Origin of the sequence: Mammaliicoccus sp. J-M40 (assembly GCF_022386395.1) — a bacterium.
Taxonomy (GTDB): domain Bacteria; phylum Bacillota; class Bacilli; order Staphylococcales; family Staphylococcaceae; genus Mammaliicoccus; species Mammaliicoccus lentus.
Window position 1 is genome coordinate 1 of sequence record NZ_JAJNIQ010000011.1, and the last position, 94,895, is coordinate 94,895.

87 protein-coding genes and 1 pseudogene are annotated in these 94,895 nt (G+C 31.9%); 8 read left to right on the forward strand and 80 right to left on the reverse strand.

What is annotated here, in order from left to right:
- Positions 1-211 precede the first annotated feature (211 nt).
- The 5 genes from LQ688_RS11105 to ylqF form a co-directional block, all read right to left on the reverse strand.
- Positions 212-1,117, reverse strand: a complete 906-nt coding sequence (locus LQ688_RS11105) for a nuclease-related domain-containing protein (RefSeq protein WP_239724780.1) — start codon at positions 1,115-1,117, stop codon at positions 212-214.
- Positions 1,118-1,349: 232 nt separating this feature from the next.
- A complete protein-coding gene (gene sucD, locus LQ688_RS11110; RefSeq protein ID WP_017000096.1) occupies positions 1,350-2,258 on the reverse strand; it encodes a succinate--CoA ligase subunit alpha in 909 nt (302 codons plus the stop codon).
- 19 nt (positions 2,259-2,277) lie between these two features.
- On the reverse strand, positions 2,278-3,444 hold the full coding sequence (gene sucC / locus LQ688_RS11115) for an ADP-forming succinate--CoA ligase subunit beta (protein ID WP_017000097.1): 1,167 nt from the start codon (positions 3,442-3,444) through the stop codon (positions 2,278-2,280).
- Positions 3,445-3,533: 89 nt separating this feature from the next.
- Positions 3,534-4,325, reverse strand: a complete 792-nt coding sequence (locus LQ688_RS11120; protein ID WP_017000098.1) for a ribonuclease HII — start codon at positions 4,323-4,325, stop codon at positions 3,534-3,536.
- Positions 4,306-5,190, reverse strand: coding sequence for a ribosome biogenesis GTPase YlqF (gene ylqF / locus LQ688_RS11125; protein WP_017000099.1), 885 nt, complete (start codon positions 5,188-5,190; stop codon positions 4,306-4,308). Before ylqF ends, LQ688_RS11120 begins: the two co-directional genes overlap by 20 nt.
- 71 nt (positions 5,191-5,261) lie before the next feature.
- Between ylqF and LQ688_RS11130 the strand changes: the two genes are divergently transcribed.
- The 3 genes from LQ688_RS11130 (at position 5,262) to LQ688_RS11140 (ending at position 11,510) form a co-directional block, all read left to right on the forward strand.
- The gene (locus LQ688_RS11130; protein ID WP_017000100.1) at positions 5,262-6,200 is read left to right on the forward strand and encodes a glycosyltransferase family 2 protein; all 939 of its coding nucleotides are present in this window, start codon (positions 5,262-5,264) and stop codon (positions 6,198-6,200) included.
- A 16-nt stretch (positions 6,201-6,216) separates the two neighbouring features.
- Positions 6,217-8,811: a YfhO family protein gene (locus LQ688_RS11135; RefSeq protein WP_239724779.1), complete on the forward strand. Its 2,595-nt coding sequence runs from the start codon at positions 6,217-6,219 to the stop codon at positions 8,809-8,811.
- 128 nt (positions 8,812-8,939) lie between these two features.
- The gene (locus LQ688_RS11140; RefSeq protein ID WP_239724778.1) at positions 8,940-11,510 is read left to right on the forward strand and encodes a YfhO family protein; all 2,571 of its coding nucleotides are present in this window, start codon (positions 8,940-8,942) and stop codon (positions 11,508-11,510) included.
- Between the two features lie 95 nt (positions 11,511-11,605).
- Here the strand turns inward: LQ688_RS11140 and rplS are convergent, their stop codons facing one another.
- From rplS to LQ688_RS11250, 22 genes are all read right to left on the reverse strand, one after another.
- The gene (rplS, locus tag LQ688_RS11145) at positions 11,606-11,956 is read right to left on the reverse strand and encodes a 50S ribosomal protein L19 (RefSeq protein ID WP_064204040.1); all 351 of its coding nucleotides are present in this window, start codon (positions 11,954-11,956) and stop codon (positions 11,606-11,608) included.
- A 133-nt stretch (positions 11,957-12,089) separates the two neighbouring features.
- Positions 12,090-12,812 (reverse strand): tRNA (guanosine(37)-N1)-methyltransferase TrmD, encoded by a 723-nt coding sequence (trmD, locus tag LQ688_RS11150; RefSeq protein ID WP_017000104.1) that lies wholly within the window; start codon positions 12,810-12,812, stop codon positions 12,090-12,092.
- Positions 12,812-13,312: a ribosome maturation factor RimM gene (rimM, locus tag LQ688_RS11155; RefSeq protein ID WP_147640629.1), complete on the reverse strand. Its 501-nt coding sequence runs from the start codon at positions 13,310-13,312 to the stop codon at positions 12,812-12,814. The genes trmD and rimM overlap by 1 nt, the downstream gene beginning before the upstream one ends.
- Positions 13,313-13,374: 62 nt before the next feature.
- Positions 13,375-13,602, reverse strand: coding sequence for a KH domain-containing protein (locus LQ688_RS11160; RefSeq protein WP_016910740.1), 228 nt, complete (start codon positions 13,600-13,602; stop codon positions 13,375-13,377).
- 12 nt (positions 13,603-13,614) lie between these two features.
- Complete coding sequence (gene rpsP, locus LQ688_RS11165) at positions 13,615-13,890, reverse strand: 30S ribosomal protein S16 (RefSeq protein ID WP_064211533.1); 276 nt, start codon at positions 13,888-13,890, stop codon at positions 13,615-13,617.
- A gap of 210 nt (positions 13,891-14,100) precedes the next feature.
- Positions 14,101-15,465, reverse strand: a complete 1,365-nt coding sequence (gene ffh / locus LQ688_RS11170; RefSeq protein WP_064204043.1) for a signal recognition particle protein — start codon at positions 15,463-15,465, stop codon at positions 14,101-14,103.
- An 11-nt stretch (positions 15,466-15,476) separates the two neighbouring features.
- Positions 15,477-15,812 carry a putative DNA-binding protein gene (locus tag LQ688_RS11175; protein ID WP_017000108.1) on the reverse strand — a complete coding sequence of 112 codons (336 nt, stop codon included), beginning with the start codon at positions 15,810-15,812 and terminating at the stop codon, positions 15,477-15,479.
- Entirely contained in the window at positions 15,799-16,974 is a 1,176-nt protein-coding gene (gene ftsY, locus LQ688_RS11180; RefSeq protein ID WP_064211534.1) for a signal recognition particle-docking protein FtsY, read from the reverse strand. The genes LQ688_RS11175 and ftsY overlap by 14 nt, the downstream gene beginning before the upstream one ends.
- On the reverse strand, positions 16,971-20,537 hold the full coding sequence (smc, locus tag LQ688_RS11185; protein ID WP_239724777.1) for a chromosome segregation protein SMC: 3,567 nt from the start codon (positions 20,535-20,537) through the stop codon (positions 16,971-16,973). The genes ftsY and smc overlap by 4 nt, the downstream gene beginning before the upstream one ends.
- A gap of 10 nt (positions 20,538-20,547) precedes the next feature.
- Positions 20,548-21,267: a ribonuclease III gene (gene rnc / locus LQ688_RS11190; protein ID WP_017000111.1), complete on the reverse strand. Its 720-nt coding sequence runs from the start codon at positions 21,265-21,267 to the stop codon at positions 20,548-20,550.
- Between the two features lie 203 nt (positions 21,268-21,470).
- On the reverse strand, positions 21,471-22,082 hold the full coding sequence (locus tag LQ688_RS11195) for a CHAP domain-containing protein (protein ID WP_017000112.1): 612 nt from the start codon (positions 22,080-22,082) through the stop codon (positions 21,471-21,473).
- A 176-nt stretch (positions 22,083-22,258) separates the two neighbouring features.
- A complete protein-coding gene (locus tag LQ688_RS11200) occupies positions 22,259-22,492 on the reverse strand; it encodes an acyl carrier protein (RefSeq protein WP_017000113.1) in 234 nt (77 codons plus the stop codon).
- 64 nt (positions 22,493-22,556) lie between these two features.
- Entirely contained in the window at positions 22,557-23,294 is a 738-nt protein-coding gene (gene fabG / locus LQ688_RS11205; protein WP_064204046.1) for a 3-oxoacyl-[acyl-carrier-protein] reductase, read from the reverse strand.
- Complete coding sequence (gene fabD, locus LQ688_RS11210; RefSeq protein ID WP_064204047.1) at positions 23,294-24,214, reverse strand: ACP S-malonyltransferase; 921 nt, start codon at positions 24,212-24,214, stop codon at positions 23,294-23,296. The genes fabG and fabD overlap by 1 nt, the downstream gene beginning before the upstream one ends.
- A complete protein-coding gene (plsX, locus tag LQ688_RS11215) occupies positions 24,207-25,193 on the reverse strand; it encodes a phosphate acyltransferase PlsX (RefSeq protein ID WP_064204048.1) in 987 nt (328 codons plus the stop codon). Before plsX ends, fabD begins: the two co-directional genes overlap by 8 nt.
- Positions 25,186-25,755 (reverse strand): transcription factor FapR, encoded by a 570-nt coding sequence (fapR, locus tag LQ688_RS11220; RefSeq protein ID WP_026023680.1) that lies wholly within the window; start codon positions 25,753-25,755, stop codon positions 25,186-25,188. Before fapR ends, plsX begins: the two co-directional genes overlap by 8 nt.
- A 156-nt stretch (positions 25,756-25,911) precedes the next feature.
- Positions 25,912-26,532 carry a class A sortase gene (locus tag LQ688_RS11225; RefSeq protein WP_082892475.1) on the reverse strand — a complete coding sequence of 207 codons (621 nt, stop codon included), beginning with the start codon at positions 26,530-26,532 and terminating at the stop codon, positions 25,912-25,914.
- Positions 26,533-26,590: 58 nt separating this feature from the next.
- Positions 26,591-28,630, reverse strand: a complete 2,040-nt coding sequence (recG, locus tag LQ688_RS11230) for an ATP-dependent DNA helicase RecG (protein WP_239724737.1) — start codon at positions 28,628-28,630, stop codon at positions 26,591-26,593.
- A gap of 239 nt (positions 28,631-28,869) precedes the next feature.
- Positions 28,870-29,742, reverse strand: a complete 873-nt coding sequence (gene sdaAA / locus LQ688_RS11235) for an L-serine ammonia-lyase, iron-sulfur-dependent, subunit alpha (protein WP_239724736.1) — start codon at positions 29,740-29,742, stop codon at positions 28,870-28,872.
- A 19-nt stretch (positions 29,743-29,761) separates the two neighbouring features.
- Complete coding sequence (gene sdaAB / locus LQ688_RS11240; RefSeq protein ID WP_017000121.1) at positions 29,762-30,421, reverse strand: L-serine ammonia-lyase, iron-sulfur-dependent subunit beta; 660 nt, start codon at positions 30,419-30,421, stop codon at positions 29,762-29,764.
- A 130-nt stretch (positions 30,422-30,551) separates the two neighbouring features.
- Positions 30,552-32,201, reverse strand: coding sequence for a fatty acid kinase catalytic subunit FakA (gene fakA, locus LQ688_RS11245; RefSeq protein WP_017000122.1), 1,650 nt, complete (start codon positions 32,199-32,201; stop codon positions 30,552-30,554).
- A gap of 15 nt (positions 32,202-32,216) precedes the next feature.
- Positions 32,217-32,591: an Asp23/Gls24 family envelope stress response protein gene (locus tag LQ688_RS11250; protein ID WP_017000123.1), complete on the reverse strand. Its 375-nt coding sequence runs from the start codon at positions 32,589-32,591 to the stop codon at positions 32,217-32,219.
- Positions 32,592-32,902: 311 nt separating this feature from the next.
- Between LQ688_RS11250 and rpmB the strand changes: the two genes are divergently transcribed.
- Complete coding sequence (rpmB, locus tag LQ688_RS11255; protein ID WP_017000124.1) at positions 32,903-33,091, forward strand: 50S ribosomal protein L28; 189 nt, start codon at positions 32,903-32,905, stop codon at positions 33,089-33,091.
- Between the two features lie 54 nt (positions 33,092-33,145).
- Here rpmB and LQ688_RS11260 read toward each other — a convergent pair whose 3' ends face one another.
- The 15 genes from LQ688_RS11260 to LQ688_RS11330 all read right to left on the reverse strand — a co-directional run bounded on the left by LQ688_RS11260 (position 33,146) and on the right by LQ688_RS11330 (position 49,071).
- Complete coding sequence (locus tag LQ688_RS11260; RefSeq protein ID WP_239724735.1) at positions 33,146-33,787, reverse strand: thiamine diphosphokinase; 642 nt, start codon at positions 33,785-33,787, stop codon at positions 33,146-33,148.
- A gap of 2 nt (positions 33,788-33,789) precedes the next feature.
- Positions 33,790-34,437 (reverse strand): ribulose-phosphate 3-epimerase, encoded by a 648-nt coding sequence (rpe, locus tag LQ688_RS11265; protein WP_017000125.1) that lies wholly within the window; start codon positions 34,435-34,437, stop codon positions 33,790-33,792.
- Positions 34,437-35,312, reverse strand: coding sequence for a ribosome small subunit-dependent GTPase A (gene rsgA / locus LQ688_RS11270; RefSeq protein ID WP_064211540.1), 876 nt, complete (start codon positions 35,310-35,312; stop codon positions 34,437-34,439). Before rsgA ends, rpe begins: the two co-directional genes overlap by 1 nt.
- Positions 35,313-35,353: 41 nt before the next feature.
- Positions 35,354-36,736: a sensor histidine kinase gene (locus LQ688_RS11275; RefSeq protein WP_239724734.1), complete on the reverse strand. Its 1,383-nt coding sequence runs from the start codon at positions 36,734-36,736 to the stop codon at positions 35,354-35,356.
- Positions 36,726-37,406, reverse strand: a complete 681-nt coding sequence (locus LQ688_RS11280) for a response regulator transcription factor (protein ID WP_017000128.1) — start codon at positions 37,404-37,406, stop codon at positions 36,726-36,728. Before LQ688_RS11280 ends, LQ688_RS11275 begins: the two co-directional genes overlap by 11 nt.
- Before the next feature lie 155 nt (positions 37,407-37,561).
- Complete coding sequence (locus tag LQ688_RS11285) at positions 37,562-38,842, reverse strand: cytochrome P450 (RefSeq protein WP_239724733.1); 1,281 nt, start codon at positions 38,840-38,842, stop codon at positions 37,562-37,564.
- 75 nt (positions 38,843-38,917) lie between these two features.
- Positions 38,918-40,108 carry a S41 family peptidase gene (locus LQ688_RS11290; RefSeq protein WP_064211541.1) on the reverse strand — a complete coding sequence of 397 codons (1,191 nt, stop codon included), beginning with the start codon at positions 40,106-40,108 and terminating at the stop codon, positions 38,918-38,920.
- Positions 40,109-40,271: 163 nt separating this feature from the next.
- The gene (gene pknB / locus LQ688_RS11295) at positions 40,272-42,263 is read right to left on the reverse strand and encodes a Stk1 family PASTA domain-containing Ser/Thr kinase (protein ID WP_017000131.1); all 1,992 of its coding nucleotides are present in this window, start codon (positions 42,261-42,263) and stop codon (positions 40,272-40,274) included.
- On the reverse strand, positions 42,260-43,006 hold the full coding sequence (locus tag LQ688_RS11300) for a Stp1/IreP family PP2C-type Ser/Thr phosphatase (protein ID WP_026023681.1): 747 nt from the start codon (positions 43,004-43,006) through the stop codon (positions 42,260-42,262). Before LQ688_RS11300 ends, pknB begins: the two co-directional genes overlap by 4 nt.
- Positions 43,007-43,009: 3 nt before the next feature.
- Complete coding sequence (gene rlmN / locus LQ688_RS11305; RefSeq protein WP_017000134.1) at positions 43,010-44,101, reverse strand: dual-specificity RNA methyltransferase RlmN; 1,092 nt, start codon at positions 44,099-44,101, stop codon at positions 43,010-43,012.
- Between the two features lies 1 nt (position 44,102).
- Positions 44,103-45,413: a 16S rRNA (cytosine(967)-C(5))-methyltransferase RsmB gene (gene rsmB / locus LQ688_RS11310; protein WP_174700880.1), complete on the reverse strand. Its 1,311-nt coding sequence runs from the start codon at positions 45,411-45,413 to the stop codon at positions 44,103-44,105.
- Positions 45,410-46,342, reverse strand: a complete 933-nt coding sequence (gene fmt / locus LQ688_RS11315; RefSeq protein WP_017000138.1) for a methionyl-tRNA formyltransferase — start codon at positions 46,340-46,342, stop codon at positions 45,410-45,412. The genes rsmB and fmt overlap by 4 nt, the downstream gene beginning before the upstream one ends.
- On the reverse strand, positions 46,335-46,823 hold the full coding sequence (gene def, locus LQ688_RS11320) for a peptide deformylase (protein ID WP_017000140.1): 489 nt from the start codon (positions 46,821-46,823) through the stop codon (positions 46,335-46,337). Before def ends, fmt begins: the two co-directional genes overlap by 8 nt.
- A 110-nt stretch (positions 46,824-46,933) precedes the next feature.
- Positions 46,934-47,866: an LCP family protein gene (locus LQ688_RS11325; protein WP_064211544.1), complete on the reverse strand. Its 933-nt coding sequence runs from the start codon at positions 47,864-47,866 to the stop codon at positions 46,934-46,936.
- Between the two features lie 11 nt (positions 47,867-47,877).
- On the reverse strand, positions 47,878-49,071 hold the full coding sequence (locus LQ688_RS11330; protein WP_239724732.1) for an FtsW/RodA/SpoVE family cell cycle protein: 1,194 nt from the start codon (positions 49,069-49,071) through the stop codon (positions 47,878-47,880).
- Between the two features lie 214 nt (positions 49,072-49,285).
- On the opposite strand from LQ688_RS11330, the gene LQ688_RS11335 reads away from it, so the two are divergent.
- Positions 49,286-50,170: a c-type cytochrome gene (locus LQ688_RS11335; protein WP_239724731.1), complete on the forward strand. Its 885-nt coding sequence runs from the start codon at positions 49,286-49,288 to the stop codon at positions 50,168-50,170.
- Between the two features lie 62 nt (positions 50,171-50,232).
- Here LQ688_RS11335 and priA read toward each other — a convergent pair whose 3' ends face one another.
- From priA to gmk, 4 genes are all read right to left on the reverse strand, one after another.
- Positions 50,233-52,641, reverse strand: a complete 2,409-nt coding sequence (priA, locus tag LQ688_RS11340; RefSeq protein WP_218705430.1) for a primosomal protein N' — start codon at positions 52,639-52,641, stop codon at positions 50,233-50,235.
- Entirely contained in the window at positions 52,638-53,840 is a 1,203-nt protein-coding gene (gene coaBC / locus LQ688_RS11345; RefSeq protein ID WP_239752767.1) for a bifunctional phosphopantothenoylcysteine decarboxylase/phosphopantothenate--cysteine ligase CoaBC, read from the reverse strand. The genes priA and coaBC overlap by 4 nt, the downstream gene beginning before the upstream one ends.
- Positions 53,841-54,036: 196 nt before the next feature.
- Entirely contained in the window at positions 54,037-54,237 is a 201-nt protein-coding gene (rpoZ, locus tag LQ688_RS11350; protein WP_017000158.1) for a DNA-directed RNA polymerase subunit omega, read from the reverse strand.
- Positions 54,237-54,860, reverse strand: coding sequence for a guanylate kinase (gmk, locus tag LQ688_RS11355; protein WP_017000160.1), 624 nt, complete (start codon positions 54,858-54,860; stop codon positions 54,237-54,239). The genes rpoZ and gmk overlap by 1 nt, the downstream gene beginning before the upstream one ends.
- Positions 54,861-55,033: 173 nt before the next feature.
- Here gmk and LQ688_RS11360 point away from each other — a divergent pair, with 173 nt between their 5' ends.
- Positions 55,034-56,725, forward strand: a complete 1,692-nt coding sequence (locus LQ688_RS11360; protein ID WP_239724729.1) for an Rqc2 family fibronectin-binding protein — start codon at positions 55,034-55,036, stop codon at positions 56,723-56,725.
- 68 nt (positions 56,726-56,793) lie between these two features.
- On the opposite strand, the gene LQ688_RS11365 is transcribed toward LQ688_RS11360, so the two are convergent.
- From LQ688_RS11365 to bshC, 32 genes are all read right to left on the reverse strand, one after another.
- Positions 56,794-57,201 carry a VOC family protein gene (locus LQ688_RS11365; protein ID WP_194200836.1) on the reverse strand — a complete coding sequence of 136 codons (408 nt, stop codon included), beginning with the start codon at positions 57,199-57,201 and terminating at the stop codon, positions 56,794-56,796.
- Positions 57,202-57,527: 326 nt separating this feature from the next.
- Positions 57,528-59,123, reverse strand: coding sequence for an SLC13 family permease (locus tag LQ688_RS11370; RefSeq protein ID WP_174700882.1), 1,596 nt, complete (start codon positions 59,121-59,123; stop codon positions 57,528-57,530).
- Positions 59,124-59,448: 325 nt separating this feature from the next.
- Positions 59,449-59,727: a hypothetical protein gene (locus LQ688_RS11375; RefSeq protein WP_064204064.1), complete on the reverse strand. Its 279-nt coding sequence runs from the start codon at positions 59,725-59,727 to the stop codon at positions 59,449-59,451.
- A gap of 28 nt (positions 59,728-59,755) precedes the next feature.
- Complete coding sequence (gene pyrE, locus LQ688_RS11380) at positions 59,756-60,364, reverse strand: orotate phosphoribosyltransferase (protein ID WP_064204133.1); 609 nt, start codon at positions 60,362-60,364, stop codon at positions 59,756-59,758.
- A gap of 5 nt (positions 60,365-60,369) precedes the next feature.
- Positions 60,370-61,062 (reverse strand): orotidine-5'-phosphate decarboxylase, encoded by a 693-nt coding sequence (gene pyrF / locus LQ688_RS11385; RefSeq protein ID WP_017000583.1) that lies wholly within the window; start codon positions 61,060-61,062, stop codon positions 60,370-60,372.
- Positions 61,063-61,989 (reverse strand): dihydroorotate dehydrogenase, encoded by a 927-nt coding sequence (locus tag LQ688_RS11390; protein WP_017000581.1) that lies wholly within the window; start codon positions 61,987-61,989, stop codon positions 61,063-61,065.
- On the reverse strand, positions 61,986-62,744 hold the full coding sequence (locus LQ688_RS11395) for a dihydroorotate dehydrogenase electron transfer subunit (RefSeq protein ID WP_017000579.1): 759 nt from the start codon (positions 62,742-62,744) through the stop codon (positions 61,986-61,988). The genes LQ688_RS11390 and LQ688_RS11395 overlap by 4 nt, the downstream gene beginning before the upstream one ends.
- A 12-nt stretch (positions 62,745-62,756) precedes the next feature.
- Positions 62,757-65,930 carry a carbamoyl-phosphate synthase large subunit gene (gene carB, locus LQ688_RS11400; protein WP_239724728.1) on the reverse strand — a complete coding sequence of 1,058 codons (3,174 nt, stop codon included), beginning with the start codon at positions 65,928-65,930 and terminating at the stop codon, positions 62,757-62,759.
- Positions 65,923-67,023 (reverse strand): carbamoyl phosphate synthase small subunit, encoded by a 1,101-nt coding sequence (locus LQ688_RS11405; RefSeq protein WP_239724727.1) that lies wholly within the window; start codon positions 67,021-67,023, stop codon positions 65,923-65,925. Before LQ688_RS11405 ends, carB begins: the two co-directional genes overlap by 8 nt.
- Positions 67,016-68,299 carry a dihydroorotase gene (locus LQ688_RS11410; RefSeq protein ID WP_017000573.1) on the reverse strand — a complete coding sequence of 428 codons (1,284 nt, stop codon included), beginning with the start codon at positions 68,297-68,299 and terminating at the stop codon, positions 67,016-67,018. The genes LQ688_RS11405 and LQ688_RS11410 overlap by 8 nt, the downstream gene beginning before the upstream one ends.
- The gene (locus LQ688_RS11415) at positions 68,287-69,189 is read right to left on the reverse strand and encodes an aspartate carbamoyltransferase catalytic subunit (protein ID WP_064204068.1); all 903 of its coding nucleotides are present in this window, start codon (positions 69,187-69,189) and stop codon (positions 68,287-68,289) included. Before LQ688_RS11415 ends, LQ688_RS11410 begins: the two co-directional genes overlap by 13 nt.
- A gap of 18 nt (positions 69,190-69,207) precedes the next feature.
- Positions 69,208-70,509 (reverse strand): uracil permease, encoded by a 1,302-nt coding sequence (uraA, locus tag LQ688_RS11420; protein WP_017000569.1) that lies wholly within the window; start codon positions 70,507-70,509, stop codon positions 69,208-69,210.
- 147 nt (positions 70,510-70,656) lie between these two features.
- Positions 70,657-71,178 carry a bifunctional pyr operon transcriptional regulator/uracil phosphoribosyltransferase PyrR gene (gene pyrR, locus LQ688_RS11425; protein ID WP_017000567.1) on the reverse strand — a complete coding sequence of 174 codons (522 nt, stop codon included), beginning with the start codon at positions 71,176-71,178 and terminating at the stop codon, positions 70,657-70,659.
- Between the two features lie 206 nt (positions 71,179-71,384).
- A complete protein-coding gene (locus LQ688_RS11430; protein WP_239724726.1) occupies positions 71,385-72,308 on the reverse strand; it encodes an RluA family pseudouridine synthase in 924 nt (307 codons plus the stop codon).
- Entirely contained in the window at positions 72,305-72,784 is a 480-nt protein-coding gene (gene lspA / locus LQ688_RS11435; RefSeq protein ID WP_064211145.1) for a signal peptidase II, read from the reverse strand. The genes LQ688_RS11430 and lspA overlap by 4 nt, the downstream gene beginning before the upstream one ends.
- A gap of 174 nt (positions 72,785-72,958) precedes the next feature.
- Complete coding sequence (gene ileS, locus LQ688_RS11440) at positions 72,959-75,709, reverse strand: isoleucine--tRNA ligase (RefSeq protein ID WP_239752768.1); 2,751 nt, start codon at positions 75,707-75,709, stop codon at positions 72,959-72,961.
- Positions 75,710-75,902: 193 nt separating this feature from the next.
- A complete protein-coding gene (locus LQ688_RS11445; protein WP_017000559.1) occupies positions 75,903-76,487 on the reverse strand; it encodes a DivIVA domain-containing protein in 585 nt (194 codons plus the stop codon).
- A gap of 18 nt (positions 76,488-76,505) precedes the next feature.
- Entirely contained in the window at positions 76,506-77,279 is a 774-nt protein-coding gene (locus LQ688_RS11450) for a YlmH family RNA-binding protein (protein ID WP_182093863.1), read from the reverse strand.
- A gap of 78 nt (positions 77,280-77,357) precedes the next feature.
- The gene (locus LQ688_RS11455) at positions 77,358-77,654 is read right to left on the reverse strand and encodes a YggT family protein (RefSeq protein ID WP_017000554.1); all 297 of its coding nucleotides are present in this window, start codon (positions 77,652-77,654) and stop codon (positions 77,358-77,360) included.
- Between the two features lie 12 nt (positions 77,655-77,666).
- Positions 77,667-78,245 carry a cell division protein SepF gene (locus tag LQ688_RS11460; protein ID WP_017000552.1) on the reverse strand — a complete coding sequence of 193 codons (579 nt, stop codon included), beginning with the start codon at positions 78,243-78,245 and terminating at the stop codon, positions 77,667-77,669.
- A 12-nt stretch (positions 78,246-78,257) separates the two neighbouring features.
- Entirely contained in the window at positions 78,258-78,929 is a 672-nt protein-coding gene (locus LQ688_RS11465) for a YggS family pyridoxal phosphate-dependent enzyme (protein WP_182093862.1), read from the reverse strand.
- An 8-nt stretch (positions 78,930-78,937) separates the two neighbouring features.
- Positions 78,938-79,729, reverse strand: a complete 792-nt coding sequence (pgeF, locus tag LQ688_RS11470) for a peptidoglycan editing factor PgeF (RefSeq protein ID WP_182093861.1) — start codon at positions 79,727-79,729, stop codon at positions 78,938-78,940.
- A 60-nt stretch (positions 79,730-79,789) separates the two neighbouring features.
- A complete protein-coding gene (gene ftsZ / locus LQ688_RS11475; RefSeq protein ID WP_017000549.1) occupies positions 79,790-80,947 on the reverse strand; it encodes a cell division protein FtsZ in 1,158 nt (385 codons plus the stop codon).
- Between the two features lie 28 nt (positions 80,948-80,975).
- Complete coding sequence (gene ftsA, locus LQ688_RS11480) at positions 80,976-82,355, reverse strand: cell division protein FtsA (protein WP_017000548.1); 1,380 nt, start codon at positions 82,353-82,355, stop codon at positions 80,976-80,978.
- A 108-nt stretch (positions 82,356-82,463) separates the two neighbouring features.
- Positions 82,464-83,408, reverse strand: a complete 945-nt coding sequence (locus LQ688_RS11485) for a cell division protein FtsQ/DivIB (RefSeq protein ID WP_064204073.1) — start codon at positions 83,406-83,408, stop codon at positions 82,464-82,466.
- 26 nt (positions 83,409-83,434) lie between these two features.
- Complete coding sequence (gene murD, locus LQ688_RS11490) at positions 83,435-84,784, reverse strand: UDP-N-acetylmuramoyl-L-alanine--D-glutamate ligase (RefSeq protein WP_064204074.1); 1,350 nt, start codon at positions 84,782-84,784, stop codon at positions 83,435-83,437.
- Between the two features lies 1 nt (position 84,785).
- Positions 84,786-85,751 (reverse strand): phospho-N-acetylmuramoyl-pentapeptide-transferase, encoded by a 966-nt coding sequence (gene mraY, locus LQ688_RS11495; protein WP_017000545.1) that lies wholly within the window; start codon positions 85,749-85,751, stop codon positions 84,786-84,788.
- Between the two features lie 29 nt (positions 85,752-85,780).
- Positions 85,781-88,060, reverse strand: a complete 2,280-nt coding sequence (locus LQ688_RS11500; protein WP_017000544.1) for a penicillin-binding protein — start codon at positions 88,058-88,060, stop codon at positions 85,781-85,783.
- Positions 88,047-88,427, reverse strand: a complete 381-nt coding sequence (gene ftsL, locus LQ688_RS11505; RefSeq protein ID WP_064204076.1) for a cell division protein FtsL — start codon at positions 88,425-88,427, stop codon at positions 88,047-88,049. Before ftsL ends, LQ688_RS11500 begins: the two co-directional genes overlap by 14 nt.
- 19 nt (positions 88,428-88,446) lie before the next feature.
- Entirely contained in the window at positions 88,447-89,382 is a 936-nt protein-coding gene (rsmH, locus tag LQ688_RS11510) for a 16S rRNA (cytosine(1402)-N(4))-methyltransferase RsmH (protein ID WP_017000541.1), read from the reverse strand.
- A gap of 11 nt (positions 89,383-89,393) precedes the next feature.
- A complete protein-coding gene (gene mraZ, locus LQ688_RS11515) occupies positions 89,394-89,825 on the reverse strand; it encodes a division/cell wall cluster transcriptional repressor MraZ (RefSeq protein WP_017000540.1) in 432 nt (143 codons plus the stop codon).
- 144 nt (positions 89,826-89,969) lie between these two features.
- On the reverse strand, positions 89,970-91,586 hold the full coding sequence (bshC, locus tag LQ688_RS11520) for a bacillithiol biosynthesis cysteine-adding enzyme BshC (RefSeq protein ID WP_017000539.1): 1,617 nt from the start codon (positions 91,584-91,586) through the stop codon (positions 89,970-89,972).
- 135 nt (positions 91,587-91,721) lie between these two features.
- On the opposite strand from bshC, the gene LQ688_RS11525 reads away from it, so the two are divergent.
- A complete protein-coding gene (locus LQ688_RS11525; RefSeq protein WP_017000538.1) occupies positions 91,722-92,162 on the forward strand; it encodes an N-acetyltransferase in 441 nt (146 codons plus the stop codon).
- Positions 92,163-92,327: 165 nt separating this feature from the next.
- Here the strand turns inward: LQ688_RS11525 and LQ688_RS11530 are convergent, their stop codons facing one another.
- On the reverse strand, positions 92,328-93,317 hold the full coding sequence (locus LQ688_RS11530) for a YdcF family protein (RefSeq protein ID WP_182093858.1): 990 nt from the start codon (positions 93,315-93,317) through the stop codon (positions 92,328-92,330).
- 182 nt (positions 93,318-93,499) lie between these two features.
- Here LQ688_RS11530 and LQ688_RS11535 point away from each other — a divergent pair, with 182 nt between their 5' ends.
- Positions 93,500-94,531 carry an aminotransferase class IV gene (locus LQ688_RS11535; RefSeq protein WP_182093857.1) on the forward strand — a complete coding sequence of 344 codons (1,032 nt, stop codon included), beginning with the start codon at positions 93,500-93,502 and terminating at the stop codon, positions 94,529-94,531.
- Between the two features lie 100 nt (positions 94,532-94,631).
- Here the strand turns inward: LQ688_RS11535 and LQ688_RS14100 are convergent.
- Positions 94,632-94,715: pseudogene (locus LQ688_RS14100) on the reverse strand (hypothetical protein); the annotation flags it as partial.
- Positions 94,716-94,895 lie beyond the last annotated feature (180 nt).

Below are 94,895 nucleotides of genomic sequence, written 5' to 3' on the forward strand. Positions count from 1 at the left end.
CTCTACAATATTTTCTTAGTCGATTACATTGTACTAAAGTGAGCTATATTTGGCTCTTTTTTTATTACACAATTATATGGACATATTCCTTCTTTCGCTATATTTCATTAGATTTTTTTAAGTTTCAACTGATTTTTATGCGCTAACGGGCTTGTTTCCTCACTCTTGCATGTTACGTTTTCTAACGAGCTTGTTCTATCCGTCTTGCACGTTAGAGCACTTCTTTCGCTATCTCATTCTCTTTTAATGTATATTTCTTGTATCGTTGCCCTTTAGATTCAAAGTATTTATTACAAACTCTGCGAATTGTATATATATTTTCTGCATCACACCATTCCATTGCTTCGGCTAAAGTAAATCCTTCTTCACCTTTAATAACTGCTAGTTCTCTAATATTAAAATAGTATAATTCATTTCTTTTGAAATCTTTATTACAACAAATACAAGTAGTAGTTTTCTTTCGCTTTTCGATAACCATTGTATTTAAGTTTTTACAGTTAGGGCATTTAATTCCTTTCTTAATTAAGCTGAAGTCAGGTTTTTCAATACTTTTAAATTGTTGAGAAAACCTTTTTTGTTTTTGAAGTATTTGATTTAATATCGCTTTATCTTTCGCTACTTGAAATGATTGAAAAAGTTTAGAGAATTTATAGAATTCTGATCTTAATAAGACTTGAGATTTATTTGGAATAGTAGATTGAGCCATAAATGTGGGATTCGAAAAGATTAAATATTCTTGAATTGGGAGATTAATATTTATTTCATTGCATAGTTTTTGGAGGTTATTTTTCGCTATACTGAGTTGCATAAACGGAAGTGGATAAGTGTTATTTGATGAACTTTGCATGTAAGAGTTGAAAAAATGGAAGTCTCCATAATAATGTTTAACTTCTAATATACTTATCTGGTTATTATGGACAATTAAAAAATCGACCTGAAATTTCTTATCGACTGTAAATTCTAGATTATGAGCATAAACGACATAATTAATATTTTCCAATGTTTTATTTACAATTAATTCGCCTTCTAATCTCATTAATTTATTTCGTGTCTCATAATCATTATCATACCTAGATTCTAAAGATTTTAAATATAGTGCTTCTGTATTATTATTCATCGCTCACTCCTTATGTCATTTTTTTACATTTATTATAATATCTCTTTTTATCGTTGTCTATCTTATCTTTTTACATAAAAAACGCCCTTAAAAATAGAAAATTACTAATTTTTAAGGGCATAGATTAAGATTATGAAATAATATTTAACTTTTTTCTTTAAAAAGAAAACACTAAATAAGCACAGCGAATATTGATTGTTATTCACTGTACTTATTCTATATTATTTTTAAATTATTTGATTGTTAAGCATTTGTCATATAGACCGTCTTCTTTTTTGATACGGTTTATTAATGTTTCTGCAATAACTGATGGTGTATCTGCTGTATCAACACCACATTCATTAAGTGTTTTGATTTTTTCTGATGCAGTACCTTTACCACCTGAAATGATTGCACCAGCGTGTCCCATACGTTTACCTGGAGGGGCTGTTTGTCCTCCGATAAAGCCAACTACTGGTTTGTTCATATTAGCTTTAATCCATTCAGCTGCTTCTTCTTCCGCTGTTCCACCAATTTCACCAATCATTACAACAGCATATGTTTCATCGTCTTCATTGAAAGCTTTTAGCACATCAATGAAGTCTGTTCCGTTTACTGGGTCTCCGCCAATACCAACTGCTGTTGTTTGACCGATACCAGCTTGTGTTAATTGATGTACTGCTTCGTAAGTTAATGTACCAGAACGTGATACAACACCTACATGGCCTTTTTTATGGATGTAACCAGGCATAATACCAATTTTACATTCGTCAGCAGTGATAACGCCAGGACAGTTTGGTCCTACTAATCGTGTCTTCTTACCTTCTAAGTAACGTTTAACTTTGATCATATCTATAACTGGAATATGTTCAGTAATACAAATAGCTAAATCTAATTCTGCATCTGCACTTTCAATGATTGCATCTGCAGCAAATGGTGCTGGTACATAAATAACTGAAACTGTAGCACCTGTTTCTTCTACCGCTTCTTCTATAGTATTAAATACAGGTACACCTTCAACTACTTGGCCGCCTTTACCAGGTGTAACACCTGCAACGATTTGTGTACCGTAGTCTAACATTTGTTTTGTATGGAAAAGTGCTGTTGCACCAGTAATACCTTGTACTAACACTTTCGTATCTTTATCGATAAATACACTCACGTAACTCTCCGCCTTTCTCTTATCGTTCTTGAACTAATTTAACAATTTTTTGAGCACCGTCAGCCATGATAGATGCAGGTTCGATTGCTAAACCAGATTCTTTTAAGATTTTTTTACCTTGTTCTACATTAGTACCTTCAAGTCTAACTACTAAAGGCATATCTAATGAAACTTCTTTAACAGCAGCTACGATACCTTCCGCAATAACATCACATTTCATAATTCCACCGAAGATATTTACGAAAATACCTTGTACTTTAGAATCTCCTAATATGATTTTAAATGCTTCAGTAACTTTTTCTTTCGTAGCGCCGCCCCCCACGTCAAGGAAGTTAGCCGGATTGCCGCCGAAGTGATTAATTGTATCCATCGTAGCCATAGCTAAACCAGCTCCGTTTACCATACAACCAATATTTCCATCTAATGCAATATATGATAAATCATATTTAGATGCTTCGATTTCTTTTTCGTCTTCTTCTTCTAAGTCACGCATTTCAACGATATCTTTATGTCTGAATAAAGCGTTATCGTCAAAGTTCACTTTTGCATCAAGTGCTAAAACTTCACCGTCACCTGTTGTTACAAGTGGATTGATTTCAACAATTGAACAATCTTTTTCTACAAACACATTATATAAAGACATCATTAATTTTACAGCTTTATTAACTGATTCTTTTGGAATGTTAATATTGAAAGCTATTCTTCTTGCTTGATAAGGCATTAAACCAGTTACTGGATCAATTACTTCTTTGAAGATTTTTTCAGGAGTTGCAGCTGCAACTTCTTCAATTTCAGTTCCGCCTTCTTCAGATGCCATTAATGTAATACGATCAGTTGCTCTGTCGATTACAAAACCGATGTAGTATTCTTTTTGAATATCGCAACCTTCTTCAATTAAAAGTCGTTTTACTTCTTTACCTTCTGGGCCAGTTTGATGTGTTACAAGTACTTTGCCTAATAATTCTTTCGCATACTCGCGAACTTCATCAATAGACTTAGCAATTTTAACCCCACCAGCTTTACCACGCCCACCGGCATGGATTTGCGCTTTCACTACATATACATTTGAATCTAATTCTTTTGCTTTTTCTACTGCTTCAGTAGGTGAAAAAGCCACTGAACCATTAGGTACAGCTACGCCCATAGAGCGAAAAATCTCTTTACCTTGATACTCATGGATATTCATTCTCCATCCTCCTAATACATACATTAATGTTTGCTTACTATTCAATTATAGAAAATGTAAGCGTTATTGTAAACAAGGATGGTCTAATTTCAGGAATTGTTAGAATAATATTTCACTTTTGTCTTAATTGGTTCGAAAGATAACCGATGAATTGGTGTTATTCCATAGTTCTCTACACCTTCTAAATGAGCTTTTGTACCGTAACCTTTATTTTTATCAAATTCATATCCAGGATATTGGCTATTATAATCATTCATTAAACGATCACGATATTCCTTTGCAATTACACTTGCTGCAGCAATAGATACACTATTGGCATCCCCTTTTACTATAGAAGTTTGAGGTATATCAATATCTAATTGCATAGCATCAATTAGTAAATGATCTGGTTTCACATTTAATTGTTCAATAGCTCTTAACATCGCAACTTTTGTTGCTTGATAAATATTTAGTTCGTCTATTTCTTCTACAGTTGCTATTCCTATGCCGACTGATAAAGCTTGTGCATGAATTTGTTGTTCGAATAATTCACGTTTCATTTGAGATAAAGCTTTAGAATCTGTTATACCGATATAATTGTGCCCTGGTTCCAATATCACCGCACTGGCAACAACTGGCCCAGCTAGTGGACCTCTTCCTACTTCATCAATACCACATATTAAAGCATCGCTACTATTCTCTAACAATTTGTTTTCATATTCGCTCATTCTTAAATATTGTGTTTCTAATTTTTGTAGCTGTTCTATCTGTTTTTGCTTTTTATTTAAAGCTGCTTGAACACCTTTTCTTAAATCGTCTTTATAAATTGAAGTTTCTACATCTTCAAAGCTTTTATATTCATTGATTTCAATAGATATTTCTTTAATTGTCTTTTGTTTCATAGAGACTATCCTTCATTTCTTCATATATATCAAAGCAATAATTACCGATTTTAGCATTTCTTAAATCTCTAATTAAAAGTTCTGTAACTGCTTCATAGTCTATTTCATTTCCTCTTTTCAGCATGCCTCTTCTTTTACCAATTTGGTCAAATAATTCTACAACATCATTTTCTTCTGTTAATTCTATTTGATAAAATTTTTGTAATTTTTCAGGGTCGTTTTCAATCAAGAAATTTAATCCATAAATTGCTACTTCATCTAAGTGCACTATGCTATCTTTAATTGCGCCAGTAAGACTCAATTTTTTACCAATTGCTTGATCTTCAAATCTTGGCCATAATATACCTGGTGTATCTAGCAATTCTAATTCTTTACCGACTTTTATCCATTGTTGCTTTTTTGTAACTCCTGGCGTGTTTCCTGTTTTAGCCATCGTTTTTTTGGCTAATTTATTAATGAGCGTTGATTTTCCTACGTTCGGAATACCAACAATCATCGCTCTGATTGCTCTAGGACGCAACCCTTTCCTACGTTCTCTATCGAATTTATCTTTAGTTGCAGCTTTTGCAGCTTTCATTAATTCATTTAAATGTTTACCGTGTTTTGAATCAATTTGAACAGGAAAGAACCCTTCATTTTTAAAGTATTGTGTCCATTTATCTGTTTCACTTTGTTTAGACATATCTTTTTTATTGAGTATTACAACTCTAGGTTTTTGGTTTATGATTTCATCAATCATTGGATTTCTTGACGAAAGTGGTATTCTAGCATCAACGAGTTCGAATACAACATCTACCATTTTTAATTGTTCAGTTACTTCTCTTCTAGCTTTGGCCATATGACCTGGAAACCATTGTATTGTCATTTATATTATCCTTTCTTATTCTAAACTATAGAAATGTGATATATTTACCATATCTATATAGGAGGTTTGTTATGTTAATTTCAATTGTAGTACCCGTTTTCAATGAGGATACTAATATCTCTATTTTACATGAAAAAGTTGCGAACGTCTTTGTTAATTTACCATATGACTTTGAACTTATTTTTATAAATGATGGTTCTACAGACAATTCATTAAATATGATGAAAACTTTAGCAAATTCTGATTCTAATGTTAAATACATTTCTTTCTCCAAGAACTTCGGTAAAGAGTCAGCAATGTTTTGCGGATTAGAACACGCAAATGGTGATGCAACAATTATTATGGATTCAGATATGCAACATCCTCCTGAATTGATACCTGAATTCATTAAATTATATGAAGAAGGCTATCATCAAGTTGTAGCTTCGAGAAATAGAGAAAATGAATCATTTTTAAAACGTATTCCAGCCAATGCTTTTTATAAACTTTCTAAGTATATTGTTGATGTTAAGTTTAAAAGTGGCGAAGGTGACTTTCGTTTAATTTCTAAAAATGTTTTACAAGCTATTTTAAATTTAACTGAATATAATAGATTTTCAAAAGGGATATTTGAATGGGTAGGCTTTTCTAAAACAACTATTACATTTAATCATAAAGATAGAAATCAAGGGAAATCTAAATTCTCTTTCTTTAAATTATTAGATTATGCAATGGATGGCGTAATTAGTTTTAATAATAAACCTTTAAGGATTTGTTTTTATTTTAGTGGAGTTACAATGGTGGTATGTTTATTGTACATTTTAATCACATTTATAAATATCGTGTTACACGGAATCGAAGAACCTGGTTACTTTACGATTATTTCCGCCATTTTATTCTTAGGTAGTTTACAATTATTCAGCCTTGGTGTTATAGGAGAATATATTGGTAGAATATATTATGAAACTAAAAATCGTCCAAAGTATATAATAGATCAAACGAATATGAAAAATAACAATATAGATGAATGAGTAACAGGTGACCTATATGATAAAACGATTTAAAAAATTCTTACATACTAAACAATCTACAATTAAATTTATTCTTTTGCTTGGGCTATTAGCTATTTTAGGACATGGTTATGTCATATATAGATATTTTAAAGATGGCGTGATTTTCACTGGACCAAATGATGGTATTGAACAAATGTTACCTATACAAATGTTTTTATATGAGCATTGGACAAAAGGCTCATTCTTCTACACAACAGATTTAGGTTTAGGTGGAGATATGTTAACTGATTTTGCTTACTATTTCTCTACTAATATCTTATTTATTATAAATGTCATTGTTATCTGGATTAGCTCATTCATATTTAATTTTGATACAGAGCGCATGCTTTTTTGGGCACAAAACGCTATTGTATTATCTATTATAAAATCTTTTTTAATTATGATATCAGTCTACTTTTACACTAAAAAAATCGGTTTAAATCGTTTAAGCTCTGTAGTATCAGCCTTTCTATTTGCTGTGTCACCTATATACTTTAGATTTACAGTATACTGGCCGTTTTTTAGTGATGTTTTTATTTTATTACCCTTACTTTTATTAAGTATAGAACGATTTTTAAAAAATAAAAAAATTGGAATGTTTATCTTAATTGTTGCTCTTACTTTTATTAATAATTTCTATTTTGCTTATTATCAAGTTTTAATAGGAATTTTATATTTTATTTATCGATTTACTTTTAAACATAAAGACGATGTAGTACTTAAATGGCAACAGTTCAAAGTATTTTTCATCGCAAGTTTACTAGGTTTTGGCTGTAGTATTATGATATTTTTCCATTCAGCAAGAGGCTTTATAGGCAATAATAGAGCGACTTATCAAGGTGAAATACCTTTATTATCTGATTTCACAAAACACGACAATATTTTTTACGATAACTATTTAATTGTCGTATTATTTTTAACTATTCAAGCTTTGTTAACTTTTAAACTTTATAAAAATTATTTCTACCGGATGTTTAGTATATTTACAATTCTATTCATTATTGCTAGCTTTATACCTTTTATAGATAGTGTATTTAACGGATTCTCAGCCCCTCAGAAAAGATGGCATTATTTACTTACTTTCTTCTCTAGTGGGCTTATAGCACAATATATATATTATTTTAAATCCTTATCCTTAAAAACATATATATTCACCTGTATTCCGAGCTTCATTGTTATATTATCTAGCTATTTGATCACTAAAGATTATGTTATTTGGATTTGGATGTTACCAGTATTATTTATTATTGGATTATTTCTGTTAATCATGAAATCGTACAAAACTTTAATAATGATTATGTATGTTTTTGGCGTTCTATTACTATCATTTTTAGTATCCAAAGAACATAGTAAAAACCAAATCTATCATGAAGACCATGAAAGAAGAGCAAATACATTCTTTATTCAAGCGAGTACTTTTGATAGTGGATTACAACGTGCTCATATAGATGACATCAATCAAAATACACAAAGTGATGAAAGAATTGCTTGGCGCGTTTTAGAACAAGACAATACACCTATGTACCAACAATTTAAAGGTATGAGTTTATATTCAAGTATTTTTGATGGTCAATTATATGATTATTTATTTTCTAAAGCTAAAATTAATTTAAAAAATGAATCTTTAAGCCGTTATAGTAATATGCAAAATAGATCTAATTTATATAGTTTATGGTCAACTAAATACCTTATGAAGAAAAGTTATGAAAAAGAATCACCTGCTAACTTTAAAGTTGTAAGTGATGACGGTAAATATCAAATATTAAAAAACAAAGAAATGTTACCTGCTGTTAAAGTTACTAATAAGTATTATAATCAAAAACAACTTAAAACACCTTTAGATGAAGAACATGCGATGATAAATGGCGTTATTACTGATAGTCATAGTAGTGATTATTCACAAATTAAAAATGCACCTAATTTATTAAATCAAACGAATATTACAGAACGAAATTCAAAATATAAAAACAATATTTTAACTGTTCCTAAAAATGGTGATGGTTTAACAATTACACTTCCTAAAGAGATTGCTAAAAAATATAAAGATATGTATTTAATGCTACATCTTGAGAGAAAACCACCACAATCTAACTTCTCTATTCAAATCAATGATTATTCTAATAATCGCTTGTTTGAGGATTCAAAGTATAGAATGTTACAAGATGATTTATTATATAGGGTACCTGTTACTAGTGATGGTAAAATATTTATTGCTTTAACGAACGGAACATATAATCTAAAATTACAAGGATTGTATGGAGAAGATTACAAAACTTTAAAATCCGCAAACAAAAAGAAAAATTATTCTTATAAAGAAGAAAATGGCGCTATTGATATTGATTTAAATAATCACAGTGGTGGCATGGCAGTCATTAATATCCCTTATAGAAATGGTATGACTGCTACTGTAGATAATAAAGAAGTTCAAGTCGAGAAAGTGAATCATATTATGACTGGTGTAAACGTGTCTAAAAATAGTAAACATATTAAAATACAATATAAACCACCTTTCTTTAAAACTATGATTTTCGTATCCATTATTTCGATAATATTATCATGTTTATATACAAGAAAAGTGAATAAAAGTTAGTATCAAAAGCATACATATACAATTTAAAACTTGTTCATATGTATGCTTTTTCAAACTATAAAAGTTTGATGATACCATTATATGGGAATAATAAACTAATTATATATCACATAACAAAGAGGGACAAAATGAAAAAAATCATCTATTTAATATTCATTACATTATTTTGCGCGATAATTTTTTATATACCAACTATCTATAAATTTATGAATTATGATTATTTATATACAAGTATTGGTGATGGATTAAAACAAATGATACCTTTTCAAATATATCTCATACAACATGCTAAACTATTTACAATGTTTTATGATATTGATTTTGGATTAGGAGGAGACTACTTCTCTGATCTAAGTTATTATTACGCTACCTCACCATTTGCTTGGATAGGAATTGTATTCGTTCTAGCTTATCAATTTTTTTCACAATCACAGGACCTGCTAAATACTGTATTAACCAACCAAATTGTGATTGCTATCTTTAAATGTGCATGTATTATTTTTATTACATACTTATTATTATTAAAATATCATTTAAATAGAGTATTAGCCTTTGCAGGAAGTATTTTATACGCTTGGTCAACTGTGTATTATTACTTTACTTTTACATGGTCGTTTTTCAGTGATGTTATGTTTTATCTTCCTTTAGCATTATTAGGAATTGAGCGATTATTTACGCAAAAAAAACCTACAGTACTCATTATAGCTATTGCAATCACAATAACATCTAATTTTTATTTTACTTATTATCAATTTATCATTTTAGCATTCTATGTGTTATATAGAATTATATTTAAATATGAAAAAGACATCGTAAATATAAAGCAAAAATTCATCTATACAATCGTTTCAGTATTTATTGCCTTTTTAATTGGTAATTTTGGATTCGTTCAAGGTGTTTTCTCTTACTTAGAAAATGACCGAAGTATCATGAATAATAATGTTGATTTAATAATCCCATTTATAAAACAATATAATGTATTATATGGTGGATTTTATATTACTATTTCTTTCTTATCTGTTACTGCTTTATTTTTACGCCCTTTATATAAAAAGTATTATTTTAAGCTCTTTGCTATAGCTACAATCATATGTCTTATTGGCTCACTATCACCATATTTCGATTCATTTTTTAACGGGTTCTCAATGCCTCAAAGAAGATGGGTTTATGCTCTAGCGTTATCTACTGCTATTTTAACCGCTATGGTAGTACAACACATTAAATTAATAACGATCAAACAGTTTTTATTAGCGTCAATATTACCTATTACCGCTATTTTAGTAACAGCTATTTGGCAACAAACATTTTATTATTGGTTAATTTTTGTACCTATTTTATGCATTTTACTATTGTTTAAAATAACTTATAAACACCAATATATTAATATTCTTATTTGTATCGTTTTAATGGCGAGTCAATTTGCTTTAATTTATGACTATCAAAATAAAATACTTTCAAAATATACACCTAAGAAGGATTCCATTAAAGATTCTCATATATATACAGAGAAAACAGCTTCTAAAATTAATCATTTAAAAGAAAATAAAATAGATGATTTAAGAAGAATCGATATGTTGCGCCCAATCACAGTCAATTCACCTATGTACTATAACTTTAATAGCACAAAACTGTATAGCAGTATATACAATGCAGATATATTAAAGTTTTATGAAAAAGATTTATTTGTGAGTATGCCTAAAAATAGCAATAGTTATTATGCTGGTTTTTCAGAAAGAAGTAACTTAAACAGCTTGTTTAACGTCGATTACGTAATCAAGGATAAGAACGACTTACATTACCCTACTAACACTGAGAGAATTGATTCGTATAAGGATCAAGATAGAACTAATCGCATATATGAAAATACAAAAAAACTACCTAGTGCTCGAGTTGTTAATAAAGTATTTGATGATAAAAATTTAAATACACCACTAGTTAAAGAACATGCTATGTTAAATGGAATGATTGATAATCATAAAGACTCAAAAGAGCAAATTAAACAGCCAAAAGATTTACTTGATTCGTCTAAAATTTCGTATAACAATGCAAAACTAGACAATAAAGAATTAACTGTTACAAAAGATGGCGGTGGTTTAACAATTAATCTACCTAAAGACACTTCAGAAAAATATAAAGATTTATATTTTATGATAGATGCTGAGATCAAGAAACCAAAAGACAAAAATTATTACATTAAAGTGAATGAACATAAAATTTTCAGGCATAAATTATCATATACTTATGTAAGACCGAGCCATACAACTACAGCAAATATAAGGGCTCAAAATACTGTGCATATCAAACTTAAAAAAGGCACTTATCATTTTGATTTAAAATCAATTCAAGGAGAAGATTATTCAACTTTAAAAAATGCTGTGAAGCAAAGTAAAAATCAAGATATTAAGTTTCACAATAAAAAAAACCACTACCAAATTGATATGAAACGACACCCTTCTGGTCATCTCGTCATGCCACTTGTTTATAGAGAAGGATTGAAAGCTACCGTTGATGGGAAACCTGTAGATATAAAGAAAGTAAATTATATTATGTCTAGTATTCCTGTTGAAAAAGGTCAAAAGAAAGTTATCATTACTTATCAACCGCCATTATTTAAAACGAGTATGGTCGCAATGTTTATAGGTGTCATACTATTAATTGTATTTCGTAAAACTATACGTAAAAAAGATTCTAAAATATAAATTTCTTTCTCAAAATTAAAAAACAAAACCGGCTAAGACAAAATGTCTCAGCCGGTTTTCTACTTAAAATAAAGGACAAATCCTTATATTTTAATTTATCTAATTTCTTTAATACGAGCAGCTTTACCACGTAAGCTACGTAAGTAGTAAAGTTTCGCACGACGTACTTTACCGCGACGTTTAACTTCGATCTTTTCGATTTTCGGAGTGTGTACTGGGAATGTACGTTCAACTCCAACACCGTAAGATAATTTACGAACTGTAAATGTTTCTGAAATTCCGCCACCACGACGTTTGATTACTACACCTTCGAATACTTGGATACGCTCACGGCTACCCTCAACGATACGTACGTGTACACGTAAAGTGTCACCTGCGCGGAATGTAGGAATATCCGTACGTAATTGGTCTTTAGTTACTGCTTCGATTAACTTATGATTACTCATTTATATTCTCTCCTTCTGACTATGTTCTTGCCCAATAATAAATTTAAAATACATTCAATGCTGGCAGCGGATCATAGTGATTTTGTGCTCACACACTTATAATACTATATCATAATGCTTATTTTCATTCAATCTATTTTTTATTGTTGTTTAGAATTTTTTTGTCTTTTTCAGTTAGTGGATATTGCTCTAATAAATCCGGTCTTCTTTCCAAAGTTCTTAATAGAGATTGTTCATGTCTCCACTTGTCGATGTTTGCATGATTCCCTGATAACAATACATCAGGAACTTTCATGCCTTGATAATCAGCCGGTCTTGTATATTGTGGGTGTTCAAGTAAACCAGATGAAAATGAATCATCTTCATGAGATACTTGATTTCCTAAAACTCCTGGTACTAATCTTACAATTGCGTCTGTCATTGTCATGCTCGCTAGCTCTCCGCCAGTCAATACATAGTCACCTATTGATATTTCATCTGTTACACAATGCGTTCTAATTCTTTCATCATATCCTTCATAATGACCGCATATAAACACAATGTGTTCACTTTCAGATAATGATTCAGCTTTTTCCTGTGTAAACGGTTCTCCTTGAGGGCACATTAAAATAACTCTTGTATCTGGTGTTTTATCTAAATCTTCCAAGGCGTTAAAGATTGGTTCTGGTTTCAATACCATACCTTGTCCGCCACCGTATGGATAATCATCTACTTGTGAATGTTTGTTATTTGCGTAATCTCTAAAATTCACTGTATTAAATGATACGATATTTTTATCTTGAGCTCTTTTCATAATAGAATGATTAAGAACACCTTCGTACATTTCAGGGAATAAAGTTAAATAATCAATTTTCATTAGTCTAATAAACCTTCCATCGGTTCTATTCTGATTGATTTATTTTCAATGTCTATGTCTTTAACAACATCTTCAATATAAGGAATGAGATACTCTTTCTCTCCTTTAACCACCCACACATCATTTGCACCAGTTTCAAAAATTTCTGTTACTTCTCCAATTGCATCTTTTTCGACGAATACCGTACAACCGATTATATCTGAATAATAATATTCATTTTCATCTAATTCAATTGCATCATTTTCTTGCTCTTGAAAAATTTTAGAGCCTTTTAAGTGCTCAATTTCGTTTATGTTTTGAACACCTTCAAACGTTAATAAATGAAAATTTTTATGCATTCTGTGAGATGCGATTACAAAAGTTTGTTCCTCTTTACTATGTTTAACTGTTACATGTTGACCAGGTTGAAATCTTTCATCAGTAAAATCTGATTCAGACATTACTTTGACTTCACCTTTGATTCCATGCGTATTTACGATTTTCCCAATTTCAACGTTCATCTAGCATTGCCTCCTAACTGTTGTTTCATCAACAATAAAAAAGAGCACCAAAGTAGGCACTCTTAATTAACCTCTACAAACACTTTCTTTCCATACTCGTTCATTGAACCAGACACAATTGTACGAATTGCTTTAATCATTCTGCCCTTCTTACCAATAATTCTGCCAATGTCCTCTTCATGAACGTCTATATTGAACGTAATGCTAGAATCTTGTTCATCTTTAGATATATTGATGTTCTCCGGATAATCTACGAGCGGTACTATAATTGTTTGTATTAATTTTTCCATTATAATCTATCTTTACTTAGAAAGTTTAGAATTATGGTATTTTTCCATGATACCGTGTGTTGATAAGATATCACGAACTGTATCAGTTGGTTTTGCTCCATCTTTTAACCATTTTAAAGCTAATTCTTCATCAATTTTAACAATTGAACCTGATTTAGCAACTGGATCATAAGTACCGATTGGTTCGATAATACGACCATCACGTGGAGAACGTGCATCTGCTACTACTATACGATAAAATGGGTTTCTTTTTGAACCCTTGCGTGTTAAACGAATTTTAACTGCCATGTTTAAAAACTCCTTACTCATTTATAATTTCTTTTCTACAAGTAAATACTATAACAGGATATAAAAAGTTTGTAAAGTGTTTTCTCTTTACCAATTTAAATTTGTCTAAAATTTGTTTATAAAAAGATGGATTTCTATCTAACCATACTCAAAATAATTCTCCTAATCCCTTATATATTTAATTAACGGATTAGGAGAATTTATTTTAAATTAAAATGGTAAATTCATTCCTTGGAATGGATTGCTACCTTTTTTGCCTTTTTTACCTTTTTTATTGCTACCAGTAAATTGTTTCATCATTTTTTTCATTTCGCCAAATTGTTTAATCAATCTATTCACTTCTTGTAATGAACGACCAGAACCTTTAGCGATACGACGTTTTCTAGAAACGTTCAGTATTTCTGGATTACTTCTTTCTTCTAATGTCATAGATCTAATAATAGCTTGAACATTATCTATTTGTTTAGGATCCATGTTTGCATTTTTCATACCCTTCATTTTATTAGCTCCAGGTATCATGTTCATTAAATCATCTAATGGACCTAAGTCTTTAACTTGCTCTAGCTGATCTAAGAAATCATCGAATGTAAACGCAGAAGTTCGCATTTTCTTTTCTAATTCTTTAGCTTTTGTTTCATCTACACCTTGTTGAGCTTTTTCGATTAAACTTAATACATCACCCATACCTAAGATTCTAGATGCCATACGTTCTGGATGGAATAATTCAAGTCCATCTAATTTTTCACTCATACCGATAAATTTAATAGGTTTTTCAGTTACAGAACGAATAGATAGCGCAGCACCACCACGTGTGTCTCCGTCTAATTTCGTTAATGTAACACCTGAAATATCTAAAGTTTCATCAAATGATTCTGCTACATTTACAGCATCTTGACCAGTCATTGCATCTACAACTAACATGATTTCATCAGGTGTAGAAACTTCTTTCACATCAACCAACTCATTCATTAATGCTTCATCAATATGAAGTCGTCCAGCTGTATCAATGATAACAAAATCCAAGTGTTCTTCTTTAGCATATTTTAATGCATTTTCCGTAATTTCTTTAGGACTTACTTGATCTCCTTCAGTATAGACAGGGACATCTATTTGTTTACCAACTGTTTGTAATTGTTGAATAGCAGCCGGTCTATAAATATCACATGCTACTAATAAAGGCTTTTTATTATAATTTTTTCTCATTAGCATAGCTAATTTACCAGCAGTTGTCGTTTTACCTGCACCTTGTAAACCAACCATCATCACCACTGTTGGTGGCTTAGTACTCATATTAATTTTGCTATTTTCTCCACCCATTAAAGCTGTTAATTCATCTTGAACAATTTTAATAACTTGTTGTCCAGGTGTTAAAGATTGCATAACATCTGCGCCAAGGGCACGTTCTGAAACAGTGTTAACAAATTTCTTTACGACTTTAAAGTTAACGTCTGCTTCTAATAATGCTAAACGTACTTCACGCATCATTGCTTTAATATCTTGTTCAGTTACCTTACCTTTACCTTTGATGCGTTGCATCGTGGCTTGAAGTCTCTCGGATAAACCTTCAAATGCCATAATTTCTCCTCCTATTCAAGAATCTCTAAGCGTTTTATAGCTTGCTTAATTTCTTGATTATCTGATGACAATCTTTTTAATTCTTGTATTATAGACTGTCTTTCTTTAAATTTTTTAAAGAGTTGCAATTTCGTTTCATATTCTTCTAACAACTCATCTGTCCGTTTTATATTATCATATACAGCTTGTCGACTCACTTGATAAGTCTCTGCAATTTCACTTAAAGCATAATCTTCCAAATAATATAGTTCTAAATAGTTGCGTTGCTTTTCAGTTAATAATCCTTGATAAAAATCAAACAGATAATTCATGCGCATTGTTTTGATTAAATCATTATTTTCTTTCATCTTCATCCACTTCTTCAGTTGTATTTTCAACACTTTCATTTGATTCAATCATATCAGCAAATAACCCATATACGTAACTTTCAGCATCAAATGGTTGTAAATCATCCATTTTTTCACCTAATCCTACAAATTTAACTGGAATTTGTAGTTCATTACGTATGGCTAATACAATACCACCTTTTGCTGTACCGTCAAGCTTAGTTAACACAATACCTGTTACTTGAGTTACTTCTTTAAATGATTTGGCTTGAGATAAAGCATTCTGACCTGTCGTTGCATCTAAAGCTAACAATACTTCGTGTGGTGCACCAGGAATATTACGATCTATAACTTTTCTTACTTTCTGTAATTCATTCATCAAGTTCGCTTTGTTTTGTAATCTTCCAGCTGTATCACAAATTAAAACATCCGCTCCACGACTTTTAGCAGCGTTAACTGCATCATACATTACCGCAGCTGGATCTGAGCCTTCTTTTTGACTGATGACTTCAACGCCAACTCTTTCTCCCCATACTTGTAATTGTTCAATTGCACCTGCACGGAAAGTGTCACCAGCCGCTAATATTACTTTTTTACCTTCTTGTTTATATCTATGCGCTAATTTACCGATTGTAGTCGTTTTTCCAACTCCATTAACACCGACCATCAATATAACGTTTAATCTGTCATCCTCAATGTCCATGCGGTCAATCTCTTGATCACCTTGAACATATATGTCTACGATTTTTTCTACAATTACTTCTCTAAGCTCTTCTGTTTCAGTAATGTTTTGACGTTTAGCTTCCATACGTAGCTCATCAACAAGTTCCATTACTGTATTAAATCCTACGTCTGCTTGAATTAACATTTCTTCTAACGCTTCAAAGAAATCTTCGTCGACTTTTCTGTAAACAGCTAACAAGTCATTTAATTTATTTTGGAAATTCTCTCTAGATTTTTCTAGACCTTGCTTAAATTTAGCACCTAGTTGTTCTGATTCCCACTCTTCAAATTCATCTAAAGACATTAAACCATCATTAAGTTCTACCGCTTCAGGATTTTGTTTTTCATTTGATTCGGGAGGTAAATCTTCTATAGGTTGTTCCTCTTTAGTTTCAATTTCATCTTTTTTTACTTCATCGCTTGGTGCAAATTTATTTTTTAATCGTTTAAAAAAACTCATGACTGCAATGCCTCCAATTCTTCATCTTTAATTGATTTTAAGTTAACACTCACAAGTTTAGATATACCTGCCTCTTGCATCGTCACACCATATAAACTATCTGCGTATGACATTGTACCTTTTCTATGTGTAATAACAATAAATTGTGTATCTGCTTTTAGTTTATTCAAGTACTCAGCATATCTAATAACATTATGTTCATCAAGCGCTGCTTCAACTTCATCTAGTATAACAAATGGCGCTGTTCGTACTTTCAAAATAGCAAATAACAAGCTAATTGCTGATAGTGCACGTTCTCCACCGCTTAATAAAGATAAGTACTGTCTATTTTTGCCTGGTGGTTGTACAACAATTTCCACGCCTGAATCAAGTATATCTTTATCAGTCAATTGAAGTTCAGCTCTACCACCATTAAATAAAGTTTTAAATACGTTACCAAAATGTTGATTCACTTCATCAAATGTTTCTTTAAATCGTGTAGATACTTCACTATCCATTTCTAATATTACTTGTTCTAGTGTTTCTTTAGCTTCTAGTAAATCTGTTCTTTGATCACTTAAGAAAGTATATCTATCATTAACCTCTTTAAATTGCTCGATAGCATTCAAATTAACATGGCCTAATTCTTCGATAGACATTTTAGTGAGTTTGACTGTTTTACGTGCTTCTGAAATATCTTCGGGCATTTCATACATCGACTCAGCTTTTTCAAATGTAAGTTGATACGTCTCACTTAAGTGCGTCAACTGGTGTTCAATCATTATATCTATTTTCGAATGTTTACTTACCATATCTTGTAGACCTGTTTCTATTCCAGAAATACTTTGTCTTAATGTTTCTATGTCTTCCTCAAGTTTTTGAATTTCTTCTTGAATAGCTCTATACATATCTTGTTGTTCTGACATTTTTGTTTCTATTTCAAGTTTTGTATTAGTACTTTGTTCTATTTGTTTTTCAACTTCATCAAACTGACTAGTACCACTGTATTCATCCGAGTTAACTAATTCAATTTGATCTAAAATTTTTGTTAATGTATTTTCATTTTCATTTAAATCCTCAGTTAACCGTTTTTTATCTTGTACTTTCAGACGATTTCTCTCTTTTTCCACTGCGAGGTTTGATCGTTTTTCATTTAATAAATTTTGTATCGTTTTTTCACTATCTTTGTTATTAGATAACGATGCGTTTAATTGATTGATTTCTTCATCTATTGACTTAAGGCGTCCTTGAATTTCAACAAGTAATGATTGTTTTTCTTTTAAAGTTTCTTGCCCTTTTATGAAATTATAACCATCGTTCTTTTCAAACTCGAACGTTTCATTTTCATCTATTAAACGTTTTTCTTTTGCTAAAATAGAATCTAACTGCAATGTCACTTCGTGTTCACTTGCTCTAAGCTCCGTGCCTTTTTCTTGTGTTTCTGAAAGAGTTTTTTCTAATTGTTGAATTTCTTCTTTTAAATTTTTAACTTTTGATTCTACTTGTGTTGTCTGTTTCATAAAGTTATGGTATTTATCTTCAGTTGTCTTAAGTTCATCTTTTTGAGATAAGAGACTCGCTTTTTTCTCTTTACCTCCACCAGTCATCGCACCTCCAGGAGTAATAATATCTCCATCTAGTGTTACAATTCTATGTTTAAATTGAATTGTTCTAGCTAGCTCATTAGCAGTTTCTAAACTTTCCGCAATAATCGTACTACCTAATAAATGCTCTACTATATTGCGATACTGTTCATCAAACTGGACACCTTCTGATGCTACTGTAACAAATCCAGGACTGTTTTTAATTTGATTTACTACATTATCTGGTATAAATCTCTTTTTGATGACATTCATTGGTAAAAATGTTGCTCTACCTAACTTTTTATCTTTTAAATATTTAATCGCTAATCTTGCATCTTTCTCTTCTCGAACAATAATATGCTGTAATGAAGCTCCAAGCGCAATTTCAACTGCTGTAGTTAACTGCGTAGGCGTATCAATAATTTCAGCTACTGCCCCTTCTATGCCTTTTAAAGATTTTTCCTTTAGTACATGCTTTACACCAGAATAAAAACCAGAATAATCTTCTTGCATACTTTTAAGTGTATTAATACGTGTTTTCATTTGTTCAGTGTATCTATATGCTTGATAAAGTTTAGATTCAGACTCTTTATACTCTGTTTCTTTCTCTTTTAAAATCGCGTAATCAGATTTATATTTTTCCGTTGTTTCTTTCAAATCCGTTTCAATTTGTTCTAATTGTTTACTTACTGTTTCTTTCTCTTTCCAGACATTTTGTAAATGATCATATACTTCTTTTTGACGACCATCTAACCTTGATTGTTTTTCTTGATGAGTTGCTAATTTATCTTCTAAAAATCTAATATCATTATTTATATCAGATTGTTCTGTCATTAATTGATAATATTGATCTTTCAGTTCTTCAATACGTTCCTCGAAAGAACCTTCATTATTAGAAAGTTGGCTTTCAAGTTGATTAATCTCTTGAAGCATTACTTGTTGTTTTTCCTTAAATGAAGATAGTTCAACATCGATTTCTTTAATTTGATTAGTTATTTTATCAATACGAGATTGCGTAAGGTTTTTATCTTCTTCTAATCTTTCATTTGTAGCATCACTATTTTTTTGTCTTTCTTTTAAAACTTCTAATTGACCTGTGTAACGCTCTAATGATTCTGTCGCTTCTACTAAAGATTTATTAGATTCTTGTATTTTAAATGAAATTTGATCACGATTCTTTTTCTTATCATTCAACTTAAATGTTAATCCATCTAATTCAGAAGTCTTTTGATTTTTTTGTGCTTGGAAATGCTCTATATCAGTTTCTAATTGTTTAAAATCTTTATTTAAGCTTTGAATATCATAAACAGTAACTGTAATATCACTCTTTTTCATTTCTTCTTTCAAAGAAAGATATTCTTCAGCGATTGCTGCTTCTTCCCTTAAAGGTTCTACACGTGCTTCTAAATCGAATACTATATCTTCAACTCGGTTTAAATTTTGCTCTGTTTCTTCAAGTTTAGTAGTCGCTTCTTTTTTACGCTTTTTATATTTAAGTACACCAGCAGCTTCTTCAATTAAATAACGTCTATCGCTAGGTTTAGCATTTAATACTTCATCAACTTTCCCTTGAGATATAATGCTAAAAGCTTCTTTACCTAAACCAGAATCTAAAAATAAATCTAATATAGATTTCAATCGAGTTCTTTCATTATTAAGATAATACTCACTGTCACCATTACGATATAATCTTCTTTCAACTGTAATTGTGTCTTCATCTATATTAAGTTTTCTAGAATGATTGTCTAAAGTTAATTTCACTTCAGCATATTGACATTTTTTTCGTTCTTTAGATCCATTAAAAATAATATCTTCCATCTTCGATCCTCGAAGACTCTTGGCAGATTGTTCACCAAGCACCCATTTTATAGCGTCCGTTATATTACTTTTACCACTACCATTTGGGCCGACTATTGCAGTTACACCATTATCAAATTCAACATGTGTATTTTCTGCAAATGATTTAAATCCGTATGCATCTATCGACTTTAAATAAACCATAAATTACTCCTTAACGACTATTATTCAGCGCTTTTTTAGCTGCATTTTGTTCAGATTCTTTCTTCGTTCGACCTTCACCAATTTCTAAAGCTTCCCCGTTTAATAACACCTCTGAGGTAAATAACTTGTGATGAGCTGGTCCACTTTCATCGAGTAGATGATAAGTAATGACACCTTTATTACGTCTATGCATGAACTCTTGAAGCTCAGTCTTATAATCTCTATTAGCGGTATAATTATCATCTATAACATGAGGGTAAACCACCTTATTTAAAAAGGTTTCTACACTTTCAATCCCCTTGTCCAAATACAATGCACCTACAAACGATTCAAAAGCATCAGCAATTAAAGACGGGCGTTCACGTCCGCCGGTCTTCTCTTCGCCTTTACCAAGAAGTAATAATTCGTTCATGTTCAAACTCATTGCAAATGTTACAAGTGATGGTTCACATACAATTGATGCGCGCAGTTTAGTTAACTTACCTTCAGGCAATAATGGAAATTTCTTATACAAAAACTGTGACACCGTCAATTCTAACACCGCATCTCCTAAAAATTCTAAACGTTCATTATGACTTAATTTATCCAGTTTAAAATCATTAATAAAACTAGAATGCGAAAAAGCTTGAATATAAATATCATAATTTTCAAATTCAATATCTAGATTAGACATAAACTGATCAAATTTAACTTTGAATTGCATTATGATTTGAGATTTGTTCTTAGACATTTGTTTCCTCCTAACATTATGTTTCCTATCTATTTTACGTTAAATATCATAAAAAAAAAAGAATATTATCATAAACTTATTTATCTAGACCACAATCGTAAACTATTGAGCAAAAATACATAAAAATACTCCTAATCTAAAAATTAATAAATAACAGATTAAGAGTATTTTAAGAAAAGCTTAACATTTATACCTTTAACATATTAATTGGGTCTAATAAACCACATTTCTGTTTCATAATTATGAGTAATACGTTGAGCTACTTCTGTCTTATCTTCACCGCCACCATACCAGTTTTGATCTAAGCTTTGGAATTGATTTAAATTACCATCAGCATTACCATTTGTAACAATAGCTGTATGGCCCGCTCCTGAGCCAAAATCTTCATTAAATACAACAATGTCACCTGGTTTAGCCACAAAAGATGGCGTGTTTTTATAAACAGTTGCCTCACCTGTAAAGTCATTTTCAGTAGGTATATCTTTAGCGTAGTCACCATGTAAACCATGACCATATAAATAATTCCAATAATAATTAACTAAATCGAAACATTGCCAACCATAATAGCCATCGAAGTCCCACCCTTTACCTTCTAATGAATTTATATAATCCATTGCAGCTGATGAAGACTTAGTTGCTTCTTCCTTAACTTTACTTGCTTTTTTATCATAATTTCTATGATCAACTTCAATATTCTGTATCTTAGGTGATTTATCTTTTGAGGTACCTTCCTTTGCATCAACTTGAGCATTCAAATTCAAAACTGCCAAACTCGTAAGTGCCATCGTTAATAAAAATTTTCTGTTACCTTTCATATATCCCCCTTATGATTTATGTATAGTAATTATTCCATATGGAATAATTACAACATTTTAACATAATAATAGATATGTGAATAGTTCATCATTTGTGTATGAGTGATTTAAAACTAACTATATCAGCATATAAAAAATCCCGTTAGGCATATACCTACGGGATTTTGTAAAGTGGATTATTTCTCTAATGATTCAATATATTTAACAGCGTCACCAACTGTGTTGATTTTTTCTGCTTCCTCATCAGGGATTTCCATATCAAATTCATCTTCTAATTCCATTACTAATTCAGCAATATCTAGAGAATCAGCACCTAAATCATCTTTAAATGAAGCTTCAGGTGTTACTTTTTCAGCGTCTACTCCTAGACGATCTACAATAATGTCTTTTACTTTATCGAAACTTGCCATTCCATTCACCTCCTTTAAATAATTTAAAACTTTTATATTTCACACTAACATGAATAATACCAAATTATTGCATGTACATGCCACCGTTAACATGAATTGTTTGGCCAGTAATGTAATTTGCTTTTTCACTCGCTAAAAATGCTACTGTGTGCGCAATATCACTATCTTCACCAAAACGATCTAAAGGTATCTGTGATTTCATTTGTTCTTTTAACTCGTCTGATAATTGATCAGTCATATCAGAAACAATAAATCCTGGTGCAACAGCATTACATGTAATGCCTCGAGATGCTAATTCACGAGCGAATGTTTTCGTCATACCTTCTACACCTGATTTTGTTGCAACGTAGTTAATTTGTCCTGGGTTACCTACTGAACCTACTACACTAGACAAGTTAATAATACGTCCTGATTTTTGTTTTAACATCGGTCTTGTAACTGCTTGTACACAGTTAAATACACCTTTTAAGTTTGTATTGATTACATCATCCCACTCGTTTTGTTTCATTCTCATAAGTAAGTTATCACGTGTGATACCAGCATTATTTACAAGTACGTCGATGGTTCCAAATTGATTTAATGTTTCTTTAATCATTGCTTTTACTTCGTCTTGTTCGCTTACGTTAGCTTGTATTGCGAATGCGTCTACGCCGAAAGTTTTTATTTCAGAGACAACTTCTTCTGCTTTTTCTTTATTCCCAGCATAATTGACTACAACGTTATAACCTTCTTCACCTAGTTGTAATGCTATTTTTTTACCTATGCCTCGAGAAGCGCCTGTTACAAGTGCAGTTTTTGTCATTATTCATTCCATCCTTTAACATCATCAATTGTTTGAATTGAAGTTATTTTAACATCTCTGCTTATTTTTTTAACAAGTCCTGATAAAACTTTGTTTGGACCTATTTCTATAAAGTGATCAACACCATCTGCAATTAAATATTCAATGGATTGACTATATTCAACTGGTGAGAACAATTGTTTTACCATATTTTCTTTAATAACGTTGTGATCTGTTTCTGGTTTAGCATGAACGTTTTGTACAATTGGGTGTTCTGCGTCGTGCCATTCAAATTGATCTATGTATGCTTTGAAATCTGCAGCAATAGTTTTCATCATAGAAGAATGGAAAGGACCAGATACTTTTAATGGCATAACACGTTTAGCACCTAATGATTTACCTTCTGATACTAATTTTTCAATTAAAGTTGTGTGACCAGAAACTACAATCTGACCAGGACAGTTTATGTTCGCTGGTTCTATTATTTCATCTTCTGTTGATAATTTTCCACAAATTTCTCTAACTTCATCAATATTTAATCCTAATACTGCAGCCATTGAACCTACGCCTTGAGGAAACGCTTCAGACATTAATAGTCCACGTTTATGTACAATTTGAACTGCATCTTCAAATTTTAATACGCCTTCTGATACTAATGCTGAATATTCACCTAAACTATGTCCTAGTGCATAATCATAGTTTATATCTTTTAAAGTATTCATCAGTGCAGTACTATGTGTTAATAAAGCTGGTTGCGTATATTCAGTTAAACCTAATATACCTTCTGAATCTTTAAACATAACATCTAATAAATCGAATGATAATGATTCATTAGCTCTATCTAGGATAGAAGTAGCGTTGATATCTGTTTGGTATAAATCTTCTGCCATACCTACTTTTTGTGATCCTTGACCAGGAAACATGATTGCTATTTTACTCAATTACATCACCTACTGCCTTTCTCATTTTATCTACGATTTTTGTATCTGCAGCGAGTTTTGCTTGTCTTATCGCGTTATAAAATGCACGCTCATTAGAAGAACCATGCGCTTTTACTACAACGCCATTTAATCCTAGTAACACAGAACCGCCATATTCTGCATAATCCATTTTATCACGAATTTTATTGATGTCTTTTTTTAATGTCAATGCAGCGAGTTTATTTTTAGTTGATGAAAACATTGCTTCTTTCATCATTTTAAAAATAGCACTAGCAGTACCTTCGATTGTTTTTAAGACCATATTACCACTATAACCATCTGCAACAACAACATCACATGCATCTAATAATAAAGATTTTGACTCTACGTTTCCAATAAAATTATCAAAACTTTCTTGTTTTAATAATTGGTATGTCTTTTTAGTTTGTTGATTACCTTTTGATTCTTCAGTACCAATGTTCAGCAAAGCTAATGATGGGTTATCAATGCTTCTAACTTGTTTAGCATAAATTTCGCCCATTTTTGCATATTGCACTAAATGTTCAGGTTTAGCATCAGAATTCGCACCAATATCTAAAAACACAAAACCTTTACCCGTAACCGTAGGGAATGTTGCGACAAGCGCTGGTCTTTCTATGCCTTTAATTCTTCCAACAATAAATAAGCCACTACTCATCAACGCTCCTGTATTCCCCGCAGATACACAACCTTCTGCCTTACCTTCTTTCACAGCCTGAGCCATTAATACCATAGATGCGTTTTTCTTTCTTTTTATAGCTCTTACAGGTTCATCATCCATTGTTATCTTCTCATCAGTATGTGTAAAAGTGATGCGTTCATGTTCAAAATTATATTTCTTTTCATCACCAAAAAGTAATATTTCTAAATCTGGAAAATCATTTACGGCATTTTTTACCGCTTCTATTACGATATCTGGAGCTTCATCTCCACCCATCATATCTACCGCAATTTTAACCATTTTTTTCACCCTCGCTTGCATAATACATTTCAAATTGTCCTTTAAATACTGTCTCTCCATGCACTGTACTTGTTACATCAACTTTAGCAATATGTTTAGATTTATTAATCACCGTAGCTTTAGCAATTACTCGCTCATTCAACTTAACTGACTTTATAAATTGTACAGAACCTTTAGTCGTTAAAGCTAATTCATCATTAATAAGTGCAACACATAGAGAATTTGCTTGGGCGAATATATAGTGCCCTCTCGCAATTTTATTTCTTGTAAAAACATGTTCATCTTTAATATCTAAAAGTGAAATTGCGGATTTATCTAATTCTATGTCTATAATTTCACCAATTACATCTTCTATCGGTAATGATTTAATTTCATCATGTTGTTTTGTTGCAACGTCTTTAATACGACGCCTTAATTCAGGAATGCCAAGCTCCATTCTATCTAATCTAATAGTTTGGATGCTTACATTAAAATATTCACTTAACGTTTCGTCAGTAACAAACGGTTCTTCTTTTAATCGATTTGTAAGTTCTTTCTGACGATTTGCTTTTGTTAATTTCATCTCATCCAAATCCATTCTATTATGTACTTATAGCTATAATTAGCACCTGCTATCATGACCTACCTTATTTATACTAACACGGGCACGACAATATTCTCAACAAATTATACAATAAAAAACGAGTGAAATTTATTTTTTTCACTCGCTTGGTCTTAATTATGCGCTTTTTTCTTCAATTGCTGTGTAAATCATACGTTCTTCAAACAATAAAGTATCAGGATTATAAGAATCACATGTAATTAAAGTGAGTTGGTTTGGCTTATCTTTATGCTCATTTAACACTTCTACTTGTGTTGGCTTAACGTTTTTAATATTATCAATTTTAAATGTTTTTTTACCTTCTTTAGTAATCAATTCTACTTTATCTCCAATTTTCGCTCTATCCAAATAGTTAAAGCGAATACCAGCACCTTCGACTCTATGACCAGCTATTGCAACATTTTGTTCTGTAAGTTTTTCACCTTCATCTACTAACGATAAACCATTTTTTAAATTTTGTTCTGTTGCAGGACCTTTAAAAATCGGCTCATTAATATCGGCTGTCGGTATTTTTAAATAACCAACCATATTATCATTTATTTCAAGCTCATTCATTTCCGTCTTCGTAATCCAAGATTCAACAGGATTTACTTTTACTTTATTATCTTGATTTTCGTATGAAGTAATCACTTTATCATTTACGCGTTCTGTAAAGTATGTTCTAACGTCATTCCAAAAGAATATCGTGATCGATACTAAAATGAGTAAAACACCAATTGTTCTTAATACCCATCTCATAATACTTACCTACTCTCAAATAATGGTAATTTAAATTTATACAATCGGCTTTCTCTTGTCAATCGAAATTTTGCTCTTCCATTGTTTCTTGTACTAACAGTCTCAATTTATCATATTTAGGTTTGAAAAACTCACCCGATTGAACCAATTCGCTTGCTTCATCTCTCGCTACTTCAAGCATTCTATAGTCTTCCACTATATTTGCTACTCTAAAGTCTGGTAAACCACTTTGTTTAACACCAAAGAAATCACCAGGGCCACGCATTTCTAAATCCCTTTCAGATAAATAGAAACCATCTGTAGATTCTGTCATAATATGCATTCGTTCAACACCACTTTCAGTTTTTGGTGAAGCAACAAGTGTACAGTAACTTTGATGATTACTTCTTCCTACTCTTCCTCTTAATTGATGTAGTGTCGATAATCCAAATCTATCAGCATCATATATTATCATAAACGTAGCATTTGGAACGTTAACACCTACTTCAACCACAGTTGTAGAAACTAAAATAGCAATTTCATTATTGCTAAATCGATTCATAATATGGTCTTTTTCATCCGATGTCATTTTACCGTGGAGTAAACCAACTTTTTCAGATCCAAACTTCAATTGTAGTTGTTCATATATAGCAGTAACATTTTGGACATCTAATGCTTCGCTCTCTTCAATGAGTGGACATATTACATAAGCTTGTCTACCTTTAACTATCTCACTATTAAGTTGATTTAACACACTATCGATTTCATCGTGTTTTGCCCACGAAGTGATGATTTCCTTACGACCCTTGGGCATTTGTTTAATAGAAGAGACGTCCATTTCTCCAAAAGCTGATATAGATAACGTTCTAGGGATGGGTGTCGCAGTCATAAATAATACATTTGTATCTGCACCTTTTTCTCTCAACTTTTTACGTTGATTCACGCCAAATCTATGTTGTTCATCAATAATAACTAAACCAATATCATTAAATTCAACATCATCTTGTATAAGAGCATGTGTACCTACTAATATATCTACTTGTCCAGCTCTTAATTGTTCAAGTAAAAGCTTTCTTTTTTTACCTTTTACCGAACTGGTTAATAAAGCCACGTTCAAACGACCTCCAAATAACTCGTCTAAACTAATAGCATGTTGTTCTGCCAAAATTTCTGTAGGGACCATTAATGCACTTTGCTTATTCGCATTAAACATTGCATAAATTGCAATAGCAGCCACAACTGTTTTTCCTGAACCAACATCACCTTGTAAAAGTCTGTGCATCTTTATAGGTGCTTTTAAATCTCTGAAAATCTCGTTCACGCTACTCTTTTGAGCATCTGTTAATTCAAATGGCAACGTATCTATAAATTCTTTAACATCTTGAACATTATAATTTAAACCTTCAATTTTGTTTGCTTCTTTTTCAAGCTTACTTAACCACTTCATTTTAAGTTGGAATAAAAATAGCTCATTAAAAGCAAAAGTTCTACGCGCCATTTTTAAATAATCAAACTCTATTGGTCTATGTAAAATTGGAATAACATCTTTTAAAGACATCAATTTATATTTACTAATTAAATCTTCTGATAACCATTCGTCAATATCTACTAAACTTAATGCTTGTTCAATATATTTATTAAGTTGCTTTTGCTTTAGTCCTTCTTTCAAACGATATATTGGCGTTAATGTATTGCCACCTTCTTGTCTTTCGGCCATTACTTTCTGTCCAGTAATAATCTGCTTTTTTTGCTCCCATTTTCCTTTTACAGTTACAGTTTCGCCCATTACTAAACGTTTTTTCAAATATGGTTGATTAAAGAAAGTCACTTTTACTGCAATATCATTTATCATCATATGACATGTGAGTTTCGAACGATTTCTACCAAAAAAAGCTACTGTTGGAGATGAATAAACTTCTCCTGTAACCGTCACGACATCACCATCTGATGCTTCATTTAAATTAATAACAGATTCATCTTCATAACGTGTCGGTAAATATAAAACTAAATCTTCTAATGTATGAATATTTAACTCATTCAATAATTGAAGACTTTTCGGGCCAACACCTTTTAATTCTTGTAGTTTGTGATTAGTATATATCAGATGTTGCTTTTTCATTTTTATCACCTAAATTAATTAATACTACTATTATAGAACATTTATATTTATTAAACCAATTGTTAAGAAAGTCATGAGACAAGATAATAGTAGTTTCCCTGAAATAATATGTACATAAACATATACTTTCAATACCGAAGATATAAATAAAAGCTCCTAAGCCGTTATCTAAAAACAACGGATTAGGAGCTTTACTATGAAATTAGGAATGTAATCCTTTCACATAGCACTTTTATTGTTTATAAATTTCCGAAGATTTCTTGTTTCAATCTTTCACCTGTTGGTGTACCTGCTAAGCCACCTCTACCTGTTTCTCGAAGCGCTGAAGGCATTGTTTGCCCTATTTTGTACATAGCTTCGATTACTTCATCTGTAGGTATTCGTGACGTTACACCTGCTAATGCCATATCAGCTGAAATAATAGCATTTGAAGCGCCAGCAGCATTACGTTTAACACATGGTACTTCTACAAGACCGGCTACTGGATCACATACTAATCCAAGCATGTTTTTCAGGCTGATCGCAAATGCTTCAGCAGACTGTTGTGGTGTACCTCCAGCCATTTCAACTGTAGCTGCTGCACTCATTGCTGCTGCAGATCCAACTTCAGCTTGACAACCGCCTGCAGCACCAGAAATTGAAGCATTATTAGCAACAACAAAACCAAATGCTCCTGTTGTGAATAGAAAATGAATCATATCTTCTCTTGATGGATTCAGGCGTTTTTTTAATGCAAACAATACGCCGGGCGCTACACCAGCAGACCCTGCTGTTGGCGTTGCACATATTTTACCCATCGCTGCATTTACTTCATTAGTCGCGACTGCTTTACTTACAGCATCTATCATTAAGTCTCCAGAAAGTGATTTACCGCTTTCTAAATAATCTTGTAATAATACAGCATCCATACCAGTTAATCCTGTAGTGGAAGTTACACCATTAATACCACGCTCTATAGCTTTCTCCATTGTATCAAGGTTGCGTTCCATATTTTTATACACTTCTTCTTTGGAGAGCTTTGTTACGCTTATTTCTTGTTCGATCATAACTTCGTATATTTTTTTATTTTCTTTTTCACATATTTCTATAAGTTCTTTTACACTTTGAAACATTATAACCCTCCTTTTTAACTTACCCCATTAATGACACAGTTTGTACGCCGTCAATTTCTTGTATTTTGTTTAATACTTCTTGTGGTATATCATCGTCCAATTCACAAGTCATTAAAGCGAGTTCACCTTTTTCTTTACGAGCTACTTGCATACTACCAACATTAATTCGATATTCACCAAAGACATTTGTAACTTTCCCAATTGTCCCAAAAGTATCTTTATGAAAGACAAGTAACGCTGGATAATTACCACTGATTGCTATCTTAAATCCATTTATGGCAACAATTTCAACTTTACCGCCACCTATAGAAATACCTTCTACTGAAATTTCTAATTCTTCATTACGCATACTAATAATCGCAGTGTTAGGATGTGATCTTTCTTCGAACATCTCTATAAAATTAACCTCAATACCTTGTTGTTCTGCATCTTTTAGACTTGTTTTAATTCTATCATCGTCTGTATCGTATCCTAAAAGACCACCCACAAGTGCGACATCTGTTCCATGTCCTTTATAAGTTTCCATAAAAGAACCATATAAATATATATCTACATGCTTCGGTTTCCCATTAAAAAGCCCTCTAGCTATTAAGCCGATTCTAACTGCCCCAGCAGTATGAGATGATGATGGTCCAACCATAACAGGACCTATAATGTCAAAGACACTTGTATATTTCATCAATTATCACTCATTTCTCTTTTGATTTCACCATACCATTATAACAACTTTACTAAATTTTGTAAGCGTTTTAAAACAGAAAAAACAACAACGTCAAATTATTAACATTGTTGTTCTTCATTGCTTTTAATTATTCAACTGAGAATAAGAATGAATAAATAGGTTGATCACCTTGATGTACTTCAATTTCAACATCTTCATAGTGTTCTTCAACATAACTTTCTAGTTTACTCACTTCTTCGTCAGTTGCATCTTCACCTTTAATGATTGTTAAAATCTCACTATCTTCATCTAGCATATCATCAATTAACTTTTGACTAACGGCTACATGATCAGAATCACTTACTTTAATTTTACCTTCATTAATTCCCATGAATTCGCCTTTTTTAATTGTGATACCATCAATATTCGTATCTCTTACCGCATAAGTAACAGATCCAGATTTAACGAATTGCATTGCATCTTCCATTTGTGCTTTGTTTTCTTCTATAGACTGCTCTAAATTGAAGTTTAACATTGCTGATAAACCTTGTGATACAGTCTTAGATGTAACGACAGCTACTGGAATATCAACTAATTGTTCAACTTGTTCAGCTGCCATAATGATATTTTTATTATTTGGTAGAATAATTGCTTTCTTACAACCAGATTCTTTTACTACTTTTACAATGTCTTCAGTCGATGGATTCATAGTTTGTCCACCGCTAATTACATGAGTTGCACCAAGCGATTTAAATAATTTAGTGATACCGTCACCCATTGAAATTGTAATCACTGCAGTGTCAATTTCTTCTTGTTTTTCTTGTTTTATTTTTTTATCTGCACTTTTTCTTAACACTTCTCTGTGTTGTTCGCGCATGTTTTCAATTTTCATTTTAATAAGTTCACCATATTGGCTACCGTAAGTTAACACTTCACCAGGCGTTTCTGAGTGTACATGGACTTTAACAATTTCATCATCAGAAATAACTAATAATGAATCACCAAATTCACTCATATCTTGTCTAAATTGTTCTTCATCAAATGGTTTTTTATCTTTATCGAATCGCACCATAATTTCTGTGCAGTAACCATAAACAATATCTTCTGTATCGATAATGCCGCCAAAATCATGATCATCATTTATAAATTCGTCAGTATCTACTTTTTCTCTGTTTGGAGCTATTTTTTCTCCTTTTAAAGTAGCAAGGAATCCTTCATAAACAAACATCAAACCTTGTCCACCACTATCGACAACACCTACTTCTTTAAGTACAGGTAGTTGGTTTGGTGTATTATCTAGTGCTACTTGACCTGATTCAATAACCGCTTCCATTACAGTAATAATATCGTCTGTTGTCTCAGCCGATTTTACAGCAGCCTCACCAGCTTCTCTTGCTACTGTTAGTATTGTACCCTCAACAGGTTTCATAACAGCTTTATACGCTGTATTAACACCTGCTTGGAACGCTTTAGCAAATTGTATAGCATCTATTTCATTTTCATTTTCAATTGATTTAGAAAAACCTCTAAATAACTGGGATAATATTACGCCTGAGTTTCCTCGCGCTCCCATCAATAAACCTTTAGAGAAAACTTTTCCTACTTCTCCTATATGTGCGCTGTTTTGGGTTTTCACTTCACCTGCGCCCGATGACATAGATAAATTCATGTTTGTACCTGTATCACCATCTGGAACTGGAAATACGTTTAAAGAATCTACAAAATCTGCATTGTTTGATAAACTATCTGATCCTTGAACGATCATATCAGCAAACAATTTGCCGTCAATCTTTTTCATACTCTAATTGCCTCCCTATGCTTCCTCATCATCATTAATCACACGAACACCTTGGATATATATGTTTACTGCGTTGACTTTTAATTTTAATGATTGCTCCAAAGTATATTTAACAGCAGATTGAACATTGTTTGCTATTTCTGAAATTTTAGTTCCATAACTCACAATTATATACATATCAACGTCAAGCACACCTTCATTTTGAGATACGATAACGCCTTTAGAGTAATTATCTCGCCCTAAAATCTCAGCAATTCCATCTCTTACTTGATGCTTACTTGCCATTCCAACAATACCATAACATTCTACAGCAGCTCCGCCTGCTAATGTTGCAATAACATCATTTGATATATCGATACTGCCATACTCATTTGTAATTTCTAAAGTCATGATTTCGTCCCTCCTAATAATCTAGAATATATACGTATTTATCTTCATTATTTATGTTCTTTTTAATTATACTTAAAATAACATTCAAATCGCAAGAATTCATCATTTTATTGTTTTTACGTAAGCAACGTTTTCACAAGATATAATTATAACAAATAAACTCAACTTTAAAATACTTTTAGCGAAATTTGTTGATATTTTTTCTTATTTTTGTAAATTAGATATTGAAATGGCATAATACGCGTGTTATATTATTAAAGTGTGTAAACGTAAATAAATGTGTATTTATATTTCATTAAAGGAGGATATTTATGGCTAAAGAATGTTTCGTAACAGGTCGTAAAGCTAGAACGGGTAACCATCGTTCTCACGCATTAAATGCTAACAAACGTCGTTGGAACGCTAACTTACAAAAAGTTAGAATTTTAGTTGACGGTAAACCTAAACGTGTATGGGTTTCTGCTCGTGCTCTTAAATCAGGTAAAGTTACACGCGTTTAATGAATATAAGTCACATATAGTAAAGAGAACCTTTGTGTGGAAGGTTCTCTTTTTTTATATGTCTTTACTTTGAATAATTAATACATTTCCTAACTCAACTTGTACGAAACCTCGTTCCAATCCCTCTTTAAACTCATTGCTAATGGTTAACGTAGAACCTTGATCTAGTGTTGTAAACGGCAATTCATATTTCAATTCATCCAATTTAATTCTAATACCTGTATTTAAAGGTACAAATGATACATAAGTCATATCTTCTACTCTAAATATTTCGTGTTTCCCAGGTTTTAAAACACTTATATGATTTTGTTGATCAATAAGTGAAATTTTAAAATCTTGCTTTAAAAATTCTGGTTTTGTTAAAATTTGAACCGCGCCCATATAGTGATCTAATCTGCCACCTGTTGCGCCATAAATTTCTATTTCAGTATATCCCATATCAACCGCTAAATTTACTGCTAACGCTAAATCTGTATCATCTTTTTCTTTCTTGACGGGGTAAACATCTATAGCTTTCCTTATTTGTTCTAACTCTTGTTCATTAACAGAATCAAAATCCCCAACTGCTGATACAGGCTTGGTTTGATTGTTAACCAACTCTAAAGTGCCTCTATCTACACCGATCCAGTCTACATTTTTATCATCAAATAGATTAGATGGAATATTTCTTACGCTACATAATAATTTTACTTTCAAAGTTAATCACCCTTTAATTTAAGTACAGGTTGCTTATAATCATCATGTTTAAAATAATAAGATCCTGCTACTAATATATCAGCGCCCTTGTCTATGCATTGAGCACTTGTGGTTTCGTTGATACCACCATCGACCTCTATTTCAAAGTTTAAACCGTGTTCTTGTCTGTACTCATTTAACCATTCTATTTTATCTAAAGTTGTTTCTATGAATGATTGGCCACCAAACCCAGGATTAACTGTCATGATTAATACAAAATCAACATCTTGTAATATTTGAGCTATTAACTGCACAGGCGTTCCTGGGTTGATAACGACTCCAGCTAATTTATCATGTGACTTTATTTGTTGTATAGCTCTATGGATATGCGGTGTTGCTTCATAATGAACTGAAACCATGTCACTACCAGCTTCACAGAATAAATCAATCATTTGTTCTGGATCTTCAATCATTAAGTGTGTATCAATCGTCATATCAGTTATTTTTCTTAATGATTCTAGTATTGGTAACCCTATTGAAATGTTAGGAACAAATTGTCCATCCATCACGTCAAAATGTAATATATCTGCTCCACTTTCACGAACTTTATCTACTTCTTCTTTTAAAATTGAAAAATCACATGCTAATAGTGACGGTGCTATTTTGACCATTAATATCTTACCTTTCTATTTTGTATTTCTTCGAATAACGCTACATAATGATTATATCTCGTTTTATAAAATTCTCTTTCTTCGATTAAAGTTTTAACTGCGCACTTTGGTTCGTTAATATGTGTACAATTTCTAAATTTACATTCTGATTTTACTTCTTCAAATTCAGGAAAATAATTTGTTAAATCTTCTTTTTCAATATGAGAAAAATCCAATGCACTAAACCCTGGAGTATCAGCCAAAAATCCATCTTCCATTTCAAAAAGTTCGACATGTCTAGTAGTATGTTTTCCTCTATTTAATGCTTTAGAAATCTTGTTTGTTTCAATATTTAAGTCTTCAAATAATCGATTCATCATAGATGACTTTCCTACACCTGACTGACCACTTAAGACGATAATACCTTTTATGAGCGGTTTGATTGTTAATGACAAATCATCGTCATTACCGACAAAAATTGTTTCATAGCCAATCATTTTATATTCATTTAACAACTGTTTAATCTGTGCGCTTTGTTCATCAGTAGCCAAGTCTTTTTTTGTGACACATATGACTGGTGAAATATTATATGAATGAACTACGACTAAAAAACGGTCCAAAAGCTGTTGACTCAGTTCTGGTTCTACTGCGCTCATCACTACAATTACTTTATTAATGTTCGACACAGGAGGTCTTAGTAATATATTCTCTCTTTCATGAATATGTTGAATATAGCCACCGGTTTCATTCTCTACTTGAAAATCAACAATATCCCCAACTGTTGGTGATGTTTTCTTTTTACGAAATAAACCTCTAGCTTTTGTTATATAAACTCCATCTTCAGTTTGAACCGAATAATCGCCGCTAATCGATTTTATTATACGACCTGTTTTCAATTTAACACCTACCTATTTTTTTATTATAGCTAACTATAAGTTTATGGTTTCTTAAACGATACCACGACTTCAGTTCCTTCATCAATCTCACTTTTTATATCGATATCTGCATCATGATATTGAATAATTGATTCTACTATAGATAATCCCAAACCATTGCTGTCTGCATGGATATTATGTGATTGATCACCTTTATAAAATCTATCTTTTATTTGTGATAGTTGTTCTGGTGACATGCCGAAACCTTCATCGATGATAGAAACATACGTTTTGTTTTCATCATAAAATAATTTAATTTGAATCATACTAAATTCTGGTGAATATTTAATAGCATTGTTTAAAATATTATAAAATGCTTGATATAGCAACTTAGAGTTCCCTTTAATATTTATTTCTTCTAAATCAAACATAACTGACATATCTTTTTCATCAATAAAATAATTTAAATTTCTCACTATGTCTTTTAATAACTTATCTAGCTCTATATCATCATCAAAAGTTAAATGTTCATTGTTATCTAATTCAGATAACAATAACAGTTGCTTCGTCAAATTACTCAATCTATAAGCTCTGCTATAAATATCTTCAATAATTTGAGTTCTCTTATCTGCGTTTTCTTCATGTTCAAGTTCTCTTAGTAAGCTTAAAATTGATTGTAATGGTGATTTAATTTCATGGGATACATTTTGAACGAAAGATTGACGCATTGTATCTAGTTGTTTTAATTCATCTCTCATCCTTATAAACCTTTGTTGAAGTACCCCAATTTCATCATCACGAGTTACTTTAATATCAACATCAAAATTACCCTTACCTATAGCTTTAGTTGTTCGCATCAACCTTCTAATTGGCGTTGTTAACGAATAGCTAGAGAACATAACTAGTATGAGTGAAATTATAATTAATAAAACAAGTAATATCGCTAAGAATACTCTAAATTCACCTAACATCGTCCCTACGCTTGGTCTCATGAATAAGGCATAATGTTCTCCATTATGATTGATTTTAAGACCTACTGTATTTCTCGTTTCATTGTCAAAGAAGCCTGTTATAAAAATATTAAATGGTCTTTGTTTTATTCCATGATAATCTTTACCATCTAAAACTTTCGTAACTTCACCTTTGGCTAAATTAAATTTCCTAAATGAATCACCATAGTAAGTAGCTTTTTGTTTTTCATCATATAGAATGGCTTGATAATGCAAATCACTAACGTGATTTAAATATGTATCCAAAGATACACCTTCATCATCATCAATATACTTTTGTACTTTTTTTAATGTTTGCATGACTTTTTGGTCGTTTTTATTTTTCAAATCTATATGATAATAAATATTGGTTAAAACGAATCCTAGAACAGAACTTATTATCATTACTACAATCGTATAAATGGTGATACGCTGAGCTAATGATTTAAACTTCACCTTCTAGCACCACCTTATAACCAACACCTCTTACAGTTTTAATAAGCACGTCGCTATTTAATTTTTCAAGTCTTTTTCTTAAACGTTTGACATGAACATCTAACGTTCTTTCATCACCTTCGAAATCTAATCCCCAAACAACTTCTATAATGCGTTCTCTTTGTAACACTTTATCTTTGTTCCTCATTAAATAATCTAATAGTGTAAATTCCTTTTTGGGTAGTAGCATTGATTTTTGATTAATGGTTATTTCCATATCGATAGAATTAACTGTAGTATTGCCTATTTTCAATTCGTTAGAAGTATTAATTTGAAACCTTCTAAGAACAGCTTTAATTCTAAAAATTAATTCTTTCATTTCAAATGGTTTAGTAACGTAATCGTCCGTACCAGCTAAAAATGCATTTTCTTTATCACTAAGTTCATCCCGAGCAGTTAACATAATGACTGGTACATCAAAGCTGTCTTTTAGCATTTTACAAAGTTCAAACCCATCAATACCTGGCATCATAATATCGACAACAGCAATATCTATATGTTGATGCTCTACAACATCTAAAGCTTCTTCTCCATTTAAACTCGTAATAACATGTATATTTTCACGCTCTATTTCTCTTTTTAAATCATTCAAAATAAATCGATCATCATCTACAACTAAACAGTTAACCAAGCTATCACCTCTTACTTCCTATCATACCAAAAATTGAATAAAAATTTCTCATAATACCTTATTTTTCTATTTAATTTATGAAAAAATATGAGGCTAGGACATAAAATAAATGTCTCAGCCTCATATACATTATCATTTATAAAATCACTTTCATTTTATACGTTTCGGTTAACTAGTGCGTTAACATTTGTGATAATCATTCCGTCAACAACACGACCAGGTAATTTATTTAAATTAACAGACGTATCTTGATCTTTTTTAACATCGTAAGAAATATTTTGAGCGAAATATTTCATTGTTTCTTCCATTATAATTATTGTCATCCATTCACCAGCACAACGGTGATTTGTGTAATAATCTCCGCCACCTTGCGGAATTAAGTCGAATGGACTACCGTCCCAATCGTTAAAGCGATTAGGATAGAATCTTTCAGGATTTTCCCATAGACCATCTCTGTGTAATGTACCGTAAATATCTAATACTAAGAAAGTATCTTTTTCGATTGTATAACCTTCAAAATCAATATCTACCGCAGCTTTACCTGGTAAATAAGGTACGAATGGATAGAATCTTCTAACTTCTTGGATAAATTTATAAGCGTAGTCATCTTCATTATTAAAGACGCGTTCTGCTTCACCAGGATAATCATGGAAAGCTTTTACACCAAAGCTTACAAAACGGTTAATCGCAACTAATGGACGAACAACGTTCATTAAATCAATAGAACATAATCTAGAATCCATTAAGTTACCTTCGAAATCTTCCCAATGACTAAATTCGTATAATGCTGTACCTTGTGGTGGGTTTATTTTACCTTCACGAACAGCAATAATTTGATTTTCAAGGAAAGTCTCTACACGATCTCTTGCTTGTTTAGCTTCTCTATATCCTTTAAATACTGTGCCGATATTTTTAAATGAATCAATCATTGTATCCATATCTGCTGCACATTGTTCGATTTCTTCAGGAGAAGCAATAATACCAGCCCATCTAAAGCCAATTTTTGTTAGCATTAAGATCGATTCTTTATAAACATTCACTTCGTCCATTCTTTCCATACGCTCAGTATTCATGAACCAATGATTACGTGTTAGTTCTCTTAAATACTCTAAGTTCTCTTCAGTCATTAAAGACATAAATAGTGCTTTACGATCAATATGTTTTTTGCCGCCAGTAGTATGTATAGCACCTTTACCAAACAAAGTATTTACAATACGTTTAGGTAGTGTTCCTTGTCTTTCAATTAAATCATTATTATAGAATAATTCAGCAGCTTCTTTACCACTTATTACGACAGTTCTACGTCCACCTAATGCTCTTAATTCAAAAATATTTGTGTCATGTTTTTCAAGTCTATTTGGTACATATTCGTATGCTTCTTTTAATACTGTAATAGTATTATCAAGACCTCGTTCTCTTGGTATATTCTTACCCATAAATATGATTGCCCCCTAAATTATTGTAAATTTCATATACTTTCATATTATTTCATTTTCTGACGAAATAATCAATTAACATCTATTATTAATAGCAAATTTAATATCGTAATCATATAATGCGTGTCTTTTTGACCATTCAATGAGCTCATTTGGATAGACCATTGAATCATAATTTTTTCTTTTTAGATTATAAACAGGATAGCTTAATAGAAAACGTTGGTCTATCTTCTCCTCAACCAAATCCATATATGATAAATCACCTTTTGTAGGTCTACCAATTACGTTAACTATGTTTGAATTTTGAACTTTTTGAACAAACCATTCTGCAGCCGTCTCTGTATCTTTGTCTATTATAATTGTTATATCTTCGAAGCGACTTAGTCCTGTGAATTCAATTTGATTATCATCAAAATATTGCCAATTTCCTTCTGTTTGATCGATAATATTTTGATAAAAAGCTTGTTCATTCATTTCTTCAGACTCTTTATACAGCTTTTCAAGTTTTCTTATAAATAAATTTGTATGTTTTTCAATTGTAGTTTCAACTTGCGCTTCATTAGTTCCAACTTGCGAGCGTAAGCCAACCTCATAAAAATATGGTATTAAAAATTCAGCGATGCTTAATCTGTCGAAATTCGCATTTCTTACGTCAAATATGATTCGAGAACTTTTAATTTTTGATAATTGATATAATGCATCAATTGTTTGTTCAAATGAAATATTACCTTTAATATTTACAATTGGAATTTCATCTCTTTCATAAATTCGAATTTGTGCCTCTTCTTTGAATATATACTTTTTTAATTCGAAATGGTAAGATTGATGACTTCTATTTATATCAACATCATTTTGCAATGTTAAAATATGATGCCAATCTTCACGATGATAAGGTTCCTCACCTAAAATACGATGATATCTTTTTCGACAATATTCAATTCCATCTCCAGAAAGTGCTGTAATTTCATCACCTACTACAAATCTCAGGTCATCCGTTACTTCAGTGACAATTAAAGCATCTTTAGTAGCTCTTACTTTAAATCCAACTTGTTGCTTTTGTTCTTTTAAGGCTGTTAAGCTACTATACTTTATGTTTGCATCATAGAAATAATTATTAATCACTTCGATAAACACTTTATCTGTTAGTTGAGGTGAGTTCACTATATTTTCATACTCTTTGTATACTTCAAGTATAGATTCTTGTGTATTTATATTATGTTCAACTTGTTTATGAATATATTCAAATATTGATACATATGGCAACATTTCATTCACCTCATAACCGTTTTCTAAATTTTACTAATAACAACTGCTGAAATCAATTATTTTTTAAATTCGTTAATTCCCCTAATAAAAAAGTAGTAAAAATCCTTAATAACAGAACTTTTACTACTTATAATTGTCTTGGACATTTTAAAATTTAAATGTTTTAGAAATCATCATAATCAATCTCGTTACTTTCTATTTCTTTGCCGTCTACTACAACACGATACTCTGCTGATTCATCTTCAGGTATTACGAAATTTAAAGTTTTGGTTGTATCTTTTTTAATAGTGAAAGTTTCAGTAGCATCTTTTATTTTATGTGATTTATCTTTAATAAATATTTCTACTTTTTGACCTTTTTTACTATCAGAACCTGTAAAAGGTATATAAACTGTTTGATTATACGTTTTATCACTTAAACTATCTTCATCATCTTTGTCTTCATCTTTTGAATTTTCTTCATCTGAATCCGATTTTTCTTTTTTACCATTAGATATATTAAAGTATATTGTTGAATCTACAGGTAATTGTACATTTTTATATGACTGTTTAACGATAGTGTCTTTTGACTTTTTAGAATCTACTTCTTTAGTTTCTACTTTAAATCCTAAATCCTCTAATTCAGATTTAGCAGTATCTATATTTTCACCTGTATAATCTTTTACAAAAGCTTGTTCAACACCAATAGATTTAGTTAAAATAATCGTGGTATCTTTAGGCACAACTTTACTGCCTGGCTCAATACTTTGATTAATTATAGACCCTTCAGTAGCACTATCATATTCCTCTTTTATTCTTACAGAATCAAAACCGCTTTTCTCTAGTTTTTCTTTAATTTCTTCACTGGATTTCCCAATATAGTCTTCGACTGTAAAAGTTTCTATACCTTTAGAAATCACTAAATCAACTTTAGTCATTTCTTTAACTCTTGTTCCTACTTTTGGCGAAACTTTCATTACTTCGCCTTCTTTGAAATTATTACTGAAATCTTCTGTAATTTTGCCTTTTCTCAGACCTTTTTCATCTATTAGCGCCATTGCTTCACCTCTAGATTTACCAAGTAAATTTGGTACATCTTCATACTTAGGAGCAGTCAAAGCAAAACCAATAGCGCCTAAAAGCATGAACACTAATAAAATCGGAACAAATATAATCAACCATTTGCTCTTTTTACGTTTTGGTTTACTACTTTCATTGTTTTGAGCTGAATTAGTCTGACTGTTAGACGCCGAAGCAACAGGTACAGCTTTTGTATGTTCATTGGAACTTTCTGATTTAACAACTGGTATCGTCTTTGTCTCAGAATTTGTATTATATCTTGGCGTTTCATCTTTTCTTTCATCATCCAAAGCTGTCTGTAAATCAAAATACATTTCGTCTGTATCTCGATATCTTAAAGCTTTTTCCTTTTGAGTTGCTTTCATTATTACATTTTCAACGCTTTGTGGGATAGATGGTCGTTCTTCTTTCACAGATGGTATTTCTTCTTGAATATGTTTAATTGCCACACTAACTGGCGTTTCTCCACTAAAAGGTGGATGACCAGTTAGTAATTCATAAAGTACAATACCGATTGAGTATATATCTGAAGATTCATCTGTAGATTGACCTTTAGCTTGTTCAGGAGACAAATATTGTACCGATCCCATTACATGGTTGGTTTCAGTTAATGCTGTTTCACTTAAAGCTCTAGCAATTCCAAAATCTAATATTTTTAAAGTGCCATGTTGAGTCATTAAAATATTTTGTGGTTTTATATCGCGATGGATAATTCGGTGATGATGTGCATGAGCAATACCCTTTAATATTTGAAGCGTCATTTCAATCGCTTCTTCAGCAGATAATCGACCTTCTTTAATTAAATATTCTTTCAAAGTTGGTCCTTCTATATATTCCATTACTAAATAGTAACAATTATCATCTTCTTCAACATCTAAGACGTTCACAATATTATTGTGGCTTAAGATTGTTGTGTTTTGAACTTCTCTTTCGAAACGTTCGACAGTTTTTTCTTTTTCATAAGGCGGTATATTGATAACCTTTACTGCAACTTTACGATCTAATATATTATCTTTTGCTAAATAAACATTGCTCATACCACCGCCACCTAAATACTTCACAAACTCATAGCGACCGGCGATTATGCGACCTATCATATTTTTCCACCTTCGAATGGACATAATATAAGTGAAATATTATCTTTCCCTTCGGCGTTAATGGTAGCGTCTATCAAATCTTTACCTATTTCATCAACTGTTCCTTCATGAGACATGATAATTTCTTGAACATCATTTTCATGTAAATAATCTGTTAAACCGTCTGAATTTAATAATAAATAATCGTAGAATTTAGTATTAAAATAAAATACATCGGCGATAACACGTTTATCTGTACCCATAACTTTAGTAATAATATTTTTTTGTGGATGAGTAAATGCTTCTTCTTTTGTTATTTCTCCAATCGAAACAAGATGATTAACAAATGTATGATCATCTGTTAATTGCATCATTTCTCGATTATTAATCAAGTAAGCACGTGAATCACCAATATTTGCCACTACGACATCTTTTTCGTAAATTAATACACAAACACATGTAGTTCCCATGCCTCTATATGCATCGTGGCTCATCGATTCGTTATATAAATGTCTATTGATTTCTGATAAGTTCGATTTCAACCATGCTTCAGCTTGTTCAAATTCAATATAATTTTCATTTTCGAATCTTTCTTTAAGTGAATCATTCACAAATTGACTTGCAACTTCTCCTGCAGCGTGGCCTCCCATTCCATCACAAATTACAAGTAATTCTTGACCAGTCTGGTTTACATAGATTCCACCTGCATCTTCATTTTGTTCCCGAAATTGACCGACATCTGTAAAAAAACGTGCTTCCATGATTTGTTACCTCGTTTCTTCTTTTCGCTCTTTTGCTCTTAATTGTCCGCATGCAGCATCAATGTCTGCACCTTGGTTACGTCTAATTGTAGCATTGATACCTCTTCTTTTTAATTCATTTTCGAATTTAAAGATATCTTCTTTTGTTGTTTTAACATAGTCGCGCTCTGGTACATGATTTACTGGAATTAAATTCACATGGCAATTTAAATGTTTAATCATTTCTGCTAGTTGTCTCGCATGATGAACTTGGTCATTCACGCCTCCAAATAAACCATATTCAAATGTTATACGACGATTAGTTTTTTCTACGTAATATTCAATAGCTTCCATTAATTTATCTAAATCATATGCTCTGTTAATTGGCATTAATCTTGAACGTGTTTCATTATCAGCAGCATGTAAACTTAAAGCAAAGTTAATTTGTAATGATTCATTTGCGAAATCGTAAATTTTTGGAATGATACCTGAAGTTGAAACTGTAATGTGACGCGCACCAATATTTAAACCTTTGTCATGGTTAATAATTTTTAAGAAGCCCATCATTTCATCATAGTTCTCAAATGGTTCACCAATACCCATAATAACAACTTGGCTTACTCTCTCATCAGTTTCATCAAGTGCTTTTTGTACTGTTAGAACTTGAGATACAATTTCTCCCGCTTCTAAGTTACGTTTTAATCCACCTATAGATGATGCACAGAATGTACAACCGATACGACAACCTACTTGAGTCGTTACACAAACGGAATTACCATACTCATGTCTCATTAAAACTGTTTCAATTGTGTACCCATCTTGAAGTTCAAATAAAAATTTTATCGTGCCATCTTTACTTTCTTGTTTAACTGCTACTTCTAATGTAGTGATTTCAAATGATTGAGCTAATTTTTCTCTTAATTCTTTTGATAAATTTGTCATTTCGCTAAAAGAATTTATTCTTTTTACATACAGCCAATCAAAAATTTGTTTTGCTCTAAATTTTGGTTCTGATTGTTCTACTAACCAATCTTCCAATTCTCCCAACTGTAAAGAATATATTGAAGGTCTTTCAAAGTTAGGCATAAATTTATTACGCTTTTTCTGTATCGCGGGCATATTATCTTTCCTTTCTTTTCACTTTAGTAATAAAGAATCCATCAGAATTATAATCTTGAGGGAGTAATTGTAACGTTTTCGTTTCTTGATTGGTTCTTGGGTCTATAAAAGTCGAGAATTCAAAGTCTTTATTAGCTTTTAAAAACGAATAAACAACGTTTTCATTTTCCATTTGTTCAATCGTACATGTTGAATAAACAAGTTCTCCACCAGGTGCTAAAGATTTACTTGCATTTTCTAAAATTTCCAATTGTAAATGCCATAATGCTTCTACATCTTTTGATGTTTTTTCATATTTGATTTCAGGTTTTCTTCTCATTACCCCAAACCCACTACATGGCGCATCAACTAAAATATAATCATAAGTTTGATTAAATGGTTGCGTAGCGTCATGAACATCAGTATTTACATTTTTAAGTCTTAACTTTTTAACATTAAAATCAATCAAATCGATTTTATGTGGATGAATATCATAAGCATCAACTTGACCAGTTTGGTTAAGCATTTCAGCTATATGACACGTTTTTCCTCCAGGTGCACTACAAGCATCTAATACAGTACTACCTTCTTTAACATTCATTATTTCAGCTACGAACATTGAACTTTTATCTTGAACTGAAAGAAGTCCGTCTTTAAATAATCGATCGTTCACTATTGGTTCACCTTTAATGTGCAAACAACGTTCAATATCTTTATCTAATTCGACAGTATAACCGTTACTTTCCAATCTTTCAATAGCTTCTGAAACTGTAATTCTTGTCGTATTCACTCTTACCGTTGTATCAGGAGGCGTTAAACTTAATAAACACATTTCTTTTGTTTTTTCGTAACCAAAATGAGTAATCCAATGTTTTGTTAACCATAGAGGCACACTAGCTTCAACTGATAACCTTTTGTCATCATGTTTAATTTCATCAAATGTTCTCAAAGGTGCTGCCATGAAACTTCTAAGTATAGCGTTTATAGCTTTACTATTATGCAGGTCACCACGATTTTTTGCTATGTTTACGGCTTCGTTAATAATTGCATGATCTGGCACTTTATCTAAATAAACATATTGATACGCGCTCATGATTAATAAACGTTTCATCCAACCTTTTAATTTAGTTTGTATAAAAGGCTCTATTAAATATTCCAAAGTGATTTTTCTTTGTATTGTTCCATATACAAGCTCAGTTAATAAGCCTATATCTTTTTTTGATACAGCTTCATTTTTAATTGCTTCATTAAGCTGTAGATTACTGTATGCTTCACCTGTTAGTACGTCGTCTAATATCGTTAAAGCAACATATCTTACATTATTATTCATCATATTAATTTTGTCCCATCAATTTTGGATTGTAATCCGCTTATATAATCACGTGTCTTTACACGTTTTTTACCTGCTAATTGTATTTCAGTTAAAGCAACGCCATCTTCGGAACCAGTCGCAACAATAATTGCATCTTTAGTCGTTTCAATGATTTCACCTGGTTCACCTTTGACATTCTCAACGATTTCACTACGCCACAGCTTTAAGTTTTTACCGTCCATAGTCGTATAAGCAACCGGCCAAGGTGATAATCCACGAATGTGATTGTGAATTGTTTGAGCATCTTTAGTCCAATCAATTCGTTCGTCTTCTCTAGAAATATTCGATGCAAATGTAGCTAAACTGTCGTCTTGAACAATGCTATCATTAGTACCATTAAAAATAGTAGGTAAAGTTTTCTTCAACAATTCTGTCCCAAGTGTTGCTAGTTTATCGTGAACTTCTCCTACTGTGTCATTTTCAAGTATTTCAACTTCGTCTTGACTAATAATATTTCCTGCATCTAATTTTTCTGCCATGTACATAATCGTAATTCCTGTTTTTTTCTCTCCATTCATTACAGCATAATGAATTGGCGCGCCACCTCTATATTTAGGTAACAATGAAGCATGCACATTGATTGCTTTATGTTTTGGCGCATCAAGCAAAGATTTAGGTAATAATTGCCCAAATGCAGCTGTCACGATTAAATCAGGTTTTAAGTTAATGATTTCTTCTAATTCAGAAGAATTATTTAGTTTTTCAGGTTGATATACAGGTATATTATGTTCTAATGCTACCTTTTTAACTGGCGGTGGTGTTAGTATCTTCTTTCTGCCAACAGGACGATCTGGTTGTGTTACAACTGCAATTACATCATACTCTTGAATAAGCATCTCTAACACACCTGTAGAAAAATCAGGCGTACCCATAAAAACAATTTTACTCATCCTTATACATCTCCTCTAACTCTTCTTCACTAACTTCTCTCGTCATTTTATCTGTAAACAACTCACCATATAAATGATCAATCTCGTGTAAAATAATTCTCGCAATATCATCATATGCAGTTAATTCTACATCATTACCATTTAAATCTTTACTCTTAACAGTAATCATGACACTTCTTTCAACCTCACCATAAACACCCGGAACGCTGAGACAACCTTCTACATCTGTTTCAGTTTTTTCAGATTGTGTTAAAATAGTTGGGTTTATAAGCTGCAAAATACCATCTTGCTCCATATCAACAAGCGCAACTTTTAAATCAACACCAATTTGTGGCGCGGCAATTCCAACACCATCATTGTCAAACATTGTATCTTCTAAATCAGCAATTAATTGCTTTATTGATTCATCAAAATTTACGACATCTTTAACTTCTCTATTTAAAATTGGATTGGGGGCAGTAACAAGTGGTTTTACAGCCATATCTATCGCTCCTTTATAAAAACTCATCGTATAATTATAACTTAAAACAAATAAAAAAGACAGCTATAACTGCCTTTTTAAAATTTTAAAAACACTTTATACAAATACCATTATGTATCTATTTGTAAATTGGTTTTATATTCTTCTATTATAGTTTTCTTAGATTGCTCGTCAGGTTCAAAATACCATATACCATCATCTTCTATTTGATTCATTCCATCTAATGACAATTTATCAATATGATTTGCACCTTTTTTATAGCTTTCATATAAATTTTTAAAATCTCCTGCCGAATAATTCGACTTAACATTTTTTTCGCTTGCTTTTAGAATTTTATTTAATGTTATAACATTTTTACTTTCCGTCACTTTTTGTGACACAGCTTCAATAACTTGTCTTTGCCTCGCTGTTCTACCTTCATCTCCACCAGCACCCTCTTGTTTCCTACTTCTAACATAATCAAGTGCTTGTTTGCCGTTAAGATTGGTTTTCTTTCCTTCTTTAAATGTTGACCCATTAAAAGAAAATGAAGCATTGCTTGTAACTTCTATACCATCAATAATGTCTATAATTTCTTCGAACCCATCCATATCAATTGTTATATAACCATCTATTGGTATGTCAAAATTATTCTTGATTGTATCTATTGCTGTCTTAGCGCCTCCATATGCATAGGCATGTGCTATTTTTTCGTTTCTCTCTATATCATTAATATAAACGTTTGTATCTCTAGGTAATGTTAAAAGCTTTGTAGTTTCTTCTTTAGGATTAACTGATGCAATCAACATCGAATCAGTTCTTTGCCCTATATTTTCTTCGTCTCTTTTTTCATCAGTATCAACACCAAAAATTGCAATTGATAAAGGTTTTTTATTTTTAATTTTATCTACGGATTCTTTTTGTTCTTCTTTAGTGCCTATCTTTTCTTGAACATTAACATTGAATTGGTTCAGTCTTGATTTTACATAAATCGTTATTGTTGATCCTATAACCAAGATGATAAACAATGCTATGACAATTTTACCTTTTCTTGTTAATTTCATGTTTTCGCTCCCTATTTATCAGTTTCTAAATCTTTTTCCATATTTATCTTTTTAGTAGTAGCGAGTAATAGCCCGAAAGCAACACTGATACTTAAAAGAGAAGAACCTCCATAACTTAATAAAGGAAGTGTAACACCTGTTAAAGGTATTATTCCTGATATTCCAGCTAAATTAATGAATACTTGTAAAAATAAATAACTAACTACACCTATACAAATTATTTTGTAGTAATTATTTTTAGTCGTATTAGCGTATATAATCCCTTTAAATGTTATATACATATATAATGCTATAACTGCGATAACCCCTATTAAACCTGCTTCTTCAGCTAAAACTGAAAATATAAAATCTGTGTGTGGTTCAGGTAAATAACCTAATTTCATAATGCCGTTCCCCATACCTTGACCAGTAACGCCGCCATTACCAATTGCTAATAAAGAATTAGATAATTGATAACCTTCACCATTTTCATATTTAAATGGTTCCATGATTACTTTAATTCGATTCAATCTGTATGTATTTTTTGTATCAAATATTAATGTGTAAATTAAATAGATTACAAATGGCAGTGAAATCGAACTGAATAATTGAATTTTTACAATATTTTTTATATCTGAATACATTAAAATAAACAATATAATACCAATATTTAATATTGTGCCGCCTAAATCACCTTGAACTAAGATTAAAACTAAACCAAAACCTAGCATAAACAATGGGGGTAATAAAGTTTTAATGTTATATATCCTTGCTTGGGACATTTTTTTATCGATTATGTATGAAAGATATATGATAGAGGCTAACTTTAGAAATTCTGAAGATTGTATGCTGAAAAAACCTAAATTAAGCCAATTTTTAGAACCATTAATTTCACTTCCTAAAATCAAGGTAATAATAAGTAAAATGATGACACCGATAATAATAAATTGTTGAAATGCTTTCGCTTTTAAAGCATCAATGTCCACAAAATAAGCAATAAATAGAACAATTAAAGTACCTACAAATATAAATATAGATTGCCTGACCATAAAATGATTACTATTAATTATATTTCCATTTGTTAATGAACCCATTCGTGCAGGAACCATACTTGCGCTGTAAATAAATATAATTCCTATAATCCCCAATATTAAATAACAAAATAAAATACTTTTATCCACATTTTTATTTATTTTATTATAATTTTTAAATCTAATTTTATACACCCCACATTCTCAAACAATCGTAACTTTTTTTATTATGTTAGTCAAACATATTTTAGGATAACCTAAATATCATTATTGTTTTATTCAACAAATATATATTGAAATAAACAATGGAATTAAATAAAATTATTTCAAAATGTAAAAATATAATTTAGTTAAATTATTGCACTCTGTATTGTATACTAAAATTGCATACAATTAAGGAGGGGGTTAAATGAAATATAATAAAATTATATTTGGAACTTTAATTTTATTTGTTTTGATCTTAATTACTGCATGTTCTAACGACGAAAAAAAATCAGAAAAAGAAAGTTCAGTAAAATCAGTTCGGACGACTGACCTTGACACTGAAAAAGGAAAGTTATTACGTAAAGGGGAAGAATTAATGATTTATACCAACTCTAAAATGCCTGAGCATGTTGGAAACAAATTAGCTTGTACGAGTTGTCATGCTCAAGGAGGAAATGGAAATGCTCTTTCTCTAGAGGGTGTCTCTAAAAAATACCCACAATACAGAGACCGTGAAGGTAGAGATGTTTCACTTAAAGAGCGAATTAATGGGTGTTTTGCTAGGAGTATGAATGGGAAACCTATCAAAGAAAATAGTGAGGAAATGAAAGCAATGGTAGCTTATTTAGATTTTATTAGTGAAGACATTAAAAAATCTGAAGCACCAGAGATAGAACAAGCAAAAAATATACCTGAACCTAATGTAGATAAAGGAAAAGAGGCATTCGATAGAAATAATTGTTTATCTTGTCATGGCAATGGTTCATCGAGTGCCCCATTTACAGGACCATCGTTATGGGGACCAGACTCATTTAATACTGGTGCAGGTATGAGTAGATTTTCAAAAATGTATGACTTCATTTACCATAATATGCCTTTTGGTGAAGAAGGAACGTTGAGCAAACAAGAAGCTTCAGACATAACTGCTTATATATTGACGCAAGATAGACCAGAGTTTGTAAATAAATCAAAAGAAAATTTTTATCCAAAAGGTGAAGAACCTGACGATAAAATTTCTGAAAAAGAAAGGGAACAAATATTAAATCATGATTATGATTGGCAGGAATTAGAAGAAGTAAGTTCTAAATAATTGATTTAACCCCTCTAGCTTATTTTAAAGTTAGAGGGGTTAATTGGTGCTATATATAACTTCTACATCATCATTTGAGGATTTATATCAATCTCTAATGATAGTTTATCTTTCATGTATTGTTCGTGATAGTAATCATCTAAGTATTGCAGTGCTGTAAGTAGCCCTGGTTCGCTTTTAAATTTAATAAGTATTTGGAATCTATGTTGGTTGTTAATACGTGATAACGGACTTGGTGAAGGACCCAACACAAATGATTGTGGTGTCACATGTTGTACTAAAATATCATGTATATGTTTCGATGCTTTTAATACTTTTCTTTTATCGAAATGACTAATGGTCAAGTTAACAAGGAAGTAATATGGTGGATATCTTCCTACTTGTCTGAATTTCATTTCTTTTTCATAAAAAGATAAGTAATCATTTTTAGTTACGTCTAGAATAGCGTAATGTTCTGGATTATATGTTTGTATCATTACTTCTCCAGTCTTCTCATGTCTTCCTGCACGCCCTGCTACTTGTGTTAAGAGCTGGAATGTTTTTTCGCTTGATCTAAAATCAGGCAAGTTCAACATTGTATCTGCATTTAGAACTCCGACTAATGTTATATTTTCAAAGTCTAATCCTTTAGCAATCATCTGTGTTCCTAATAATATATTTGCTTCTTGATTTCCAAATGCATTTAACAGTCGCTCATGGGCGCCTTTTTTAGACGTAGTATCTACGTCCATTCGAATAACTTTGGCATTATCGAATGTTTCATATATAAGTTCTTCAACCTTTTGTGTACCCACACCCATTTGTCTAATATGTTCACTACCACAACTTGGACAAGTCGGTGGCATCGGTTCACTATATCCACAATAATGACATTTTAAATCATCTGTTGTTTTATGATAAGTTAATGAAATATCACAATTTGGACATTGCGGTACATGTCCACAATCTCTACATAATACAAATGACGAATGACCTCTTCTGTTTAAGAACAATACGATTTGTTCATTTTTATTGATTCTATCTTGAATCGCTCTTGTTAATGGTTCAGAGAACATTGAACGGTTCCCTGCTTGAAGTTCTTCTCTCATATCCACTAACGCTATTTCAGGCATTTTTTGCAAATTCACTCTGTCTGGTAATCCTAAATAATGATAAACACCTTTTTCTGCGCGTGCAAATGTTTCTAAACTTGGCGTTGCTGAGCCTAGCACAACAGGACAATTATGATATTCACTTCTCCATATGGCAATTTCACGGGCATGATATCTTGGATAATCTTCTTGTTTATATGTCGATTCATGTTCCTCGTCAATTATAATAAGACCTAAATTTTCAAATGGTGCAAAGACACTTGATCTAGCACCGACTGAAACGCTCGCCTTACCATCTCTAATTTTTTGCCATTCATCATACTTTTCGCCTTTTGATAAGCCTGAATGAAGAACTGCAACTTCATCACCAAATCTCGCTTTGAATCTATTAACCATTTGTGGCGTCAATGCAATTTCAGGAACAAGCATTATTGCTTGTTCACCTCGATTAAGGACGTTTTCTATCGTTTGTAAATACACTTCAGTTTTACCTGAACCTGTGACACCGTGTAATAGAAATGTCTTTGATTCTTCATTTGAAACTGATTTATCTATATTTTCAAAAGCTGATTGCTGAGCTTCAGTAAGTTCTTTATTATTTTCTTTTTCGAATATTCTGTTCTCATACGGATCACGATTAACGATCGCTTCATATTTTTCCAATACTTGATTTTTCACAAGTGTTTGAATACTAGAATTTGAAAATCCTTCTTCTTTTAATGTTCTTAACAACACATCCTCATGACGATGCTCTATCAAATAATTTAACACATCTAATTGTTTTTCCTTTTTACTAATAGCTTCCAATATTTCATCTAATCTATCAGTCGGTATAATCCGTACACATGTTGCATATTTACGCGTTAATTGTTGACCTACAATCGTATCTTTAGACAATATTTCTTTATCTACAAAATGTTCAAGCTCTGAAACAATTTGTAGTTTCTGAGCTTGATCAAAAGTTAAAATACCTTCTTTATTGAAGGTATTTAACAATTCTGCCGGTAAAGGTTCTGGGTCATTTACTTGATAAACTTTTTGGTATTTTGCTTTCACAGCGCTTGGCAACATGATTTCTAGAGCGGATATACGTTTAACTAAATGAAAATTCGCCATCCATTCACTTAACTTAATCAATTCAGATGTAAGTTCTGGTTTAAAATCTTTAACTCTTATTATTGATTTTAATTTAGAGGCATCTATATCACTAGATAAATGTTCACTAATGTCGATAACAAAGCCTTGGATTTTTCTTGAACCAAATGGCACTTCTACACGCACACCAACTTTAACGATTTCTTCAATGTCTTGTGGTATTTTGTAATCGAACGTTTTATCTACATTTTTAGAAGGTATATCTACTACTACATGAGCTATCAAGAATTCCACCTACTTGTAATTTCGTTTAAAATTTTAAATGCTATTTTTTGTTTGGATTCTTTTTTAAATGGTACTCTATCTCCATTAGCAAAGAACATTTCAACTTCGTTATCAGAAGATTTAAATCCAATTTCCTGATTTGCAACATGATTAGAAATAATCACATCTGCATTTTTCTTTTTTAATTTACCCATAGCATATTTTTCTACATTGTCAGTTTCCGCTGCAAAACCAACTAAATATTGATTTTGTTTATGTTCACCTAAATATTTTAAAATATCTGTCGTTCGTTTAAAGACTAATTCAAGGTCGCCATCTTGCTTTTTCATTTTCTTATCTGATGTTTCAACTGGAGTATAGTCAGCTACAGCTGCAGCTTTAATAATCATATCCATATTATCTTTGTACTGTTTCACAGCTTGAAACATATCTTCTGCACTTGTAATTTGGACGTATTCCACACCTTTAGGCTGAGACAATTGAGTTTCTCCACTTACTAATATAACTTCGGCACCTAGGTCTCTTGCTGCTTCAGCCAGTGCATAACCCATCTTTCCACTAGAGCGATTTGTAAAGTATCTTACTGCGTCAACTTTTTCTATAGTCGGACCTGCAGTTATCAAAACTTTTTTGCCTTGTAATGAAAAAGTTTGAAGGTTTAAATTTTCTTTAAAATAATCATCAATAATCGTTAATATTGTAATCGGTTCTTCCATTCTTCCTTTGGCTACATAACCACATGCTAAATATCCTTCTCCAGGTGCAATAAATTTATAACCATACTCTCTTAATTTAGCCATGTTCGCTACTATAGAAGGATGTTCCAACATATGAACATTCATCGCTGGTGCGATAAATACAGGCGCTGTAGTCGCTAGTAATGTAGATGTGACCATATTATCTGCTAACCCATTTGCCAACTTACTAATAGTATTTGCGGTAGCAGGCGCAACAATAACAGCATCAGCCCAATCTGCTATAGTAATATGTTGTATTTCACTAACATCTTTTTCGTCAAAAGTATCTGTATAAACATGATTACGGCTGATTGCTTGGAAAGCTAGAGGAGTAACAAATTGTTGGGCATTTTCAGTTAACATCACTCTCACTACGTATCCGTTTTGTGTTAATTTACTTGTTAAATCAATCGCTTTATAGGCAGCTATGCCACCAGTAACAGCTAGAAGTATATTCTTCATTTGTGTACGCCTCCAAATTACAATTATTATTAACACTTATTATACATTCTTTAATTTATACTGTCATGAATTCAATCTATATATTAAATTGAAAAAAGTATGTTATAAGCGCATTTCCAGTCCAATCAGCTACTGTATATATAATAAACAAGGCTGAGACATAATAATGTCCCAGCCTGCTGATATTATGGAGATATTAATCTTGTAGTTTAGCTTGTACTTTATGAGCTGCAATCTCTTCAAGTGCTTGTCCTACATTTTTAAGAGAACGATACTCATCTAATAATAAACTATCAGGATATTCTTGAAGTTCACGTGCTCTCTTTGCAGCTGTTGTTACGATTAAATATTTAGAGTTAATACTATCTTTAAGTTCATTTTGTGCTGGATATAACATTATTTTTTTGCCTCCAATATCATTTTTCTATATCTAGCTTCTACACGTTCTCTTTTCAAATGTTCAGCTTCAACAATTGATTGAATACGTGCTTTCGCTAATTCTACTTCGTCGTTCACGACAACATAATCGTAAAGATTCATCATTTCTACTTCTTTACGGGCTTCAGTAATACGATTTTGAATAATTTCATTCGATTCTGTGCCTCTACCAACAAGTCTTTCTTTTAAATGCTCTAAACTTGGTGGAGCTAAGAATATAAATAAAGCTTCAGGAAACTTCTTTCTAACTTGTTTAGCACCTTCCACTTCAATTTCTAAAAATACATCATATCCGTTATCCATTGTATCCCTTACATATTGTACAGGTGTACCATAATAATTACCTACATATTCAGCATACTCTATAAATTGATCATCGGCAATTAAAGCTTCAAATTCTTCTCTTGATTTAAAGAAATAATCTACGCCATCAGTTTCACCTGGACGCATATTCCTTGTAGTCATTGAGATAGAATATTTAAAATCGGTACTAGGATCATCAAAGATTGATTTTCTTACTGTTCCTTTTCCGACACCAGACGGACCTGAGAGAACAATCAGTAACCCTTTTTCTATGTTCATGTCAAACGACCTTTCCTAATGAATACTAACGATTTATCATCATTTTGTTTTTTATATCTTACCATACTTCAATTCTGTATGGCTAGAGAGGTTGTAAACTTTAAACAGAAATATACTCATTTAATCCCTTACATGTTACAATAAATTGACTTTTTAAAAAGGTGTGAATGCAAATGGCTTTTGATGGCTTATTTACAAGAAAGATAGTAGAAGATATACAATCGCTCGTAACTGGGCGAATTCATAAAATAACAGAACCAAGTAACGACACTATTATTTTAACAATTCGTAGTGAAAGAAAGAATAATCATCTATTATTATCTACGCATGCTAATTTTAGTAGATTTCATCTTACTGAAGAAAAACTAGAGAATCCTTTTGATCCACCGATGTTCTTAAGAGTTTTAAGAAAACATATCGATGGTGGTATCATACAAGCGATAACGCAAATTGGAAATGATAGATTAGTTGAAATCGATATTCATTCGAGAGATGAAATTGGTGACTTAAGAAAACGTACCCTCATTTTAGAAATAATGGGAAGACATAGCAATATTATTTTAGTAGATGGTGAACGTAAAATTATAGATGGGTTTAAACATCATACACCAAATACAAATACTGCTCGTACGATTATGCCAGGTTTTAAATATGAATATCCACCTACAACTAAGAAAATGAATCCTTTTGAAGTAGACGATATTAATAAATATATTGATTTTAATTCTGGTAAAATTGATAGACAATTACTTCAACAATTCGAAGGATTTAGTCCACTTATCACAAAAGAAATTGTATCTAGAAGACCGTTCATGAACCAAAGTACGCTTGTAGAAGCATTCGATGAAGTGATTAACGAAGTAAAGGAAGAACCTAAGCCAGTCATATATAACAACCACTCAACTGGTAAAGAAGTTTTCTATTTTATGCCTCTACATTCTTATGGACAAGACTATACAAGTTTTAACACATTACATGAATGTTTAGACCGTTTTTATGAATCTCGTGGAGAACGAGAACGTGTAAAACAACGTGCATTAGACTTAGTTAAAATTGTTGACCAACATTTACAGAAGAATAAGCATAAGTTAGAAAAACTTATTAACGAACAAGAAGCAGCAAGTACTAAAGATATACAACAATTATATGGTGAATTAATTACAGCAAATATGTATCAAATAAAACAAGGTGATGAATCGTTAGAAACAATTAATTATTACAATAACGAGCCTATTACTATTCCTTTAGATCCAACTAAATCACCTTCTATGAATGCACAATATTATTATAAACAATATAACCGTTTAAAAACGCGTGAAATAGAATTAGAAAAACAAATTAAACTTACTCAATCTAACATTCTATATTTCGAGTCATTGGAACAACAACTTAAACATATTTCTGTTGAAGATATTGATGATATTAGAGAAGAGTTAGAAGAACAAGGATTTGTAAAAAGACGTAAAAATAATAAAAAGAAAAAATCTAATAAAATTACTTTAACAACGTTTGAATCATCTGATGGTCAAACAATATTATTAGGTAAAAATAATAAACAAAACGATTATCTTACACATCGTATCGCAAGAAAGAACCAACTTTGGTTCCATACTAAAGATATTCCAGGTTCACATGTTGTTATACAAGATACAGAGCCTACAGAAACAACGATAAATGAAGCGGCAATGATTGCAGGATATTATTCAAAAGCAAGTCAATCAGGTCAAATACCTGTAGACTATACTGAAATTAAAAATGTACACAAACCAAGCGGAGCAAAGCCAGGATTTGTAACTTATGATCATCAATCGACGCTATATGTTACAACTGACTATGATGATATAAAGAAATTATTAAAAAAATAATTTACCAAAATAAAGTTATAAAAATAGCAGTGAAAATTCCACGTTGGTGGAGAATTCACTGCTATTTTTTATTGATTTTCTGGCAATGCTAATTGGAAATTAACGCCGTATTTATCTTGTACCCATGCGAATTCTCTAAAAGTTGGGGGTATTTCTGTTTTAGGCATTAAAATAGCACCGCCTGACTTTAATTCTGAATACAAGGTTTCCATTTCCATAGCATTATCACAAGTAACATATAAAGACATTGCTGGGTTCATTTCAATATCTACTCCGTTACTTTGATCAATCGCCATAAAAATTTCACCGTTTATTTTAAATATAGAATGTTGTACTGTTCCAGGTTCACCTGGCCCTTCTTCGTCATACTTAACCATAGTTAGTATTTCACTATCTTTAAAAATAGATGTATAAAATTTAATAGCTTCTTCCGCTTCACCATTAAACATTAAAAATGTTGTTATTTTAGGTATCATTGGTTTCACTCCATTAACGTATTTAAATTGTTTCTTTTATCTTATATAATGAGTATAATCATTATAAGGTTTAAAGACAAAGGAGAGATATTATGTCATTGTCATTATTATTACCGGTTGTCATCTTATTAGCAATCATCATTATAGGTTATGTCTTCATAAAATTGTTCTTAGGATAAACATTGATTATAAAAACTTTTATAAAATAATAAGCTAAAAGCAAACTGAAGCGCCACTCCGTCATATTTTGAATTAACGGAGTGACGCTTTTTATTTATAAATCCATTTGTAATTTATAAAATTAGTTTTTAATATTTATGCACTTTTTATTTAGTAGACATTAAATCGATGCCGAATAACCATGGCACCATGAACCAAACAAATATCACGATTACAACACAACTGAATAAGTTTAACCAGAATCCTGTTGTCGCCATTTCTCGAATGGATACTTTATCTGTACCAAATACTATCGCATTCGGTGGTGTACCTACTGGTAACATAAATGCACAGTTTGCTGCCATAGCCGCTGGTATCATCAGTGCAAGTGGATGTATGTGTATACCCACTGCTATAGTCGCTAAAATCGGTAATATCATTGTTGCTGTAGCTGTATTCGATGTAATCTCAGTTAAGAATAGTACGAACAGTGTAACAATAAAGATAATCAAGATGATGTTAATACCTTCAAGGCTAGATATTTGTTTACCCATCCATTTATCTAAACCACTTTCTGTAATAGCTGATGCTACAGCTAAACCACCACCAAATAGTAATAAAATTCCCCATGGTAAGTCTTTTGCAATAGACCAATCTAAAATTCGAGCAAATTTTCTTTTTGCGGGCACTAAGAATAATAATACCGCAACGAACATTGAAATCGTTCCATCTTTAACAAGCTCTGTAAATGTAAATTGTGAAAGTAAAAATTCTCTTGATACCCATAAAAATGCTGCTAAACAGAATAATGTTAACACGATTTTTTCTTCATAAGTTGTCTTACCTAAAGCTTTCAATTCTTTTGTAATTATTTCTTTACCACCTGGTAGCTCCTTCATATCGTGTTTAAATTTCACAAAGTTTAAATATGCCCATGTAATAGCTAATAAAATAATAACTACTGGCACACCCATAACCATCCATTGGGCAAAACTAATTTCTTCTCCAAATATTTTCTCATATTGTCCTTTTAAAATAATTAACGGTGGTGTACCAATTAAAGTACCTAAACCACCAATTGTACCGGCATACCCGATACCTAAAACAAGCGATTTTTCAAATTGTGATAAATGATGTTCTTTAGAATCATCAGTTGTTAATTCATGTGCTTCCTTAATAATAGCTAAACCAATTGGAATCATGATCATTACTGCTGCTGTATTAGACACAAACATCGATAAAGCACCAGTAGCAATCATAAATCCTAATAAAATTCGCCCTGTACTTGTCCCGATACTTTTAATGATAACAAGTGCAATCCTTGTATGTAAGTTCCATCTTTCCATTGCAATAGCAATAATAAATCCACCTAAGAATAAGAATACGATGTCATCCCCATAAGCGCTAGACACTGTTTCGCTATCCATTACGCCCCCTAAAGGAAATAGGAATAAAGGCATTAAACTCGTTGCCGGAATAGGGATAGCTTCTGTAATCCACCAAACTGCAATCCAAAGTGTTACAGCCATAACATAAACCCCTTTTTGGCTGAGTCCTGGTGGACTAACAAATAATAAGACAATTAAAAATAATAAAGGCCCTAAAATTAATCCTACTAACTGTGCTGTATTATATGCTTTTAACTTTGGTTCTGGTTCTTTTTGTCCTTTTAATGCATCTGCTGAAAAGAACTTTAACATTTCTTTAGTTCTTCCACTTTCTTTCCAAAGCTTATCGGTAAGTTTATTTCCCTTTTCTTTCATATATTACTACCCCCTTAAATTGTATTCGTTTACATTTTAACAAATATTACTTCTTTAGAATACTATTTTTATTAAATTATTATAATATTTATGCTTTTTATATATACGGAAGTATAAAATTATATATATATTTATAAAAAAGAGTGGGCCAGAAATCTCATTTTATTAAAAAGATTTCGTAGTCCCACCTCGGCAAGAATGACTGGGGTTGAAAAAGCTTGATATAAGTGCATTTTCAAACCAGTCAGCTACTGCCATTATAATGAATCGAGGCTGGGGCATGTATATATGCCCCAGCCTCAGAAATAGCTATAATTTAAATTTTTTAATTGTTTTGTTCTTTTGTATTAAAGAATCCGTTCTTCTCTAGTTCTTTTTTTATACTTTTGAAAATGTTTTTATCGTCTAAATCATATCTTCTATCTCTGTCTACATTTGTATTATTTGTATAGCCGGTTCTTTCTTTAAAATTATCGTCTCTTACTTTTGAATGCTCAAAGTCCGCCGGTTTGTTAGAATCTTTTTTAAGAAAATCATTAATGTGTCCCCATTTTTTAATCTGCTCACGTTCTTCTTCAGCAGTTAAACGATGTTCACTTTCCATAAAATACGGCCCCCTTTATATGAGTTCATTATAAAGTATCTTTCCATTCTTTTAAAGTTTTAATATCTTTATTTTCTATAAATCCTTCTTTTTCTGCCACAGTTACAAGTTCATCATAGTTTGATAAAGTGTAAAATGGAACATTAATTTTGTTAAATGCTTCTTCTGCTTTGGAAATACCATATGTAAATATTGCGAATACACCTAATACTTCAGCGCCATCTTCTAATAATGCTTCTACTGCATTGATTGAAGAACCACCTGTAGAAATTAAATCTTCAATGACAACAACTTTTTTTCCTTTGCTTGAAGCACCTTCAATTTGATTACCTTTACCATGCCCTTTGCTTTTTGATCTTACATAACTCATAGGTAGCTTCATATCATCGGCGATAAATGCAGCATGAGGTATGCCAGCTGTTGCAGTCCCTGAAATAATTTCTACTTCATTAGCATGTTCTTTTATTAAATTAATTAAACTTTTATAAATGTCTTCTCTTATTTCAGGGTAAGCTAACGTGACTCTGTTATCACAGTATATTGGCGATTTAATGCCTGAACTCCAAGTATAAGGATCATCTGGTGAAAGTGTAACCGCCTTTATCTTTAATAATGATTGTGCAATATTTGAAGTCATGTTCATTATCCTTTCCATCTTTGTAATATTTCGTGATATCTTTCCACTGGATTCGTATGTTGTGTAATTGAACGGCCTACAACAATATGTGTTGAACCAAGATTTTTCGCTTCTTCTGGAGTTGTAACACGTTGTTGATCATGCGTTTTATCCGTTTCTAATCGTATCCCCGGTGTTACTTTCAAGAATTCTTTACCAAGAGTTTCTTTTAATATTTTAGATTCTAATGGTGAACATACGACCCCATCTAAACCAGCATCTTTAGTATTTTTAGCATAATGAACAACTGAGTCTTCTATAGATGTTTGGATATTTTGTTCTTTCTGCATTTGTTCTTCAGTAGTAGAAGTAAGTTGCGTTACAGCTATTAATTTTGCGTTAGGATTCGTAGATTTCAGGCCTTTTAAACCAGATTTCATCATTTCTATGCCACCTGCTGCATGCACATTAATAAGATCTATATTAAATTTTCCTAATCCCGCCAATGCACTTTGTACAGTATTTGGTATGTCATGTAGCTTTAAATCTAAAAATATGTCGTGTCCTCTATCCTTAATTGCTTTAATTGTATCAGGACCATTTTGTAAAAATAGTTCCATTCCAATTTTCACAAATAGTGGTTCATCAAATAAGTCTAAAAAATTTTCTACTTCTTTCAGCGTTGCAAAATCCAATGCAATAATTGGTGTATCTTTCATTTATTTTACAACTCCTTCTTGTCTATATGTTCTACCTTTAAGTTCGTGAATATGTTGTACCCCTAATTTATCTAATAAACTTGGTAATTCATCAATAATTTCTTTACATACTGTAGGATTTTCAAAATTAGCTGTTCCTACTGCTACTGCATCTGCACCTACTGATATATAGTCGATTACATCTTGAGCTGTTCTAACGCCACCCATTGCAATGATGGGAATATCAATATTTTGACTAACTTCATAAACCATTCTTAAAGCTACAGGTTTAATTGCTGGCCCGCTTAAACCACCAACAATGTTACTTATTATCGGCTTTCCTGTTTTTTCATCAACACGTAGACCAACTAAAGTGTTAATCATCGTGATTCCGTCTGCATATTGAGCGATTGCTTTAGCCATTTCAACAATGTTCGTAACATTAGGAGATAGTTTAACATACACTGGAACAGAAGATACTTCTTTTACCTTTTTCGTTAAATCACTTGCTACTTCTGGTACTGTTCCGAATTGTATGCCACCTTCTTTAACGTTTGGGCATGAAATATTTAATTCTAATGCATGTACGTTAGGTGATTTTGAAATGTGTTCTGCTACATATACATATTCTTCTTCTGTTGAACCAGCTACGTTAGCAATAATTGGTACATCAAATTGCTCTAAATATTTTAGCTCATGTTCAATAATATGATGAACCCCTGGATTTTGTAATCCAATAGCATTTATCATTCCGCTAGCAGTTTCGGCAACACGAGGTGTTTCGTTCCCATATCTTGCTTCTTTAGTAGCAGCTTTTATCATAATAGATCCAAGCTCTGATAAGTCATAAAACTGACTAAATTCTTTACCAAATGCAAAACATCCACTTGCTGGCATTATTGGATTTTTCAAATTTAAACCTGGTAGCGTTACATTTAATCTACTCATATGATAACGGCTCCTTTTTCGAATACTGGTCCATCTGTACATACTTTAACATAACCTACATCATCATCAGTATGGCACACGCAGGCGTAACATGCACCAATCCCACAACCCATGCGTTCTTCTAAAGAAATGTAACCTTTAACATCACTTAATTGTGCTTTTAATGCTTTGAGCATCACTTTGGGACCACAACTATAAAATATATCGAAAGGTGTTTCTAATTGTTCAATAACAGTTGTAACAAATCCTTTTGTACCTAAACTTCCGTCAACCGTACTTATATACGTTTCTCCTAAAGATTCGAATTGTTCGACATAAAATGCATCTTTTGCGCTTTGGAAACCTAACACGTGAATTGTTTTAATTCCTCTTGCATTAAGTTGTTTAGATAATTCATATAGTGGAGGCACACCAATACCGCCACCTACTAATAAAGCGGTATTTTGTGCTTCTTCCACTGGAAAACCATTACCTAAAGGCGCAATAACATCTATAGAATCTCCTGATTTTAGTTTAGAAATTTTTTCAGTTCCTTGCCCTTCTTTTCTAAAAAGCATTGTGAAAGTCTCATCTTCTCGATTCACTTCACAAATTGATATAGGCCTTCTTAACATATGTTCAGTACCCATACCTGCCTTTATGTGTACGAATTGGCCAGGTTTTTTCATATTTTTCGTAATATCACCATAAACTTTTAATTCATAAATAGCGTCTGCAATTTGATTATTTGATACAACTGTCATTAAATGAGACATTGTGATCCCCCTCTACATTTGGTCAGTTTTAAATGTCATACTGTCAATTACATCTGCTAATGCGTTTGCAGTATCAAGTGACGTTAAACAAGGAATTCCGTTCTCTACCGATTCTCTACGAATTTGGAAACCATCTCTTTCATAAATTTTTCCTTTAGTCATTGTATTAACGACTAATTGTACTTCGCCTTTTTGAATAACAGATAGCAAATCATGTTCTCCACCAATTTTTCCTACAGTATAAGTTGGTATATTTTTTTCTTGGAAATATTTTGATGTTCCTTCAGTTGCAAAAATTCTATAACCTATTTCATGGAATCGTTTTGCAATAATGTAAGCTTCTTCTTTATCTTTATCACTTACAGTAAACAGTGTTGTACCTTGATCTTGTACTTTTAATCCGCTTGCCGTTAAACCTTTATATAATGCTTTTTCTAGCGTTAAGTCTTTCCCCATTACTTCACCTGTTGATTTCATTTCAGGTCCTAAAGTAATATCTACATTTTTCAATTTACTAAAACTGAATACTGGTGCTTTTACATACACGCCTTCTTTGTAAGGAACTAATCCGTTTTCATATCCTTGTTCTTTTAAAGATATATTTGTAATTGCTTTTGTAGCTAACTTAGCCATTGGAATGTCCGTTATTTTACTTAAAAATGGCACAGTTCTACTTGCTCTAGGGTTAACTTCAAGTACGAAGACTTCACCTTTAGATAAAACAAACTGAATATTGATTAAACCGATAATGTTTAGCCCTTTAGCTAATTTAGTCGTATAGTCTACTAACATATTAATTTCTTCATCTGTTAAAGTTTGTGGTGGATAAACTGCTATAGAATCTCCTGAGTGAACGCCAGCTCTTTCAATATGTTCCATGATTCCTGGTATAACAACTGTTTCCCCGTCTGATATTGCATCTACTTCTATTTCTTTACCTGTTAAATATCTATCTATCAGTACTGGGTGTTCGGGGCTTGCTTTAACAGCTTGCTCCATATAATTTCGTAGTTCCGCTTCAGCGTATACGATTTCCATTGCTCTACCACCTAGTACATATGAAGGTCTCACAACGACAGGGTAACCAATTTCATTCGCATTTTTTATTGCTTCTTCTACAGATGTTGCAGTTTTTCCTAATGGTTGTGGTACATTTATTTTTTGTAATAAAGCTTCGAATTCTTTTCTATCTTCTGCTCTATTTAAGTCCTCTAAAGAAGTACCAAGTATTTTAATGCCCTTTTCAGAAAGTTTATCAGCTAAATTAATCGCAGTTTGACCTCCGAATTGAACAACTACTCCAATTGGTTCTTCATGATTAATAATACTCATAACATCTTCTTCTGTTAAAGGTTCAAAATATAGTTTGTCTGAAATTGAGAAATCAGTCGAAACAGTTTCTGGATTATTATTTATAATTATTGCCTCATATCCAGCTTCTTGTATCGCCCATACTGCATGAACTGTTGCATAATCGAATTCTACTCCTTGGCCGATTCTTATTGGACCAGAACCTAGAACGATAATTTTTTCCTTCTCCGATACTATTGATTCATTTTCTTCTTCATAAGTGCCATAAAAATATGGTGTTTCTGATTCAAACTCAGCTGCACACGTATCGACAGTTTTATAAACTGGATTGATTTGATGTTGTTGCCTTAAATCATAAATTTCACGTTCAGATTGTTCCCATCTATGCGCAATCACTTTGTCACTAAATCCATACTGTTTAGCCCACATTAAACATTCTAAATTCCCTTTATTTTCTTTAAGTTCATGTTCTATCTCAATAATGTGTTTAAATTTATTTAAGAAAAAGTAGTCAATTTCAGTTAGTTCATGAATTCTTTCTAACGATGTTCCTCTTCTAATTGCTTCTCCAATGAAGAAAAGTCTTTCATCATCTTGTGCTTTAATTCTTTCTTCTATGAAGTTTAGTTCAAATTCATCTCCATTAGGTAATCCTAAATGATGTACGCCATATTCTAATGAGCGAATTGCTTTTAAAAGCGATTCTTCATAAGTTCTTCCAATAGCCATAACTTCTCCAGTTGCTTTCATCTGTGTACCTAAATGTCTTTCACCTTTGTCGAACTTATCAAAAGGAAATCTAGGTATTTTAGAAACAACATAGTCTAAAGCAGGCTCAAATGCTGCATATGACGTGCCTGTAACAGGGTTCAGCATTTCATCTAATGTCATACCAACTGCAATTTTAGCTGCCAATTTAGCAATCGGATACCCCGTTGCTTTTGAAGCTAAAGCAGAGGATCTAGATACTCGTGGATTAACCTCGATGATATAATAATTTAAAGAATGTGGATCAAGGGCTAATTGTACATTACATCCACCTTCTATTTTTAAAGCTCTAATAATTTTTAATGAAACATCTCTTAACATTTGGTACTCAACATCTGATAATGTTTGGCTTGGTGCCACCACGATTGAATCTCCAGTATGTATACCAACAGGGTCAATATTTTCCATGTTACACACAACAATGGCATTATCATTTTTATCTCGCATTACTTCATATTCAATTTCTTTATATCCAGCTATTGATTTTTCAATTAAACATTGAGTTACAGGACTATATTTCAAACCGTTCTGAACAACTTCTCTTAATTCAGTCTCATCATTACAAATTCCGCCACCTGTTCCACCCATCGTAAAAGCTGGGCGAACAATTAAAGGATAACCTACTTTATTCGCAAATTGGATGGCGGCGTCTAAATCATTTACAATATCACTTTCCGGTACTGGCTCATTTAATTCATTCATTAAATTACGGAATAAATCACGGTCTTCTGCTTGAGCGATGGAAGATAATTGCGTACCTAACAAACGAACATTATTTTCTTCAAGTACACCATTTTCATGTAATTCAATTGCCATATTTAAACCTGTTTGACCGCCTAATGTTGGTAATAGTGCATCTGGTTGTTCTTTTCTTATAATTCTACTAACAAAATCCAATGTTAAAGGTTCGATGTATACTGTATCTGCAATTTCTGTATCAGTCATAATCGTGGCTGGGTTAGAGTTAACAAGTATGACTTTATATCCTTCTTCTTTTAGAGCTAGACAAGCTTGTGTACCTGCATAATCAAATTCAGCTGCTTGTCCTATAATGATTGGACCTGAACCGATAACTAAGATGGATTTTATATCTGTTTGTTTAGGCATTAATATTACGCTCCTTCTCTTTATGTAATTGAATCATTTCAATAAATTCATCGAATAAATAATTTGAATCATGTGGTCCTGGAGAAGCTTCCGGATGATACTGTACAGAGAAAGCTGGATATTCTTTATGCTTCAGACCTTCTATTGAACGATCATTTAATGCGATATGTGTAATTTCTAATTTTGTATTTTTGATTGATTCTTCTTCTATAGCGTAGCCGTGATTTTGACTTGTTAAATCAACTTTTCCAGTACTTAAGTTCATAACAGGATGGTTAGCACCTCTATGACCAAATTTCATTTTGTACGAAGTTGCACCTTGTGATAGTGCAAATAATTGATGTCCTAAACATATACCAAAGAATGGTATTTTTCCTATAATTGATTGAATCGTATCTAGCGTTTCTTTAACACTCTCTGGATTACCTGGACCATTAGAAACCATCACGCCATCAGGGGCAATATTTAATATTTCTTCTACAGATGTTTGATATGGTACAACTGTCACATCACAACCTCTTCTATTTAACTCACGTACAATATTTTCTTTTTTACCATAGTCAATCAGTACTACTTTATATCCGTCTCCTGTTGAAATATACGGTCTAATAGATGACACTTGTTCAACTTCATCAGTTCTTAACGTATCATTTTTCAATCTGTGAATAACTGTTTCAATTTCGTTTTCATTATCTGTAAAACCAGCTTTAAGAACACCGTGGTTTCTAATTTTTCTAGTTAAACTTCTTGTGTCAACACCGGAAATACCTGGAATATTATAAAATTTCAAAGTTTCATCTAGTGTTTTACTAGATCTGAAGTTACTCGGTTCTTGACATGCTTCACGAACAACTACACCATTTAAAGTCAGTGTTAATGATTCAAAATCATCTCGGTTAAAACCATAATTCCCAATAAGTGGATATGTGAATGTAATAATTTGACCTGTATATGATGGATCTGAAATTGTTTCTTGATAACCTGTCATAGCTGTATTAAATACAATTTCTCCTATTGTTAATTCATCTGAACCTAACTTAAACCCTTTATAAATGGTGCCATCTTCAAGAACTAAGTATCTTCTATTACGCATTTTTTACTGCCTCCTCATAAACTATTTCACCGTCATAAATTGTCATGATTGGGTATCCTGATACAACTTCATCGATAAATGGTGTATTGCTACTTTTAGAAGCAAATTCTTCAGCTTTAATTGGTCTTTCTGTTTCTAAATCTATTATCGTAAGGTCAGCATAGCCACCTTCTTCAAGTCGTCCATAAGGTAAATCGAATGTTTCAGATGGTTTTATTGTTAAATAAGAAACAAGTTGTTCTAGAGTAAATTTTCCTGTTTTAACAAAATGCGTATATAACAATTGGAAAGCAGTTTCGCTTCCTACAATTCCAAATGGTGCATCAACCATAGAAGCTTCTTTTTCTTCTTTGGCATGCGGAGCGTGATCTGTTGCAATACAATCAATTGTTCCATCAATAAGTCCTTCAATTAAAGCATCTCTGTCTTCTTTTGCTCTTAATGGTGGGTTCATTTTGTATATTGCGTCGTCTCCAGGTACATCGTCTTCAGTTAACAATAAATGGTGTGGTGTTACTTCTGCAGTCACTTTAATTCCAGCTTTTTTAGCATCTCTTATTACTCTTACACTTTCTTTAGTCGAAACGTGACACACATGATAATGACAATTAGCAGCTTCGGCTAATAACACATCTCTTGCAATTTGGACAGCTTCACATATTGAAGGTATGCCTGGTATGTTAAGTTCGTTACTACGTTTTCCTTCATGCATTGCTCCACCGTAAATAAGTGAATTGTCTTCACAATGCGCAACGATTGCTTTATTGATTTTAGCCGCTTCTATCATTGCTTCATACATCATTGAAGCTGTCTGTACTCCCACACCATCATCAGTAAATTGGAACATGCCTGTTTCTTTTAAAGCTTTAAAATCTACGTGCTCTTTACCTGCTTGTCTCACAGTAATAGATGCGTATGGTAATACTCTTACAGCAGCATGTTTATTTATAATGTCATGTATTTTTTCTAGATTTTCAACTGAATCAGGAACAGGTTTAGTGTTAGGCATTGGACATACAGTTGTAAAACCACCTCTTGCCGCTGCTTTAGTTCCTGTTTCAATTGTTTCTTTATGCTCTCCACCTGGTTCTCTTAAATGAACATGGACATCAACAAAACCTGGCGAAATAAAATGTCCTTTAGCATCAATCACTTTCAAATTTCCTTCTTCTATTGAATCAGCGATACTTTTGATCTTACCATCTTCTATTTGTATATCTTTCTTCACAAGTTCACCTTGAGATAAGATTTTTCCATTTTTGATTATAAGTGACATTTTACTTTTTCCTCCTTATGATTAAGTACTTCTTGAATACATGCCATTCTCACGAAAACACCATTTTCCATTTGTCTAAAAATGCGAGATTTTGGACTTTCAACTAAATTTGTATCAATTTCGACCCCTCGATTTACCGGAGCAGGATGCATTACAATTGCACTATCTTTCAGTTGTTCGTATCTTTCTTTTGTAAGGCCATAACCAACATGATATTCAGACTTGCTATAAGATTGACCTTTATCATGTCTTTCATTTTGTACTCTTAACAACATGCACACATCAATTTCATTAATAACATCATCAATATTTACATAAGGAATATCAGAAATCTGTTCTTTCCATTGGTCTGGAGCTGAGAACATGACTTCTGCACCTAATTTTGTTAAAGCGTCAGCGTTACTTCTTGCTACTCTTGAATTTTTAATATCTCCTGAAATTAAAACTTTTAACCCGCTAAAATAACCATACTCTTCATAAATCGTCATAATATCCAGTAAAGATTGAGTTGGGTGTTGTCCACTTCCATCTCCTCCATTAATAACAGGTATATTAAGCGATTTTAAAGGTTCATAATATTCATTTTCACTATGTCTGATGATCAGCGCTTCAACTCCTATAGATTCGAGAGTTTTACACGTGTCATATAGCGTTTCACCCTTCTGAACAGATGAAGTATTTGTTTCAAATGGTAAAATGTCTAATCCTAATTTTCTTTCAGCCATTTCGAAACTACATTTCGTTCTTGTAGAATTTTCAAAGAATAAATTTGCTACAGTTGCTTTTCTATCAATTGAACTTATACCTTGTTCTTTTAGATCCTGCGCTTTGTGAATAATGTTTAATATTTCGTCTTTTGTTAAATCAGCCATAGATAATATGTTTTTCAAGGGTAACGCCTCCTAGAATTATTTTATTTTCTTGGGTAAAATGAGATTCAGTAAAATACCAACTGTTGCTGCTAATGCCATCCCTTCAATATTCAAATGAATACCGATACCTGTAAAATCTAGATGTGCTTTTCCGATTCCTAGTACTAAAATTACTGATGCTATAATTAAATTTCTATTGTTACCAAAGTCAATTTTGTTTTCTACCAACATCCTCAATCCACTTGAAGCTATAATTCCGAATAACAGTATCGATACACCGCCCATGACTGGTGTCGGTATAGTGGAAATCATAGCTGTAAACTTTCCAACAAAGCCTAAAATAAGTGCGAGGACAGCTGCACCTCCTATAACCCATATACTATAAATTTTTGTAATTGCTAGTACACCTATATTTTCTCCGTATGTTGTACTTGGAGGTCCACCTATAATAGAAGACATCATAGTTGACACGCCATCACCGATTAATGATCGATGTAAACCTGGCTCTTTGAAAAAGTTTTTACCGACAATTTTATTAATAACGATTTGATGCCCAATATGTTCACTTACCGTTACAAATACAATCGGTAACATGATTAATATTAATCCCCACTGTAATGAAGGTGTGTAATCATGAAAAGGCATGTATATGTCTGGTAATTGTAACCATTTCGCTTTTGCTATCGGTTCTAAATCAACAATGCCGTATAGTAATGATGAAATGTAACCTACAATAATACCTATCAATACTGGTATTATTGATAAAAATCCTTTAAAGAATACTGAAACAATTATTGTTGTAATCAGTGTAATCAGTGCCACTGTAATATAAACACCGCTGTATCCAGTCATTGCGTTTGAATCAGTGTACATTGCCATGTTGACAGCAACTGGCGCTAAACCAAGTCCTATAACCATAATTACTGGTCCTACTACAACAGGTGGTAATAAATTCAGCAACCAATCTGTGCCTGTAAGCCTTATAATCAATCCGATGATTACATAAAGGACACCACTCATGAACAAAGCCACTAACATTTCGCCTAGGTCGTGTGATTTAAGACCGACTATAATCGGTGTGATGAACGCGAAACTTGATCCTAAGTATGCAGGTATTTTTCCTTTAGTAATTAGAATATAAAGTAATGTTCCAAGCCCCGAAGCGATTAATGCTGCTGAAACAGGTAATCCTGTTAAGAAAGGTACTAATACTGTCGCTCCAAACATTGCAAATAAGTGCTGTGAACTTAAGAAAAACCATTGAGAAGGTTTTGGTTTCTCATTTACATCTAAAATAGGTTCAACCGTGCGTTCAAACATTTCTTCGTTGTGTGTCATTTTCCATTCTCCTATTCAAAAAAAGATCCCTTTACAAGATATGCAAAGGGATCTATGTATACAGTTATACCTATACAAATATATACAGGTAGACTGTTACAAAAACGCTCCTTTGCCAGTATCTCGTACTGATTTAAAAGGAATTATTTAATTTAATGTTACTGCTGTTTTATCGTCAATTTCTTCTAGTTCTACTACTATTGATTCGTTAGAAGCAGTTGGTACGTTTTTACCAACGTAATCTGCTCTAATAGGCAACTCTCTATGACCTCTATCTACCAATGTAGCTAAGCTGATTTTTCGTGGTCGTGCATGGTCTAATATAGCATCAAGTGAAGCTCTAACAGTGCGACCTGTGTATAACACGTCATCGACGATAATAACATGTTTATCATTAATATCTACTTCGATATCAAATGATTTCACTTTAATTTGACTATGTTCTACATCATCTCGGTAATGTGTGACATCAATCTCGCCAGTTGGCACTTGTACATCTTCTATAGATTTGATTTTCTTTTCAATTCTATTTGCTAAGTGTACGCCTCTAGTTTTCACACCTAATAATACAATATCTTTCGTGCCTTTGTTTTTCTCTAAAATCTCATGTGACATTCTCGTCAAAGCACGATTGATTGCTGCATCATCCATAATCATTCTTTCAGCCATATTCAATCTCCTTCCACAAAAAAATACTCATGTCTTTAAGAAGACATGAGTATATACTGGTACCTTTAAAAAGGTCCACACGCACATATATGTCTTCTCAGCCTCTCAGGACTGTCTGTTAAAGACGATTTAATTGTTAAAACTATAATATCGTTTTTCTAGTATATTGTCAAAGTATATCTGAAATTAAACTAGTATTATTACAATTATTTTTTATCTTCTATTTTTCTTAACTTTTCTATTAACGCTTCGAAATATTCAGGTAAAGGTGCTTCTTTTTCGATATATTTTCCAGTTATAGGATGTTCAAATCCAAGTAATCCTGCATGTAAAGCTTGCCCGCCTAAATCTAAAGTTTTCTTTCTACCATACTTTGGATCCCCTACTAATGGGTAACCAATATGTTTCATGTGCACTCTAATCTGGTGTGTTCGCCCAGTTTCAAGCTGACAATTCACCAATGTATATTGGTCGAATTTTTCTATCACGTTAAAATGCGTTACTGCTTCTTTGCCATCATCAACGATAGCCATTTCTTGGCGCTCTTTTGGGTTTCTACCAATAGGCGCTTCAATAGTACCGAATTCGTGAGGGATATGACCATGTACTAAAGCAGTATATTCTCTAGTTACTGTCTTATCGACTAATTGTTCTACTAGTCCTCTATGTGCAATATCATTTTTTGCTACCATCAATAAACCTGAAGTATCTTTATCAATTCGATGTACAATACCTGGTCTAATTTCTCCATTAATGCCTGATAAATCTGTCATAGCATACATAAGTCCATTTACTAAAGTTCCAGTATAATGTCCGGGAGCAGGATGTACTACCATTCCTTTAGGCTTGTAGACTACCGCAACATCTTTATCTTCATAATATATCTCTATGTCTAAATCTTCTGCTACTATGTCTACTTCTTCTACTACTTTTTCAGTAGCAACAATCGTATCATTCAATTTAGTTTTATAATTTGATTTTACGACTTTACCGTTTACCTCAACTAAACCTAATTTAATCCAATCTTGTATTTGACTTCTTGACCAATCTGGATTTAATTCAGGTAACAATTTATCAATTCTTACGCCCGCTTCTTGCTCTGTTTCTATTTTAAATTCAAACGTATTCAAGCTTTTTCCTCCTTGCCTTCAAATAAAATTACAATAATTAATACAATAACACCAATTGTTAAAGCTGCATCTGCAACATTAAATATCGGGAAATTATAACCAAATATATACGTATCTATAAAATCTACTACTTCACTTCTAAACAATCGATCTATAAAATTACCTATCGAACCAGCTATTAATAAACTCAGACCGAATTGGATTAATGGTTTTCCATAACCTTCGCTTTTAAAGAACATAACTAATATAACTAACACAACGATTGTCACAATATAGAACAACCACATTTTCCCTTGAAGAATACCCCACGCAGCACCTTCGTTCCGATGAGAAGTTATATATAAAAGATTTTTAATAACTTTTACAGAATCACCAATTTCTAATGATTTTACAATCATATATTTTGTTAATTGGTCTAACGCTATAATTATAACTATAAAAATACTCCATATAGGAATATTATAACCTTTACGCATTTATTGTTCACTCCAATCTTGATTATTTTACCACATAAACAGGTAGGTTTGTTAATATGACAAATAATATTAAACATCTATTTTTATGTTATTACATTAAAAATACTCCTATTAAAGTGAAAACTTTAATAGGAGTATTTATTTACACAACAAATTGTTTTTTAAATTAAATGATTAACCTAAAGTTGCTACAACTGATTGACAACGAGGACATAAGTGATCTAGTCCATTAACTGAAACTAATTGATCTGAATAGTTCCAACAACGTTGACATTTTTCACCTTCTGCATGGTCAACTTTAACTTTAACTAATTCATATTCTGTACCTTCAGTTAATTCATCTACAACGTCAACTTTTGATACAATGAATAATTGATTTAAATCATTAAATTTACTTAAGAAATCAACAGTATCAAACTCAGATGAGTTAGATAAAGTAATATGCGCTTCTAATGATTTACCAATTACTTTTTCATTACGTGCTACTTCTAGAGCTCTGTTAACATCGTCTCTTAATTTCATGAATTGAGACCATTTTTCCATTAATACAGTATCAATTTCATGTGGTTCAGGCATATCTGTTAAATGTACACTTTCTTCTTCAACATGTGGAATATGACCCCAAATTTCATCTGCAGTATGTGGGATAATTGGCGCTAATAACTTAGTTAATTTAACTAATGTCTCATATAATACGGTTTGCATACTACGACGTTTTAATGAGTCTGCTTTTTCAATATATAAAATATCTTTACCGTAATCTAAGTAGAAATTACTTAAATCTACGTTGATAAAGTTTTGAATATCTTGATAGATGTCTAAATAGTCGTAAGCTTCATAATGTGATAATGTCTTACCGATAAATTGATTTAAGCGGTTATGCATGTATTGATCGATTTCAAGCATTTCATCATAAGAAACACTATCAGTTGCTGGGTTAAAATCATTCACGTTTCCTAATAAGAAGCGGAATGTATTTCTGATTTTACGGTAAACATCTGAAGTTTGTTTTAAAATTTCATTAGAAATACGAACATCAGCCAAGTAATCAACACTACTCACCCATAGTCGAGCAATATCAGCACCCATTTGTTTAACAATCTTATCTGGTACGATAACATTACCAAGAGATTTACTCATTTTTTTACCTTCACCATCCATTACAAAACCGTGTGAAAGTAACATTTTATATGGTGAAATGCCTCTTGTTGCTACTGAAGTTGTAATTGAAGAGTTAAACCAACCTCTATATTGGTCACTTCCTTCAATATAAATATCAGCTGGGTAAGATAATTCAGGTCTAGTTTCAAGTACTCCTCTGTGCGTAGAGCCTGAATCGAACCAAACATCCATAATATCTGTTTCTTTAGTGAATACACCATTAGGACTACCTTCATGTGTAAATCCTTCAGGTAATAAATCTTTAGCTTCTCTTTCAAACCAAACATTAGATCCATGTTTTTCGAATAAATCAGCAACATGATTAATTGTTTCTTCTGTCATGATGATATCGCCATTTTCAGAATAGAATACAGGTAATGGTACGCCCCAAACTCTTTGACGAGAAATTACCCATTCTCCTCTATCTCTAATCATGTTGTATAAACGTGTTTTACCCCAATCAATTTTAAATTTAGTTGTATCAATTGCATCTAAAATATCTTGTCTTACTTTACTAATTGAAGCGAACCACTGCTCAGTCGCTCTAAAGATAACCGGTTTTTTCGTACGCCAGTCATGTGGATACGAATGTGAAAAGAATGATAGTTTTAATAGTGCTCCAACTTCATCTAATTTTTCTGTAATTGTTTTGTTTGCTTTATCATAAAATTGCCCTGCGAACTCTCCTGCTTCTTCTGTGAAAACACCTTTATCATCGATTGGGCTAATTACACCTAAATCATATTTTTGTCCGATAACATAGTCATCTTCCCCGTGTCCAGGTGCGGTATGAACACAACCAGTACCTGCGTCTGTAGTTACGTGATCGCCTAAAATTACTAATGATGTTCTGTCGATAAATGGATGTTGCGCTGTAACATATTCAAGTTCAGAACCTTTAAATTCTTTTTCACGAACAATTGTTTCTTTATTCCAGTCTAAATCTTCACAAACAGCATCTAATAACGCTTCTGCTACTACATATTTTTTACCTTCAACATTTACTTGTACATAAGTAAGTTCAGGATTAACAGCAATTCCTAAGTTTGATGGAATTGTCCATGGAGTTGTTGTCCAGATAACGAATGATGCATCTTCATCTACAACACCTTTACTATCAACTACTTTAAAAGCTACATAAATAGATGGTGATTTTTTATCTTTATATTCAATTTCAGCTTCTGCTAAAGATGATTCACTTGAAGGTGACCAATAAACTGGTTTTTTACCTTTATAAATTAAACCTTTAGCTGCCATTTCTCCAAATACGCGAATTTGAGCTGCTTCGAATTCAGGTTTTAAAGTAATATATGGGTTTTGCCAATCACCATTTACACCTAAACGTTTAAAGTCAGATTTTTGTACTTTGATTTGTTCAAGCGCAAACTCTTCACATTTTTCACGAAATTCTGCGACTGACATTTCTTTACGCTTAACACCTTTATTTGTTAATGCTTGTTCAATAGGTAAGCCATGTGTATCCCAACCTGGAACATAAGGTGCATAATAACCAGTCATTGCTTTATGACGAACAATAAAATCTTTTAAGATTTTATTCAATGCATGACCCATGTGTAGATTACCGTTTGCGTAAGGAGGTCCGTCATGCAAAATAAATGGTGTTTTACCTTTATTTTTTTCTAAAATTTTATTAAATAAGTCTTTTTCATCCCATTCAGCTTGAATTTGAGGTTCCTTATTTGGAAGTCCACCTCTCATTGGGAAGCTTGTTTTTGGCATAAGTAACGTGTCTTTGTAGTCCATAAGTTTTAATCTCCTTCAATTATTAAAATAAAAAACTCTAAGTTGAAATAATAGGGACGAAGTAATCGCGGTACCACCCTTATTAACTCAACTTAGAGTTCACTCATTAACTATATATAATTTTATGAAAAGGTGATACCTAAAGAAATTATTCGACTAGGCTTTCACCATCCCTAGCTCGCTTCTACTATAATTATTCTTTAGACGCGTCCTCATCACTATCTATAGATTGATTATTAATCTTCTCTTGATTATTTTGTTCTTCTTTTTGCAAAATGTCAATATTTTCTTCAGTAACTTGTTGTTGATCAATATCATAATTTAATAAATAATCCCAATCATCATTCTTCAACAAATCAAGTTGCGCTTCTACTAACATACGAAAACGAGATCTAAATACTTTAGATTGTCTCTTCATATCTTCAGTTTGGAAGCTTATTTTACGTGCTTTTTGTAAAGCATCATTGATGATAATATTAGCTCTACCTTCTGCTTCTTTAACTATAGAATCAGCTTTTAGCTCAGCGGAATGCTTTGTTTGTTCGCCTGCTTTTTGAGCTTGTAATATTGCTTCAGAAATTGTGTTTTCGACCGCTCTAAAACGATTAATATTTTCATCTTTATCATCTATTAATGTTTGTAATTGCGCTTTTTCTGATTTTAATTTTTCTATTTCATCGCTTAATGATTCTAGATATTGACGTACTTCTGATTCATCTAAGCCTTTATGCACTCTACTAAATTCTTTTTGTTTAATATTTTCTGGGGTAAATGCCATCAGTTTTCCTCCTTAGCACTATTTAAACAAAGTACGATATGTTATACGTAATTTGCCTTTTTTTGATTCACCGTTATTGGCTACAATCTTAGCACGACCGTATCCTTTTATCGATAGTAAATCATTCTCTTCGACTAAAAAGTCTACTCTTTCAATCTCTCTATGATTGACTTTTACACGTTTACCTTCTATGAGTTTCTTGCTTAGCGCTCTACTTTTATTAGTTATATGCTTTACAATTACATCAAGCCTCATAGCACTCACAGTTGTATCTCGTGTAACCCAATTCTCATTTGATTGTATCATATTTTGAAAAGGAATAGAACTCAATTTGATTCCTGCACGTTTAATTTTTGTTAATTCTAACATAATATATGATTCAAATCTTTTTGTCAAAACAAATTGTATTTTTTCGTTAACAATAATATCACCTAATTGATTACGATCAATTCCTAGAGACATTATCGTTCCTAATATATTTCGATGTGTTAATGTTACAAACTTAGTTGGATAATTAAGTTCGATTAATACTATTTCAAAGTCTTCTTCTTCTGGAGTGAAGTAATCAGGAGCAATTATTGCACGCTTTCTTTCAGCCTCATTACCTCCGCCAAAATAATGGACTCTTAATCCTTCAAAACTACCAACTATTGTATCTAAAATGTATTGTTCTCGAGGGTCTAAAAAGTCCGTAAGAACATGTTGATAATTTCTTTCTGCTATTTCACATTTATTAATAAATAAATCAATTTCTTCTCTTTCTTCTTTTCTAAAATGTTGATAGATATCCATTGTTACACCTCTAAATATATATAAAAAAAGGATGGACGCATTGTCCCATCCCATTACACTATATCATTCATGTTAAATTTACAGGATTGGTACTACAGGTACAAACATATTGAATACGCTTATTAAACCTACATAGAATAAACTTAAAGTAATAAAAGCCACAATTGAAGATATGTCTAACATACCTAGAGGTGGAATTATTTTTCTGAAAGGTTCTAAAAACGGTTCATAAATCTTACCTAAAAATTGTCCTATAGCTCCTTCTCTTAATCCAGGTAACCAAGATGTTAAGAAGTAAACAATCATACCATATTGATAAATTTTAACAACAAACAATACAAATCCTAAAATTGTACTTAATAATCCACTATCCATATACTATTTCCTCTATTCTTGATAAGGGTCAACTTGTTCAATTTGTTCTGTGATTGATCCAGCAACTTCAACATTATCAGGTGTGCACAAGAAAATATCTGTCCCAACTCTTCTAATGTCACCGCCGATAGCATAAACTGTTCCACTTAAGAAATCGATTATTCTTTTAGCAGATACTTTATCTATTCTTTGTAAGTTTACTAGTGTTGTTCTTCTATTTTTAAGTTCATCTGCGATATCTTGTGTATCAGAAAATACTCTTGGTTCAAACAAGCACATTTTTGAATTTTGCGCAAAATCCATATTACCACCCATGCTCACCACATTTGTTTGAGATGAATTTGTACGTTTTTCACTCATGGCTTCTTTCCTTTCAGGTTTATTAAAATCACGTGAACGTTGTGATTGATATCTTGTTGTATTATTCTGTTGTGACGGTACACTTTTTAAAGTATTCTGTGCTGTTTTCTTTTTCTCTTGAGAGCTTTGTTCTTGCTCGGGGGCTCTACTTTGCTCTTGACGTGGTTCTTCGTATACTTCCTCTTCATCATCTACTATGAAGAAACCTTTAAACACATCTTTAATAGCCATAATTTACACTCCTTATTCACCAACTAATTTTGTACCAATTCGAACATATGAAGCACCTTCTATTATTGCTTCATTAAAATCATTGCTCATGCCCATAGATAATTCTGTACATGGTGCATAGCTCAGATTTAATGATTGTACTTTATCTTTTAACAGTCTTAGTTGTTTGAAATATTGTCTTAATTTTTCTTTGTCTTCGGTTAGTGGTGCCATAGTCATTAAACCAACAATTTCAATGTGTTCAAAATTTTCCATTTCTTTAATAAAAGGAATGACTTCTTCTGGTGACATACCGTGTTTAGATTCCTCACCTGAAACATTAACTTGAACAAAACATTTAACTTTATGATTGGCACGTTTTTCTATTTCTTTTGCTAATTTCAACCTATCTAGTGCGTGTAAGTATTCGATGTCATCAATGACTTCTTTTACTTTTCTTGTTTGCAGAGACCCAATAAAATGCATAATTGCATCATCAGGAAGTTGCTTTTTCTTTTCAATGAAACCTTCAATTCTATTTTCACCGAAATTTCTTAAACCAGCTTGATAAGCTTCTATAGCTCGGTCTATTGTAACATATTTTGTAACAACAATCACTTGAGGTGATGTTTCAAAACTTGATTCTTTAGTACTGTTACGAATTTGTGACTCTATATCTACTAAATTTTCTTTTACCGATTTCAAAATTATACCTACTTTCTACCTATAAATGCAAGCATTCTTCCAGTATTTCCTTGTTCTACTCTATAGGAAAAGAACTTATCTGTTTCACTAGCTGTACAATGATTTGTCTTAACGATATGTTCTGGTTTTACACCATAAAATATAGCTAACAATTCATTTGCTCTTTTCAAATCTATACCATGTTTATTCTGACCTCTGTTTTCAATATATAAAGATGAATCAATTGGTAAAGACTTAAATTTATTGTAAATATCATCGTTAATTTCATAACTATTTGAAGTTGAAGGACCGATAACAATTCTAAGGTTCTCAATATTACCTTTATAGTTTTCAATCATCTCTTTAATGATTTGCGATTGAGTTCCTCTCCAACCTGCATGACAAAGTCCGACATACTCGCTATTCGTATCATACAAATAAATTGGTACGCAATCAGCAAAACACATTGTCAGTAAAATATTTGATTCATAAGTGTATAATCCATCTAATCCATATAACTCGTTAGTAAGCTCTGATATATTTTTACCTCTATCTGATGATTTAACTTCTTGAATTTTATTTTCATGAGTTTGGATTGGAAACACCCATGAATCACACGAGAAGCCAATCTCATCAGCTAATATTCTTTGGTGTTTTGTAATATTCTCTGGATTATCATCTATATAACGCGCCATGTTAAAAGCATTATTTGGGTAAGGACTGTGACCATCAGTTCTTGTTGTGATTCCAATTGTTAAATTAGGTCTTTTTTGAACATTATATGATAAGTGGTGATTTTGCTGACTAAATATTTCTTCCATGTTATCTCTCCTAATAAAAAAAGTCATCAGGACATATGCCTGATGACTTTTAAAGTTCATTTATCGTCTAGAGCGTCTAGAACGTCTATCTTCTCTATTTCGAATGAAACTTGGAATATCACTATCATCAGTTGATTCATTTGCAGCAGGTTTACTTTCAAATGAAGCTTTTCTATCTAGTGACTCTCCTTCATCTCTTTTGGAAGGTGCTTCTGTAGTTCCACCAAATGCTCCGCCACCTTGAGGTTTGCGCGCACTAGAAGGTTTATCATTAAAACCTGTTGCAATTACTGTAACGACTAATTCGTCTTGTAATTCAGGATTAATAACTGTACCAAATATCATGTTAACATCTTCGTCAGCAGCATCTTGAACGATATCAGCAGCTTCTTGTGCTTCGAATAGAGATAGTGATTCTCCACCCGTAATGTTCATAAGGACACCTTGAGCGCCTACGATAGATGTTTCTAATAATGGAGAAGAAATTGCTTTCTTAGCCGCTTCAATTGCTCTATTTTCACCAGAAGAAACACCGATACCCATTAATGCTGAACCTTGGTTAGACATAATCGTTTTTACGTCTGCAAAGTCTAAGTTTACTTCACCAGAAACAGCGATTAAATCAGAGATACCTTGTACACCTTGACGTAATACATTGTCTGCTTCTTTGAAAGCTTCCATCATAGGTGTAGATTTATCTACAATATCTAATAAACGATCGTTAGGAATAACGATTAAAGTGTCTACTGAAGCTTTCATAGATTCTACGCCAGCTGCAGCTTGTGTTTGACGTTTGCGACCTTCAAAGCTAAATGGACGAGTAACAACACCAACTGTTAATGCACCCATTTCTTTAGCAATTTTAGCAACAACTGGTGCAGCACCTGTACCAGTTCCGCCACCCATACCTGCAGTTACGAATACCATATCGGCACCTTGAATAGCATCTTCTATTTGTTCACGAGATTCTTCAGCAGCTTTTTTACCAATTTCTGGGTTAGCACCTGCTCCTAAACCACGAGTTAATTTTTCACCAATTTGAATTTTTGATGACGCTTTAGATAAGTTTAACGCTTGACCATCTGTGTTAATAGAAATAAATTCTACATTATTCATACCATGGTCTATCATACGGTTTACAGCGTTGTTACCGCCGCCACCAACACCAATTACTTTTAAAGTAGCTAAATGATTAAATCCTTGCTCAAATTCTAACATTTATTATCCTCCTAATCTTTATGACCCATCAATCAAATAACGATTTCATTAATTTCTTGAATACACTTGGCTTCTCTTCTTGACTATCCGAATCATAATCAGCTTCGGAGTGATTGTCGTTACCAGAACTTGAAGCTTTTGTATCATTATTTTTGTCTTTGTTTTGTTTTTTCTTAAACCATTGTTCATAAGGTTTTGCTTTAGATTCTTGATTTACTTCATCATAAGTTTCTTCTTCAATTGTATCCGCATCATAATTATTCATTGTAACATAATCTAGTAGCTCATCAAAGACAATTCCACTAGATATGGTAGAGATACTTGACGTAAATTCTGGTTTGCGAATTCCCATTTGAGATGGTGTGTGTATACGTACTTTTTCGTTCACCATATCTTGTAATAATTCTTTAATTCCTAATAGATTTGAAGTACCGCCAGTTACGATAAATCCACCGTTAACATTTGTAATACCCATATCTTGTAATAAATCAAAAACATCGAAGAAAATTTCTTCCATTCTTGATTCAATAATTTCACTTAATTCTTTTTGAGTAAATTGTGCGTGACCTTCTTCATTGATTTGCTCAACACTGAAAACATCTTGATCAGATGCTGAGTCATAGAATGAATGACCATATTGTTGTTTGATTTTTTCAGCGTTGTCATATGTAGTATTTAATGCTTTAGCAATATCTGTTGTAATGCTTCTTCCTGCCATTTCAATTGTATCCGCATCAACAAGATTGCCTCGTTCATAGAAACCTACTTGAGTTAAATCTTCACCTATATCAATGACACAAGCGCCTAACTCAACTTCTGTTGGCGATAAGATTGACTGATAATTATAAGCATCTGAGAATACTTCTAATACATCTACACCACATGATTCTACACATTTAATTATATTGATTAAAAGTGATTTAGATGTTGCAATCACACCAGCTTCAACCTTCAATGATTGTGTAGCAACCATTTCTTTAGGGTCTGAAACTTCATGCAAATCATCTACTATGAATTTCATTGGGAATACCCCAACAACTTCGGTTTCAGGTACGTCATTCAATCCTCTTATGCCTTCTAAGACAGATTCTATGTGAGCACCATCAATCTCTGTTTCTGTTCCTTCAAATGGTATTTCATATTTTTCATCATATATTTCCGTATTTACGATAGGCATTTTTAAGAAAACTTCTTTAATGTCTACTCCAGAAGCAATCGCCGCTTTTTTGATTGTATCTTTAATTGCTTGCTTAGCAATATCAAAATCATCTATACAACCATTTCTTATTCCATTTGTAAACGTTTGCCCTGTACCTATCACGTTAATGCCATTATGAAATTTTTCTCCTACAATTACTTTTACACTCGATGAACCTATATCTAAACTAATATAATAATGTTCCTCCATCGATAGGCACCTCCTCTAAGACATGATAATCTAATTTACACTATTCTTAGTTTACATGATTGATGTTTTAATGTGAACTAATAATAGGTTTATTTGTTGAATTTTTAGTTAATCTGATGATTTTTCTGTTGATTTTGGTTCTTCATCAGATTTTTCTAGTTCTTTTGATAAATCTTGTAATGCTTGATCTAACTTTTGTTGCTCAGATTTTGTATTTTCTTCTTGTTCACTTTCTTTATTTGCACGCTCTTTTTGTTGTTCTTTAGATTCATATGGTAAGAATGTAGCACCGACTTGTAAATCAACAAAACCTGGTGTTTTTAATTCTCCAGTATTATCTCTCTCTAATTTATCAGATATGCTAGGATAATAGTTAATTTTATTTGCAAAAGTTTGAATATCTCCAACAACTTCTACATTATCTGTCATAAACATTTGGATTCTATTTTGATTATTTTCACCTGGTTTATAATTAATTTCTGAAATCATTGATTTTACTTTAGGTTTTACTTTCTTTAACTCTGGTACAATTTTGTTTAATTTTTTAGAAGTGAAGTCATTTAAAATCGGAACATCGATTGGTAAATCTGTTGATAATTTTTTGATAGTAGAACCGTTTTCCAATAGTGGTTCATACCCTTTTTTATTTTTGATTAAGCCTATTGTTTCATATTCTTTAACATTTACGATTAAATCATTAGGAAAACGACGCTTTATTTCAACATTTTTAATACCTTCGATTTTTTCAATCTTAGATTTCATTTCGCTCATTGGCAAATTATAAATTCTAGAATCAGATTTTATATTTAATGCTTTTTCGATATCTTTTTTAGCAACAAGCTTTTCACCATTAATTTCTACTTTATCTACTTTACTGATATCCGTAAACATATATAAAACTACTAACAAGACAAGGAGTATAACACCAATGAATACGCCTAATTGAATTTGTCGTCTACGCTTTCTTTTTGTTTTTAGACTTTTAAGGTGTTTATCTTCTGTAGCCGTTTCAAATTGTAAAATATCTTCATTTTTATCAGAACTCTTACTCACTGTTGTCACTCCTTATAACCATTTTTCTAGAATGAAGGTAAATGTTTTTGGAAACTCTCAATAAATTCATCTCCACGTGCTTCAAATGTATCGTATTGATCCCAACTTGCGCATGCGGGAGATAATAATACAACATCATTAGATTGAATATGATCTTGTATTAAATCAACAGCACCTTTAACATCTTTAGCTTCTAGTACTTCTTTACCTTGACTTGCACCTAAAGTTTTTAATTTACCTTTTGTTTCACCAAAAGTGACCATTAATCTAACTTTATCCATATAAGGAATTAAATCGTCGAAATCATTACCTCTATCTAATCCCCCACATAACCAAATAATTGGTGAATTAAATGAGCTTAACGCAAATCTTGTTGCTAATGTATTTGTAGCTTTCGAATCATTGTAATATTTATTACCTCTGTTTGTTCCTATGTACTGTAGTCTATGTTTTATCCCAGAGAATGTAGTAAGGGTATGAACTATAGACTTGATATCTACTCCGGATATAATAGAAGCGAGAACTGCTACTAATACATTTTCTAAATTATGCTTACCAGGTAATACGATGTCATTCGTGTTAATAATACGCACACCATTATATACTACATAATCGTCTTTGATGTATATCCCGTTTACCTCTTGTTCTGTTGAAAAATATAAAATCTTTGATTTAATTTCATCTTTGTCAATAAGATGTCTTTGTTCATAATTAAATATTAGATAATCATCTTCAGTTTGATTTTTAAATATATTCTTTTTAGCATTTTGATACTCTTCTAATGAACCATGATAATCTAAGTGAGCTGAATAAATATTTGTAACAATTGCAATATGAGGCCTGTATTCAACCGTTCCTAGAAGTTGGAATGACGATAACTCAGTAATTAGGTAATCATCTTTCGTCACATCTTGTGCTACTTTCGATGCTACAACACCTATATTGCCCGATACTTGGCCTTTCACTTTGCTATTTCCAAACATATCACCAATTAGTGAAGTAACTGTAGTTTTCCCGTTTGTTCCTGTGATACCAATTATAGGCGCTTCAGAAATATAATAACTTAACTCAATTTCCGTTATGATTTTTAAATTTTTATTTAATGCCTCTTGTAATAAAGGAATTTTATATGGGATACCTGGGTTTTTAACGATTAATGGATTATTATCCAATAAACTCAGTGGATGTTCACCACTAATAACTTTAATCCCATCATTTACAAGCTCCAATGCATGTGGATTGTTCGTTAAATCTTGTCCATCATTTACTATAACGTTTGCACCTAGTTTCTTACAAAGCTTAGCACTTTCATATCCACTTTTTGCTAACCCTAAAATCAAGACGTTCTTATCTTTCAATCCAGTATATGGCTTCACTTTACATCACTCCAATCCATAGACCTATAGCCCCTGTAATGATACCAGTAGCCCAAAATACTAATACAACTTTCCATTCACTCCAACCTACTAATTCAAAATGATGGTGCAATGGACTCATTTTAAATATTCTTTTCCCAGTAAGTTTATACGAAGTTACTTGTAGCATTACAGATAAAGTTTCAATAACGAATACAAAACCGATCAATAATAAAGTAATTTCTTGATTTAACATAATAGAAATAGTTGCAAAGATACCGCCTAATGCCAAGCTACCTGTGTCACCCATAAATACTTTTGCTGGATACTTATTATAAATTAAGAATCCAATTAAACTAGCTAACATCACTAAACAGAATAACCCTATTTCTGGTTTATCTAAAACAAATGACAATATTGCATAAAATGCAAATGCTATAACAGATAGCCCAGTCGATAAGCCATCTAACCCATCAGTTAAGTTAACAGCATTACTAAATCCTACTTGCCAAAATATAATAAACACGATATAGAATACTGATAACGGTAATGACCAATCAGTAAACGGTATATTAATCGCTGACTCAAATTGATAATTTGGTAACGCAACACTGACAATATAAAATATTACAGCTATTGCAATTTGAGCTAAAAACTTCTGTTTACTCGTTAAGCCTTGGTTATTTTTTTTAACGACAATTATATAATCGTCTATAAAACCAATCAGTCCAAAACCTATTGTGACAAATAATAATAAAATTAGTGGTCCGATTTGGTCAGCGAAAAATAATGCAATAACCGTCACTACAATGGTAGAAAGTAAAAATGTCAATCCGCCCATTGTTGGTGTGCCTGTTTTTTTCATATGACTTTGAGGACCCTCTTCTCTTATACTCTGCCCAAACTTAAGTTTTTTAAGTGTGGGGATAAGTATTGGTACAAGAATCAAAGTCAATAAAAACGCAATGACAGGTAGCGTAAAATTCATAATAGTTCACCTTTTCTTTTGTTTATTTATCAGGAATCATCTGATTCTTTAGAATCATTCGATTTCTCTTCTTTTTTATCTTTATTATCTTTCTCTTTATCTTCTTTATCTTCTTTATCTTTTTCACTTGTATCTTCTTCTGGTACTTGCCCTATTGAATCATCTCCATTTGGATGATTATTAGACAACGTAAATTTAACTTCAGTGCCTGATTTAATTTTTTGATTTTCATCTACTGATTGTTCTTTAACATAACCAGAACCTTCTGTTTCAGCTTTAATACCAGTCGCTTCTTGAAGTTTTAATATATCACGTTTTGTCCATTTTTCAGTATTAGGCATTGTTAGTTCGCCATCTGTCACAAGTAATACTCTTTCTTTATCTTGTACGCTTTTATCTTTTAGTGGTAATTGTTTTATTATTTTTTCTCCATTACCGATAACGACAGGTTCTAATTTCTTACCTTTTACAATGTCTGTAGCCTTTTTAGTTTCCATATTAACAACATCTGGAACTTTTGAAGAGTCATTTTTCTCTTTTCCTTCACTTTCTTCTACATCTAAATATTTCAATGTATTCTCCATTATTGGATTAAAGCCACGAGAAACACCATATTCATAAGCTTCTAAATCTCGTTTCTTAGCTAGCGACATACCTGCATAAACTACTACTTCTGGATCTTTAGCTGGTGCATACCCCATAAAACTTACAAAGTAAGGATTAGCCCCATCTACGTATCCGCCACCTTTAGTGTCAGGAACTTGTGCAGTACCTGTCTTACCAGCAACACGATATCCATCAATTTTGTAATTGGTTGCATTACTGTCTTTACTATTTACCACTTTATCCAATTCAGTCATCGTTTTCTGAGCTGTATCTTTTGAAATTGGATTACCTACTACTTTTTTCTTACCTTCTTTAATCGTTTCTTTAGTTTGTTGATTTTTTATTGATTGAACATAATATGGTTGTAACATATTACCTTGATTTAAAATCGCAGTTTCTGCCTGTAACATTTGAATTGGCGTTACAGTTGTAGATTGTCCAAACGAAGATGTTTTTCTTTGAAGTTCATTATCAAATGCAATGTTACCAGGAGCTTCGCTATCGAATAAACTTCCTGTTTTCTTACCAAAACCGAATTTTTCATAATAAGTTTTCGCTTTATCTGCACCAACTAAATCTTGTAATTTCATCATTAAAGTGTTTGCTGAATATGTGAATCCAGTTGTCATAGGTATATTACCCCAGCCATCATCGTTCCAGTCATAAATTTTAAATCCGTCAATTTCTCTATGACCTGTTTTGAATTTTTTATTAGGTTCGAATTTGCCTTCTTCAATTGCAGCAGCTAGTCCGTACGTTTTAAATGTCGAACCAGGTTCATATGTATTTTGATATAAATCATTCGCCCATTTTTTACCAAAGTCTTCTTTTGTATCTGGATTAAATGTCGGTCGTTGACTATAGCCTAATATTTCACCTGATTTAGCATCCATAACAACTGCAAATAAATCTTCTGGTTCATAACGATCAACCATTTTATCTAATGCATTCTCAACAAATACTTGGATATTCGAATCTAATGTTAGATGTACATCGTCACCATTTTTAGCTTCAATATTATCTTCTGAGTTTGGTACTAACATGCCCCAAATATCTTGTTTATAAGAATTTTTACCTGTCTTACCTTTTAGATAACTATCAAAGACTTTTTCAGCACCATATACACCTGTTAACTTATTAGTTTCCTGATCTTTATCAGCTAATCCTATAAGATGGGATGCAAAATTGCCATTTGGATAAAATCGTTTCTTTTCGGTTTCAAAAGTAATACCTGGAAGTTTTAATTTCTCAATATCTGTTTTTTGCTTATAAGTTAAATCTTTTCCTTTTTGACCAAATTCAACTTGGAAAGCATTTTTAGTTTTCAACCTTTTTAATACATCTTTTTCATCCATTTTTAAGATTTTCGAAAGTTCTTTTGCTGTTTTCTCTTTATCTTTTACGTGCCTCGGTTTATCACTATCTTTACTCATTTTTTTATCTAGAATAGCGACCAATTTATAACTATCCGTGTCTTCTGCTAACACTTTTCCATTTCTGTCATAAATTTTACCTCTTTCAGGTTGAGCAACTGTTTGTCTTAAATATTTTTCACTTGCTCTATATGCTAAATCCTCTCCAGCAGCTTGTCCGCTGATCATGAGGTAGGAATATCTTAAGACCAATATAAAAAAGAGCAGTCCGAAAAAACTTACTAAGAGGACTGCTCCTATTTTATTTTTCTTTATTTTAATTTTTGGCATCACTACGCACTACCTTTACATTGTTGTTATTCAACTTAAGACCATAGTCTTCAGCTTTTTCGTAGATACGTTCATATGATGACTGCTTCATAGATTCTGTTTTCAAATCACCATTAGTAGTTTTTTGCTCTTCAATTTTATTATCTAATTCTGCAATTTGAGTTTTATTATTGTACGCATCCATTTTTAAAGATAGCATATAAATACTTATCAACGCAATCATAGTTATTAGTGTTATGTATACAAACTTTTCTATCCTTGATATGCCAACTACTTTACTTTTGGTAACTTTTTTTCTTTGCGGTTCGACTTGTGGCTCTTGCCACTCGTCAGGTCTATAATTTGGATATATTCTCTCTACTGCCATTCAATTGCCACTCCTCTAACTACTTTAAGATTTCTGCTACTCTTAGCTTCGCACTTCTTGCTCGGTTATTTTCTTCAAGTTCCTCGTCATCAGAAATAATAGGCTTTCTGTTAACTCTTTTGAGTTTAGGTTGGTATTCCTCAGGTACAACTGGTAATCCTCTTGGGACATCCGGCCCTTTTTCATACTCTTGAAATACTTGTTTACACAAACGATCTTCTAAAGAATGGAAAGTGATAACGGAAATCCTCCCACCAACTTTGACATGTTGTATAGCTGCTTCAATAGATTCTTCAAAGGCTCCTAGCTCATCATTCACTGCAATTCTCACAGCTTGGAACACTCTTTTAGCTGGGTGTCCGCCTTTTCTACGCTTAGCAGCTGGGATTCCTTCTTTTATCAAATCCACTAGTTCGAAAGTCGTTTCTATAGGAGCATTTTCTCGTCTTGCTTCAATCTTTCTAGCTATTTGTTTAGAGAACTTCTCTTCACCATATCTAAAAAATGTTTTAACAAGTTGCTCATACGGCCATTCGTTTATCACTTCATATGCAGATAGTGATTGAGTTTGGTCCATTCTCATATCAAGCTTTGCATCATAATGATAACTAAAACCTCTTTCAGGAGTATCAAGTTGCGGACTTGAAACGCCCAAGTCATAAAGCACACCATCTACTTTGCTTATATCTAATGATTCTAATATATGTTCTAAATTTCTAAAGTTGTCTTGTACAAAGGTTACTTTATGGATATGATCCTTCAAAATATTTTTAGCATGTTGAATAGCCGTCTCATCTTGATCGATTGCAATTAGATGACCATCATCATTCAATTGTTCGGCTAGGTATAAACTATGCCCAGCTCCACCTAATGTACAATCTACGTATGTACCATCGGGTTTTATGTCTAATTTGTCTACTGTTTCTCTTAATAGTACTGATACGTGATGAAACATTTACTCCACTCCTAAAAATCAATATCGATGAGATCTTCTGCAATGTCCTCAAAATTGTCTTCAGATTCATCATAAAAATCATTCCAAGTGTTTCTATCCCAAATTTCAATTCTGTTAGAAACACCAATTACTGTACATTCTTTACTTAAATTTGCATATGTTCTTAAATTCTGCGGGATGTTAATACGTCCTTGTTTGTCTAATTCAACTTCAACAGCACCTGAGAAAAACATTCTCATAAATTTACGTGCATCTTTTTTTGTAATAGGTAAGTTTTTTAATTTTTCTTCGATGCGTGCCCACTCTTCAAGTGTATAACCAAACAGACATTTATCTAGGCCTCTAGTGATAATAAAACGTTCATTCAAATCATATCTAAATTTCGAAGGTACAATCATACGTCCTTTAGTATCTAATTGATGTTGATATTCACCCATGAACATTTTATTTCACCTCACCTTATTTATAATTTACCACATTCCCCCACAATCCTCCACTATTTATACAAGTTTTCTCAAAATTTGTACAATACATAAAAAAAACACCGAATTTACAAGTCTGTAAATTCGGTGTAACCGTTGATATTTCTATACTTCTATTGTTATATGTTCGAAAGTGTAACAAAGTGGTGGATAGGTGGAGGGACTGAACACATCTGTCCCAAATTGATTCATAATTTGTACCGGATTCCACACTCTTTCTTGCAAACCTTGGTGAGGGTGTAACGTATTTTCTATTATTTCAAAATGTCTCATACTAATTTCGTTTTCTCTTTCAACATTCAGCAAATATCGATCTAATAAGTACTGATACTGATGTTGATGAATTTTGTTGTTTTTTTCTATTAATTGTCTATTTTGATATTCATCACCGATTTCATCAATTAATTTATGGTGGAATGATGTTTGTATATCTTTCATTTTTTCAATTTCTCTTAATACTTCATCAGATGCTTGAGCACGTATAAACTTATCTTTATCACTTTGTACGCCCTCTATTAAAATATCATTTATATCTAGTTCATATGATTCTATAGCTTTTTTCGCTTCTTGAGTTAAATAACTTATACGCATTCTAGGTGTTACAATTGGCATTTCAATATTTAATACGTTGAATACACCTTTTAACTCTCCCCAATAGATTATTTCGCTTGGACCACCAATAAAGCTTAAAGTATTAAATAAATATTCTTCCATAAGAGGTCTTGTTACCACATTATTAGAAAATCTCTCTGGGTAATTATCTATTAGTTGTAGCAATTCATCTTCACTAAATACAACCTCAGAATCCTTACTTAAATAAAAAGCATTTTCATCCGCCATTATTAATTGACGTTTGTCATTATACTCATAGAATAAATGTACATTCGTATCAGTCAAAATCATGCGATTTTTGATAACTTCTGCAAAATTATTTTGCGTTGTTCTGAAGGCTTCATCAACTTGTTTATAATTATTTATAATTTGTTTGAAGAATGGTTTTTCCATTTCTCTTAATCTTGGGTGATGAGCATCAATTACTAATAAACCGTATTCTTTAAAAATTTCATGTGTTAAATATTTAAACATATCACTCCATGAACGAGCATCCTTTACTATTTGAGTGATTAACGATTTTAAATCTTTTGAATGTTTTGTTTCTCCAATAGATTTAAACATATCATCTAAAGCTTTCAATATAAGCTCTTCGTCAAATACATATTCAGAAACACTTTTTTCTGGTGGTTCTACAGTATTATATTTGATTTTATTTAACTGTCTTGTGATACGGTCATACGCGTATGTATGATTCACTTCATCAAAATCATGATCTTCCCCAGCAATCCAAAATACTGGTATGATAGGTTGATTTAATTTTTGACTTTGCTCTTTAGCTAAAATAATGATAGAAATGATTTTATGAAATGTATAAAGTGGTCCTGTAAACAACCCCGCCTGTTGACCACCAATTACAACTTTATGACCTTTACTTAAATTTTGAATATTAGTTTCTTGAGCCTTTGATAAAGTTAAATCAGACATGTAATTTCTTATAACATGTGCTAATATTTCTTCTCTACCATTAGCAGATGTCTCGCTTCGTCTAACGAATTCATCTTGTAAGCCTGGCTTATAATCATAAAAATTCAGTATTTCTTCACTTTGATTAGTGTATCTATCTATGAAACTATTTTGTTTATCAATTAACGTCTTTATACAGTCCATACGTGTCTTTCTCCTTCAGAATTGATTACTATAATAAGTATAAAGATTATAGCTAAATAAAACAATCTAACGGCTTATAATTTAAAATTTGTTATAAATGAAGTATAATTAAGAAAAGAGCAAGGGGGGATTATCATGGCAAAAGTAGAACATTTACAAATTAATTACAAAACAGAAGAAGCATTTGAACAATTCCGAAACTTCGGTAACGAAGGTTTATATATGGTAGAAGAACTAAAAGGCAAAATTATAGATGCAAGTTCAGATTCACCATTTTTCGGTATTTATGTTGGGGATAAATTAGTTGCTCGAATGTGCTTATTCAAGCAAGATGAAGTTGAGAAGACTTATTTCCCTAACTTTAGTGATTATTTGATTTTATGGAAACTAGAAGTGTTAAAAGATTATCAAGACAGAGGTTACGGATTGCAATTATTAGACTATGCTAAAAGCTATGGCCTACCAATTAAATGTATTGCACGTAACCAATCTAAAGATTTCTTTGTAAATCATGGATTTAAAGATATCGAGCAACAAAATCAATCTGGAGAAGACGTTGTAATTTGGACTCCTTAAATAAAAAAACAGTCTGGAATATAATTCCTAACTTAAAATAAATAACATCTCATTTCACTGATTTATTCAGTTAGAAATGAGATGTTATTTTTATATAGTCATCAATTGAAATTTAGATATAACGTATTTAGTTAAAATTTCTTTCGTCTTAGAGGCGACACCCTCTTATTGTGTTAATACGTACGATATAACATAAGCTGTTATCAATAAAAATGCGATTATATGTGTCTTCTTAAACATGACCAACAAAGCCATGAATTCTCTAACATACGTGTTAGGATAAAAGTATGTCTTTGAAACACCACCTGAAACAGTAGCATCAATCTTTAATTGCTTTGATAAAAATCCAGCTCTCAATATATGAAAATAATTCGAAACAATAATCGCAAACGGATTTACTTCATATTTTTTCATAATATCATAAGAATATATAAGGTTCTCTTTAGTATTTGTAGATTTTTCTTCCATAATAATATCTTTATTTGATACCCCTTGACTCAACAAATATTTACGCATAGCTTCTGCTTCACTTACAATTTCGTCTGGTCCTTGGCCTCCACTTACTATAAACACCGCATCTAAATTTTTCTTTTTTATTTTAATTGCTTTATCTAATCTTGCTTGAAGTAATGGAGTTACTTTGTCTTCTATAATGCCTGCTCCTAAAACGATAATGAAATGACTTTTTCTTTTTCTTGATAACCCACTTATGATCCAAGCATAAAGATTTTGAAATATGAAGATAATGTTTAAGTAATAGAATATTAGTGATACGTATACAATCCATATACCTTCATAAAATTTTAAAATTGAATCTGGCTTAAAACTAATGATTAAGAAATTAATAAGAATAAAAACACCATAACCTAAAACGAGCATATTATTAACAAATTTACCTTCATTCGCAATTTTCTTTTTGGTATTGAGAAGTGACAATAGCATAACTACAATAACTAATACACCATAAAACATATTAAGAATTAATAAGTAATTCACATTCATATTTAATTCAAAACTTGGGATGATTAGGTTCACAAATATACTGATTAAAACCGACATAAAAATAATAGCTAGAAAATAAACATTTTTATATTGGCGAAATTCTATTTTAAAACTCAATAAAAATATTATTAAAAAAACAATACCCACTGTCATTATGCTCACCCCTTCCCATTACTCATAACAATAAAAGTATATCATCATAATGAAAAATATTCATAAAATAAAGAATAAAATCATTTTATTAATTATCAGAATATTCAAATAACGTATTGTATTAGGTCAATGTAGCTGATATACTATTCAACATTACATAAACTTTTTAGGAGGCAATAACAATGAATGATGAATCGATTAATAAATTTTCCGAATATATGATCAACATGTCGTATCACTCAGATATAGGTTGGTCAAAACCCGTAATAAGACCTTATGCCCCCATAACAATTTCACCTAGCGCGCAATGTTTACATTACGGTCAAACAGTTTTCGAAGATATGATAGCCTTTAATGATAAAAATAACTTCTCCATTTTCAAACCATATGATCACTTAAATAAATTCAATCATTCTTTAACAAGATTAGAAATGCCCACCATTCCAGTAGAACCTGTGATTAATACCCTAATCCAATTACTCAATGTTGATAGCTCTATAAACATTAATGAAGAAAACTCAATATACATACGTCCCTTTATGTATGCTACAGAAAGTAAATTAGGTGTAAGCAAATCTGAAGAATATAATTTCAATATTATAGTTTCAACTATTCCAAAACAATCAGATCAAACGTTACCAAACGCTATTTCATTATATGTGGAACAAGAACTTGTAAAATCAATAAGAGGAGACGCAGGTTACACACAATTTGGAGGCAGCTTTGCTTCACAATTTTTAGCACAAAAGCAGGCTCAAGAAAAAGGATATGATAACGTACTATGGTTAGAAGGTATAGAAAAGAAATATATAGAAGAAGTTAGTAACAAAAACATCTTTTTCGTAATCAATAATGAAATTGTAACTCCAAAATTAAATGGGAGTATTAAACCAGGAATTATGCGCCAAACTATGATTGAACTCGCCAATAACCTCGGATATCAAGTATCAGAAAAAGAAATAGCTATAGAAGATATCGTATTAGCAAATGACAAAGGTATTTTAACTGAAGTCTTCTGCACAGACACATTAAAAGCAATTACGCCCGTAAATAGAATTTCACACTTAAATAATGAGATAATACTTAATAGCAATCAAAGTTCACGCATTACTCAACAATTATATAAAGCATATAAGGACATACAAACAGGCAAAGCAGAAGATATATTTAATTGGACATTAGATGTAAAGCAATTAAACGAAGTTGAAGCTTAAAATATATAAATCTTATGCAAAATAAAAATCCCAATCCGTTACATTAACTACAAAGCGGATTGGGATTTTTATTCTGTTTTGAATGTGCATATGACTATAATTTATTTGGCCTTTGTCTCTTTATGTTCTTAGCTTGTAAAGCATCTGTCACTTTAGATTGAATAATCATAGAATTATTTGGATTTTAAATAGCGTCTATAATTGTTTTTTCCTATAAAGGTTAATGATGTTTTTGCATATAGTATATTAATTTATGAACTTTCATCTCATCACCAGTCAAGTCCATATTTATGTGTAATATCTTTAGAAGTAATCAACCTTTGGTTTTTTAGAATGTATTAACAAAATAAATCTGTTTGATTTT

Bases quoted from the DNA above. Each gene is read 5' to 3' on its own strand.
- LQ688_RS11335 (WP_239724731.1), top strand. From the start codon at position 49,286: ATGAAATATAATAAAATTATATTTGGAACTTTAATTTTATTTGTTTTG.
- rimM (WP_147640629.1), bottom strand. From the start codon at position 13,312: ATGAACGTTGAAATTGGGAAAATCGTAAATACGCATGGAATCAAAGGT.
- carB (WP_239724728.1), bottom strand. From the start codon at position 65,930: ATGCCTAAACAAACAGATATAAAATCCATCTTAGTTATCGGTTCAGGT.
- mraY (WP_017000545.1), bottom strand. From the start codon at position 85,751: ATGAATTTTACGCTACCTGTCATTGCGTTTTTATTGACTTTGATTCTT.
- rpmB (WP_017000124.1), top strand. From the start codon at position 32,903: ATGGCTAAAGAATGTTTCGTAACAGGTCGTAAAGCTAGAACGGGTAAC.
- plsX (WP_064204048.1), bottom strand. From the start codon at position 25,193: ATGGTTAAAATTGCGGTAGATATGATGGGTGGAGATGAAGCTCCAGAT.
- LQ688_RS11450 (WP_182093863.1), bottom strand. From the start codon at position 77,279: ATGGATATCTATCAACATTTTAGAAAAGAAGAAAGAGAAGAAATTGAT.
- pyrE (WP_064204133.1), bottom strand. From the start codon at position 60,364: ATGACTTCAAATATTGCACAATCATTATTAAAGATAAAGGCGGTTACA.
- bshC (WP_017000539.1), bottom strand. From the start codon at position 91,586: ATGGACTGTATAAAGACGTTAATTGATAAACAAAATAGTTTCATAGAT.
- LQ688_RS11360 (WP_239724729.1), top strand. From the start codon at position 55,034: ATGGCTTTTGATGGCTTATTTACAAGAAAGATAGTAGAAGATATACAA.
- trmD (WP_017000104.1), bottom strand. From the start codon at position 12,812: ATGAAAATTGATTATTTAACTTTATTCCCTGAAATGTACGAAGGTGTT.
- pyrF (WP_017000583.1), bottom strand. From the start codon at position 61,062: ATGAAAGATACACCAATTATTGCATTGGATTTTGCAACGCTGAAAGAA.
- sdaAA (WP_239724736.1), bottom strand. From the start codon at position 29,742: ATGTTTCAAAGTGTAAAAGAACTTATAGAAATATGTGAAAAAGAAAAT.
- pknB (WP_017000131.1), bottom strand. From the start codon at position 42,263: ATGATAGGTCGCATAATCGCCGGTCGCTATGAGTTTGTGAAGTATTTA.
- rpe (WP_017000125.1), bottom strand. From the start codon at position 34,437: ATGGTCAAAATAGCACCGTCACTATTAGCATGTGATTTTTCAATTTTA.
- LQ688_RS11500 (WP_017000544.1), bottom strand. From the start codon at position 88,060: ATGCCAAAAATTAAAATAAAGAAAAATAAAATAGGAGCAGTCCTCTTA.
- pyrR (WP_017000567.1), bottom strand. From the start codon at position 71,178: ATGGCTGAAAGAATGATTATGGATGATGCAGCAATCAATCGTGCTTTG.
- LQ688_RS11130 (WP_017000100.1), top strand. From the start codon at position 5,262: ATGTTAATTTCAATTGTAGTACCCGTTTTCAATGAGGATACTAATATC.
- LQ688_RS11390 (WP_017000581.1), bottom strand. From the start codon at position 61,989: ATGAGTAGATTAAATGTAACGCTACCAGGTTTAAATTTGAAAAATCCA.
- rplS (WP_064204040.1), bottom strand. From the start codon at position 11,956: ATGAGTAATCATAAGTTAATCGAAGCAGTAACTAAAGACCAATTACGT.
- ileS (WP_239752768.1), bottom strand. From the start codon at position 75,709: ATGGACTACAAAGACACGTTACTTATGCCAAAAACAAGCTTCCCAATG.
- LQ688_RS11225 (WP_082892475.1), bottom strand. From the start codon at position 26,532: ATGAGATGGGTATTAAGAACAATTGGTGTTTTACTCATTTTAGTATCG.
- LQ688_RS11445 (WP_017000559.1), bottom strand. From the start codon at position 76,487: ATGGCATTTACCCCAGAAAATATTAAACAAAAAGAATTTAGTAGAGTG.
- LQ688_RS11325 (WP_064211544.1), bottom strand. From the start codon at position 47,866: ATGAAATTAACAAGAAAAGGTAAAATTGTCATAGCATTGTTTATCATC.
- ffh (WP_064204043.1), bottom strand. From the start codon at position 15,465: ATGGCATTTGAAGGTTTATCCGAGAGACTTCAAGCCACGATGCAACGC.
- ftsY (WP_064211534.1), bottom strand. From the start codon at position 16,974: ATGAGTTTTTTTAAACGATTAAAAAATAAATTTGCACCAAGCGATGAA.
- LQ688_RS11535 (WP_182093857.1), top strand. From the start codon at position 93,500: ATGAATGATGAATCGATTAATAAATTTTCCGAATATATGATCAACATG.
- rlmN (WP_017000134.1), bottom strand. From the start codon at position 44,101: ATGCCCGCGATACAGAAAAAGCGTAATAAATTTATGCCTAACTTTGAA.
- LQ688_RS11525 (WP_017000538.1), top strand. From the start codon at position 91,722: ATGGCAAAAGTAGAACATTTACAAATTAATTACAAAACAGAAGAAGCA.
- LQ688_RS11160 (WP_016910740.1), bottom strand. From the start codon at position 13,602: ATGGAAAAATTAATACAAACAATTATAGTACCGCTCGTAGATTATCCG.
- LQ688_RS11455 (WP_017000554.1), bottom strand. From the start codon at position 77,654: ATGGATAGTGGATTATTAAGTACAATTTTAGGATTTGTATTGTTTGTT.
- rpoZ (WP_017000158.1), bottom strand. From the start codon at position 54,237: ATGTTATATCCAGCACAAAATGAACTTAAAGATAGTATTAACTCTAAA.
- LQ688_RS11375 (WP_064204064.1), bottom strand. From the start codon at position 59,727: ATGGAAAGTGAACATCGTTTAACTGCTGAAGAAGAACGTGAGCAGATT.
- pgeF (WP_182093861.1), bottom strand. From the start codon at position 79,729: ATGGAAGAAATATTTAGTCAGCAAAATCACCACTTATCATATAATGTT.
- LQ688_RS11135 (WP_239724779.1), top strand. From the start codon at position 6,217: ATGATAAAACGATTTAAAAAATTCTTACATACTAAACAATCTACAATT.
- smc (WP_239724777.1), bottom strand. From the start codon at position 20,537: ATGGTTTATTTAAAGTCGATAGATGCATACGGATTTAAATCATTTGCA.
- coaBC (WP_239752767.1), bottom strand. From the start codon at position 53,840: ATGAAGAATATACTTCTAGCTGTTACTGGTGGCATAGCTGCCTATAAA.
- LQ688_RS11405 (WP_239724727.1), bottom strand. From the start codon at position 67,023: ATGCGTAATAGAAGATACTTAGTTCTTGAAGATGGCACCATTTATAAA.
- LQ688_RS11530 (WP_182093858.1), bottom strand. From the start codon at position 93,317: ATGACAGTGGGTATTGTTTTTTTAATAATATTTTTATTGAGTTTTAAA.
- def (WP_017000140.1), bottom strand. From the start codon at position 46,823: ATGGCTGTAAAACCACTTGTTACTGCCCCCAATCCAATTTTAAATAGA.
- lspA (WP_064211145.1), bottom strand. From the start codon at position 72,784: ATGCGTAAAGGTTATAATATTCCTATATGGAGTATTTTTATAGTTATA.
- LQ688_RS11410 (WP_017000573.1), bottom strand. From the start codon at position 68,299: ATGTCACTTATAATCAAAAATGGAAAAATCTTATCTCAAGGTGAACTT.
- LQ688_RS11460 (WP_017000552.1), bottom strand. From the start codon at position 78,245: ATGGCTATTAAAGATGTGTTTAAAGGTTTCTTCATAGTAGATGATGAA.
- fabG (WP_064204046.1), bottom strand. From the start codon at position 23,294: ATGACAAAAACTGCACTTGTAACAGGCGCTTCTCGAGGCATAGGTAAA.
- sucC (WP_017000097.1), bottom strand. From the start codon at position 3,444: ATGAATATCCATGAGTATCAAGGTAAAGAGATTTTTCGCTCTATGGGC.
- gmk (WP_017000160.1), bottom strand. From the start codon at position 54,860: ATGAACATAGAAAAAGGGTTACTGATTGTTCTCTCAGGTCCGTCTGGT.
- LQ688_RS11395 (WP_017000579.1), bottom strand. From the start codon at position 62,744: ATGTCTCATTTAATGACAGTTGTATCAAATAATCAAATTGCAGACGCT.
- ftsA (WP_017000548.1), bottom strand. From the start codon at position 82,355: ATGGAGGAACATTATTATATTAGTTTAGATATAGGTTCATCGAGTGTA.
- ftsZ (WP_017000549.1), bottom strand. From the start codon at position 80,947: ATGTTAGAATTTGAGCAAGGATTTAATCATTTAGCTACTTTAAAAGTA.
- LQ688_RS11200 (WP_017000113.1), bottom strand. From the start codon at position 22,492: ATGGCAAGTTTCGATAAAGTAAAAGACATTATTGTAGATCGTCTAGGA.
- uraA (WP_017000569.1), bottom strand. From the start codon at position 70,509: ATGACACACAACGAAGAAATGTTTGAACGCACGGTTGAACCTATTTTA.
- ylqF (WP_017000099.1), bottom strand. From the start codon at position 5,190: ATGACAATACAATGGTTTCCAGGTCATATGGCCAAAGCTAGAAGAGAA.
- rnc (WP_017000111.1), bottom strand. From the start codon at position 21,267: ATGTCTAAGAACAAATCTCAAATCATAATGCAATTCAAAGTTAAATTT.
- rpsP (WP_064211533.1), bottom strand. From the start codon at position 13,890: ATGGCAGTTAAAATTCGTTTAACACGCAAGGGTTCAAAAAGAAACCCA.
- LQ688_RS11365 (WP_194200836.1), bottom strand. From the start codon at position 57,201: ATGATACCTAAAATAACAACATTTTTAATGTTTAATGGTGAAGCGGAA.
- fapR (WP_026023680.1), bottom strand. From the start codon at position 25,755: ATGAAATTAACAAAAGCAAATCGTCAGAAAGAACTTACAAATCGATTA.
- LQ688_RS11195 (WP_017000112.1), bottom strand. From the start codon at position 22,082: ATGAAAGGTAACAGAAAATTTTTATTAACGATGGCACTTACGAGTTTG.
- fakA (WP_017000122.1), bottom strand. From the start codon at position 32,201: ATGAAAAAGATTGACGGCAAATTGTTTGCTGATATGATCGTTCAAGGA.
- LQ688_RS11105 (WP_239724780.1), bottom strand. From the start codon at position 1,117: ATGAATAATAATACAGAAGCACTATATTTAAAATCTTTAGAATCTAGG.
- sdaAB (WP_017000121.1), bottom strand. From the start codon at position 30,421: ATGAAATATACAAGTGTCTTTGACATTATAGGTCCTGTTATGGTTGGA.
- LQ688_RS11175 (WP_017000108.1), bottom strand. From the start codon at position 15,812: ATGAAAGAAAATAATGATTTAATCAAAACAATGCGCATGAATTATCTG.
- ftsL (WP_064204076.1), bottom strand. From the start codon at position 88,427: ATGGCAGTAGAGAGAATATATCCAAATTATAGACCTGACGAGTGGCAA.
- rsmB (WP_174700880.1), bottom strand. From the start codon at position 45,413: ATGATGAATAATAATGTAAGATATGTTGCTTTAACGATATTAGACGAC.
- LQ688_RS11120 (WP_017000098.1), bottom strand. From the start codon at position 4,325: ATGAAACAAAAGACAATTAAAGAAATATCTATTGAAATCAATGAATAT.
- LQ688_RS11250 (WP_017000123.1), bottom strand. From the start codon at position 32,591: ATGACTTTAGAAATTACAAATGAGTATGGCAGTATCGATATATCAAAT.
- rsmH (WP_017000541.1), bottom strand. From the start codon at position 89,382: ATGTTTCATCACGTATCAGTACTATTAAGAGAAACAGTAGACAAATTA.
- LQ688_RS11285 (WP_239724733.1), bottom strand. From the start codon at position 38,842: ATGGGTAAGAATATACCAAGAGAACGAGGTCTTGATAATACTATTACA.
- fmt (WP_017000138.1), bottom strand. From the start codon at position 46,342: ATGAGTAAAATTGTTTTTATGGGTACGCCTGATTTTTCTACAGGTGTG.
- LQ688_RS11370 (WP_174700882.1), bottom strand. From the start codon at position 59,123: ATGAAAGAAAAGGGAAATAAACTTACCGATAAGCTTTGGAAAGAAAGT.
- recG (WP_239724737.1), bottom strand. From the start codon at position 28,630: ATGAAAAAGCAACATCTGATATATACTAATCACAAACTACAAGAATTA.
- mraZ (WP_017000540.1), bottom strand. From the start codon at position 89,825: ATGTTCATGGGTGAATATCAACATCAATTAGATACTAAAGGACGTATG.
- LQ688_RS11140 (WP_239724778.1), top strand. From the start codon at position 8,940: ATGAAAAAAATCATCTATTTAATATTCATTACATTATTTTGCGCGATA.
- LQ688_RS11290 (WP_064211541.1), bottom strand. From the start codon at position 40,108: ATGTTGCCATATGTATCAATATTTGAATATATTCATAAACAAGTTGAA.